Raw genomic sequence first — 87,329 nt, 5'->3', positions numbered from 1 at the left:
CCGCCCCACTTGTGCGCGGAGCCGGCCGCGGCGGCCCAGCCCAGGGCCGCGAGGCCCGCGAGGATCGAACGCCGCGCCATGACTATTCCGGCCGCCAGGCCTCGTAGTCGCCGGTCGCCTTCTGGCGCTCGCCGCCACGGGCGATGGAGCCCTTGGGCCGCCAGGCGTGGACAGTACCGGTCAGGTTGGGGATGTGATCCCGCTCCCAGGCTTGGCGCTTCAGCGGCTCGAGGGTCGGGGGCTCCTCGAAGGTGTGGTGCAGCCAGCCGTGCCAGTCGGGCGAGACCTTGGAGGCCTCGGCATAGCCGTCGAAGATCACCCAGCGGCGCTTGCGGCCGTCATAGGAATCCTTGGTGTCCTTGGCTTCGTAGTACTTGTTGCCGTTCTCGTCCTGGCCGATGAAGACGCCGCGGCGACCCACTGTAAAACGGATGCCGATGGTCGCGCCGTTCCACCAGGTGAAGATATCTTTGAGCACGTTTGGGAGTTCCGGACAGAGCTACGAAGCGGGCGGACTATAGGTCCCGGGCCCTCGGGCGTCCAGCGACCCAAGCGTCGCAATATGTTGGGGATGGTCATGGCCGCGACCACAACATCTGTTGCTCGACAAGGCGGCTCTCCCTAGACTCGCGGCTTGGGAGAACCATGCATGCGTAGCGAGACGGCGAGGATCGAGCGACGGCTTCTGGAGCGCGCCGCGAGCGTCGCCGAGGTGCTGGCGCCCGCCTCCTGGACCGACGCGCGGGTCGAGGCCTGGCTCGACTGGCTGGACGAGACCCCCGACCTTCCCGCCGCCCTCTTCCGCTACGCCGAGGACCTGGTCCAGCGCGGCGACGTCGCCGGCCTGTTCGACTCGGCTCGCTCGCGCGGTGGATTCCGGCGCGACCTGGGCGCGGCCATGCTCTCGGGCCAGATGGCGATCTCCGCGCCCCGGCTCGGCCAGCGCATGCCGCTGGTCCAGGCCGCCGATGGCGAGTTCGCCGGCGCCCTGGTCACTCTGCGGGCCGAGCATCGCGGCCGGGCCATGGCCCGCGCGGCCATACGCGAGCTCACCACCCGGCTGCAGGCGGTCATGGACGCCATCCTGCGCTGCGAGGGCGACGCCGCCGCCTGCGCCGACGTCCGCGCCAACGCCAGCCTGGCCCGCGCCGCCGAGGCCGCCCGCGCGGCCGGCGCCACCGACGCCATGATCCTGGACGCCGTGGCCCTGGCCAGGGCCGGCGAGCACGACTGGTCGGCGCTCGAGCCCGTGTTCAGCGACGTGGACGGCCTGGAGCTGGTCTGCGTGGCGGGTGAGGAACCCGACGCCCGCATCGCCGTCGCCGCCTGGGAGACCGGCGCGGTGGCCGCCGTGTTCTCCGCCGAGGCCGGCCAGGCCGTGGCGCGCAGCTGGGGCGGGGTGCGGGGCGCGCTCAACGTCCTGGCCTTCGGCGCCGGACAGGATTTCGACGCGCCGGCCTTCGACGCCGCCGTGGCGCTGCTGGGCGTGGCCCTGGCCGCGGCGGCCGACGACCGGCCTGCGGCGCTTGGCCTCGCCGGCGTGGCCGACTGGCTGGTGGCCCAGGGCCTCGCTTATGATTCGCCGGCTGGACGCGGCGCGGCTCAGGATCTCTATCGGCGAGCCAGCTCCGCCCTGATCTCCAGTGGCGTGAAGCTGAACGGCGGCCTGGCGGTGTTCGACGATCCGGAGCTGGCCCTGCGGCTTGGCGGGGCCGGCGCCTCGGCCGCGCCCTGGCTCGGGCCGATCACCGTGGCCGAGACCGAAGACGGCGCTATCGCCCGCGTCCTGTCGGAGGCGAGCCTGCAGGGCCTCACCGTCCTGGGCGGTGACATCGCCCAGGCCCGGGCGCATCTGCTGGGCCGCCTGGACCTTTCCGAAGCCCCGGGGGTGAGCCACGCGGCCCTGCGCGCCAAGGGCTTCACCGACCACGAGATCGCCGCGGCCGAGGCCGCCCTGCCCTTCGCCACGCGGCTATCCGACGCTTTCGCCGCCATCGACGCCGGGTTCCTCTGCGACGTGCTGGGCGCCACCGACGCCGACCTGGCGGATCCCTCGTTCGACGTCCTGAAGCTCGCGGGTTTCGCCGACGCCGAGGTGGCCCAGGCCGAAGAGCACGCCCTGGGCTCAGGCGCGCTCGCCGAGGCTGAATTCCTGACCCCCGCCCAGCAGGCGGTGTTCCGCACCGCCGACGACCTGGGCCCACTTCCCTATTTCGCCCTGCTGGCGGCCATCCAGCCGGCCCTCTCGGCCCCCGCCATGCCGGACCTGGAGATGGAGTGGGACACCACCCCCACCGACGCCCGCGCCCTGATGAGCGCCGCGGCCCGCGCCGGCGTGACCGCCATCCGCGTCCGCCGCGCCCCGGCCCCCGCCGATCTGTCGCTGGACCTGCCCCGGGCTTCCGAGCCGCCGCCACGCGCCGCCCGCGACTTTGGTCCCGACGCCCAGGAGCGCCCGGCCCCGGAACGGATCGTCGAGCGCATCGTCGAGCGAGACCGCACCCGCCGCAAACTGCCCGACCGCCGCAAGGGCTATATCCAGAAGGCGGCGGTCGGCGGCCACAAAGTCTATCTGCACACCGGCGAGTATGACGACGGCGAGCTGGGCGAGATCTTCATCGACATGCACAAGGAAGGCGCGGCCTTCCGATCGCTGATGAACAACTTCGCTATCGGCATCTCCATCGGCCTGCAGTACGGCGTGCCGCTGGAGGAGTTCGTCGACGCCTTCGTGTTCACGCGGTTCGAGCCCGCCGGACCAGTCACCGGCAACGACTCAGTGCGCTCGGCGACGTCGATCCTGGACTACATCTTCCGGGAACTGGGCGTGTCCTATCTGGCCCGCGACGACCTCGCCAACGCCGATCCTGGGGAGCTGAACGCCGACGGCCTGGGACGCGGCAAGCTGGACGACGCCGAGGAGCACCTCGGCGAACCCCAACCTGCCAGCCATTTCATCTCCCGCGGCTTCGCCCGCGGCGCGGCGCCCGACAACCTGGTCTTCCTGCCCTCGGCCAAGGAACGCGGCCAGCCGCCGAACGCGCTCGAGGCCGATGTCTGCGCCGCCTGCGGCGACGTGGCCGTGGTGCGCAAGGGCGCCAGCCTGATCTGCGAGACCTGCGGCGTGCGGGCGGACGGTCACGGCGGGGACATGACCGGTTAGAGGGCCGATCAGCCGCGTTCACGATCAATCAGGTCTTAAAGCTTGGCCTGTAGACCTTGGCGGTCATCGGGTCGGAGACCGCCATGAAACCGCCGGTAGTTATGTTGGGCCTGGCCCTTCTCGTGGCGGCCGTTCCCGCGGCCGCTCAGAACAGCGGCCAGATCGCCCAGGCCCAGCGCGGCGCGAGCTGCCCCAAGTGCAACCTGTTCCAGGCCGACTTCACCGGACTGGAGGTCCAGGGCCGCAATTTCGCCGGCGCGCGCCTGCGCCAGTCGGATATGTCGCTGGCGGTCATGAACCGCACCAACTTCACCGGGGCCGACCTGCGCGACGTCGAGGCCTACGGGGCGGTGCTTTCCGGCGGCAATTTCTCCAGCGCCGATCTCACCCACGCCAACTTCGTGGGCGCCTATCTGGTGGGGTCGAATTTCACCGGCGCGAAGCTGGAGGGGACGAATTTTTCCGGCGCCAGCCTGAACGGCGCCAAAGGCTTGTCGCAAGCTCAACTCAATCGAGCGTGCGGCGATCCATCGACCGGCCTGCCGCCGGGCCTGAGGATCCCCGCTTGTTGAGAACGGTTCGCTAAGTTGCTGAGAATTACCGCGAATTAAGTAGCCTCTCGCGACTTGTGCAGGCACATCATCAGGTCATGGATCGTAGTACCCGACCCCTGACGCCCCGGTTCGCCGCCCTGCTGGCCGTGATCGCCGCCACCACCGCCTTCGCGCCCGGCCTGGCCAGCGCGGCCATCGGCGACAAGGACGTGGCCCGGATGGTTTCCTTCGGCGGCGCTTGCAGCCGCTGCGAGCTCTCCGGTCGCAAGCTCAACGGCGCCCAGTTCATGGGCGCGAACTTCTCCGGCTCGGCCCTGGTCGGCTCGGATTTGCGCGACGCGCGGTTCTTCGGTGCCAATTTCGCCGGCGCGGATCTATCGCGCGCCGATCTCTCCGAATCCGAGATGGTGGGCGCCAATTTCGCCTCCGCAGTGCTGGTCGACGCGCGGATGCGCTCGGTGGAGGCCAAGGGCGTCAACTTCGCCTCGGCCAACATGACCCGCGTCGACATGCGGGATTCCGAGGCCGTTGGTTCCAACTTCGCCAAGGCCAACATCTCGTCCGGCCGCTTCCAGGCCGCAGCCCTGAACGGCGTGAACCTGACCCGGGTGGACGCCCGCGGCGCCAGCTTCCGCGACGCGGAGCTGTCCGGCGCGACGATGTCCGGCGGCCGCTTCGACCAGGCCTCGTTCCGCGACGCAGACCTCGACGGGGCCAATCTGATCGGCTCCATCTTCACCGGAGCCGACTTCCGCGACGCCAGCCTGCGCCACGCCCACATCATCGGCGTCGATCTCTCTCGCGCCCAGGGCCTCGACCAGGAACAGATCGACGAAGCCTGCGGCGACGCCTCCACCAAGCTGCCGGCCGGCCTGACCGTGCGCTCGTGCAGCCGCAAGATCCGCTTCGTCGGCGCCCATCACGCACCGGTTCCGGCCGTCAAGGCCATGCCGGCGGTTCCGCCGGCTCCGCCGGCCCCGCCCGCGCCCCGCTATATCGTCGCGAACGACTAGGCGTCTCCGCCCGCGCCGTCAGACCTTGATCGGCGGCGCGAGCCGGACGTGCAGTTCCTTGAGCTGACGCTCCTCGACTTCCGACGGGGCGTTCATCAACAGGTCCTGGCCCTGCTGATTCAGCGGGAAGGCGATGACCTCGCGGATCGCCGTCTGACCGGCCAGCAGCATGACGATCCGGTCGATGCCAGGCGCCAGGCCTCCGTGCGGCGGCGCGCCGTGGCGGAAGGCGTTCAGCATGCCGCCGAACTGCTCCTCGACCACGTTGGAGCCGTAGCCGGCGACCTCGAAGGCCTTCAGCATCAACTCCGGACGGTGGTTCCGGATCGCGCCGGAGCACAGCTCGTAGCCGTTGCAGACGATGTCGTACTGATAGGCCAGGATCGACAGCGGATCCTGGGTCAGCAGGGCCTCCATCTCGCCCTGGGGCATTGAGAACGGGTTGTGCGAGAAGTCGACGCGCTTCTCATCCTCGTTCCACTCGAACATCGGGAAGTCGACGATCCAGACGAACTCGAAGCGATCCTCGTCGATCAGCTTCAGGTCGGTCCCGACCTTGGTCCGCGCATTGCCCGCGAACTTGGCGAAGGTCTTCGGATCGCCGGCCACGAAGAAGGCGGCGTCGCCCGCGCCCAGGCCGAGCTGGCCCATGACCGCGCCCGTGGCGTCCGGGCCGAGGTTCTTGGCGATCGGGCCGCCCCACCCGCCCTGGTCCTCGCTCCAGAAGATATAGCCGAGGCCCGGCTGGCCCTCGCCCTGGGCCCAGCTGTTCATGCGGTCGCAGAAGGCGCGGCTGCCGCCCTTCGGCGCCGGGATGGCCCAGACGGCGTTCTTGGCGTCCTCGAGGATGCGGGCGAACAGGCCGAAGCCGCCGCCGCGGAACCGCTCGGATACGTCCTGCATGATCAGCGGGTTGCGGGTGTCGGGCTTGTCGGTGCCGTACTTCTGCATGCTCTCCCGGTACGGGATGCGCGGGAATGGATAGGGCGTCACCGGCTTGCCGTCGGCGAACTCCTCGAACACGCCGTGCATCACCGGCTCGATGGCCGCGAACACGTCTTCCTGGGTGACGAAGCTCATCTCGACGTCGAGCTGGTAGAATTCCAGGCTGCGGTCGGCGCGCAGGTCCTCATCGCGGAAACAGGGCGCGATCTGGAAATAACGGTCGAAGCCCGAGACCATCAGCAGCTGCTTGAACTGCTGGGGCGCCTGGGGCAGCGCGTAGAACTTGGTCGGATGCAGGCGCGAGGGCACCAGGAAGTCGCGCGCGCCCTCCGGCGACGAGGCCGTCAGGATCGGCGTCTGGTACTCCAGGAAGCCCTGGCCGATCATGCGATTGCGGATCGAGTGGATGACCTTCGAGCGCAGGACGATGTTCTTGTGCAGGGTCTCGCGGCGCAGGTCGAGATAGCGGTGCTTCAGCCGGATCTCTTCGGGATAGTCCGGCTCCCCGAACACCGGCAGCGGCAGCTCGGCGGCTTCCGACAGCACCTCGACGGAGCGCACCCGCACCTCGACCTCGCCGGTGGGCAGGTTGGCGTTGATGGTCTCGGCCGAACGGGCGACGACCTCGCCGTCGATCCGGATCACGCTCTCGGCGCGCAGGCGCTCGATGATGTCGAAGCCGGGGGTCTCCGGGCTCATGACCAGCTGGGTCAGGCCGTAGTGGTCGCGCAGGTCGATGAAGACGAGACCGCCATGGTCGCGCTTACGGTGGATCCAGCCCGAAAGTCGGACGGTCTGACCCGTGTCGGCGGCGCGCAGGGCGCCCGCGGTATGGCTGCGGTAGGCGTGCATTTGGAGTCGCTTGGGCTCTGAAAATCGAGGCGCGGAAGGGCGCATGTAGGCCCCCGAAAGTCAAGGCGAGGCGCGCGTTCCGGCAGCTTGACCATCGCGCGAAGGGCGTGACAAATCGGCGTTTCCCCCGGCGCCTGCCGACTCCAACCGACGAGCCGCCGATGGACCCCGGTCCCGACCACGAGCACCACCACCATCACCATACCGGCCGCCGTTGGCTCGATATCGTCCTGGGCGTTTCGGCGATCGCGATCTCGGTGATCTCCCTGTTCGTCGCCGTCCACCACGGCAAGACCATGGAGCAGATGGTCGAGGCCACGACCTGGCCCTATGCCGATTTCGGTTTCAGCAACGGAGACCTCAGCGGCGGGCGCGACTTGACCCTAGTCCTCGTGAACTCCGGCGTGGGTCCCGCGAAGATCGAGAGCTTCGAGATCCTGTATGAGGGCCGCGCGCTCGCCAATGGCAGGGCCTTGATGAACGCCTGCTGTCAGCGAGACGGCGAGCCGCGCATCAAGTTCTCCACCTCCACGGTCACCGATCGTGTGCTTCCGGCTCGGGAGACGCTCGTCTTCCTGATTGCGAAGCCCGAGGTCCTGTCGGTCGAGCAAATGGCCCGCCTTCGCGCAACCGTGCCAAAGCTGAAGGCCCGCATCTGCTATTGCTCGGTCCTCCACGAGTGCTGGATCCGCGACAGCGACAAGCCACGGCCGGAGGAGACGAAGTCCTGCGCCGCGCCCAAGGTCCCATACGACGACAGGTAGGGCGCGCCCGAAGAGCTATTTCTTCGGATCAACCAGGGCCTGATAGACCAGGGTCCGCGACAGGCCGCCCAGGTCACCCGCGCCGCCATAATGCTGGATCATGCCGACGAAGATCACGTCGTTGGTGGGATCGACCCAGAACCAGGTCCCGGCCGCCCCGCCCCAACTCATGGTCCCCTTGCCTTCCAGGGAGCCGGCCCGTCGCGGATCGTTGACCACCATGACGTCGAGCCCGAAGCCGATCGATTCATTGAAGAACGAGGCGGCCGAGCCGTTGGAGGTCACCAGGGCCGCGGCGGGGATCTGGTTGGTCCCCATCATCTCCACCGAGGCCGGCGACAGGATCCGCGCGCCGTCCAGCTCGCCGCCATTGGCCATCATCTGGGCGAAGCGCGCGTAGTCGGCCGTGGTCCCGACCAGGCCGCCGCCGCCCGACTCCATGAGCGGCGGCTTGGTGAAGTCCTGCACCTGGGGATTGTCGGGACCGACCACGGCCTCGACCACCTGCTTGGTCTTGGGATCCTCCCCATAGACGGCGGCCAGGCGCGCGACCTTGTCGGCCGGCGTCATGAAGGCGGTGTCGGTCATCTTCAGCGGCTTGAAGATGCGGCTCTCCATGAACTGGCCGAGAGTCTGGCCAGACAGCCGCTCGACGATGGCGCCCTGCAGATCGACGGCGACGCTGTAGGACCAGCGCTCTCCGGGCTGGAACAGCAGCGGCAGGCCGGCCACCTTGGTGGTCAGGTCCTTGAGGCCGTTGGAGCCCAGCACCTGCTGTTCCTGGTACATCTTGTCCACCGGGTGGCGGTCCGACAGGCCATAGCCAAAGCCCGCCGTGTGGCTCATCAGCTCGCGCATGGTGGGCGCACGCCGGACCGGCTCCAGGGTCGGCTGACCCTTGCTGTCGAGGCCCTTCCAGACCTTCAGGTCCTTCAACTCGGGCAAGAACTTGGTGACCGGGTCATCCAGCCGCCAGCGGCCCTCCTCGAACAGGATCATCATGGCCACGCCGGTGATCGGCTTGGTCATGGAATAGATGCGGAAAATGGCGTCCTTCCGCATCGGCTGTCCGGTGGCCGTACTCATCTTGCCATAGGTGTTGGTCGCCACGACCTGGCCGTGACGGGCCAGCAGGGTCTGCATCCCCACCACCCGGCCGTCGGCCACGGCCTTGGCCATGGCGTCGTCCAGTTTCTTCAGCCGCTGGGAGTCGAAGCCCACCGATTCGGGACTGGCGGCGGCCGTCAGAGCCGAGGCGCGGGCGTGGGCGCCCGGTGCGGCCGTCAGGCTGAGCGTCACGACCGCGAAAGCAGTCGCAAGCAGATGGACGCCGCGCGTCATGATGTTTTCCCGCCGGTTTTCCTGTTGCGCGGAGCTTAGCCCGCGGGCGGTAAGGCGGACCAGCCTCGAACCTTCGCTTCGACTCGACCTCAGATCGCGAGCGAAGCGCGGATTTTGTTCAAATATAGGTCGAACTAAGGGCAACTGTGTTCAGCATAGTGGAATATTTGCTGGTTGTACGGAAACATTTTCGATCTCATCGGTTGTATGATCAAAGTGAGAACGCGGATATGGCAGATCATACCATAATATTTGTCGATGATGATTTCATATGTAATCTAGACATCTGCGAAATACTCCGCGAAGCGGACTTCAATGTGGTGACGACCTATTGCGCTTCCGCAGCGTTCGAGGCCATCTCCACCGGCGCGCATTTGTCCGGTTTGGTGACGGACATCGACCTTGGGCCCGGGGCCGACGGGTTCGAGGTCGCTCGCCGCGCCCGCGCCGCCTATCCCGACCTGCCGATCATCTACATCTCGGGGACCGCGGCCGCGCGGCATGCCTTCGAGGGGGTCGCCGACTCGACCTTCCTGTCCAAACCCTGCCCACCCCAGCAGATCGTCGCGGCGTTGAATCGCGCGATCCGGCTGGAGGCGGTCTGAGCGCTCCGCCGAGCCGACCTGGTGATCTGGATCTACCGGCCTATTTCGGCTTGAACCGCTTGCTGGTCGGGAAGCCCTTGGGCGCCAGCTTGCCGGCGGCGGCCCGCTTGGCCAGCCAATCGCGCCATTCGCCCCAGACACGGGTGCGGCCGGCGGTGTCGATCCAGGTGGCCCCCTCCTCGGCCTTGAACACGATAGCGTCGCGCAGTCCGCCCTCGCGGTAGGACTGCAGCTTGACGCCCTTGCCGCGCGGCATTTCCGGCAGTTCGGCCATGGGGAAGATCAGGATCTTGCCGTTGTCGCCGATGACCCCCAGATGGTCGCCGGTGGCCGGCAGGGCGAAGGCCGCCCCCTTGGCGCCGGCGTTCAGCACCTGCTTGCCGGCGCGGCGGAAGGAGATCGCCTCCTCCTCGGGCAGGACGAAGCCATAACCCTCCTTCGAGGCGATGACCCGCTTGGTTCCAGGCCGGTGCGGGAAGACGTCAACGATGGCGGTCTTGTCGTCCAGGTCCAGCATCAGCCGCAGCGGCTCGCCGTGGCCGCGTGCCGACGGAAGCTTGTCACAGGGGATGGTGAAGAACCGGCCGTCTGAGGCGAAGATCAGCAGCTTGTCTGTGGTCTCGGCGGGGACCACGAAGCCGTGCTTGTCGCCTTCCTTGTATTTGAGCTCCGACGGGTCCTCGACCTTGCCCTTGGCCGCCCGGATCCAGCCGCGGTCGGAGAGGATCACGGTGATCGGCTCGCGTACGATCATCGCCTCGATGGCGGCGTCGGCGTCGACCGTGGGGGCGTCCTCGAAGATCGAGCGGCGGCGACCCAGTTCGGTGTCGGGACCCAGGACCTTGCGGACGGCCTTCAGGCCGTGGCCGACCAGCTTCCACTGCTGCTTGTCGGAGGCCAGCATGGTCATCAGGCCGTCGCGTTCCTCGGCCAGCTCGGCATGCTCGCGGCGGAGCTCCATCTCCTCCAGCTTGGCCAACTGGCGCAGGCGGGTGTTGAGGATGGCGTCGGCCTGCAGCTCCGAAAGCGCGAAGGCCTCGATCAGCTTGGCCTTGGGATCGTCCTCGTAGCGGACGATGCGGATCACCTCATCCAGGTTGAGGTAGGCGATCAGCAGGCCGTCGAGGATGTGCAGCCGGGCCTCGATCTTGCCCAGCCGGTGCCGGGCGCGGCGCACCAGCACCTCGCGGCGGTGATCCAGGAAGGCCTGCAGGGCCTGGCGCAGGCCCATGACGCCGGGCGATCCGCGGGCGTCCAGCACGTTCATATTGACCGGGAATCGGGTCTCCAGCGCCGAGAGCTTGAACAGGCTCTCCATCAGGACCTCGGGCTCGACATTGCGGCTCTTGGGCTCGAGGACCAGGCGCACGTCCTCGGCGCTCTCGTCGCGCACGTCGCCCAGCAGCGGCGCCCGTTTGTTCTCGATCAGCTCGGCGAGCTGCTCGACCAGGTCGGCCTTCTTCACCTGGTAGGGAATCTCGGTGATGACGATCTGGTAGGTCCCGCGACCGCCGTCCTCCTTTTCCCAGCGCGCCCGCACCCGCACCCCGCCCCGGCCGGTGGCGTAGGTCTCGATCATCGAGGCCTTGGACTCGACGATGACCCCGCCGGTCGGGAAGTCCGGCCCCAGGACGTGTTCGGCCAGTTGCTCGGTGGAGGCCTCGGGATTGTCCAGCAGCAGCAGGCAGGCGTCGATCAGCTCGGCGGCGTTGTGCGGCGGGATCGAGGTGGCCATGCCCACGGCGATGCCGCTGGAGCCGTTGGCCAGCAGATTGGGGAAGCCGGTGGGCAGGACGACGGGCTCTTCGTCCTGGCTGTCATAGGTGGGCTTGAAGTCGACGGCGTCTTCGTCGATGCCGTCCAGCAGCAGCATGGCCGCGGCCGTCAGCTTGGCCTCGGTGTAGCGCATGGCGGCGGGGTTATCGCCGTCGATATTGCCGAAATTGCCCTGGCCGTCGACCAGCGGATAACGCTGGGAAAACTCCTGGGCCATGCGCACCAGGGTGTCGTAGATCGACTGGTCCCCGTGCGGGTGATAGCCGCCCATCACCTCACCGACGACCTTGGCGCACTTGCGGGCCGCGTTCTCGGGATTAAGGCGCATCTCGCGCATGGCGTAGAGCACGCGGCGCTGCACGGGCTTCAGGCCGTCGCGCACATCGGGCAAGGCCCGGTCGGTGATCACAGAGAGGGCGTAGGCGAGATAGCGCCGCGACAGGGCCTCGGTCAGCGGCTCGTCGATGATGCGGGCGCCGTCCCCGTCGCCGGGCGGCTGGGTAAGAACTGTCATGTCGAATCGGACCTAAGGAGTTGTCCCTTTCTAGCCGCCCGCGCGGGCGGCGTCCCCGCGACGGATGGACTCTTCACAGCGATCTCTTCAGTTCCGCCACCCCGAACAGCACCAGGACCGCGCCGGAGATCCGATCGATCCACCGGCGGGCCCTCGGACCAATGGCGTGGCGGCTGAGGCCCATGGCGCCGACCAGGGCGCACCACCACAGCATCGAGCCCGCGAACACGCCGGCCACGGTGAGAACCGCGCCCAGGGCCGAGAACCCGTCCGCCGGCGCGAGCGCCGCGAAGATCGCCGCGAACATGATAATGGTCGGCGGATTGGTCAGGGTCAGCAGCGCCGAGCCCGCGAAGAGCGCCAGCGGCGCGCCGTCGGGCCGCACGGCCGCTTCGGCTTCCGGCTTGCGGCGGAAGGCCTTCAGTCCCAGCCAGATCAGGAACAGGCCCGCAGCCAGGTGCAGCGGCTTCTGATGCGCCAGCATGAAGGCCGAGACCCCCGCCAGGCCGAGCGCCGCGACGCCGGCGAAGATCGCGTCGCCCACGGCGATCCCGGCTCCGGTGGCGAGCCCCTGCCCCCAGCCGCGGGTGAGCGTCCGGCGCATGCAGAGCAGGCTCATGGGGCCGACGGGCGCGGCGACCGCCAGGCCGACGCCGAGGGATTTCAGATAGAGGGGCAGAGCGTCCATGTTCGACTCTTCGAAGGTTGGAAAAGCAAAAGACCCCGCCGACGGGGTCGGCGGGGTCTTTGGTCGCTGATGGCCTTGGCGGTTCGGCTAGGCCGTCATCCGCACGCACAGCTCCGCCCCGCCGCCTTGGCGACGTTGTTGGGAGACCTGATGCTGGTAGGTGCGAACCATGGGCCCAGGATAGCGGCGCTTGGCGCGCCCATCCACCCCCCCGACTAGAGTCTTTGCGCCTCGTTCAACCGGTCCACCAACCACACCCGGGCCGGCGGCAGCGGGCGGTTCAAGGGACCGAACACGAACAGCTCCAGGAAATGGGCGGTCAGGTCGAGGCCGGCGCGGACGTCGCCCTCCGACAAACCGCCCTGGGACGACAGCATGAACGGCGGCAGGGCCAACAGGCGATCCTTGTAGGGCTCGCCCGCCGCGCGGCAGACGGCCCGGCCGGTGCGCGGGCTGACATAGATCAGGTCGTCCACCGCCCCGGTGGACGCGCACTTGGAGAGGTCGAGGCCGAATCCCAGGTCCTGCAGCAGGCCGGCCTCGAAGCGCACGAAGATCGCCGGCCAGATGTCGGGCGCGAGCAGCGACTGGGACAGGGCCTCGAAGGCCAGGAAGGCTCCGGGGTGGGGCTCGCGCTCCGGCAACGCCGCGGCGGCCACGGCGGCGGCGGCCGAGAGTCCGGCCAGCGCCAGGGGATCGTCGAACAGCACCGAAGGCCCCTCGCCCACCGGCTCCAGGGCCGCCGAGCCCAGCTGGTCGGACATCCGCGAGCGGTATTGCAGGATCACCCGCGCCCCGGCCTGCAGAAAGGGCTTCATTCGGCGAGACGCCCCTCCGGCCACGTGGGCGGCGTACTTGCCGTGCCGCGCGGTCAGCAGTTCGACGATGGCCCCCGTCTCGCCATGGGCGCGGGCCGAAAGGACATAGGCGTCGTCTTCGAATTCCATCGCGTCAGGCGTCGAAATCCAGGCCCACATCGCCGTAGAACTCGCGCTTGTCGGCCCAGCGTTCATCGACCTTCACGTGGATGAACAGGTGCACCGGCCGGTCCAAGAGCTCGATCAGCTCCTCGCGGGACTTCTGGCCGATCCATTTCAGGGTCTGGCCGTTCTTGCCCAGGATGATCGGGCGCTGGCTCTCGCGCTCCACATAGATCTGCTGCTCGATGCGCACCGAGCCATCCTTGCGCTCCTCGAAGGCGGTGGTCTCGACGGCCGCCGCATAGGGCAGCTCCTCGTGGACGCGCAGGAACAGCTTCTCGCGGGTGATCTCGGCGGCCAGCAGGCGCGCCGGCAGGTCGGCGGTCTGTTCCTCCGGATAGAGCCAGTGGCCTTCCGGCATCAGCTCGGCCAGCCGGGCCTTGAGGTCGTCGACCCCCTGGCCGTCGGCGGCGGAGATCATGAAGACCTCGGAATAGACGCCGGTGTCGAACAGGCGCTGCGACAGGCCCAGCAAGCGGTCGCGGCGCATGCCGTCGATCTTGTTGAGCGCCAGTATGGCCTTCTTGCCCGCAGCCTTCAGGCCATCGACTATGGACTCGACGTCGATGGCCGAGCGTTTGTCGGCCGACTTGGCGCCCGGCTCGGCGGCGGCCAGCTCGGCCACGGAATCGACCAGATGGACGATGCAGTCGGCCTCCTGGGCCCCGCCCCAGGCCGAGCGGACCATGGCCCGGTCCAGCCGACGGCGCGGCGCGAAGATGCCGGGGGTGTCGACCAGGATGATCTGGGCCTCGCCGGCCATGGCCACGCCGCGCACGGGGAAGCGCGTGGTCTGGACCTTCTGGGTGACGATCGAGACCTTGGCCCCCACCAGGCGGTTGGTCAGGGTCGACTTGCCCGCATTGGGGGCGCCGATGATCGCGGCGAAGCCGGCGCGGGTGGTCATAAGGTGTCTTCTCGTTTCAACAACATGGCCATGGCCGCGGCTTTCTCCGCTTCCTGGCGCGACCGGCCCTCGGCCAGTTCGGGTTCGTGGTCGCCGACGCTCACCGAGACAGTGAAGCAGGGCGCGTGGTCGGGTCCGGTACGGTTTACCACCTTATAGGCCGGAAGCGGCATGCCGCGCGCCTGGGCCCATTCCTGAAGCTGGGTCTTGGGATCCTTGATGCGCGGTTCGTCCAGCCGGCTGAACTCCTCGGCCCAGAACTCCAGGAAGAAGGTCCGCGCCAGGTCCAGCCCGCCTTCCACATAGAGTGCGCCCATCAGGGCCTCGCAGGCGTCGCCGAGGACCGTGTCGTTCTCGCGGGCGCCGATCTTGCTGGCGGAGGGCGCCAGCCGAAGGGCCTCGGCCAGGCCGATCCGCCGGGAGACCCGGGCGCAGGCGTGATAGTTCACCAGCGCGGCCATCAGCCGGCTCATCTCGCCCTCGCGGGCCTCGAGGTCGAGCGCCATCAGCCGCTCGGCGGCCAGCAGGTTCAGCACCCGGTCGCCCAGGAACTCCAGGCGCTCGTAGTGCCGGACCTTGGTCGCCCCGTCGCCCACGCTGGCATGGGTGAGCGCCCGTTCCAGGAGATCGCGATCACGGAAGACGTGGCCGATGCGGCCTTCGAGTTCGGCGACCGCGGCCAATCTTCTATTCACTTTAGGTGGCGTCTATTCACTTGAGGACTTGGAAGAACCGGCTGGGTCGAGCATCCAGGAACCAGGTCCACGGCTTGAAGATCGAGGCTTCCTTGTTCCAGGACAGCATGATGATCTGGGCCTTGCCCACCAGGTTCTCGGCGGGCACGAAGCCCACGCCGATCTCGGACGGCACGCGGCTGTCCAGCGAATTGTCGCGGTTGTCGCCCATGAAGAAGTAGTGGCCTTCCGGCACCACGAAGACGTCGGTCTTGTCGACCTCGCCGTCCGGGCCGAAGTCGTAGGTCACGAATTCCTTGCCGTTCGGGAAGGTCTCCTTGAAACGCTCGACACTGCGGGTGAAGCCGTAGCCCGAGTCGATCATCACCGGAGGCAGGGCCTCGCTCGGCACCGGCTTCTCGTTCAGATAGAGCTTGCCGTCGCGCATCTGGATGCGGTCACCCGGCAGGCCGACCAGGCGCTTGATATAGTCGGTGCGGCCGTCACGCGGCAGCTTGAAGACCACGATGTCGCCCCGCTGCGGCGCGCGTTCCATGATCCGGCCCGTGAAGATCGGCGGGCTGAACGGGATCGAGTGGCGGGAATAGCCATACGAGAACTTCGAGACGATGATGTAGTCGCCTTCCAGCAGGGTCGGCTCCATCGAGGCCGACGGAATGGTGAAGGGCTGGAAGAACAGCACGCGCAGGAACAGCGCGATCAGCAGGGCGTAGGCGACCGTTTTCACGATCTCCACGAACTCGTTCACCGCGCCGGATTTTTCCGGGGCCGCGGCGGTTTGCGCCTGTTCGGTCATCAACAACGTCCTGACAGATGTCCGGGCTTCGGACAGTGAGCCTAGCTAGACGCTGCTTACGCAAGGAGCAAGCCAGAGGCCCGTGAACTCTGTGTCACGAGGCCTCCGCATTTCGACGCAGCCGGCGGTTGCGAAGGCGGCTCCGGCGGAAGTGGTCTGGCCCGACACGCCAAGGCGGACCATTGCGGCCAAGCCGCGATGCCCTATCTAGTCGCCGGATGACTCGTCCCGCCCTGCCCTGGTTGCATGTCCTGCTCGCCCTGGCCGTGGTTGCGGTCTGGGGCACCAATTTCGTGGTCATCCGCATCGGGTTGGACCACCTGCCGCCCCTGACCTTCGCGCTGCTGCGCTTCACCTTCGCCCTGCTGCCGGCAGTGTTCTTCCTGAAGAAGCCCGACGTGCCCTGGCGCAACCTGGCGGCCTACGGGATGCTGATCGGAGCGGGTCAGTTCGGCCTGCTCTACATCGCCATCAACGGCCACATCTCGCCGGGCCTGGCCTCGCTGGTGGTCCAGACCCAGGTGTTCTTCACCATCGGCCTGGCCATGTGGATCGCCAAGGAGCGCATCCGGACCTTCCAGATCGTGGCCCTGGCCCTGGCTGCGATCGGCCTGCTGGTCATCGTCGCCCATACCGACGCCAGCGTGACCCCGCTGGGCCTGGGCCTGGTGCTACTGGCCGCGGCCAGCTGGGCGGGCGGCAACGCCTTCTCAAAGGCCGCAGGCCAGGTGAACATGTTGTCCTACGTGGTCTGGGCCAGCCTGTTCTCCCTGCCGCCCCTGCTGATCCTGGCCCTGGTGTTCGAAGGCCCGGCCGCCATGATCCAGGGTGTCCAGGCGGCCGACGCGGCCACCTGGGGCGCGGTGATCTGGCAATCGGTGGGCAACACCCTGTTCGGCTACGCGGCCTGGGGCTGGCTGCTCTCGCGCCACCCGGCGGCGACCATTACGCCCATGGCCATGCTGGTGCCGGTGTTCGGCATGGGCGCCTCGGCGCTCTGGCTGGGCGAGTCCCTGCCCGACTGGAAGCTGCTGGCCGCGGGCCTGGTGATGAGCGGCCTGGCGCTCAACATCTTCTGGCCGGCCATGGAGCGGCGTCTGGCCCAGGCCTAGCCGCCGCAGGCCGCGGCGCGACCTAGCAGGAATTCTCTCTCCCGCGCGTTGCGGCTGAAACCAGCGGCGCGCTCGAACTGCTCCTTGGCTTCGGCCAGCCGGCCGGCCCGGAACAGGAAGTCCCCCTTGGCCGCCGGCAGGGGCGCATAGTTGCGCAGGGCGGCGGCCTCCGCGATCTCCTCGACGAGGGCCAGGCCGGCCTCCGGCCCGAAGGCCATGCTGTAGGCCACGGCCCGATTGAGATCGACCACCGGCGAGGGCATCACCCCCCTGAGCCTGTCATAGAGCGCCGCCATGCGCTTCCAATCGGTGTCCTCCACCCTACGCGCCCGCGCATGGCAGGCCGCCAGCGCGGCCTGCAGGGCATAGGGCCCATCGCCGCCGCCCAGGGCTTCGGCGCGCTCCAGGGCCGCCAGGCCGCGGCGGATCAGCAGCTGGTCCCAGCGGGCGCGGTTCTGCTCCGTCAGCGGAACCGGCGCGCCGTCCGGCGCCGTGCGGGCGGCCAGGCGCGAGGCCTGGATCTCCATCAAGGCCAGCAGGCCGAAGACCTCGGGCTCATTGGGCGCCAGGCGGACCAGGATGCGGCCCAGCCGCTGGGCCTCGGCGCAGAGCGCCGGACGGATCAGGTCCTCGCCGGCCGTGGCGAAATAGCCCTCGTTGAAGATCAGGAAGATGACCTCCAGCACCGAGGCGAGGCGCGCCTCCCGCGCCTGGGCGCGGGGGATCTCGAAAGCCTCGCCCGATGCGCCGAGCGTCCGCTTGGCTCGGACGATGCGCTGGGCGATGGTCGCCTCGTTGGAGAGGAAGGCGCGGGCGATCTCGTCGGTGGTCAGCCCGCCGATCAGCCGCAGGGTGAGGGCCACCCGCGCCTCCGTGGACAGGACCGGATGGCAGGCGGTGAACATCAGGCTCAGGAGCTCGTCGCCGATGTCGTCGTCCATGGTCGCTTCGATGTCTTCGACGCCGACGGCGCCTTCGTCCTCCAGGTCCCGGCCGATCTCGGCGTGCTTGCGCGCGAGCATCTTGTTGCGGCGGAACCCGTCGATGGCCCGGCGTTTGGCCGCGGCCATCAGCCAGGCGCCGGGATTTTTCGGCACACCGGTCTTCGGCCATTCCGACAGGGCGGTGACCAGGGCGTCCTGGGCCAGCTCCTCGGCCTGGCCCACGTCGCGCACCATCCGGGCCAGGCCCGCGATAAGCCTGGCCCTTTCGATCCGGAAGACCGTCTCAATCGCCTGATGGGTCTCGCTCGCCGCCACGTTTCCAGCTTAGGGAGACGCCAAGCGGCAAGGCAAGTCACGGCCCGCCCGCCTCAGCGTTCGGCCAGCTTCTCGCGGGTCCGATCGTGCAGCTCGGCGACGTCCGGCGTCAGGGCCTCTCCGAAGTCGGCCGCCTCGAACAGCGGGCGAATCTCGATCTCGCTGGGACCCAGCATCGGGTTGGGGCAACGCTTCACCCACTCGACGGCTTCGGCCATGTCCTTGACCTCCCAGATCCAGAAACCGGCGACCAGTTCGCGGGTCTCGGCGAAGGGGCCGTCGATGACGGTGCGGCCCGGGCCATCGAAGGCCACGCGCTTGCCCTTCGTCGAGGGATGCAGGCCGTCGCCGGCCAGCATGACGCCGGCGTTCACAAGCTCTTCGTTGTACTTGCCCATGGCTTCGAGCAGCTCGGTCGAGGGCATGATCCCCGCTTCGCTGTCCTTCGTCGCCTTGACCATAACCATGACACGCATCGTCGTTCTCCTTTGCTCTGTTGAGGCCGCGCAGGCGCCCTTGCCCAAACGACGAGCGAGCGATGACGGGATCGACAGGCCGCCTCGTTTTTTTTCGAGAAAGGCTCCAGGACGGCCTTAGGCCCGCAGACGCAGCCCTTCCAGCAGCGACCTGAGCGCCGTCACATAGGCGCGGGGGTCGCCGCCGTGGGCCCCGGCGACGGCGGCCTCGGTGACCGCGCCCAGCAGCAGGCGGCCCAACGGCTCCACCGGCTGGCGCGCGATGGTCCCCTGGTCCATGGCGACGCCCAGGGCGCGCGGGATCAGGGCGCCGAAATAGCGGCTGTCGATCTCACGCCAGCGCTCCCAGCCCAGGACCTTGGGCCCGTCGCCCAGGATGATGCGGCCGTTGGGGCCTTCGGAGCAGGCCTCGAAATAGGCGGCCGTGCCCAGACCGATGGAGGCCAGCACGTCGCGAGCGTCCCGCGAGGCGGTCATGACGTCGCGCGCCAGGACCTCGGAGGCCTCCTCGAAGACCGCCTCGAACACAGCCTCCTTGGTCGGGAAGTGGTGATAGACCGCCCCCTTGGCGACGCCGGCGGCCGCGGCGATCTGGTCAACCGAGGTCGCTGCGAAACCCTGGGTTCCGAACAGGTCGGTCGCGGCCGCCAATATGGCCCCGCGGGTGGCGGTGCGTCGTTCAGCCTGTTTCGCCATGGCCTCAACCTAGCAGCGGAACCGTGACCCGCCAATTGACATACCGCCGCTCGGTCGGTAAATACCGACTTGTAGTCGGTTTATGTAACTCCTCAGGTACGGACCATGGTCTCACCAGCTCAGATCGAGAAGGCCGCCCGTTTCGCGGCCCTGCACCGTTCGGGGTGTTTCGTCCTTCCGAACGCCTGGGACATCCCCAGCGCCCTGCTCTGCCACGAGGCGGGTTTCCCGGCGGTCGGCACCAGTTCGATGGCCGTCGCCCTGGCCCACGGGGTGCTGGATGGTGAGAAGATCGGCCGCGAGCGCATGCTTGCGGCCGGCGGCGCCATCGCCCGGCGCGTTCCGATCCCGGTCACCGCCGACCTGGAGGCGGGCTACGGCCCCTCCCCTCGCGACGTGGCCGAGACCGTGCGGCTGGCGATCGAGGCCGGCCTGGTCGGCTGCAATCTCGAGGACACCGATCCCCTGACCCGTAGCCTGACCCCGGCGGCGCGCGCCGCCGAGCGGATCGCCGCGGCGGTCCAGGCGGCCAAGGCCGCGGGCCTCCCCAACTTCGTGGTCAACGCCCGCACCGATCCCTACTACCACCGGTCCACGGACCCCGCGGCGGCCTTCGCCGAGGCGGTGATGCGGGGCAATATGTACCTGGCGGCCGGAGCTAAGTGCATCTTCGTGCCGGTGCCCAGCGACCTTGAGACCGCCAAGGCCCTGGTCTCCGCCATCGACGGCCCGGTCAACCTAATGGCCGCGCAGAAGGTCGCCACCGCGCCCTTCCGCGAACTCGCTTCCGCCGGGGTCCGCCGGATCTCCATGGGCGGCAGCCTGATGGCCGCCACCTATGCCCAGGCCGGCGCGGTGCTGGACGAGGTCCGGGCCAGCGGGACCTTCGACTACGCCCTGCGCAGCGGCTCGGCCTTCCGCAATCTGGCGCGCCTGGTCTCCCGTCACCCCGAAGACAGTCACGCCTGAGGAACGCCCCATGCCCAGCCGAGAAACCCTCGACGCCTTCGTGGCCCACGTGATCAGCGGCGATCATGTGGGCGCCATCGAGCGCTACTACACCGACGACGCCTCCATGCAGGAGAACAACGACCTGCCCCGCGTCGGCCGCGAGGTCCTGATGGCGGGCGAGGCCAAGGTGCTGGCCCGGGTCGAGCGGGTGACCACCGAGCTGATGGGTCCGGTCCTGGCGGACGGCGACCAGGTGGCGATCCGCTGGCGCTTCGAGTTCTTCCCCAAGGCGGGCCCCTCGCGCGTCATCGAGGAGGTGGCCTGGCAGACCTGGCGCGGCGAGAAGATCGCCCGCGAAACCTTCTTCTACGACCCCAAACAGATGACCGCCTGAGGTTCCAGGCGTTCCAGCGTGCCCATGCCCTGACCTCGCCCATCCCGGTTTGCCGGGGTGGGCTTTTTTTGGCTAGTCCGGCAGGGCCTCGATGATCACGAAGGCCTGGGCGTAGGGATGCTCGTCGGTCAGCGACAGGTGGATGGCCGCGTGATGGCCCGCTGGCATGATCTCGTTGAGCCGGGCCAGGGCCCCACCGGTGAGCGCCATGGTCGGCTGTCCCGAGCGCAGGTTGACCACCCCCATGTCGCGCCAGAACACGCCGCGCCTCATGCCGGTGCCCAGCGCCTTGGCGCAGGCTTCCTTGGCCGCGAAACGCTTGGCGTAGCTGGCCGCGCGGTCGGGCTTGCGCTCCGATCGGCTGCGCTCGATCTCAGTGAACACGCGATTGGTGAACCGCTCGCCGTGCCGCTCCAGGGTCTTGGCGACCCGGCGGATGTCGGACAGGTCCGAACCCATCCCGATAATCACGCCGCGCGTTCCGCCAAGAGCATTTTCCGCCGAAGCGGCCGCCGGTTGGGCGAAGAGAATGCTCTCATCTTGAAATCCTTTGAGCCAATTCCGAAACGGAATTGGCTCGGGCCTGGTCCATCAGGGCGCGCATCCGCTGGATCGCGGGGAGCAGGCCGACGAAGATCGCCTCGCCGATCAGGAAATGGCCGATATTCAGTTCGGCCAGCTCCGGAATGGCGGCGATCGGCTTGACCGTCTCGTAGTCGATCCCGTGACCGGCGTGGACCTCGAGCCCCAGGCGTCCAGCCTCGGCGGCGGTGTTGCGCAGGTTCGCCAGCAGTCGCTCGGCCTCGCCGGACCGCTCGCGCACGGCGTCGCAATAGGCGCCGGTGTGCAGCTCGACGACCTGGGCGCCGACGCTCTTGGAGGCCTGGGCCTGGACCGGGTCGGCGTCGATGAAGCACGAGACCCGCACCCCGGCCTCGACCAGGCGGCGCACGACCGGGGCGATGTGGTTGTGGCCGCCGGCCACGTCCAGACCGCCCTCGGTGGTCCGCTCCTCGCGGCGCTCGGGCACCAGGCAGGCGGCGTGCGGCAGATGGGCGAGCGCGATCGCCTCCATCTCCGCCGTCACCGCCATCTCGAAGTTCAGCGGCCGGCCGCGCTTGCGGGTGATCACCGCCAGGGCCTCGATATCGGCGTCGGAAATGTGCCGCCGGTCCTCACGCAGGTGGGCGGTGACGCCATCGGCGCCGGCCGCCATGGCCAGCTCGGCCGCCCGCATCGGATCGGGATAACTTCCGCCGCGCGCGTTCCGGATGGTCGCCACGTGGTCGATGTTCACCCCCAGGCGCAGGCGGCTCATGCGCGCAGCCTCTTGCTGCCCGGCTCCTCGGCGGGGAGGGCCGCCAGTTCGGGCGGAAGTTCGCCCGCGGCGTAGGACGGCACGTCGATGGTGGCCAGCGCCACCAGCGGCCAACCCACATCAGCCTTGCCGCCGGATCGATCGACGATACAGGCGCAGCACAGCACCTTGCCGCCGGCGGCCTCGATGGGCTCGACGGCTTCGCGGAACGAACCGCCCGTGGTGATCACGTCCTCGACCACAACGACCTTGGCGCCCGGCGCGATCGTGAAAGCGCGGCGGAGTTTGAACTTGCCGTCCTCGCGCTCGACATAGATCGACGGGACATCGAGCCAGCGGGCGACCTCATATCCCGGGATGATCGCGCCGACCGCGGGCGCCACGATCAGGTCGGGCTTGCCGAACTGGGCGACGATCTTCTCCGCCAGCGCCTTGCACAGCCGCGCGGTGCGCTCGGGGTACTGGAAGACCAAATTCTTCTGCAGGAACATCGGGCTGTGACGCCCCGAGGCCAGGATGAAATGGCCTTCGCGCAGCGCGCCGGCGCCGCGGAATTCTTCGAGGACGTCTTCGGTGTTCATGCGGGGTCTCCTGGCTTGCGGATTACCGAACCCCTGCCAAGCTGTCATCGACCAATTCGCCTGGGGACCGCAGACCGGTGAAACTCTTCCAGACCTATGACTCGCCCTTCCCCACCCGCGTGCGCCTGCTGCTCTACGCCAAGGGCCTAGAGGCCGAGATCATCCAGCCGCCGGGTTTCCACGCCTCGGCGGAGACCAAGGATGAGTATCTGAAGATCAATCCGATCGGCCGCGTGCCGACCCTCGTGCTGGACGACGGCCGCGCCCTGCCCGAGTCCGAGGTGATCTGCGAGTATCTGGAAGACGCCTATCCTGAGCCCTCCCTGCGGCCAGACGACCCTTGGGAGCGGGCGCGGATGCGGCTGCTGTCAAGGATCTGCGACTTCTACGTGGTCATGGCCATGGTCCCGCTGTTCACCCTGGCCGGCCGCTCTCGGCGCCATTGGGAGCCGGAGGTCGTGGAGGCCGCCGCCGGCAAGCTGGCCGAGGCCCTGGCCTATATGGAGGACTTCATCGGCGAAGAGGGCTACGCGGTCGGACGTGCGCTGACCCAGGCCGACGGGGCCATAGCCCCGCAGCTGGTGCTGGCCAGCGAATGGATCCCCGGTCTGTTCGGCACGCCCGATCCGCTGGCGACCCTCCCCAAACTGAGCGCATATTGGCGAGCGATCCAGGCCGACCCCATCGCCGCGCGGGTGATCGCCGAGACCCGGGACGCCATCGCCGAACAGCAAGCCGCGGCCAAGGCGCGGGCGAGCGCCGAGCGCATTGCAACCTGAACGACTCAGCCCGGCCATTCGATGACCGCCGAATGGGCAAGACATTCTCCGCCTGCTGAATGCATCGCCATGGGTGGAGCAATATATGCCCGGGCGAGCCGGTAGATTGACGGCGATCACCTAGATCAGTTGCATGTGAGTCAGGCGGACGGATGCTCCGCTGTCTCTCTCATAAGTATTCAATTTGAACATTCGCTCGGCTTGACCCGCTTCTGCGGGCGCTTCCGTGCGCGAGATCAAGCGACTCATTGCGGCTGTTTCTGAACCGGCCGTCAAAAACTGAGCGCCAGGGAGGAGTCCAGGCCGGGTTCTCGTGGGGATCATAGGGGAAATCGGCAAATGAAAGCGTATCTGGCGGCCGCGAGCCTGCTCGCCCTGGCCACGGCGTCGCCCGCATGGGCGGACGAGAGTAGCGACACGGTCGACGAAGTGATCGTCACCGGCACGCGTTCGACCACGCGCACGGTCACCACCAGCCTTGCGCCCATAGACGTCCTGTCGTCCGAGGTGCTCCAGAAGAGCGGCAAGCAGTCCACGCGGGACCTGATCTCCACCTTGGTGCCCTCGGCCAACACCTCGAACTCGGGGGCCGGGGCCAGCTTCGCCATCAAGACGGTGTCGCTTCGCGGCCTGGCCGGCGACCAGACCCTGGTGCTGGTGAACGGCAAGCGGCGGCACAATACGGCCATCCTGTTCGTCAACGGCACCACCCAGAACGGACAGTCGCCCCCCGATCTCGACCTGATCCCCTCCTCGGCCGTCGAGCGCATCGAGGTGCTGCGCGACGGCGCCTCGGCCCAGTACGGCTCCGACGCCCTGGCCGGGGTGATCAACATCATCCTGAAAGACGACGCCGAGGGCGGCGGTTTCACCGCCCTGGCCGGCATGACCGGCAAGGGCGACGGCGAGACCCTCCAGGGCTCGCTGAACCATGGCTTCTCGTTCGGGGAGACCGGCTATCTGAACCTCACCCTGGACGCACGGACCACCAACTACGCCGACCGCGGCATGTTCTCGCCCTTTACCGGCACGTTCTATTTCCCGGTGAACGGCCAGCCCGATCCGCGCGAAGGGACCCACACCCGCCACACCGCCCACCCGGGCAGCCCGCAGGTGCAGTTCTATTCCCTGGCCTATAACGGCGGCTACGAATTGAGCGACAGCATCAAGCTCTATTCGTTCGGCACCATCGCCAGCCGCCAGACCGCCGCGTGGCTGACCTACCGGCCGCCGAACAGCATCTTGAACAATGTCGCCGTCTATCCCGACGGCTATGTGGTGCGCCTGAAGCTGGACGACCAGGACTGGCAGTTCGCCCTGGGCGCCAAGGGCGACAACCTTTTCTCCTTCGCCTGGGACCTCTCGACCACGCTCAGCAAGAACGAGGTCGGCTATTATGAGAACTCGCTCAACGCCTCGATGGGCCCGGCCAGCCCCAGCTTCTTCTATCTCGGGACGCTGACCTTCGAGGAGTGGACCACCAATTTCGATATCAACCGCGAGTTCGACATCGGGCTGGAGAAGCCGATGTTCCTCGCCATCGGCGCCGAGTACCGCAAGGACGAGTTCACCATCGGGGTGGGCGAGCCGGCCTCGTACATCTCGGGCGGCTATGTCGCCCCGGCCGGCACGCCGCTGGCCGGCCAGCTCACAGCCGGCGGATCGCAGGGGGTGTCAGGCTTCCCGCCCTTCGCCGCGGGGACCTTCGAGCGTGACAACAAGAGCGTCTATATCAATGTCGAACAGGCGCTGAGCGACAACTTCGAGATCTCGCTGGCCGGCCGCTATGAGAGCTATTCCGACTTCGGCGAGACCACGACGGGCAAGATCTCCGCGCGCTGGGAGCCTTTCGAGGGGATCGCCGTCCGCGGCACCGCCTCGACCGGATTCCGGGCTCCGTCGCTGCAGCAGCAGCACTATGGCTCGGCCAGCACGATCAACGTCGCCCTGCCCGGTCAACCGGCCCAGCTCGGCCCGTCGCAGATCCTGCCGTCCGACAATCCGGCGGCCATCGCCCTGGGCGCCAAGCCGCTCGAACCCGAGGAGTCGACCAGCTACTCCCTCGGCTTGGTGATGAACCCGCTGCCGGCGCTGAGTGCGACGCTCGACGTCTACCAGATCGAGATCAAGAACCGGATCATGCAGAGCGAGCAGCTCGGCCCCAACGCCACGGTCAGCGCCGTGCTGGTCAGCCAGGGGCTCAATCCAGGCCAGGCGGCTTTCTACTACGCCAACGCCGCCGATATGACGACCAAGGGCGTCGACTTCGTGGTCGACTACCGCACCGACTTCGGGGACTACGGCGCGATCCGCTGGACCTTCTCGGCCAACTACAACAAGAGCGAGTTCGACCGCATCACCCCGCCGCCGCCGCAACTGGCCGCCGCCGGCCTGGTCCTGGTGGGCCGCTCGCGGATCGGCGACTTCACGGTCGGCACGCCGCGCGACAAGCAGATCCTGTCGGCCGACTACACGCGCGGCCGCTTCAACGCCAATGTCCGCGTCACCCGCTATGGCGAGGTCATCCAGCGGAACTCGGTCAATCCGCGGCAGGACGAGACCATCTCCCCGACCGGCATCGTCGACCTGGACCTCAGCTATGAGGTGACCGACGCCGTGAAGATCTCCTTGGGCGCCAACAACCTGCTCGACACCTATCCGGACGTGGTTCAACCGGCCAATCGGGGCGGGACCAATCCATTCACCTACTTCAACCAGTACTCGCCGTTCGGGATCACCGGCGGCTTCTACTACACCCGGCTCAATTGGAAGTTCTGAGTATGCTCGTGGGGGCAAGCGCTTGAAGGATCCACGGAACGGCGGCGTAGACCGTCGCGGGGTGTTGTCGCTGGGCGGGACGGCGATCGCCGCCACGGCTCTCCCTGGCATGGCGGCCAGGGCCCAGACGGCGGCGGGATCGGTGACCTTGACCGAGGGCACCAATATCGCCGTCGCCGCCTCGCCCGACGGCCGGAGCGTGGCCTTCGACCTATTCGGGGTGATCTGGACGGTTCCGATCGGCAGCGGCGTGGCCACCCGGCTGACGGACGACCTGACCGACGGCGCCCAGCCCAGCTGGTCGCCGGACGGCAGGCGCCTGGTCTTCCAGTCCTATCGCGACGGCAATTTCCATGTCTGGTCGGTGGGCGCCGACGGCACGGGCCTGAAACAGCACACCTCCGGCCCCTTCGATTGCCGCGAGCCGCGGTTCTCCCCGGACGGCAAGCGGGTGGCCTTCTCATCGGACCGCACCGGGGTTTGCGCCATCCACGTCCTGGACCTCGCCACCGGCGAGACGAGGCTCTGGGCCCAGGTGGCGGGCCAGGCCTGCCAGCCTGCCTGGTCGCCGGATGGAGCTCGCATCGCCTTCGCGGTCGACCGGTCCCGGGTGATGACCGCGGACGCCACGGGCGCGACCACCGTGGCCGCGGCGGTGAAGGCCTCCGTCGACCGAATGAGCCCGACCGAACTGCACAGCCCGGGCTTCGCCCCCGATGGGACGATCGTCTACAGTGTCATCGAGGCCGGAACCGCCCAGTTCCGCACGCCGAGCGGGCCCCTGTTCACCGGCGAAGACGTCTTCCCCTTCCGCCCGACCTGGCTGCCCGGCGGCGATCTGGTCTATGCGGCCGACGGCAAGATCCGCCGGCGGGCGGGCGGGACGGCCACCGACATCCCGTTCTCGGTGACGGTCCCCATCGCCAAGCCGAAATACCCCAAGGCCAAGCGCGACTACGACGGCGCGGGCTCGAAGCCCGTTGTGGGGATCGGCTCGCCCGCCCTGTCTCCGGACGGCAAGACGGTGGTGTTCCGGGCTCTGAACGCCCTCTACCTGCTGCCCATCGGCGGCAAGCCCGCGCCCTTGGTAAAAGACGGTTTCTGGGCCTGCGACCCGGCCTGGTCGCCGGATGGGGCGACCCTGGCCTATTCCTCAGACCGCGGGGGCAAGCTGGACATCTGGCTGCGGACCCTGGCCACCGGCGCCGAGCGCCAGCTGACCCGGCACAAGGGCGCGGCCGTGTCGGCCGCCTGGTCGCGGGACGGCAAGTCCATCGCCTTCCTGGACCAGACCGGAGCCCTGCACACCGTGGCGGTGGAAACCGGCGCCATCCGCCGGGTGTTCGACGCCATCTGGGAGCCCGGCAAACCCACCTGGAGCCCGGACGGCAAGACCATCGCCCTGGCGGCCTTCAAACCCTATTCCGCCCGCTTCCGCGAGGGTCTGAGCGAGATCCTGACGGTCGACGTGGCCACCGGGGCGGCCACCTATCAGCCGGTCTTCCCGGACAGGTCGCTGGGCACTCGGGGCGACGACGGCCCGGTCTGGTCGCCGGACGGCAAACGCTTGGCCTTCGTCTTCGCCAGCCGCCTCTGGAGCGTGCCGGTCGACGCCAAGGGCAGGTTCCAGGGCGAGCCCAAGGCGCTGAACAACGAGGTCACCGACGCCCCGACCTGGAGCGGAGATTCCCAAAGCCTGCTCTATCTTTGCAACGGCAAGCTCAGGCTGGTCGCGGCGACCGGTGGGGCGCCCAGGACCGTTCCGCACGGCCTGACCTGGGCGCTGGCCAGGCCGCAGGGCAAGGTCGTGGTCCGCGCCGGCAAGCTCTGGCAGGGGCTGAGCCCCGACCAGCGCCGCGACGTCGACATCGTCATCACGGGAAATCGCATCGCCGACATCGTGCCGGCCGGCCAAGCCACCATGACCGACGCCAAGCTGGTGGAGGGCCCCAGCGTCATCCCCGGCCTGGTGGAGATGCACGCCCACCGCCAGATGCAGGGCTACGGCTATGGCGACCGCGAGGGACGGCTGTGGCTGTCCCTGGGGGTCACCACCGCCCGCTCGCCGGGATCGCCGGCCTATCACATGGTCGAGGATCGCGAGGCCATCGACGCCGGCGCGCGGCTTGGCCCGCGCTACTTCTCCACTGGCGAGGCCATCGACGGCTCGCGGATCTTCTACAACTTCATGCGGCCGGTCACCGAGCCCGGCCAGATGCAACTGGAGTTGGCCCGGGCCAAGGCCCTCTCCTACGACCTGATCAAGGCCTATGTCCGCCTGCCGCTGCAGGCCCAGCGCGACGTCACCGCCTGGGCCCACGCCAACGGCATGCACGTGACCTCACACTACCACTATCCGGCCCTGGCCTTCGGCCTGGACGGGATGGAGCACATGGGCGCCACCAGCCGCTTCGGCTATTCCCGCACCGTCAGCGCGCTGGGCGCCAGCTACCAGGACGTCACCGCCTTGTTCGCCGCCTCCGGGGCCCGGCGCACGCCAACCCTCTTCCAGTCCTCGGTCCTCTATGGAACCGACCGCTCCCTGGTGGACGACCCGCGGGTCAAGGCGCTCTATCCGCCCTGGGAATATGCCCGCCTCACCGAGCGGGCCGCCCAGGCCGCGGCGTCCGACCCCAAGGTGGCGCTCGCCTCGCTCGAGCGGAACGTGGCCCATCTGAAGGCGATACTCGCCGGCGGCGGGCGGGTGGTGACGGGAACCGACTCTCCCATCGATTTCAACGGGATCAGCCTGCACATGAACCTGCGGGCGATGGTGAAATACGGCATGAGCCCCTACGAGGCGCTCACCACCGCCACCCGCTATTCCGGCGAGTATCTGGAACAGCCCCTGGGCGTCATCGCCAAGGGCATGCTGGCCGACCTGGTGGTCACCGACGGCGACCCCCTGGCTCGGATCGAGGACGCCGCGGCCGTCCGCCAGGTGATCAAGAATGGTGAGGTCTACGACATCGCCACGCTCATCGCGCCCTTCGCCAACACGACCCAGGCCGACGCCCGCCCGATCCGCCGCAACGCCGCCAAGCCGGCCTTCTGGTGGCACGAGGCGTCCTATGTCGCCGCCAGCCGCGCGGCCTGCTGCAGCGACCCGGCTTGCCAGCCGGCGCGAGGCTTCTACGCGACGGAGGTCTAGGGAAAGCTCACCACGCCCAGCTCCAGTCCTTGGCGGCGGGCCGGCAGCCGCCGTCCGGCCAACCCTTCCAGGCGCGACCGCGCACGACCTTGCCGGCCTTGGCGCCAGTCGGCTCGCCATCAGCCAGCACCACCGCACCATTGACCACTACGTGGCTGACTCCGGTGGCGAACTGCTTGGGCGCCTCATAGGTCCCGAGATCGCCGACCGTGGCCGGATCGAACACCACCACATCGGCGAAATAGCCGGCCTTCAGCAGGCCGCGATCCTTCAGCCCCAGGTTCCTGGCCGGCAGGGCCGAGAGCCGATGGATCGCGCTCGGCAGGGTCGTGGCCTTCTCCTCGCGCACGTACTTGCCCAGCAGTCGGGCGAAGTTGCCATAGGCGCGCGGGTGGGTGCTGGACTTCATGAACACCCCCTCCGGCGCCTGGGCCGAGGCGTCCGAGCCGAAGCTCATCCATGGCAAGGCCGTCTGGCGCTTCACATTCTCCTCGGACATCAGGAAATAGACCACCTGGACCCGGCTCCCATCCTCGATGACCAGGTCGATGGCGGCGTCTTCCGGCGAGACGCCGCGCGCCTTGGCGACCTCGGCCAGGGTCTTGCCGGTCAAGGCTTTCAGCGCCGGGTTCTTGAATCCGACCAGCAGCGTTCCTTCGGCCCCAGCGTGACGGTAGAGGTTCTCGAAGGCCGGCTTCTCCTGGCGCATTTCGGCCAGGACCTTGGCCCGTGTCGCCGGGTCCTTCATGCGGCCGATCCAGACCTCAACCCCGCCCGCCTGCACCCAGGGCGGCATGGCGGCGTCCAGGCCGGTGGAGCCGGCGGTGTAGGTGTACATGTCGGCGGTGATCCGCTGGCCCTTGGCCCGGGCGGTCTCGATCCGCGCGATGGCGGCCTCGATCTTGGGCCAGTTGGCGCGCCCGGCGGCCTTCAGGTGGTAGATCTCGGCCGGCGCTCCCGACAACCGCGAGATCTCGATCAGCTCGTCGATGGCCTCCAGCAGCCGGTCGGCCTCTGAGCGCATGTGGCTGATATAGATTCCGCCGCAGCGGCCGGCCTCGGCGGCCAGCGCCGTGAGCTCAGGAGTCTCGGCATAGCTAGCCGGCGCATAGATCAGCGACGAGCCGACGCCCAATGCCCCGTCCTCCATGGCCTCGACCACCAGTTTTCGCATGGCCAGGAGCTGTTCCGGCGTCGGATCGACATCGCCCTCGCCCAGCACGTGCTGGCGCGCGGTGGCCGCACCGATGAAGGAGGCGACATTGACCGAAATGCCCCGCCGCTCGAGGAAGCCCAGGTACCCGTCGAGGGTGGTCCATTCGATGGAATACTTGATGTCTCCCATCCGCTGGACCTCCAGCCGCTTCATCTCCGGCGACAGCGGGCCCATGGAGGTCCCCTCGCCCATCACCTCCAGGGTCACGCCCTGCCTCAGGTCCGACAGGCCCCGGCCGTCGGCGATCAGGCTTTCGGTGGCCCAGGAGAGCATGTTGATGAAACCGGGCGAGACCGCCTTGCCGCCCGCATCGATCACGGCCTTGCCGGCGCCGGGCGCGCGGGGGCCCACATAGGCGATGCGGTCGCCCGTGACCGCCACCTCGCCCCGGAACGGCGCGCCGCCCGAGCCGTCATAGATCTCCGCGTCGCGGATCAGCAGGTCATAGGTCGGCTTCGGAGCCGTGGCGCAGGCGGCGAGCAGGACGGCGGTGAGCGAGACGGCGGCGAAGGTTCTCATCGGGCCATCTGAAGCGAGAATCTGCGCCCTGTCAGGCCGTGTCGAAATTTTTTCGAATCCCCCGGGAACCTGCCGCTCAGGTCGCCTGTTAATTATTCGGTTGAACGCGAAAGCCGACAACCACGCCCGATCTGGCATCCAATGAAACGGAAACAGATCGGACAAGAAGCCCGGAGGATTTCCCCGATTCACCTCGGAGCGACCCCCGGGCTTCGCTGTATCTGGGCTCCTCCAAAACTCGCCAGCTCTTGTTCCTTCTCCCCTTGCGGGAGAAGGTGGCCCTGCGGAGCAGGGTCGGATGAGGGGTCGCACCGCCCCCGTCCGCGTGAAGCGCGTCGCCGCCAATCGGTGAGTTCTGAGAAACCCCTCATCCGTCAGGCTTCGCCTGCCACCTTCTCCCGCAAGGGGAGAAGGGCGACACGCCGATTCTCACGGAGAAGGTCTAGCCCTTGGCCCGGTCGACCGTCTCGATGGACGGGTTGGCGCGCAGGGCCGCGGCGATGTGGGTCAGGTGCTTGGCGTCCTTGACCTCGATATCGAAATCCACATCGAAGAAGTCCGCCTGGCGACGGTGCATGCGCAGGTTGACGATATTGCCGCCGGCCTCGCCGATCACCGTGCAGGCCTGGCCCAGCACGCCCGGCGCATTGTGGATGGTGGCGGTCAGGCGCGAGAGGGTGACGGTGTTGCGCTCGGCCTCGGGCGTCCATTGCAGGTCGCGCCAGAGCTCTTCGCGGTCTTCGTATTCGGCCAGGGTCGCGCAGTCGATGGTGTGGATGGTCAGGCCCGTGCCGTCGGGCTCGATGATGCCGACGATGCGGTCGCCGGGCACCGGGGTGCAACAGGCGCCGAAGTGCAGTGACACCCCCGGCGTCAGGCCGCCGCCGCGCACATAGAGCCGCGCGGCCTTGCCGCCCTCGATCCGGCGGGTGGCCACGGCGGCCTCGCGGTCGGAGGCCTTCAGGCCCGGGAAGATCACGTCCAGCAACTGGGTCGGCGAGAGCCGCCCGCGGCCGACGGTCTCGAACAGCTCGTCCTCGCCGGCGATGGCGAAGCGCTCGAGGGCCGGGCGCAGGGAAACGTCCTTGCGCGCCTTGCCGGCCCGCTCGAAGGTCTGGTCGACCGTGGCGCGGCCCAGGCGGGTGAACTCTTCCTTCTCCGTCTGGCGGATATGGCGGCGGATCGCCGAGCGCGCCCGGCCGGTGACGGTCAGCGAACGCCAGTCCGGCGGCACCACGGGTTTGGGGCCCCGCACCACCTCGACCACGTCGCCATTCTGCAGGATGGTCCGCAGGGGCTTCAACTCGCCGTTGATCTTCACCCCGATGCAGGTGTCGCCCACGTCGGTGTGGACGGCATAGGCGAAGTCCAGCGCCATGGCGCCCCGCGGCAGGCTGACCAGCTTGCCCTTGGGCGTGAAGACGAAGGCCTGGTCGAGATACATCTCGAGCTTGGCGTGCTCCACCAGCTCCTCGACGTCGCCGCCATGCTCCAGCACCTGGACCAGGTGGCGCAGGTTGAGCAGCGGATCGCGACCGCCGGCGTCGGCCTGGGCCTCGGCGTCGAAGCCGTAGGACTTGTCCTTGTAGCGCCAGTGCGCCGCCACCCCGTCCTCGGCCACGCGGTCCATGGCCTCGGTGCGGATCTGCATCTCGATGCGCATGCCCTTGGGGCCGACCACCGTGGTGTGCAGCGAGCGGTAGTTGTTGCGCTTGGGGGTGGAGATGAAATCCTTGAACCGCTCCGGCACGCTGGGCCAGGCGCGATGGATGACGCCCAGGGCCGCGTAGCAGTCGCTCTCGCTGTCGACGATCACCCGGAAGGCGTAGATGTCGGAGAGCTGGGAGAAGCCGATCGACTTGCGCTGCAGCTTCCTCCAGATCGAATAGGGGTTCTTCTCGCGGCCGAAAACCCGGGCGGATATTCCCCCGTTCTCCAGCTTGGCGGCGATTTCGCCGGAGACCACGGCGACCGCCCCGCCCTGCTCGACCCGCAGGTTCTCCAGCCGCCGGCCGATGGCGTCGCGGGCCACGGGATTCAGGTGTTCGAAAGCGAGCTCCTCCAGCTCCGAACAGATGCGGTGACAGCCGATGGACCGGGCCAGGGGCGCGTAGATGTCCAGCGTCTCGCGGGCGATGCGCTCACGCTTGGCCGGGCTGGTGATGTAGTGGAGCGTGCGCATGTTGTGCAGGCGATCGGCCAGCTTGACCATCAGGACGCGCACGTCCTTGGAGATGGCCAGGATGAACTTGCGCAGATTCTCGGCCTGCTTGGTGTGCTCGCTGTTGAGTTCCAGCTTGGTGAGCTTGGTGACCCCCTCGACCAGCTCGGTGATCTCGGCCCCGAACAGGGCCTTGATGTCGTCGGGGGTGACCGGGGTGTCCTCGATCACGTCGTGCAGTAGCGCCGTGACGATGGTCGAGGTGTCGAGCCGGTAGTCGGTGAGGATCCCCGCCACCTCGATCGGGTGGGCGAAATAGGGGTCGCCGGAGGCGCGCTTCTGCGAGCCGTGCATGCGCATGGCGTAGACATAGGCGCGGTTGAGGATCGCCTCGTCCGCGGTCGGGTCGTACGAGCGGACCTTCTCGATCAGCTCGTACTGGCGCAGGAGTTTAGGACGCTTGCTGGACGGCGCGTCCCTTTGGTCGGCGGCGGTCGCCGCCTTCAGGGTGAGGGGTTCTGGGCCTTCGAGGCTCAGTACCGCTCCTCCTGACCGCCGTCGCGGTCGCTCTGCAGCGCGCGGACCAGTTCCAGTTCGCTCATCTGCATGTGGGTCGGATCGGCCAGCAGGGCGAGGGTTTCGGCCTCTTCCTCGGCTTCCGAGCGCTCGTCGACCCGTTGCAGGGTCCCGATCAGGTTCTCGCGCAGCTCGTCGGCGTCGACCACGTCGTCGGCGATCTCGCGCAGCGAGACAACCGGGTTCTTGTCGTTGTCGCGGTCGACGAGAAGCTGGGCGCCGGCCGAAATGGCGCGGGCGCGATGGGCCGCCAGCAGCACGAGGCTGAAGCGGTTGGGAACCTTCTCGACGCAATCTTCGACGGTGACGCGGGCCATGGAATCCTCAGAGGAGCGGTAGAACCCCGCAAAATAGAGGTTTCGGCGTCATTGTGCAACGCCGCAAAGGTCGCAACCGTACGACTCACATGCTCTTAGCCCGAGATCGCCATGCCCCTTTTGATCGTCGCGCCTCTGGATGCGTCTCGCCCGGATCTCGCGCGCATCGAGGCGATGCGTCGACGGCACGACCCCCACCATGCCCTGATCGGCGCCCATGTGACCCTGGTCTTCGGCTTCGAGGCGCCCGACGCTGACGTGGCCGCCGCCCATCTCTCGGCCGTCGCCGCGACGCAAGGCGCAATCGCGCTTCGCCTTACGACCTATCTCGCGGTTCGTGACGCCGAGGACCGACGCAGCCACGTTTTCATGGTTCCAGACCATGGCCGGGCGGAGATCGAGGCCCTACACGATTTGCTCTATGCGGGTCCGCTCGTTCAGGGCCTTCGGGCCGACATCCCATTCATTCCCCACGTGACGGTCGCGGCCCGCGACGACCATTCCGCCGCGGTGGCGCTCGCCCGCTCCTTCGGCCAGGTCGGAATCTCGGCGCGGCTATCGGCCTTGGAACTGATCGAATTCGACGGCGAGCGCGTCCGATCGCTTCACCGGGTTGAGCTTCTCGGCTGAACCGGTCTCGCGTCCAGCCCCACCGTGGCGGCGGCGGCCAGCTCCGCCGCCGTCCTGCCCAGCACCGGATGGCGCCACTCCGGAGCGATCTCGGCCAGGGGACCCATGACGAACAGCCGCTCGTGGGCGCGCGGGTGCGGCAGGGTCAGGTCCGGAGAGTCCAAAACCGTCCTGCCATGGGCGATGAGGTCGAGATCGAGCGTCCGCGCGGCGTTCCGCGCACCACGTTCGCGTCCGAACGCCGCCTCGAGGCTGAACAATGTTCGGATTACGTGTTCCGGGGGCTGTCGAGCCTCGACAAGCACGACGCCGTTGCGATACTCCTGACCGGTCGGGTCCGGCCAGGCGGCGGAGCGCCACCAGGACGACCGGGCCACCAGAGGCAATCCCGCCTCTGCGAAACGCGCGAGCGCCGCCTCGAGAAGGGCTTCGGACGACCCAAAGTCGCCGGCGATATTTCCGCCAAGGGCGATGATGACCGCCTCGTCCGCCTTCAAGCCCAACGCCCCATTTCCAGGATTTCCGCAACCATGACGTTCTACCCCACCGACAGGCTCGCGCTCTTCATCGACGGCGCGAACCTGTATTCGGCCGCCAAGGGGCTGGGCTTCGATATCGACTATCGCAAGCTGCTGGAAGAGTTCCGCAAGCGCGGCGTCCTGATCCGCGCCTACTACTATACCGCCCTGGTCGAGGATCAGGAGTACTCGCCGATCCGTCCGCTGGTGGACTGGCTGGACTACAACGGCTTCCGCCTGGTGACCAAGCCGGCGCGGGAATACACCGACGCCCAGGGCCGCAAGCGCTGGCGCGGGGACATGGACGTCGAGATCGCCGTCGACATGCTGGAGATGGCCGGCCACGCCGACCACCTGGTGCTGTTCTCCGGCGACGGCGACTTCCGGGTCCTGGTCGAGGCCGTGCAGCGCAAGGGCGCGCGGGTGACCGTAGTCTCCACGGTCAAGTCGCAGCCGCCGATGGCGTCGGACGATCTGCGACGCCAGGCCGACAGTTTCGTGGACCTGGCCGACCTGGCCGACATCATTGGGCGGCCCTCGCGCCTGCCGCGCTTCATCCAGGAAAGCCGCACCACCCAGGCCGACCGTGACGCGGACGCCGACGTCGACGCCGAAGCCTAGTGTCGGTCGAGCTCTGGGGCGCCGAGCCGCCCCGCGACTGCCCGCTCTGTCCCCGGCTGGTCGCCTATCGCGAGGCCAACCGCGCCCAGAACCCCGACTGGTGGAACGGCCCGGCGCCGTCCTTCGGCGATCCCCAGGCGCGGCTGCTGGTGGCGGGCCTGGCGCCTGGTCGGACGGGGGCCAACCGCACCGGGCGGCCGTTCACCGGCGATGGCGCCGGCTGGATGCTCTACGAGACCCTGATCAAGACGGGCTTTGCGCGCGGCGTCTACAAGGCCGACCCGAATGACGGGCTCGAGCTGGTCGACTGCATGATCACCAACGCCGTGCGCTGCGCCCCGCCGGGCAACAAGCCCGAGACCGGCGAAGAGAACACCTGTCGCCCGTTCCTGACCGCCCGGCTGGAGGCCCTGCCCCGGCTCAAAGTCATAGTCACCCTGGGCGACGTCTCGCGGCGCAACGTGCTGAAGGCGCTGGGGCTCAAGGCCTCGGCGGGCCTGCCGGGCCACGGGACGGAGTTCCAGGCCGGGCCCTATGTGGTGCTCAACAGCTATCACTGCTCGCGGCTCAACACGAACACCGGCCGGCTGACGGCTGAGATGTTCGAGGCGGTGTTCCGCAGGGCTCGGGCGCTGTTGGACAGCTAGGCGGGACGGCTCCAGTAGAAATACCGCCAGGCCGGCTTGAACCCGAACCTGCGATAGAGCGAGCGGGCGGGCGCGTTGCCCTCCTCGACCTGCAGGAACACCCGGTCGATCCCGCGCGCCTGCGCCGCCCCAGCCAAGCCAGCGAGCACCCGGCCGGCCAGGCCCTGGCCGCGCCGGCTGATATCCGTGCGCATGCCGTGGACGCTCGCCCAGCCGTAGCCGAAAGCCGCCACACCCACCCCTACGGTTCGGTCGCCTTCTCGCACCCCGCCATAGACAGCGTCCGGCGAGCGGGTGAGCGCGGCCACGCGATTGGCGCCGTCCGCGGGGTCAAAGCCCTCGCCGGTGAACACCTCCGCCCAGCCGGCGTCTGGAGCGTCGGAGACATTCGCAGGTTCGCCCCGGGCCGCCGCCAACATGGCCACGGCCGAACTGACCTTGACCAGGGTCGGCTGCTCGAAGCCGTAGCCGCGACGGGTCAGCTCGGCGCGCACCGGCTGCAGGCCCGGCAGGTCGGCCAGGCGGAAGGCCGGTTCCAGGCCGTGCTCGGCGAAGGCCGCCTCGATGCGGTCGAGGATTTCGGGTGAAAAGGCCGGGTCGTGGCGCAGGGGGACCGCGCTCTTGGCGCGGCGGATCGTGCCGGGCTCGAGCGCCACCAGCCAGTCGTCGACCTCGGCGACCGCGCGCGGCGCGACGGCGGCCAGGGTCGCGCGTTCGATGGCCTCGACGTCCACTAGCCCTTGTCCCGCATCAGGCGGGCCTTATCGCGTTGCCAGTCGCGCTCGGCGGTGGCCTCGCGCTTGTCATGGGTCTTCTTGCCCTTGGCGAGCGCAATCTCCAGCTTGGCCAGGCCCTTCTCGTTCCAATAGAGCTTGGTCGGAATGAGCGTGCGGCCTTCCCGCTGGACAGCGCCGATCAGCTTGTCGAGCTGCTTCTTATGCAGCAACAGTTTCCGGTGCCGGCGCGGCTCGTGGTTGAAACGGTTGGCCTGGGCGAAGGGCGGGATGTCGGCGTTGATCAGCACGATGTCCTTGCCTTCCACAGAGGCGTAGGACTCCGCGATATTGGCGCGGCCGAGGCGCAGCGACTTCACCTCCGAGCCGGTCAGCATGATGCCCGCCTCGAAAGTCTCCTCCAGGAAATAGTCGTACCGCGCGCGGCGATTCTCGGCGATCAGCTTGCCGGCCATCAGACCACGCCGGCTTCCCGCATGGCGGCCAGCACCTCGGCCTGGGAAGCCTCCGAAGCCGGCGTGATCGGCAGGCGCGCGAAGGCGTCGCACAGGCCCAGATGCGCCAAGGCGAACTTGGTCGGCGCGGGCGAGGCGTCGGAGAACAGCGACTTGTGCAGGCGGAACAGCCGGTCCTGCCAATACAGGGCGGTCTTCCAATCCTCAGCCAGGGCTGCGTTGTAGAAGGTGGCGCAGAGGTCGGGCGCGACGTTGGAGGTCACCGAGATACAGCCGTGGCCGCCATGGGCCATGTAGCCGAGCGCCGTGGGATCGTCGCCCGTGAGCATCACCCAGTCCTCGCCGCACAGCAGGCGCTGCATGGTCGCCCGGGCCATGTCGCCGGTGGCGTCCTTGATCCCCACGATGTTCGGCAGCTTGGCCAGCCGCGCCAGGGTGGTGTCGGCGATATCGACGCTGGTCCGGGCGGGCACGTTGTAGATCAGCACCGGCAGCTGCACCGCCTCGTTGATCGCCGCGTAGTGGGCGTAGAGGCCCTCTTGGCTAGGGCGATTGTAATAGGGCGTCACCACCAGGGCCGCGTCGGCGCCGATGGTCTTGGCGTGACGGACAAGCTCGATGGCCTCGGCCGTGGAGTTGGAGCCCGCCCCGGCGATCACCGGCACGCGACCACCCGCGGCCTTGACGCACAGCTCGACGACGCGACGATGCTCGTCGTGGCTGAGGGTCGCGGTCTCCCCGGTGGTGCCGACGGGCACCAGGCCATGGACGCCGCCGGCGATCTGGCGCTCGACGAGGGCCACGAAGGCCTGCTCGTCCAGGCCGCCGTCGCGGAACGGCGTCACCAGGGCTGGCATGACGCCCTTGAACAATGGATCTGACATGGTCTGCAAAAAGCCGTGAAAGCGAGGCCTGTTAATTGCGGCCTCAAGATTTGGCCGGACAATATGTTGGCCCGCCCCCGCGCCGCAACATATCTATCATGAGACCGGAGTTCGCCGACTTGCACTTCAAGGCCCGCAAAGCGTTCCTGACCGCCACGGCCGCGATCCTCGTCACGAGCGTCGCCCAGGCCCAGCCCGCGTCCACGCGCCAGGCCTATGAGGGACCGCCGCGCCCGATCGAACTGACCCAGCCCCCGCAGATCGCCTATCGCCAACCCTTGTCCGACGCCGATTCCGCGGCCCTGCGCAGCGCGCTGGACGCCGCCAAGCGGGCCGACGTCACCGGCGCCCGCTCGGCCACCGGCATGATCGGCGACCCGATCGCCAAGAAGATCGCCACCTGGGCCCTGGTCGACGCCGCCGCCGAGTCGCTGTCGTTCTTCGAGGTGGACCAGGCCCGCCGCGACCTGGCCGGCTGGCCGCGCGGCCAGCGCCGACTGCAGGCCTCCGAGCGGCTGCTGGAGACTTCCGGCCAGAGCCCGCAGCGAATCGTCGAGTGGTTCGGCGGCGGCGAACCCCAGACCGCCGAGGGCGCCATGGCGCTGGCCGCCGCCTATCAGGCCATCGGCAAGCCCAAGGAGGCCGCCGAACTCATCCGCGGCTTCTGGCGCAACCGGATTTTCGAGGTCGCCCCGCAGAGGGCCATGCTGGCCCGGTTCGGGGCCGTGCTGACGCCCGAGGATCACATCCGCCGCGCCGACGTCGTGCTTTATGGCGCGCAGGGGCCGGCGGCCCGCGAGCTGCTGGCCCTGCTGCCGCCGGACCACCTGGCCCTGGCCCAGGCGCGGATGGCCTATCGCGCCAACGCCGCCAACGCCAACGACCTGGCCGCCACCCTGCCCCCGCAGTTCGCCAACCATCCAGGCCTGGCCTTCGAGCGCGCCGCCTTCTACCGCAAGCGCAATCTCGAGAACCTGGCCCTGGCCCAGGTTCGCTATTTCCCGACCGAGGCGCCGCATGCCGAGATGGCCGACCGGATCTGGGACGAGCGCTATCGCCTGGTGCTGTTCGCCCTGCGCAACGGCGACGCCCAGGGCGCCTACGCCGCGGCGGCCAACAGCGGCCTGACCTCCGGCGGCGACGCGGCTGACGCGGAGTTCTATGCTGGCTGGCTGGCGCTGAACCGACTGCGCAACCCCAAGCAGGCCGATATCCATTTCGCCAATCTGGAGAAGATCGGCTCCTCGCCGATCACCCGGAGCCGGGCGCTCTACTGGCGCGGCCGGGCGGCGGAGGTCGCGGGCGACAAGGCCAAGGCCGAGGGCTTCTATTCGGCCGCGGCGCGGCACAACACCACCTTCTATGGCCTGCTGGCCGGGGAGAAGGTGGACGGCGGACGCCTGACGCTGGGCCAGGACCCGTCGGTCACCCAGGCCGACCGCGCCCGGTTCGAGGGGCGCGATTCGGTGCGCGCGGCGCGCCTGCTCTACGAAATGGGGGACAAGGACCGCTTCCGCGCCTTCGTCCTGGCCCTGGACGACGTCCTTCCGACGGTCGAGGAACAGGCCCTGCTAGTCGACCTGGCCCGCGCCTACGGCGACCAGGACACCTCGATGAAGGTGGTCCGCACCGCCGCCCAGCGCGGCTTCATCCTGCCCGGCCGCGGCTATCCGGTCCGCACCCCGCCCCAGGTGATGGGTGCTCCGGAAGCCGCGCTCACGCTCGGCATCACCCGCCAGGAAAGCGGCTTCGATCCCCTGGTGCGCTCCGGCGTAGGCGCGCGGGGCATGATGCAGCTGATGCCGGCCACCGCGGCGCTCACGGCCCGCAAGGCCGGAATGACCTATTCGCCGGGCATGCTGGATGACCCGGACTACAACATGCAGCTTGGCCAGGCCTATCTGGGCGAGATGATCGGAACCTTTTCCGGCTCCTATCCGATGGCCATCGCCGCCTACAACGCCGGGCCGGGACGTCCCAGCCAATGGACCGCCTTCTGCGGCGACCCGCGCGGCGGTTCGACTGATCCGGTCGACTTCATCGAGTGCATTCCGTTCTCGGAAACGCGCAACTACGTCATGCGGGTGATGGAGGGGATGCAGGTCTATCGGGCCAAGCTGAACGGCGGAAGCGCACCGATCACGCTTTCGAGCGACCTGAGGCGCGGCGCCTATGGGACCTATGCCGGTCCCGCTCAGATGACGGCGACCCGCCTGCCGCTAGGCGGGGCGAACGCGCCGATTCCGAATCCCCAGTAGGGCTAGTCGGCCACCAAGCCGTGCATCAGGCCGTCGAGGGTGACCTCGATGATCTCATCGGTGGAGGCCCAGCCGAAGTTCGGCCGGGTGACCATCAGGGTCACGACCCCATGGCAGGAGGCCCACAGGGCCTGGGCGGCCGAATCCGCCGTGCCGGTGCGCAGGCGGCCCTCGGCGGCGATTTCGCGCACCACGCCGGAGAAGATCTCGTAGCAGCGAGCGCCCGTGTCGGCGGTGCCCTCATGCCAGACGCCCGATATCTGCCGGGCGCTGGAGAACACCAGCTCATAGGCGTTGGGATGCTCGAAACCCCAGCGCATATAGGATTCCAGCATCAGCTTGACCCGCGTTGCGGCGTCCACCGGCTTGGCGGCGATGATGCTGTTGCGTTCCAGCAGCTGGCCGATGGTCCGCTCGCAGATCTCGAGCAGGATGCAGCCCTTGTCCGGGAAGTGCATGTAGAGGGCGGTGGAGGACACCCCCACCTCGTCGGCGATCTTGCGAATCGTGGCGCCTTCATAGCCTTCGGCGACGAAGATGCGCTCCGCGGCCTCCAGAATCTCGGCGCGGCGCAGATGGCCGTCGCCCTTGGGCTTGCGAGCCGAGCGTCTCGTGGTCACTGCCGTGGTCACGGGAATCCTTCCGACGTCTGAACACTCTGCGGACCATAACCTCGTCTTGGCGAGTCCGCCCCCGGAAAGTGAGGCATTTCCGTGACTAAGGCCAGACTGCAGATTCAAGCGCGCTGCAAAGCCGCAGCTTGACGGAACCGCGGCGCCGGGCGCCATCTTTCCTTAGGGATGTCTCACGGATTGGAAGCGACCATGAAACTGCCGGACGACCAACTCCAACGCCTAGCCCTGCATAGCGCTTTCGGCCTTCACCTCATCGCCAAATGGATGGCCGGGCGCACCGATGTCGATCCCGAGATCCGCGATCGCCTCAGCGTCCATATCGCCGCCCTGGAAGGCGTCTTCGCCTTCAATGGCCACGACTGGATCAGGGAAGAGATCGAAAGCACCGAGGCCGCGCTACAAAGCCACTAGTCGCGAGGCTGGACGGCCGGGCGTCCGAACGGCTAGTGCGGGACGATGAGCAACATCGCCCCCGCCGTCGCCGAGGCTCCCGGCGTCATGCGCACCACCGGCTGGAGCGACTATGCCCTGCTGGACAGCGGCGACGGCCGCAAGCTGGAGCGTTACGGGCCGTATTCCGTGGTCCGCCCCGAACCGCAGGCTCTCTGGAGCCCGAAGCTGGCGCCGGAGGTCTGGGCGCGGGCCGACGCGGTGTTCGATCCCAGCGACGAGGAGGACGCCGGACGCTGGCGCTTCCAGGGCAAGCCCAAGGAAAGCTGGCCCATGGCCTGGGGCGAGGCCAGGTTCCAGGCCCGCTTCACCGCCTTCCGCCACCTGGCCTTCTTCCCCGAGCAGGCGGCCAACTGGGCCTGGTTGGACGAGAGGGTCCGCGCCGCAAAAGGCCAGCCCAAGGTGCTGAACCTGTTCGGCTATACGGGCGTGGCCAGCCTGGTCTGCGCCGCCGCCGGCGCGGCCGTCACCCATGTGGACGCCTCGAAGAAGGCCATCGGCTGGGCGCGGGAGAACGCCGCCCTCTCGGGGCTGGAGGACCGGCCGATCCGCTGGATTTGCGAGGACGCCCGCCGCTATGTGCAGCGCGAGGTGCGACGCGGGTCGCGCTATGAGGGGATCATCCTCGATCCGCCGAAATATGGCCGCGGGCCCGACGGCGAGGTATGGAAGCTGTTCGAGAATCTGCCTGAACTTTCGACCCTATGCGGCGAACTTCTTTCGGAAAACGCCTCCTTCCTGCTGCTCAACGCCTATGCCGAACGCATCTCCGGCGCGGCCCTAGCCGGGCTGTTGGCCGACAAGCTCGGCGACCGGGGCGGCAAGATCGAGTGGGGTGAACTCGCCCTGGTCCAGGACGGCGGTGAGCGCCAGGTGGGCATGAGTTTCTACGCCCGGTGGGCGGCGTGACCGGCCGCGCCGTCACCTCCCTGACCAACCCGACGGTCAAGGCCGTCCGCGCCTTGCACCTGCGCAAGGAACGCGATGCGACCGGCCTGTTCGTCGCCGAGGGCCTGAAGATCGTCACCGAGGCGGTGGAGCTGGGCCATGCGCCCCGCATCCTGATGTACGGCCAGGAGGCCCAAGGCCATTCCCTGCTGCGCCAGGCCATAGCCGCGACCCAGGCTGCGCGCGGCGAGGTCATCGAGGTCACCCAGGAGATCCTCGCCAAGGTCTCGCGGCGCGACAATCCCCAGGCGGTGGTGGGAGTCTTCGCCCAGGCCTTCACGGCGCTGGAGGACCTGAAGCCGGACGCGGCGCCCTGCTTCGTCGGCCTGCACCGGGTGCGAGACCCCGGCAATCTGGGGACCATCGTGCGCACCGCCGACGCGGCCGGCTGTGGCGCGGTGATCCTGGTGGGCGAGTGCTGCGACCCGTTCTCGGTGGAGGCCGTGCGCGCCACCATGGGCTCGATCTTCGCCGTGCCGATCGTCAAGGCCGCCGAGGCCGAGTTCGCCGGCTGGCGCGCGGCCTGGCCGGGCTCGGTGGTGGGCACCCTGCTCACCGCCGAGGTCGACCATCGCCAGGCAACCTACGCCAAGCCGGCCCTGGTGCTGATGGGCAACGAGCAGCAGGGCCTGACCCCGGACATGGCGGCTCTGTGCGACGTCAACGTCAAGATTCCCATGCGCGGCCGCGCCGACAGCCTGAACCTGGCGGTGGCCACCGGGATCATGATCTACGCGGCGACGTAGACGGCGGAACCCATATCTTTGGATCGTCATGGCCGGGCGTAAGTCCCGGCCATCCATGATCTCCGAGTCAGCGGATCAGTCTGAGAGCATCGCGCTCATGGGTCCCCGACACGCGCTGCGCGCGGTCGAGGATGACGAGCATGGGAGGGATGGCGACCTAGGTCCCGCGCGGCTTGGCGCGCGCCGTAGGCGCGGCGGTCGCCGGGTCTTCCGGCCAGACGTGCTTGGGATAACGGCCGCGCATGTCGGAGCGGACGTCCTTCCAGGACCCCTTCCAGAAGCCCGGCAGATCCTTGGTCATCTGCACCGGACGATGGCCGGGCGAAAGCAGGGACAGGGTGATCGGGACGCCGCCAACCGTCGGGTGGTCGTTGAGGCCGAACACCTCCTGCACGCGGACATCCACCCGCGGCCCGCCCTCGGCGGCGTAGTCGATGGCGAAACTGTTGCCGGTGGGCGCGGTCCAGCGGGTGGGCGCGGCGGCCTCCAGCCGGCGCTGCTGGTCCCAGGGGATCAGGGCGCGGATCGCGCCGTCCAGGGTATCGGGCTTCAGGGCTGCCAGCGCACGGACCCCGGTCAGCAGGGGCGTCAACCAGTCCTCCAGCCGCCCGACCAGCGCGGCGTCCGCCAGGTCGGGCCAGGCCTCGCCCTCCCGCGACCTCAGGAAGGCCGCGCGCCGGCGCAGGCCGATGGTCGCCTCGCTCCAGGGCAAGGCCGTGAGGCCCTCGGAGCGGACCCGGTCGGCCAGGGCCGCGGCGATCAGGGCCGGATCGGGCCGCTCGTCGATCTCCTCGCGGATCGCCAGCCGACCTAGTCGAACGATCCGCTTGGCGCGCAGACGCCCGCCGCCGCTCTCCTCCAACCGGGTTTCGGTCTCCAGCTGGCCGGCGAAGACCCTCGCCAGGTCGGCCTCGTCCAGCGGCGCGGCCAGCAGGATGCGGTCGCGCCGTTCGCCGCCGCCCAGCTCGGCCACCGCGAGCCATTTCTCACGGGCGAGCGCGTCGCTGGGCTCCACGAAGGCGCCGCGGCCGCTGACCAGCTGGAACTCGCCCGAACCGCCCCGCGCCTTGGCGATCCGCTCCGGATAGGCGAAGGCCAGCAGCAGGCCGTCGTCCAGCGGCGCCTCGCGCCCGGCCCTGCCCGCCAGCCCAGCCCAGCGGTCCGCCAGGGCCCGGGCGTCGCAGGCGCGAGGCGAACGGTCGCGTTCGAACCCTTCCAGCCGATGCCGCAGGTCGGCGTCGCGTCCGCCCAGGCCGCGCTCGGTGACCAGGGCGGCGATCCGCGCGGCGCGCGCGCCCTGCCCGCTGGCCTGGGCCTTGAGCACCATGTGGGCCAGGCGCGGCGCCAGGGGGAACTCGGCAAGCGCCTCGCCGTGGGCGGTCAGCACGCCGTCGTCGGTGAGGGCCTCCAGCCGCCGCAGCAGGCTTCGCGCCTCGGCGAAGGCCGCAGCCGGCGGTGGATCGAGGAAGGCCAGGCTGGCGGCGTCCTTGGCCCCCCAGCGGGCCAGGTCCAGGGCCAGGCCCGAGAGGTCGGCGTCGAGGATCTCCGGGTCGGCATAGGCCGGCAGGGCGCGGGTCTCGGCCTCGTCCCACAGGCGGTAGGCGACGCCGGGTTCGGTGCGTCCGGCCCGGCCCCGGCGCTGGTCGGCGGCGGCGCGACTGACGCGGACGGTCGCCAGGCGCGTCAGGCCGCTGGCCGGATCGAAGCGCGGAACCCGCGCGACGCCCGAATCGATCACCACCCGCACGCCCTGAATGGTCAGGCTGGTCTCGGCGATGGAGGTGGCCAGGACCACCTTGCGGACACCTGCCGGGGCCGGGGCGATGGCCGCGTCCTGCTCGGCGGGATCGAGGGCGCCATAGAGAGGTGCGATCCGCACGTCAGGCCGGCGCACTCGCTCGGCCAGCAGATCGGCAGCGCGGCGGATCTCCCCCTGGCCGGGCAGGAAGACCAGGACGCTGCCGGTCTCCTCGGCCAGGGCCCGCTCCACGGCGCGGACCACGCGGTCCTCGAGGCGCTGGCGCTCGTCACGGCCGAGATACCGGGTGTCCACCGGAAACGCCCGGCCAAGGCTCTCGATCACCGGCGCCTCGTCCAGCAGACGGCCCACGGCCGCGCCGTCCAGCGTGGCCGACATCACCAGGATGCGCAGGTCCTCGCGAAGCAGGCCCTGGGTGTCGCGCGCCAGCGCCAGGCCGAGGTCGGCGTCCAGGCTGCGCTCGTGGAACTCGTCGAAAATCACCGCCCCGACGCCGTCCAGGGTCGGATCGGCGAGGATCATCCGGCTGAACACGCCCTCGGTGACCACCTCGATCCGGGTCCGGGCCGAGACCTTCGACTGCATCCGCACGCGGTAGCCGACCGTATCGCCGACCCGCTCGCCCAGCGTCTGGGCCATGCGCTCGGCGGCGGCGCGGGCGGCCAGCCGGCGTGGCTCCAGCATCACGATCTTGCGGCCGGCCAGCCAGTCGGCGTCCAGCAGCCGCAGGGGAATGACGGTGGTCTTCCCAGCGCCTGGCGGCGCCACCAGCACGGCAGACGTGCGCTCGGAGAGCGCCGTTCGCAGCACGGGCAAAATTTCCTCGACCGGGAGCATGCTGCGGTCTAGCCGGGCCGCGTTCCCGCGCCAAGCGGCCGCTCATTCCCCGGGCGCCGGGTTTGGCGCAATCGCTCCACGTGCGTTGCCGCTTGACCGCACGGCGCCGAAGAGGCCACGTAACGCCAAATCACGACCGCGCGGCGGGGGCCGCCGGAACTCCTGGAGGAAATATGTGGCGAGTTAAATCGCTCGACGCGATTCTTGCGACTGCCGAGAAAAAGTCGCTGCACCGCTCGCTGGGGCCATTCCAGCTCACCATGCTGGGGATCGGCGCCATCATCGGCACCGGGATCTTCGTGCTCACCGCCGAGGCCGCCCAGAAGGCCGGACCCGGGATGATCGCGGCGTTCATCATCGCCGGCTTCGTCTGCGCGGTCGCCGCGCTCTGCTACTCGGAAATGTCGTCCATGGTCCCGGTCTCGGGGTCGGCCTACACCTACAGCTACGCCGTGATGGGCGAGATGATGGCCTGGATGGTCGGCTGGGCGCTGATCCTGGAATACGCGGTGGCCGCCGGCGCGGTCTCCGTGGGCTGGTCCGGCTATGTGGTCGGCCTGGTGGAAAACGCCTTCAGCATCGACATTCCGAACGCCCTGGTCCTGGGTCCGATGGACGGGGGGATCGTCAACCTGCCCGCCGCCCTCATCGCCCTGGTGGTCACCGCCCTGCTGGTGATCGGCACGAAGGAATCGGCGACGGTCAACGCCTTCCTAGTGGCCGTTAAGGTCACGGCGCTGTCGCTCTTCTGCGTCCTGGCCCTGCCTGTCATGAAGATGGAGAATTTCGACCCCTTCGCCCCGCTCGGCATGACCGGGATCTCGGCGGCGGCGGCCTCGATCTTCTTCGCCTATGTGGGCTTCGACGCGGTCTCGACCGCGGCCGAGGAGACGAAGAATCCACAGCGGAACATGCCCATCGGCCTGATCGGCTCGCTCGCCATCTGCACGATCTTCTACATCCTGGTCGCGGCCGGCGTTATCGGCACGGTCGGGGCTCAGCCGGTGATGGACGCCAGCGGCGCGGGCCTGCGTCCCGGCAGTCCGGAACTGACCGCGGCCTGCGCCTCGCTCGCCGAAAGCCATGTGGTCTGCTCCAAGGAGGCCCTGGCCTGGACCCTGCGCTCCATCGGTTGGCCGCAGATCGGCAACCTGCTGGGCCTGGCCGCCGGCCTCGCCCTGCCTTCGGTCATCCTGATGATGATGTTCGGTCAGACCCGGATCTTCTTCGTGATGAGCCGCGACGGCCTGCTCCCGGCCGTGTTCTCGAAGGTGCACCCCACCTTCCACACCCCGTACGTGATCACCATCATCACGGGCGTGTTCGTCTCGGCCTTCGCCGCCTTCTTCCCGGTGGGCGTGCTGGCCGACATTTCCAATTCCGGCACCCTGTTCGCCTTCGCCATGGTGGCGATCGCGGTGATGGTGCTGCGCAAGACCGACCCTGATCGCAAGCGGCCCTTCCGCACGCCTGCGGTGATGGTGGTGGCGCCCCTGGCCGCGGCCGGCTGCGTCTACCTGTTCTTCAGCCTGTCGACCGAGACCAAGCTTATGTTCGTGGGCTGGGCGGTGATCGGACTGGCGGTCTACTTCCTGTACAGCCGCAGCCGCAGCCATGTGGGCCGCGGCGTCGTGGACGTGCCGGAACTGGCGGTCGACGCGCCGCCTGGCCCGGTGCCGCCGATGCCAGGCGCGCCGTCTCCGACGGATCGCCAAGCCTGATACGGAGAGACCCGGGTTCGCCCGGGTCTTTTCATATGGCGGCGAAGGCCCGATGTTAGGGCCATGAGCACCGAACCGCCCATCCGCGCCCTGATCGCACCCGTCACGCCCCTGGCCCAGAACTGCACCATCGTCTGGTGCGCGAAGACGAGGAAGGCCGCGATCATCGATCCCGGCGGCGAGGTTCCCCGCCTGCTCGAGGCCCTGAAGGCGCACGACCTCACCCTCGAGAAGATCTGGATCACCCACGGCCATCTGGACCATGCCGGCGGCACGGCGGCGCTCAAGGAGATCACCGGCTGCCCCATCGAGGGACCGCATCCCGACGACGCCTTCTGGATCGACGATATCGGAACCTCCGGCGCGCGCTGGGGCATGCCGGACGCCAAGACCTTCACGCCGGACCGCTGGCTGGCCGATGGCGACATAGTGACGCTGGGGGAGACCCAGTTCGAGGTCTATCACTGCCCGGGCCACACCCCCGGCCACGTGGTCTTCTTCCACCGCGAGGCGCGTTTCGCCCAGGTGGGTGACGTCCTGTTCCAGGGTTCCATAGGCCGCACCGACTTTCCGCGCGGCAATCACCAGCAGCTCATTGACTCCATCACCGGCCGGCTGTGGCCGCTGGGCGACGATGTCGCCTTCGTGCCGGGCCACGGTCCGATGTCGACCTTCGGCGCCGAACGGCGCACCAATCCCTTCGTCGCCGACGAGGTGCTCGCCGAGGCATGATGCTTTCAAGCGTGAAATCCGGGCGTTACGGGAGGGCGTAAGGATGACGCGAATGGACACCTCGGCAGATCAGCTTCACCAGACCGCGCGCATCCTGATGGTCGATGACGACCCGGGCATCCGTGACGTTGTTTCCGACTTTCTCGGCAAGCACGGCTACGCCGTCGACACCGCGGGCGACGCACGCGAGATGGAACAGGCCCTGGAACGCGGCCCCGTCGACCTCATCGTGCTGGACGTCATGTTGCCCGGAGAGGACGGCCTGGCCATCTGCCGCCGCCTGGCGACGGGCGACGGCCCGCCGATCATCATGCTGTCGGCCATGGGCGGGGACACCGACCGCATCGTCGGCCTCGAACTGGGCGCTGACGACTATCTCTCCAAGCCCTGCAATCCGCGCGAACTGTTGGCCCGAGTGCGGGCGGTGCTGCGCCGCGCCGAGCAACGCGGCCAGTCCACGAGCGCCACCGCCGGCTGCGAGTTCGCCGGCTGGCGCCTCGACCTGATGCGGCGCGAACTTCGCTCGCCCCACGGCGTGGTGGTCAACCTGTCTTCCGGCGAATTCTCGCTACTCCGCACCTTCGTTGAGCGCCCTCAGCGGGTCCTGACCCGGGACCAGCTCCTGGAGTTCGCGCGCGGGCCGGATTCCGAAGCCTTTGACCGAGCCATCGACGTGCAGATCAGCCGCCTGCGGCGCAAGCTGGACGACGGCGGCGGTCAGGACCTGATCCGGACGATCCGCAACGAGGGCTACATGTTCACCGCCAAGGTGAAACGGGGATGAGACTTCCCTGGTCGGGACGGCCGACGGCCTCGCTGTTCGCCCAGCTCCTGGCCCTGATCGGCATCAGCCTGGTGGCCGCCCAGACCATCAGCCTGGTCATGCTGTTCAACCTGCCGCCACCCGCGCCGGACTTCTACCGGGTGAGCGAGATCGTCGCGGCGTTCCGGGGCGCCACGCCAACCTTCACCGAACGGCGCCCGCTGACCGTCAAGTTCGTCGACACCGCGCCCCAGCTGCCGATGGAGGGCCGCATGGCGCCGATCATCCGGCATCAGCTGGCCATGGCCCTCGGCGTCCCGGACGAGCGCGTGGTGGTCGCCTCGACCTCCCGCTTCCCGGTCTCGGACCGCCGGGTGTTCCGCATCGTCCGCGACCGCATGGCGCGTGAGGGCGGCGCCGCGGAACGCGAGGAACACTTCCTGATCGCGCCCTTCGACGTGGGGGTCCGCCAACCGGACGGCAGATGGATGATCGTGCGCCCTGAGCCCGCGATCGGGCTCGATCCCTGGCAGCAGAGGATCATCCTGTGGTTCCTGCTCTCGGGCCTGGCCATGGCGCCCGTGGCCTACGTCTTCGCGCGTCGGCTGTCGGCGCCCATCGGCCTGTTCGCCGACGCCGCCGAGCGGCTGGGGCGCGATCCCCGCGCCGCGCCGCTGTCGCTGAAGGGCCCCGCCGAGGTGGCCATCGCCGCGCGGGCCTTCAACGACATGCAGGAGCGCCTGCGCCGCTATGTGGAGGACCGCACGGCCATGGTCGGCGCCATCGCCCACGACCTGCGCACGCCGCTCACCCGCCTGCGGTTCCGCATCGAGAGCGCGCCGGAGGATAGCCGCGCCAAGATGGCCGCCGACATCGACCAGATGGAGGAGATGATCTCCGCGGCCCTGACCTTCGTGCGCGACGCCACCCGCGCCGGGGAGCGCACGCCCCTGGAGCTCTCCTCCCTGCTGGAGAGCGTCTGCGACGAGATGGCCGAGACCGGCGCCGACACCGAGGTCGAGCGCGGCGAAAAGGTGGTCCTTCACGGCGATCCGGTGGCCCTGCGCCGCATGTTCACCAACCTGCTCGACAATGCCGTGAAATACGGCGGCCGGGCCCGGGCGCGGGTCTTCGTCGACGCCGCCAGCGCCGTGGTCGAGATCGAGGACGACGGCCCCGGCATCCCCAACGAGGATCGCGAACGGGTCTTCGAACCCTTCTACCGCCGCGAACCCTCGCGCAGCCGCCAGACCGGCGGAATAGGGCTGGGCCTGGCTGTCGTGCGCTCCGTGGCCCGTGGTCATGGCGGAGACGTCTCCCTCGTCAACCGCGCAGGCGGCGGACTGACCGCCCGGGTCCAGCTGCCGCTCTAGGCTTTTGTTGCCACACCGACATTGCCGCGTAACGCCGGTTTGCTCTTGAGACGATGAGCCTGCGCAACGGCGCATCTGACGGTTGGCTGCGGTTCAGGTAGAGCAGGCTAAACCATTGGGCGAATTTCGGAGATTCCCGGTCGCATGAGCCCCTCCCCCACCCGTTCGGCCAGGCGCCTGCCTCGCGCCGCCTGGATCGTGCTCGCCGTCGTGGCCCTGTTGGCCGTGGGGCTGGTCGGCTGGCAGATGATGAAACCCAAGGCGCCGAAGGATCCCTACCGGACGGCGGCGGTGGAGACCGGCTCGATCACCAAGTCGGTCTCGGCCTCCGGAACGTTGGAAGCCCTTGTGACGGTGGACGTGGGGTCGCAGATCTCTGGTCAGATCACCCGGGTGATGGTCGACTTCAACGACGAGGTGAAGCGGGGCCAGGTGCTGGCCGTGCTCGATCCCCAGACCTATGAGAGCCGGGTCCAGCAAGGCCAGGCCGACGTGGTGGCCGGCCAGGCCGCCCTGCGCCAGGCCCAGGCGGGCCTGGCCTCGGCCCAGGCCGACTACAATCGCAAGAAGACGCTGGTGAGCCAGGGCATCTACGCCCCCTCGACCCTGGACGTCTCCCAGGCCGCCTTCCGCCAGGCCCAGGCCGGGGTGGACAGCGCCCGCGCCCGCATCGCCCAGAGCCAGGCGGCCCTGCGCAGCCAGCGGGTGGATCTGGGCCGCACCACCATCGTCGCCCCCATCGACGGGGTGATCGTCGACCGCCAGATCGAGCCCGGCCAGACCGTGGCCGCCAGCCTGCAGGCGCCGATCCTGTTCCGCATCGCTCAGGATCTGTCGAAGGTGGAGGTCAAGATCTCCGTCGACGAGGCCGATATCGGCCAGGTGCAGGAGGGCCAGTCGGTGAAGTTCACCGTCGACGCCTTCCCGGACGAGAACTTCACCGGGATCGTCACCCAGGTCCGCAAGCAGCCGGTCACCGAGCAGAACGTAGTGGCCTACATCGTCATGGCCGAGGCCGACAATCCGCGCGGCAACCTGCTGCCCGGCATGACCGCCAACGCCGACATCGTCATCCAGCAGAAGCCCAACGTCACGAAGGTCCCGGTCGCGGCCCTGCGCTGGACTCCGGCCAGCGAGAACGGCCAGACCGTGCGTGCGCCGGGCTTCGGCCCGCCCGGCATGGGCGGCCCCGGCGGCGGGGGCGGCGGCCAGCGCCAGCAAGGCGGCGGCGGACGCCAGGGCGGCGGCATGGGCGGCCAGCGCATCATCGCCCAGCTCGACCTCGACGCCGACCAGCAGAAGAAATGGGACGCCATCCAGGCCGAGCTGCGCGAGAAGTCGGCGGCGGCCTTCGCCGCGGCGGGCGGCGACCGCACCGCCGCCCGCGAGGCCATGCGCAAGAACATGACCGAGGCCTTCGGCAAGTTGGAACCCTCTCTGAAGCCCGGCCAGAAAACCAAGCTCGCGGCCCTGCGCGCCACCCTCGGCCAAGCCCGCGGCGACCGCTCGGGATTCACTGGCGGCGTGGTCTACGTGCTGCGCGACGACAAGCCGGTTCCGATCCCGGTGCGGGCGGGCGCCACCGATGGCTCGTTCACCGAGATCCGCGGCGCGCTCAAGGCCGGCGACCAGGTGATCATCGGCGGCGGACCGAAGGCCAAGATCAAGGCGCCCTCGCCCATGGGCGGCCCGACGGGCGGCGGTGGCGGCGTGCGGGTGCGGATGTGACGCCGTGATCGAGATCTCCGATCTCCGGAAGCTCTATGTGATGGGCGAGGAGGAAGTCGCCGCCCTGGCGGGCGTCACACTCTCCATCGGCCGCGGGGAGAACGTGGCGGTGATTGGGCCTTCGGGCTCGGGCAAGTCGTCGCTGATGAACATCCTGGGCGGCCTCGACCGTCCGTCCTCAGGCGTCTACCGCTTTGAGGGTGAGGAGGTGGGGGCGTTCAGCGACGACGAGTTGGCCGAGTTCCGCCGGCGGCGGATCGGCTTCGTGTTCCAGTCCTTCCAGCTGCTGCCGCGGCTGACCGCCCTACAGAACGTCGAACTGCCGATGATCTATGCGGGCCTGGCCCCGCGCGAGCGCCGAGACCGCGCCGCCGAGATGCTGGAGCGCGTCGGCCTGGGGCCGCGCATGGGCCACAAGCCGACCCAGCTCTCCGGCGGCCAGCAGCAGCGGGTGGCCATCGCCCGCGCCCTGGCCAATTCGCCCGACCTGCTGCTCGCCGACGAGCCCACCGGGGCGCTGGACACCCAGACCGGCCAGGAGGTGCTGGCCCTGTTCAAGCAGCTCAACGGGGAAGGCCTGACCCTGATCCTGGTCACGCACGATCACGACGTGGCGGCCTCCACCGATCGCCGCATCTCCTTCCGCGACGGTCTGGTGGTCTCAGACGAGCGAGGGGCCTGACCATGCGCTCCATCGAGCTTCTACGCTTCGCCACGGGCGCCATCATCGCCCACCCCATGCGCTCGGCCCTGACCTCGCTGGGCGTGGTGATCGGGGTGGCGGCGGTGGTGATGATGACCTCCATCGGCCTGGGCGCGCAGCAGAGGGTGACCTCGACCATCGCCGGGCTCGGCTCCAATCTGATCATCGTCTCGCCCGGCGCCTCCCGAGGCGGCGCCGGGGGCGGCGGAGGCGGCTTCGTGATGGGCGCCGCGGGTTCGGGCCAGTCCCTGAAGGACGCCGACGCCGAAGCCATCGCCAAGCAGGTCGAGAACGTCGCCGCCGTCGCCCCGGTGGTGCGCGGCCAGGCCCAGCTCACCGCCGACGGCGCCAATTGGAACAGCCGCATCGAGGGCGTAACCCCGGACTACCTGGTCGCCCGCGACCTCTCCATCGCCTCGGGCCGCATGTTCGACGAGCGCGAAGCGCGCCAGGGCCGCAAGGTGGTGGTGATCGGTCAGACCGTGGCGCGCGAGCTGTGGGGCGATCTCGACCCGGTCGGCCGCCGGGTGCGGGTGCGCAGCGTTCCCTTCGAGGTGATCGGGGTGCTGGAGTCCAAGGGCCAGTCCAGCTTCGGCCAGGACCAGGACGACGTCCTGCTGGGCCCGCTGGAGGCGGTGCGCTCTCGCATCGTCGGCCGCCGCGCCCGCGGCGACACCGTCCAGACCATCTATGTGAAGGCCGTCGACGCCGACAGCCTGGACCGGGTGCAGGAAGACGTCGTCAACCTGCTGCGCGAGCAGCATCGCATCCGCGCCGGCGACGATGATGATTTCCAGACTCAGAACATGGCCTCGATCCTCCAGGCGTCCCAGGCGGCCGTCGCCACCTTCACCATCCTGCTGGCCGCGGTGGCCGCGGTGTCGCTGGTGGTGGGTGGGGTCGGCATCATGAACATCATGTTGGTGGCCGTCACCGAGCGCACCCGGGAGATCGGCCTGCGCATGGCGGTGGGGGCGAAACGCTCGCAGGTTCTGATTCAATTCGCCCTCGAGGCGATCACGCTTTCGTTGGCTGGCGGCCTGATCGGCCTGCTGATCGGCGTGCTTGGGGCCATCGCCGTCGCCAAGCTGGGCTCCTGGCCGGTGGCGATTCCACCGTGGGCAGGCCCTATCGCGCTAGGGTTTTCCAGCCTCGTGGGCCTGGTGTTCGGAGCCTATCCATCCTGGCGCGCGGCGCGTCTCGACCCCATCGAGGCGCTACGGCGCGAATAGGTCGCAGGCGCCGATCGCACTTTCCTCGCAACCTCAGCCGCATCTGGCGAGTTTGCTTGACCGTAACGGAAGTCGCGGCGTCGCCGCATCCCCCAACGGTCGACGCATTAGAGGAGTCGCTCATGGACCTTGATCCGAACGCCAAGCCGAAATCCCGCCGAGGGTTCGCCGCCATGAATCCCGAACGCCGACGCGAGATCGCCCGCAAGGGCGGCGCCAGCGTCCCGGGTGAGAAACGAAGTTTCGCCAAGGACCGCGACCTCGCGGCTTCGGCGGGTCGCAAGGGCGGGGAATCGTCCCGTGGGGGCGGTCGCACCCGCGGAGAACGCCTGGAGAGCTAGGCTCTCAGTAGGACCACCGCGAAGCTCGGAGCGGGGCTTTCCCAGCGCCGCTCCAGCTTCCACCCCGCCTGTTCCGCCAGCTTCGCGAAGCCGTCCACGGTGAACTTGTAGGAGTTCTCCGTATGGATCGTCTCTCCGGTCTTGAAGCGGAACGTGGCCCCCGCCGCGCGGACGCTCTGGTCGCTCCGGCTCACCAGATGCATCTCCATCCGGCTTTCCTCCGCGTTCCACACCGCGCGGTGTTCGAAGGCCGAGAGATCGAAATCCCCTTCAAGCTCCCGATTGATCCGCGCCAGCAGGTTCAGGTTGAAGGCGGCCGTGACGCCCTGGGCGTCGTCATAGGCCGCCACCAGGGTCTCGGCGTCCTTGACCAGGTCGATCCCCACCAGGAAGCCGGCGCCCTCGCCCAGCAGATGTTTGGCGGCGCTCAGGAATACGACCACCTCCTGGGGCCGGAAGTTGCCGATGGTCGAACCCGGGAAGAAGCCGACCCGCGGTCGCTCGCCCACCTCGCCCGGCAGGTCCAGCGCGGTGGTGAAGTCGTCCACCAGGGGCGCGACCTCCAGGCCCGGATAGTCCCGACCGATGGCTTCAGCGGCGGCGTCCAGGGCCGAGCGGCTGATGTCGATGGGGACATAGACTCCGGTCCGCGGCGCCGCGTCGAGCAGGATGCGGGTCTTGGTGCTGGCGCCGCTGCCGAACTCCACCAGGGCCGCGCCGGCCGGAATGTGGGCGGCCATGGCCGGGGCCGTCTCGCGTAGCAGGGCGACCTCGGTGCGGGTCGGATAGTATTCCGGCAAGTCGGTGATCGCCTCGAACAGGGCCGAGCCCTCGGCGTCGTAGAAGTACTTTGCGGGCAACTCCTTACGACCCTGGGACAGACCGCGGCGCACGTCGGCGGCGAAGGCGCTGCCGTCGTCCTCGACCCGGACCACGGCGTCCCACGCCAGGCGCAGGCCTGAGAACATCCAGCGCTGCTGGGGCTGGAAGAAGTTGCGATAGCTGGCCCGGGTGTGGCCCTGCGGGGTCACGCAGCAACCGCCGCGCAGCACCATCTGGCCGATCATGAACTTGCCGTTGTATTCGCCCACCGCCCCATCGGCCGGATGGAACCCGGGATAGGGGCCATAGGCGCTCCGGGTCCATTCCCAGGTGTCGCCGAACATCTGGCGCAGGCCCGACACTCCGGCGGGCGTCGCGGCGGGGCCAAACTGGCCGCTGCCCAGGAAGTTGCCCCGCGCCGGCAGGTCGCGGGCGGCATGCTCCCACTCCGCCTCGGTGGGTAGGCGCGCCCCGGCCCAGGTGGCGTAGGCGTCGGCCTCGTAGAAGCTGATGTGGGTCACCGGGGCGTGCGGGGCGATGGCGCGCAGACCTTGCAGGGTCATGGCCCGCCAACCGGACGGCGCCTCCTGCCAATAGAGCGGCGCATTCCAGCCTTCGGCCTGCACCGTTGCCCAGCCTTCCGAGAGCCAGAGTTCGGGGCGCGCATAGCCACCGTCGGCCATGAAGGCCAGCCACTCGCTGTTGGTCACCAGCCGGTCGGCCAGGCGATAGGGCTGGAGATAGACCTTGTGGCGCGGCCCCTCGTTGTCGAAAGCGAAGTTCGCGCCCGAATGGCCAATCTCCACCAGCCCGCCGGCGAAGTCCACGGGCCGCGCGGGACCGGGATCGGCGCCCACCGGCAGGGCCGGCGCCGGGGCGTAGGCCGGTTTCAGCGGCGACTGGGAGAACAGGTGCAGGATGTCCATCAGGATCAGCTCCTGATGCTGTTCCTCATGGGCCAGGCCCAGGTCCAACAGGTCGGCGACACCGTAGGCGTCCTGGCGCAGCAGCCGGGCCATGCCGTCGTCCACATGGGCGCGATAGGCCTTGACCTCGTCCAGCGACGGGCGCGTCAGCAGTCCCCGCTGCGGCCGCGGCTGGCGGGGGCCGAGAGCCTCGTAATACGAATTGAACAGGTAGGCGAAACTGGGGTTGAACGGCCGATAGTCGGCCAGCCGTGGGATCAGCAGGAAGGTCTCGAAGAACCAGGTCGTGTGGGCCAGGTGCCACTTGGTCGGGCTGGCGTCGGGCATCGACTGGGCGAGTTGGTCTTCGGCCGACAGATGCGCGGTCATGGCCAGGCTGGCCTCGCGCACGCGCCGGTAGCGCGCGGCGGCCTCCGCCTGGGCGGCCCGGTGCAGGGCGGGTGCGGCGGCGGTCTCGTCGGATGGCGCCATGGGACTGCTCCTGTCACCGCGTTGAAGGGATGGCTTCGGCGGACCGGGTCCCCAAACGCCGCCACCCCCGGGGCGTTCCGGTAACGTGGGTACTCGCCGGCCATCCGCAAGGCGGAACACATGGAGTCCGAACGCGTTCACCTGCCACGAGAGGTCGGCCCCTGGCCGCGCTCGATGGCTCGGGGCGTGTCGAGGACATCATGAGCGGAGAGAGCGACTGGCGTAATGACGTCGTCGGCATGATTCCGGCGCTGCGAGCGTTCGCCTGGTCACTGAGCCACAACGGCTCCGACGCCGACGATCTGGTCCAGGACACCCTGATCAAGGCCTGGACCAACCGCGAAAAGTTCGAGCCCGGCACCAACCTACGGGCCTGGCTATTCACGATCCTCCGCAACACCTACTACACCCAGGTGATCCGTCGCCGCCGCGAGGTGCGCGACGAGACCGGAGAATATGCCGGCGCCTTGCGCAGCCCGCCGACCCAGGACTGGAGCGTGGCCATGCACGCCCTGCAGGACGCCCTGGCCCAGCTGCCCCCCGAACATCGCGAGGCCCTGGTGCTGGTGGGCGCCGCGGGCCTCTCCTATGAGGAGGCCGCCGAGATCTGCGGCTGCGCGCTCGGCACCATCAAGAGCCGGGTCAATCGCGCCCGCGCCCGGCTTCTCAAGATCATGGACGCCGAGGACGCCACCGACGTCATGGCCCTGGAACATACGGCCAGCGCCAACCGCGCCTAGCCGGGGCGCTTCCGGCCGCTAGTATGCCGCCGACTCGCAGCCCCCGACCGGATATTCCATGCGCCGAACCTGCCTCTCCGCCGTCCTCGCCCTCCTGATCGCCGGTCCCGCCCTCGCCGCCCCCAAGGACGACGTGACGAGGATCGTGGGCAGCGCGGCCTTCAAGGCGGCGGCGGCGACCCTGGACGCCGAGCATGACCGCACGGTCGGCGACATCGTCACCCTGACCGAGATCCCCGCCCCGCCGTTCAAGGAGGCCGAGCGGGCCCAGGCCTATCGCGCCATGTTCGAAGCCCATGGCCTGAAGGACGTGGAGATCGACCCCGAGGGCAATGTCATGGGCCTGCGCAAGGGGACCAAGTCCGGGCCGGTGGTGGTGGTCTCCGCCCACCTGGACACCGTCTTCCCGGAAGGCACGAACGTGAAGGTCCGCCGCGAGGGAACCAAGCTCTACGCCCCGGGGGTCGCCGACGATTCCCGCAGTCTGGCCGTGCTGCTGGCCTGGATCCGGGCCCTGGACGCCGCCAAGATCAAGACCCGCAGCGACATCCTGTTCGTCGGCACGGTGGGCGAGGAAGGCGCGGGCGACCTGCGCGGGGTCCGCTATTTCTTCGGCCAGGGGAAGTACAAGGACAGGACCAAGGCCTTCTTCTCGGTCGACGGCATCGACCCCGCCCACATCACGCGCGTCGGCGTCGGCTCGAAGCGCTACCGGGTGACCTTCAAAGGTCCGGGCGGGCACAGCTACGGCGCCTTCGGGATCGTCAATCCGATGGCGGCCATGGGCAAGGCGATCGCCGACCTCTACGCGATCCAGCCGCCCGTCGAGCCGAAGGTGACCTATTCGGCCTCAGTCATCGGCGGCGGAACCTCGGTCAACGCCATCCCCGACAAGGTGTTCACGGAGTTCGACATGCGCTCGGCCGACGCCGCCGAGCTCGCCAAGCTGGAGGCCCAGTTCAAGACGGTGATCGAGAACGCGGTCACCGCGGAGAACGCGGCCCGCTCCACCCGCGTCGGCGCGGTCAGCGCCGAGCTGACCCCGATCGGCGACCGGCCTGCCGGCAATACGCCCCAGGACGCCGCCATCGTGGCCAACACGATCGCCGCCATAACCGCCCTCGGCTACATCCCGAGCTTCGAGGCCTCGTCCACCGACGCCAACGCACCAATGGCCAAGGGCGTCCCGGCCATCACTATCGGCTCGGGCGGAACCGGCGGTCGCGCCCACTCCACCGACGAATGGATCGATGTGGAGAAGGGCCCCAGCGTGCGCGGCATGACCGTCGGCCTGGCCGCGGTCCTGGCGACGGCGGGCGTCGACTAACGCCTAGGGTCAGTTTGAACTCCTCCTCTCCCCCCGAAAGACGGGTGGAGAGGAGCGAGTGTGCCGGCGGTCCCCAACGCCCTCAGTTCTCCGGATAGATCACCGGCAGCACCAGGGCCGAGGGGTGGGCGGCGTCGTGATAGACGCTGTTGAGGGCCACCCGGGGCTTCAGCTTCCGGCCGCCAGCCGCTTCGCCGGTGTTGGGGTTCACCTCGAAGCGCGGACTGTTCGACGAGGTGATGTGCAGGGCGATGCGATGGCCCTTCTCGAAGGTGATCGCCGTGCCCCACAGGTCGATGACCAACTCTTCCGGAGCGTTGGGCGTCATCGGCTTGACGTCGTCGGCCATGCGGCCGTTGCGGAACCGTGCGCGGACCGGGGCGTCCAGCACGATGGCCTCGTAGCCGTCAGGATAGACGTCGACCAGCTTGGCCATGAAGTCGGTGTCGGGGCCGTCGGTGGCGGCGTTGAGCTCGACCTTCACGGGGCCGGCGATCACCACGTCCTTGTCCAACGCCGGGGTCTGGAAGCGCAGATAGTCCTGCCGCGTCGGGATCGCCCGCTGGTCCATTGGGCCCCGGTCGAAGGTCAGGTTCGCGCCGCCCACGGTCTCCACGGGCTTGGCGGGATCGAAGCGGTAGGTGGTCTTCGAGTCCTCCGCCGTTGGCGGCGCGGTGCTTAGGCCCTTGTCGGGCGTGAGGAAGTAGCGGACCTCGCGGTGGGCCGGCGGCCAGTTGGCCGAAGTCATGATCCGGCTCTTGGGCGAAGAGGCGCCCTTCCGCGCCGAAGCCATCATGAAATAGCTGACCGGCGGCTCGTCCATGATGCCGTTCGGGGCGCCCTTCAGCCAGTGGTCGAACCAACGGATCTCCTGGTCGCCGGCGGCCTTGAGCGCCTGCTCGTAGCCCGGATAGGCCAGGTCGCCCGAAAGTTCCCCGTGGCCGAAGGGGCCCATCAGCACCTTCTGATTGCCGCGCGCGCCCTTTGCGCCGTGGTTCTGCAGCCAGGCGAAGTTGCCCGTCGCCCCTTCTTGGAAGATGTCGTACCAGCCGCCGACATTGTAGATCGGGATGCGGATGTACTTGCGGTTGGCGCTCATCGATCCGTGGTTCCAGAACACGTCGTCACCGATCCGGGCGCGGCTCGCCTCGATGACCTTGTCGTCGACGCCCTGCTCCTTCAGCCAGCCGCTGGTGTCCTTCTCCTTCGGGACCCCGCCCGGCGCGCGGTACTCGCCGAGGTCGCTCGGAGCGACCACGACGTAGGCGGCCTTCAGGGCCGGGTGGGCCGCCATGGCGGCGGCGTTCCCCGTGATGCCCAGGGCCGAGCCGCCGGTGATCCCGACCTTACCGTTGCTCCAGGGCCGACCCGCGATCCAGTCGAGGGTGTCGTAGCCGTCCTCGATGTCGTTCTCGAACGCCAGGTAGGCGCCCTCCGAGCGTCCCTTGCCGCGTGCGTCCTGGACCACGAACACATAGCCGGCGTCGGTGTAGCGCTTGGCCTGGGCGGCCAGGCGCCCGGGCGCTTCCGGTTTGTCCGCCGGGCCGTCCTTCAGATAGGGCGTGCGTGAGACGATCACCGGCCAGGGGCCCTTCCCCGCCGGCTTGAACACATTGGCCGCCAGCTTGACGCCGTCGCGCATGGCGGCGAACTCCTCCACCCCACCCGGAACCACCGAGGGGCCGGACTGGGCGTATGCCGGACCAACCGCGAGCGCGAAGGCGAGCGCCGAGGCGGCGGCGAAGGACTTGAACATCGATGTTTCCCCGGGGCGGCTGTTGGTCGCCGCCTGAAATGGCCTTGGCTTCGAAATGGGCGGCGCGAAGCCGCGCCCGCATCTAACCACAAGCACGCGACAGAAAAGAACCCCGCCGGCCGGGGCCGACGGGGCAAAGTGTTCCGGGGAGGAAGGTCGGCGTCTAGGCGGCCAGGCGCTGCGAGCGGCGCAGGCCCATGAACTGCAGTTCGGCGAAGGCGGCGACCGCCAAGGCCTGGCCGACCACGAAGGCGTAGCCGAGGGGCGTCGGTTGCGCCCAACCGAGCGCCAGCAGCATCAGGCTCTCGATCGCCCAGATGGCGTTGCCGACGATCACCAGCCAGACCACCGCGCCGGGCAGGCTGGCGCGCACGCCCAGGAAGCCGACGAAGGCCGCGTAGGCGATCAGGAAGTATCCGGCCGGCTCGGTCAGGGCGGCCTGCAGGCCGGTGAGGCTCTCGAGGGTCGCTCCGCCGAAAGCGAGCAGGACGCCCGTGGCGCCGCTGGCGAACGCGTCGGCGGCGAAGGCGCGGCGAAGGAACTGGGACGAGGCGATCATGGGTGGCTCCCTTGGCTTGGCCCAGGGTCGTCCCAGGCGTGAGCCGAAAATGCCGATCCCCCCGCCCAGGGTCGATTACGCCTCAGGTAATGGGCGCCATGTCGTCGGCCATCCGGCGGCCGGCGGCGTGGAAGCCGCGGGCCGACCATGCTAAATTCGGCCCGTTCCAAAACGAGGGAGGCACGCATGTCCTTGCGTATCAGCGATCTCGCCCCGGACTTCCAAGCCGACACCACCGAAGGCCGGATCAGCTTCCACGACTGGCTCGGAGACTCCTGGTGCATCCTGTTCTCGCACCCGAAGGACTTCACGCCGGTCTGCACGACCGAACTTGGCTATCTGGCCAAGCTCAAGCCGGAATTCGACAAACGAAACTGCAAGGTTATCGGCCTGTCGGTCGATCCCGTCAGCGACCACGAACGCTGGCTCGGCGATATCGCCGAAGCCACCGGCTACAGCGTCAACTATCCGATCATCGGCGACAGTGATCTCGCCGTGGCCAAGCTCTACGACATGTTGCCGGCCGACGCCGGAGCCACCGCCCAGGGTCGGACGGCGGCCAACAATCAGACCGTGCGTTGCGTCTACATCATCGGCCCCGACAAGCTGATCAAGGCGATGCTGGTCTATCCGATGAGTTCAGGCCGCAACTTCGACGAGGTGCTCCGGCTGCTGGATTCCTGCCAGCTCACCGCCCGGCACAAGGTCGCCACCCCCGCCAACTGGAAGCGCGGCGAGGACGTGATCATCGTGCCGTCGGTCAGCGACGATGAGGCGCGCGAGCGCTTCCCCGGCGGCTGGACGGCGGTGAAGCCCTATATCCGCGTCGTTCCGCAGCCCGGCGCTTGACGCACGCCCACGACCGGACGCACCGTTCCGGGATCTCGGGAGGTGCGCCATGGTCTTCGAGACGATCCAGGTCGGTGGCTGCCGGTCCTATCTGATCGGCTGCGCCGACACCTGCGCCGCGGTCCTGATCGATCCTGAGATCAGCCAGATCGATCGCTATCGCGGCCTCGCCGCGCGCGACGGCCTAGTGATCCACTATGTCGTCGACACCCATACCCACGCCGATCACTTCTCGGGCGCGCGGGAGATCGCCGGGGCGCTCGGGGCCAAGGTCGTCATGAATCGCGACAGCCCCGCGCCCTATGTCGACATGCGGCTGGACGACGGCGACATGCTGCTGATCGGGCATATGCGCCTCCAGGCCATGCACACCCCCGGTCACACGGCCGACTCCATGACCCTGCTGGCGGAGGACCGCATCTTCACCGGCGACACCCTACTGATCGGCGGGACCGGGCGCACCGACCTGCCGACCGGCGACCCGGAAGCGCTCTACGACAGCCTGTTCAACAAGATCCTGAAACTGGATCCGGCGCTCGGCGTCTATCCGGCCCACGAGTACAAGGGGCGCGAGAGCACGACGATCGGTCGGGAGATCGTCGACAATCCACGCCTGCAGAAGCGTGATCGCACCGAGTTCGTCGCGATGATGCGCGAACTGAACCTCTCGGCCCCCACCCACCTCACCGAGGCCCTGCGGGTGAACATGAGCGGCAAGAAGTCGGTGGCCCAACTCCTGGCCGAGGCCTCCTCAGCAGTGCCCTTCGTCGGCCTGGGCGAGCTGTCGCAGCGTCTTGAACGGCGCGAGAATGACCTGATCGTGCTGGACGTGCGCGAGCGGGACGCCTTCGAGGTAGGCCACATACCCGGCGCGCGCTGGCTGCCGAGAGGTCAACTGGAGCTACGGGTCAACGAGACCTTCCCCGACCCGACGGTGCGCATCCTGACCTATTGCGAGTTCGGCAAGATCTCCACCCTGGCGGCGGCGACGCTGCAGTCGCTCGGCTTCACCCGCGCCGTGGCCCTGGACGGCGGCATGACGGCCTGGCGAGAGGGCGGCTATCCGGTCGAAACCTAGCCCCGATGGGGCTGGCGGCCTGATCCGCGAGCAACTGGATTATCGGGGTTGAAGGTTCACCAAAGTCGCTTCCTTGCGAACGCATGGCCTGACCCAGATTTGAGATAACGTTCGAAGGCTTCGGCTTTTGGGCGATCGCTAAACGCGACATAGGTCGCTATTCGCCATGGCGCGAACTTCGAGGTGTGCTTCGACTTGCCGGCGTTGTGTTCGCGAAGCCGTTGGCGCAGGTCGTTTGTGACGCCGACGTAGCGCTCACCCGCGTAATCGATACTTTCGAGCAGGTAGACGTAGTGCAGGTGACGCCCTCCTTCGCTGAAGCTTCGAAGGGCATCCTGCTTCGCATTGGCTGCAGATCCAATCCTGCGAAGCGCATAGCGCGAAGCAGGATGGCGGTGACGCAGGGATTCGAACCCTGGATACGCTTTCACGTATGACGATTTAGCAAACCGTTGCCTTCAGCCACTCGGCCACGTCACCATTTGATTTGGCTCGGGTTTTCTCCCGACCCGGCGGCGGAGCGGCGGCCGGCTGGATCGTCCCGCCCGCATGTCCCTCCGAAGGGACGGTTCTAATAGCCGAAGCTTTCCAGACGGGCAACGCGGGGATGGGAAAATGCTCGCCAAGCGTGGCATTGCGCCGACTCCCGTGCGAGGCGACAATCTCGTGTGACGCGTGCATCCGCCACCGCCAGCGAGACGCCCTCGGGCGAGGCCTTGAGCGACAGACTGAACGCGCGCCTGGACGAGCTGGCCGCGGCGGGGCGCTCGGCGCTGAAGATCGACGCCTCCATCGAGGACATTGCGCGTCTGTTCGTGGAACTGGGCGAGGACGCGATCCTGATGGACTGCGACCTCAAGCGCGACGTGGCCTGGTACCGCGACTGTGAGCTACGCGCCTCCGCGGTCCCGGGCGTTCGGGTGGTGGCGGACGACGGCCGGGAACCCAGTCGCTTCGAGATCTGAACCCCTCCGGACACGAAAACGCCGCCGGTCGTCGACCGGCGGCGCGTCCGTAAGACAGTGAACTGGATCTAGGCGAAGGCCAGGGTCTGACGACGACGCTGGTTGCGCACCGCGCCGCCCACGGCGCCGAAGCCGATGATCATCATCGCCCAGGTGGCCGGTTCCGGCACGGCCGAGATGTCGTAGCGGACCTGACCGAACGAGAAGTCGGCGGTCGAGGAGACCACCGCCTTGTCGAACTTGCCCGAAGCGGCCATCAGGCGAGCGCCGGCGCTGCCGTTGGCCACGCGGTTGACGGTGCCCTGCAGCACGCCGCCCAGATAGTAGTCGATCTGGAAGTTATGCGCCGCGAACGGGTTGGGCTCGGCTTCGAAGCCGAACACCGACAGGACCTTGTCCGACTGGAAGGTGATGGTGGTCAGACCGCCGGTGTAGACGATCTTCGGATTGGCGCCTTCGGTGTCCGGGGGCGAACCCCAGGTCGCCCAGCTGCCGCTGACGCTGCGGACCTGGCCGGCGTCGAAGGTCAGGCTGACGAGGCCGTCGGTCAGGCCCGAGATGGGCGTGAAGTCGGAGCCAGTGATGGCGAGCAGCGTCGTGCCGGACGTGTAGGCCAGATCCGGCGTGGTGATTTGAGTCACCGCAGCAGAGGCCGGTTGGGCGGCGAGGATGACCAGGCCGGCGGTAAGCAAAGCGAACTGTTTCATTGCGGGACTCCCTTGTTCTTTGACGATCGGCCTCCGCAATTGAGGCGCCACCCCGCCGCATTTCCGCCGCTTTCCCACCCGCGACGCGGGTCGCTTCACACGCTATGGGCGTGAAAAGATTGAGAAATTGCAGATAATTCGTTTACCGAACCTTGTTATGCTCAGCCCATGTCACGGTTGCCGGTCACCTATGAGCCGCAGACAAAGCCTCCCAATCCGGGGCTGACGCCGACGCGCCTGTTCCTGGCGCTGCTGTTCGCGGCGTCCTTCGCTCTGCTGGGTTGGATCCTGACGGCCGGTTGAGAGAACGCGCAGCGTTAACCGCTCGCTGAGGCGTGGCGTGGCAAGCTAGAGCCTGATCCCGCCGCTTCCGCTGGTACTCCATGTCCTCCGTCGTCAAACTCGAACGCGCGCCCGTCCCGGAAGAGCCCGTGGACGATACGATCAGCCCGGCCGACGACATGTGGGGTGAGCGCCGCGGTCCGCTGCGGCCCGAACGCCTGTCGCCCACGCGCACCCGCCTCTCGGGCCGGATGTTGACCCGGTTCTTCCAGGCCGGCGACGGCCTGGCGCTGATCGGCGCGGCCCTGGTCGCCCAGTCGCTGTCGGGCGCCTCGGGCGTCTCCGTGCTCCACAGCGCCGCGGGCCTGGCCGTCTTCATCAGCCTGCAGCTGTTCGACACCTACCGCCTGGGCCGGGCTGAAGACCTGGCCCTGCACCTGATGCGGGTCACGGTGGCCGTCGCTGTTGGGGCGGCCGCCTGCTTCGCCATCGCCGCCCCGTTCACGGCCCTGCCGGCCCTGGCCGAGACGCTTGGTCTGTGGGCGCCGTTGGGAGTCCTGGCCATGGCGCTGGCCCACGCCATCTGGTGGCTGAACGTGCGCCGCTGGCGGGCCAACGGCCGGCTGACCCCCAATATCGTCATCGTCGGCGCCACCGGCGCGGCCGAGCGCCTGATCGGCGCCGTGCTGAAGAACCGTGAAGCCAACGTGTTGGGCATCTTCGACGACCGCGCCGCGCGCGCGCCCAAGCGGGTGCGCGACGTGCCGGTGCTGGGCGACACCCAGGCCCTGCTGGACCACCGGATCATGCCCTATGTGGATCGCATCGTGGTCACGGTGCCGTCGGGCGCTCGCGACCGGGTCCGGGCCCTGCTGGCCCGCCTGGAAGTCCTGCCGAATGAAATCACCCTGCTGCTCGACCGTGACGGCGCGGCCGACGAGGCCGTCGCCATCGGCCGCATCGCCGACCTGCCCCTGACCCGGATCTCCGGCGCCCAGATGGATCACGGCAAGGCGCTCGCCAAGCGGGTGCAGGACCTGATCATCGGAACCACCGCCCTGCTCCTCTTCGGGCCGCTGATGCTGTTCGTGGCCGCCGCCGTGCGCATGGACAGCCCGGGCCCGGCCCTGTTCCGCCAGCGCCGCCATGGCTTCAACAACGAAGAGATCGTGGTCTGGAAGTTCCGCTCCATGCGGGTCGAGGCCGCCGACGCCAAGGCCGCGCGCCAGATCAGCGCCGACGACGAGCGGGTCACCCGGGTGGGCCGCTTCATCCGCAAGACCAGCCTCGACGAGCTGCCGCAGATCTTCAACGTGCTGATGGGTGAGATGTCCCTGGTCGGTCCCCGGCCCCACGCCATCGGCATGAAGACCGGCGACGTGGAAAGCCACCGTCTGGTCGCCGAGTACGCCCACCGCCACCGCATGAAGCCCGGCATGACCGGCTGGGCGGCCATCCACGGCTCGCGCGGCGCCGTCGACACCCCCGACCTGGTCAAGCAGCGGGTGTCTCTGGACGTGGAATATATCGAGCGCCAGTCCTTCTGGCTCGACCTCTACATCATGCTGATGACCGTGCCCTGCCTGCTGGGCGACTCCGAAACCGTTCGGTAGCGGGAGGCCAGGGCGATGTTCTGGCGCGGAGTGCTCGGCTACCTGCCGGTCAATATCGTCCAGGGGCTGGTGGGCCTGCTCACCATCGTCCTGTTCACCCGTGTCCTGACGCCGGGCCAGTTCGGCGACTATGCGCTCGGCCTCTCGGTCATGACGCTCGCCCACACCGCGATCTTCACCTGGAACGAGGCCGCGGTCGGCCGGTTCTGGGCCGGCGAGTCTCTCCGCAACGGCGGCGCGGACCACGCCGCCACCGTCCATCGCGCCTGGCTGGGGTTGCTGGCCGTCATTCCGGTGGCGGTGCTGGCCGCCGCGCTCTGGCCGATGAGTCCGTCCCTCAAGCTCGCGGTGATTGCGGGGCTCGTCTCGCTGGTCCCACGCACCTTCGCCAAACTCGGCCAGGAACGCCGCCGGGCGGCCGGCGAGGTCGGCGGCTCGGCCAGCCTCGAACTGATCCAGACCCTCGGCGGCTTCGGCTTCGGCGCGGCGCTCGCCTATGCCGGGTTCGGCGGCGCGGCCCCCCTGATGGGCTTCGGCCTCGCCTCGCTCGTCGCGGTCGCCGTCTGCGCGCGGCCCGAACTGGCCAAGGCCAAGGGCGGACGCTACGAGCCCGCCCGGCTGCGCGAGCATGCGGCCTACGGGGTTCCCCTGGCGGCGTCCCTGATCCTGACCGTGGTGCTGTCGACCACCGACCGCTTCCTGCTCGCGGCCTTCCTGGATAACGCCGCCGTGGCGGTCTACCACGCGGGCTACAGCCTCTCGAACCGCACGCTGGACGTCGCGTTCATCTGGCTTGGCGCGGCCGGCGCGCCGGCCATGGTCATGGCCCTGGAACGCGGCGGACGCGAGGCGCTGGCGAGCGCCGCCCGCGAGCAGTTCTCGGTGATGCTGCTGCTCACCCTGCCGGCCGCCGTCGGGCTGGCCCTGGTGGCGCGCCCCCTGGCCGAACTGATGATCGGCCCAACCATGGCGGCGGGCGCGGCCCAGGTGACGCCGCTGATCGCGCTGGGCGGCCTGCTGGCGGGCCTCAACACCTACTATTTCTCGGAGGCCTTCGTGCTCGGGCGGCGCAGCGGCCTGGCCCTGTGGGCGATGGCGGTTCCGGCGGTGGCCAATCTCGGCCTCAACCTGGCGCTCATCCCCCGGTTCGGGATCGAGGGCGCGCTGTGGTCCACCGTGATCAGCTACGCCCTTGGCGTGGCCGTCGCCATCGTGATGGCCCGCAAGGTCATGCCCCTGCCCGTCCCCTGGCGCGTCCTGGGCGAGGCCCTCGGCGCCGCAGCCGTCATGGCCCTGGTCGTGAGCCGCATCCCGGACCTCGGCGGCTTGCCCGAGCTGGCGCTGAAGGCCGCGACTGGCGGCGCCACCTATGGCGCGATCGTCTTCGCCCTCGACGCGGGCCGGCTGCGCAGCCGCGCCCTGGCGATCCTTCAGGCGCGACGGGCCGGAAGCGCGGCATGACCACCCGGGACGAACCCCTGCGCGACAACGCCGCCTGGGCCGCAGGCGTGGCTGAGCTGTCGATCCTGATCCCGTTCAAGGGTGACGACCCGACGCCGTTGCTGGCGGCGCTCGGCCGTGAGGCCTGCGATGTCGAGCTGGTGGTTCTGGACGACGGCACCGGCGACGAGACCCTGGCGGCGCGGGTCGCCGAGGCGGTCGCGGCCCTGCCCTTCCCCGCCCGCTTCGTGCGGCTGGCGCGCAATGTCGGCCGCGCCAAGGGCCGAAACCGTCTGGTCGCCCATGCTCGCGCCGGTCACTTCTTGTTCCTGGACAGCGACATGCTGCCCGACGGCCGGCATTTCCTGCGCGATTGGCTGGACGTGGTCGCCCGCCAGAACCCGCCGGTGGCGTTCGGCGGCTTCTCCATGCACCAGACCCCGCTCACGCCTGCCCACGCGTTGCACCGGGCCATGGCTTCGCATTCCGACTGCCTCACCGCCGACTGCCGGGCGCGCAATCCCGCCAAGCACGTCTTCACCTCCAACCTGCTGGTTCGCCGCGACGTCTTCGAGAGCGAGGCCTTCGACGAAGGTTTCGCCGGCTGGGGCTGGGAGGATGTGGAATGGGGCATGCGGGTGGCCCGCCGCTGGCCGATCCTGCACGTGGACAACACCGCCACCCACCTCGGGCTCGACACCGCCTCCACCATGGCCGCCAAGTACGAGCAGTCGGCGGCCAACTTCGCCCGCGTGATCGCCGCCCATCCGGCCGTGGTCGCCACCTATCCCAGCTACAGGGTGGCCAAGGTCCTGAAATATGCGCCCCTGCGCGGCCTGTGGCGCCCGGCGCTCAAGCTCTATGCCTTGCTCGAAGGCGCGCCGATCAAGACCCGAGCCTTCGCCATGCGGCTCTATCGGGCGGCGCTCTACGTGGAAGCGGTTTAGGGCAGGAGCGCCTTCAGGAAGGCCGGGCGCTCGACGGTGCCCCGGTTGAAGAACAGGCCGGCCACATTCCCGCCCGCCCCGTTGATCGCGTCGCGCAGCTGGGCCGGGGCGCGCACGTCCGCCTCATCGGCGGCCACCACCAGCACCGTCTGGTCCATGAACGGCGCGACGGTCAGCACCGCTTGAGAGCGCTCGGGCGACGGGGCGTCGACGATGATCACGTCGGCGAACTTGCGCAGGGCGTTCCAGTAATCGCCCGTGGGCAGGACGTGGACCGTCTGGCCGCCCTTGAGCGCATCGCGGCGGAACCGGGTGACCCAGAACCGCGCCGCGCCCACCCGGTGGGCGACCAGGTAGCGGGCGTTGGGCCAGGGCTGGCCGTCGGCTTGCCGCAGGGGCGGCTGGACGGTGAAGAATATCGATCCGTCGGGCGTGGCCGCGGCGGGCTCGCCCATCTTGCCGTAGCGCTCCGCGCCCTGGACCAGGGCCGCATGCTGCGGTGAAGCCAGGAGGTCGAGATCCACCAGCCAGACCGAGCGCCCCGCCCGCTTGGCGGCGTGCAGGGCCAGCTCCCGAGCGACGGTAGAGGCGCCCTCGCCGCGCCGCGCCGCGGTGATCTGGATCACCCGCGCACGGCCGGCCGCCGGTGCGCCAAGCGACGCCCAGAGTTCAGCCATCTCGGCGCTTAGGTCCAACATCTCTCGAATCGCCGCACGCGCAGTTTGCCGAAGCTAACCCAAACTCAGGCCGAACATACCACGGGCTCTACCGGGCCTTGAGCGGAGCGGCGGCCAGGACCGGCAGATCCAGGGTTCGCGAGGCCGACTGGGCGGTCGGCAGGCCTGGGCGCGTGAACATCCGCAGCAGGCCGGCGCTCAGCGCCGTGAAGCCCGCGAACAGGAACGCTAGGATCACCGCGGGCTTGCGCAGGCTCTTGCCCTTGGTCGGCGGGGTGGCGCGGGCGACGATGCGGATGTTGTCGTTGGTCCGCGAGGCGATCTCCTGGGCCGCGCGGCTCTGCTCTTCCTTGACCGAGAAGTCGCGGACATTGGCCTGCAGCACATCGCGGTCCAGGCTGAGCTCCTGGAACTTGGGCTCCAGCTCGGCGAACTTCAGCCGCCGCTGGGTGACCTGCTCGATCTGCGAGATCAGCTCGACCTGGGACTGGCGCAGGGCGTTGACCTCGGCCGTGAGCTGGATCTTCTCGGTCTGCACCGTCTGATAGACCGGATTGACCCCGAAGCGGCGCGCGCCCTCGGCCAGGGTGCGACCGGCGGTGATGCCGGCCTCCAGCTGGGCGATCTGGGCGTCCAGCTCCTGCACCGGCCGGGCGTCGGCGCGATAGCGCGACAGCAGGTCCTCGCGCTGGATCTTCAAGGCCACCAGCTTCTCGCCCGGCGCGCTGGAGACGTCGCGATAGAGCCCGACCTCCGGGGCGATCTGGCCGAACTGGCTCGACAGGGTCGCCAGCCGGCCGATGCGGTCCTGCAGCTGGGCGTCGGTCTGGTACTTCTGCTGCTCGATCTGGGCCTGGAGCTGGGACAGGGAGGCCTTCTCGGCCACGAAGTCGCCGATCCGGTTGTTGTTGAGGAAGTCCTCATAGGCCATGTCGGCCTGGGCCAGCCGGGTCTCGAAATTGCGGCGCTGCTGCTCCAGGGCCGGCGAGTTGGGATCGCTCAGCACCGCGCGGCGGTAGATCAGGTATTCCTCGAGCAGGGTGTTGAGGATCAGGGCGGCGGCCTCCGGGTCCTCATGGGTGAAGCTCACCCGGATGATCGGGGTCTGGGGCGCGGTCTCGATCTTCAGGCTGGATTCGATGCTGCGCACCGCCGAGCTCATGATCTTGCGCTTTTCCTCGGGGCCCGCGGCGGCGTACTTGGCCGCCAGCTTGGGATAGGTGCGCGACAGGCCCAGCTTCTCAACAACCCGCAGCTTCAGCTGGCTGGCGCCGAGGATGGCGGTTTCTGACTGGATCACCTGGTCGGAATCGAGCACCGCACCGCGACCGGCGTCACCCGCCCGGGGCTCGTAGACATATTCCTGTCCGAGGCGGACCAGGACGCTGGATTGGGCTGGATAGGTGGTCTTCAGGGTGAGCGCGGCTCCAACCCCCACGATGAAGATGATCAGGAAGATCGCCGCCATCAGGTAGCGCTCGCGCCACAACAGGGTCGCGAAGTCCGACACGGCATAGCGCGGCCGCGCGGCCCAGTCGCCCCGCGGCGGCACGTCATGCGTCCTAGCTGTCCATGCGCCCGGCGCGGCCATAGAATCCTGTTCCCACCAACTGTTGTGGACCCTGGCGGCGCGCGATTAACACTCCGTTACCCATTCTCCTTAACCTTTAGGCCATGCGCTCCAGAACGCCCCTCATGCTCGTCCTGATCGCCGCCTCCAGCCTCGCGCTCGGCGGCTGCGGCGTGCCGCGCATACCCAGGATGGACCTGCTCGGACGGACCGACGAACCCGCGCCGTCGCGCGGCCAGGCCTTTAGCGACATCCCCTACGCCAACTGGAGCGACTACGAGCCGGATTACCGTTTCTATCCGGGCGACGAGATCGAGGTCTCCCTCCCCTCCGCGCCGGAATTGAACAAGACGGTGACGGTGCAGCCGGACGGGCGGATCGCCCTGCCCCTGATCTCGACGGTGATGGCGGCGGACCGCACGATTCCCGAACTGCAGGCCACGCTCGCCGAGGCCTATTCACGCCAATTGCTGCGCCCCGAGGTCGATGTGGTGGCCAAGGCCGCGCCGCTGAAGGTGTTCGTGGGCGGCGAGGTCGGCACGCCCGGAATGTTCGACCTGACCGGCGATTCCGACGCCCTGCGCGCGGTGATCCAGGCCGGCGACTTCAAGACCAGCGCCGACCGCAGCCGGGTGATCATCATCCGTCGCGGGCCGGACGGCCGGGCCATGATGCGGCGGGCGAATCTGTATCGGGGCCTGAAGAGCGGCGACTCGGACGTGGTGCCCCTGCGCCGGTTCGACATCGTCTATGTGCCGCGCAGCGGAGTGGCCGAGGCCTCGCTGTTCATCCAGCAGTATTTCCGGGACCTGTCGCCGGTGCAGTTCGGCTTCAACTACGCCCTGGGCGATCGGGTCATCAACTGATGCGCGGCGCCGGCGGAGCGATCCGCCGGCCCGAAACTCGGTTCGCGCGGACGGCGATCAGCCGTGGGCCAGCCACTCGCGCGCCTGGCGCTGGGCCTCGGCGACCTCGTCGGAGGCCATCTCCTGGCTCAGTTCCTTGCGGTAGACCTTGGCTTCGATCGAGCCGCGCATGGCCGCCAGGTTGAACAGCATGTGGGCCGACACGTAGTCCAGCGGCGCGCCGCCTTGGCCGGTCGAATAGAGCAGCCCCATCTTGAACAGTTCGTCGCCCGAGGCGTCCGCGCTCGGCAACGGCAGGCCTTCGGTGCTTTCCACGCTCGCAAGCATGAGTTCGTTTCCCTCTCCCCGACCGGCGCGGATCCATTCTGGAACCCCATCCGATCATCCTGAGAGATAGGAAAGTCGATGCGCGCTAAACATAGGGTTAATTACAGCGACTGCGAGATTCTGCCGCAGTCATTTGTACTATTCGCTGCTTTTACTGGTGGGAAAGTTTCGTATCCGGAACCTTAAGTCGACTAGCCGACTGGCGTCCGTCCAGTCGCGGACTATTCCAGCGACTTGCCCATCCGCACCAGGGGGACGGCCACGCCGTCGACCGGCGCCGAGGCGGTGCGCTCGATCTGCGCGAAACCGCAGGCCTTGTAGAGCGGCTCCCCCGCCAGGGTGGCCATGAGCTCGGCCCGGCCATAGCCCTCGGCCAGGGCGGCGGCCTCGCAAAGGCGCAGGATCATCCGCCCCACTCCGCGCCGGGCGAAGGCGGGATGGGTGTACATGGCCCGCACCCGGGCGGCGTCGCGGGCGGGATCCAGCAAGGCCGCGTCGCGCAACGCCACGCTGTGGTCGCCGCCATAGAGGGTGGCGCGGCGGCTCCAGCCGCCGCAGCCGGCCAAAACGCCGTCCTCCTCGACGAGAAAATAGGTGCGGTCGGCCACCAGCTGGGTGTCCAGGCCCATGACCGCCCGGCTGGCGACGATCTCGGCGGGACTGAGGAAGCTCCGCTGGAGGTCATCGATCGCCAGCGCCATCAGGGCGCGCAGGGCCGGCAGATCCGCTTCGGTGGCCAGCCGGCTGGTCAGCATGGCTAGCGCGCCCGCTGTCCGAACAGCACCTTGCGCGCCTCCTCCGCCTCCTTGGTCGGGGCGCCCAGGTTGCGGCTGGTGATGGCCTTGCCGGCCTCGGCGCTGCGCTGCACGGCCTCACGCGCGGCGATGCGGTCGTACCAGGCCTTCACGTTCGGGAACTGATCCAGGACGATGCCCTGCATCTTCCAGGGCGCGACCCAGGGAAAGGCGGCCATGTCGGCGATGGAATAGTCGCCAGCCAAGAAGTCTCGGCCTTCCAGGCGTTTGTTCAGCACGCCGTAGAGCCGCTCGGTCTCATTGGTGTAGCGGATCGCGCCATAGGCCACTTGCCGCTGGTCGGAGATCATTGAGGGCGCGTAGCCGCGGAAATGGTGGGTCTGGCCAGCCATCGGCCCGAGGCCCGCCATCTGCCACATGAGCCATTCCTCGACCTCGACGCGGTTGCGCTCGTCGCGGCCGTAGAACTTGCCGGTCTTGCGGCCGAGATACTGCAGGATCGCGCCCGACTCGAAGACCGAGATCGGCTCGCCGTCCGGTCCCTCGGGATCGACGATGGCCGGCATGCGATTGTTGGGGCTGATGGCCAGGAAGTCGGGCTTGAACTGCGCGCCCGCGCCGATGTTGATCGGGATGAGTTTGTACGGAAGCCCCATTTCCTCGAGGGCGATGGTGATCTTGTAGCCGTTGGGCGTCGGCCAGAAATAGACGTCGATCGGCTCAGCCATGTGTTCTCTCCCGGATGCGGCCACGGGTTCATACATGGCGGGTGCGCCGCCAAGCGCAACCGTCAAGCTGACAGTTCCGTTCAGGTCGAGTTCAGGCGCGACCACTCAGGGTTAGCGCCTGGGACACCAAACCTTCCGATAGGAGGTCATCGCCATGAAGCGCCTTATTCTCAGCCTAGCGGTCGCCGCCGCCGTCGCCGGCCCCATCGCGGCCAGCGCCACCTCCGCCTATGCCGATGACCGCGGCCGGCGCGATCACCGCGAGGACCGCTGGGACCGCCGTGAGGACCGTTGGGACAATCGTCATGATGGCGGTCGCTGGGACCGCCGCGAGGATCGCTGGGATCGCCGCGAGGACCGTTGGGACCGTCAAGACAACCATCGGCACTGGGATCGCGGTCGCCACAATGGCTACTACTACAACAACCGCTGGTACTACGGCCCGCCGCCCCAGGCCTATTACGGCAACCCCTATTATCGCCCTGGCTACGCCGCCTGGCGCCGAGGGTCGCACCTGCCGCCGTACTACCGGACCTACGTCGTGCACGACTATCACCGCTACCACCTGCGCCAGCCGCCGCGCGGCTATGCCTGGTACCGGGTCGGCGACGACTACCTGCTGGCCGCCCTGGCCAGCGGCGTGATCTTCGACATCATCGCCAACAACTGAGCCGAATATCCGGAACCGATCCAGGTCCCGCCCCGGAGTTCCGCTCCGGGGCGCCTTTGTCGCCGCGGGCGCCGTGGGGTCAGGCTTTCGGCCGCCCGCCAAAACGCTATCCTGTCGCCAGACAAGGCGGGAGGAACGCCATGGACCTGATCAGCAACACCTATGTGGAAGGGCGAATCGGCCCCGCCTACCCGGTCGCCTATCCGCCCCTCGCCGGCGTGGATCTGGCCGAGGCCCGAAGCTTCACCAGCGGCCAGCCCTTCGACGCCTATGCGCGCCTGCGCCGCGACGCGCCGGTGATGTGGCATCCCGAACCGAGGGGCGGCCCGGGCTTCTGGGCGGTGACCCGCCACGCCGACGTGATGACCGTGGATGCGGACGCGGTGACCTTCTCGTCGCAGCGCGGCGGCATCCTGATGGGCTACGGCGAGCCGGAAGGCCGCCACGGCCAGCTCCACCGCGCCAGCCTCGACGCCATGATCAACCTGGATGGCCCGCCGCACATGGCCCTGCGCCGCGAGCACATGCCGTACTTCACGCCGTCCTATCTGCGCGGACTGACAGACAGGGTGTCGGCCGAAGTGACCCGGCTGCTGGACGACATGGCGAAGAAGGGCCGCTGCGACCTGGTGTCGAACTTCTCGGCCCACCTGCCGCTCTACACGCTGTGCGAAATCCTGGGCGTGCCCGAGGCCGACCGGCCGAAGTTCCTCGGCTGGATGCATTTCCTGGAACTGGCCCAGAACATCGCCGGCGAGCAGTCCGACGAAGCGACCTTCGACATGGCCAACCTGCCGCCGGAGGTCCAGGCCTTCATCGACGCCTTCAACGCCAATGTCTCGGAGATGTTCGAATACGGCCGGGTCATGCTGCACAAGCGCCGCCTCGACCCGCAGCCCGACCTGATGTCCGCCATAGCCCGCGCCCAGGTGGACGGGGAACTGCTCTCCGACGAGTTCCTGGACGGCTCCTGGCTGCTGATCGTGTTCGCGGGCAACGACACCACCCGCAACACGCTCTCCGGCGCCATGAAGCTGCTGACGGAGTTCCCGGACCAGAAGGCCCGGCTGATCGCCGAGCCGTCGCTGCTGCCAAACGCGGCCAATGAGTTCATCCGCATGGTGAGCCCGGTGATCTATATGCGCCGGACCGCCACCCGCGACGTCGAGCTGGGCGGCCAGATGATCGGCGAGGGCGAGAAGGTCATCATGTACTACGGCGCGGCCAATCGCGACGAGGCCGTGTTCGCCGACCCCGATCGCCTCGACGTCGGACGCGCCAACGCCGACAAGCACATCGCCTTCGGTTACGGGCCCCATGTCTGCATCGGCAAGCGGGTGGCGCAGATCCAGCTCGAGGAGGCTTACCGCCAGATCCTGGCCCGCTTCCCGGACATCGCCTGGACCGGTGAGATCGACATCGCCCCCAACAACTTCGTCCACGCCGTGCGTCAGCTCGGCGTGGAATTCACGCCGGAGAGCTAGATCCCGAGCTTCGCCTTCAGGAGCTGATTGACCGTTCCCGGATTGGCCTTGCCGCCCGTGGCCTTCATGACCTGGCCGACGAACCAGCCGATGGCCTGGGGCTTTTCCTTCACGGAGGCGGCCTGGCCCGGATTGGCGGCGATCAGGTCCTCGATGATCTTTTCCAGCGCCCCGGTGTCGGAGACCTGCTGCAGGCCCTGCTTCTCGACGATCTCGCGCGGGCGGCCCTCGCCGGCCCACATCCGTTCGAAGACATCCTTGGCGATCTTGGAGGAGATGACGCCCTCCTCGATCAGGGCCACCAGCTCGGCGATGACGTCGGGCTTCAGCGGGCTGTCGCCGATCTCCAGGTTGGCGGCGGCCAGCCGCGCGGCCAGTTCGTTGGTCACCCAGTTGGCGGTCAGCTTGGCGTCGCGGCCCTTGGCGGCCTCCTCGAAGAAGTCCGACCGGGCCTGTTCGATGATCAGCACCCCGGCGTCATAGGCCGACAGGCCGTACTGCGACTGCAGGCGCGCCTTCTTGGCGTCCGGCAACTCCGGCAGGCTATCCTCGATCCGCTTCACCCAGGCCGGATCGAGGTCCAGGGGCAGCAGATCCGGATCGGGGAAGTAGCGATAGTCGTGCGCTTCTTCCTTCGACCGCATCGAGCGGGTCTCCAGCTTGTTCGGGTCGAACAGCCGGGTCTCCTGCTCGATCTTGCCGCCATCCTCCAGGATCTCGATCTGGCGGCGCGCCTCGTATTCGATGGCCTGCTGGATGTAGCGGTAGGAATTGACGTTCTTGATCTCGCACCGGGTGCCCAGGTGGCTGAAGCTGCCGGTCTCGCGGAACTTCTCGTAGTCGCCGGGGCGGCAAACCGAGACGTTCACGTCGGCGCGCAGGTTGCCCTTCTCCATGTCGCCGTCGCAGGTGCCCAGATAGACCAGGATGGTGCGGACCTTCTTCACATAGGCCGCGGCCTCGGCCGACGTGCGCATGTCGGGCATCGACACGATCTCCATCAGCGCCGTGCCGGCCCGGTTCAGGTCCAGATAGCTGGCGTTGGGGTCCTGGTCGTGCAGCATCTTGCCGGCGTCCTGCTCCAGGTGCAGGCGCTCGATCCGGACATTGAAGGTTGAACCGTCGTCATGTTCGACGATGACCACGCCCTCGCCGACGATCGGATGCTTGTACTGGCTGATCTGATAGCCCTGCGGCAGGTCCGGGTAGAAATAGTTCTTCCGGTCGAAGTGGCTCTTCAGATTGATCTGGGCCTTGAGCCCAAGCCCGGTCTTCACCGCCTGCTCGACGCAGTGGCGGTTGATGACCGGCAGCATGCCGGGCATGGCGGCGTCCACCAGGCTGACCTGCTGGTTGGCTCCCACGCCGAAGCCCACGGCCGCGCCGGAGAACAGCTTGGCGTTCGAGGCCACCTGGGCGTGGATCTCCAGGCCCAGAACCATTTCCCACGGGCCGGTGCGGCCCTCGATCAACTTAGAGATCTCAGTCATGGGGTTCTACTAGCGCCGGTCGCGGGCGAGCGGAAGCCGGCTGTGCGATATCCCTTGCGCGCGGACGGAAACGGAGGCGAAATCCGCGCTCAAGACCATTCGGGGATTAGGAAACCACCCATGAACAAGATGCTCGCCGCAGGCCTCGCCGGCCTATCCATGTCGTTCGGCGCGCTCGCCGCCGCGCCTGTCCTGGCCCAGGACGCCGCCGCCGCGCCGGCCACGGCGCCCGCCCCCGCCTCCGTGGACGCGACCCCGGTCATGCAGCTCGTCGACAACCCGACGACCAAGGCCGTGGTCGACAAGCACATCCCGCAGCTAGCCAGCCATCCGGCCTACGACCAGTTCAAGGAAATGACCTTGAAGCAGCTCCAGCCGCTGTCCCAGGGCGCGATCACCGACGAGATGCTGGTCGCCCTGCAGGCCGATCTCGACAAGGTCAAATAGGCCGAACCGCCGTCGCGAGACGAGAGACCCCCGCCTCACCGGCGGGGGTTTTTTGTCGCCATTTCCCGGACCACGAAACGGCAACCTTGACCGGGGCCGCGGCGTTTAGTGGGCAAGGCCGGTCCCGACGCAACGGACGCCGGGGCGTCCGCGCCTCGCAAGTAGAAGGCAGGTCCCATGCGACAGGCCAGCGGCGTTCCGACAACCCTATTCTTCCTCGCCTCCGCCCTGGGGGCGGGAGCGGCCTACCTGGCCTATGCCGCCGCCGGCCTGACGGCCGCCATCTGGGTCGAAGGCCTCTTCCTGACCAGCGCCGTACTGTTGGGGACCGCGACAAAGGTCGCCAGCCAGTGGGAGCGGGCGGTGGTCCTGCGCCTGGGACGTTTCCAGGCCCTCAGGGGACCAGGCCTGTTCTTCATCATCCCCATCGTCGACGCCATCGCCTACTGGATCGACATCCGGGTGATCACTTCGTCGTTCAAGGCCGAGAAGACCCTCACCAAGGACACCGTTCCGGTCGATGTGGACGCCGTCCTGTTCTGGAAGGTGGTTGATCCGCAAAAGGCTGCGCTGGACGTCGAGGACTACGGCAACGCCATCGCATGGGCTTCGCAGACCGCCCTGCGCGACGTCATCGGCAAGACCATGCTGGCCGACATGCTGGAGGGTCGCGAAAAGATCAGCCGGGAACTGGGGCGGATCATCGACGAACGCAGCCAGCCATGGGGGGTCAACGTCATCTCCGTCGAACTGAAGGATGTCCTCATCCCGGCCTCCCTGGAGGACGCCATGTCCATGCAGGCCCAGGCCGAGCGGGAGCGCCAAGCACGGATCATCCTGGGCGACTCGGAACGCCAAGTGGCCGAGAAATTCAAGGAGGCGGCCAGCACCTATGCCGACGATCCCACGGCCTTCCACCTGCGGGCCATGAACATGCTCTACGAAGGTCTCAAGCAGAACTCGACCATTGTCGTCGTGCCCTCGACGGCGGTGGAGACCATGAATTTGGGCGGCCTGGCGGGAACCACCGCGCTCGCGCTCCAGCTCGCCAAGGCCCGCGCGCCCAAGCCCGCCGTCGTGCGGCCAGCCGCCTGACCTGCCGCCACGAAAGGAGCAAGCCATGAACGTATTCATCCTGTTCGCGGGCAGCGGCCCGCTGGTGATCCTCACCTCGCACGCCTCGATCGAGGACCCCGACCTGCTTGAGAAGCTCGCAGCCAAGGGGGTCGACAAGTTTCTCGCCTACAGCGTCCCGCTAGGCCTGGCCAAGGCGCGCTATGGCATGCATTTCGACATCGTCGCGCGCGGCCTGTCGGAGACCGACGACCTGCGAGTGCTGGATTTCGACGGCGCCCGGGCCTTCCGCCTGTTCAGCTTCAAGGAAATGACCGGACCGTTCGTCTACGAGGCCGCGACGCCGCCGCGCGTCGGGTCGCTAGCGGCCGCCTAGGGCGTCCCCCTCCTCCTACGCCTACCACCACCGCGTCGGCTTGGCGCGGAAGTCGGCGGCCTTCTCGATGGCGCCGCCCAGGGAGAACAGGGTGCCCTCGTCCAGCGCCTTGCCGATCAGCTGCAGGCCAAGCGGCAGGCCCTTGGCGTCAACGCCCGCGGGAATGCTCATGCCGGGAAGCCCCGCCAGGTTCACCGTCACCGTGAATATGTCGTTCAGATACATGGCCACCGGATCGTCGGCGTTCTCGCCGAGCCCGAAGGCGGCCGACGGGGCGGTGGGCGTCAGCAGGGCGTCGACCTTCTGGAAGGCCTGGTCGAAGTCGTCGGCGATGCGGCGACGGACCTTGAGCGCCTTCAGGTAATAGGCGTCGTAATAGCCGGCCGAGAGCACATAGGTGCCGATCAGGATGCGGCGCTTCACCTCGGCCCCGAAGCCCGCGGCGCGGGTCTTCTCATAGGTCTCGGTGAGGTTGGCGCCGTCCTCCCGCAGCCCGAACCGCATGCCGTCATAGCGGGCCAGGTTCGAGGAGGCCTCGGCCGGCGCCACGATATAGTAGGCCGGCAGGGCGTACTTCGTGTGCGGCAGGGACACCTCGACGATCTCGCAGCCGGCCTCCTTCAGCCAGGCGATCCCCTGCTCCCACAGCTTCTCGATCTCGGCCGGCATGCCGTCGACCCGGTACTCCTTAGGAATGCCGATCCGCAGGCCCTTCACCGACTTGCCGACGAAGCTCGCGAAGTCCGGGACCTCGACGTCCAGGCTGGTGGAGTCCTTCACGTCGTGGCCCGACATGGACTTCAGCAGGATCGCCGCGTCCTCGACGGTCTTGGCGATCGGCCCGGCCTGGTCCAGGGACGAGGCGAAAGCCACCACGCCCCAGCGCGAGCAGCGGCCATAGGTCGGCTTGATGCCCACCGTGCCGGTGAATGAGGCCGGCTGGCGGATCGAGCCGCCGGTGTCGGTGGCCGTCGCGCCCAGGCAGAGCTCGGCCGCCACCGCCGCGGCCGACCCGCCCGACGAGCCGCCGGGCGTCAGCTTGGCGTTGCCGCCTTCCGCGCGCCAAGGATTGACCACCGGACCGAAGGCCGAGGTCTCGTTGGACGAGCCCATGGCGAACTCGTCCAGGTTCAGCTTGCCCAGCATCACCGCCCCGTCACGCCAGAGGTTGGCGGTGACGGTGGACTCATAGGTCGGGACGAAATTGCCAAGGATGTTCGACCCAGCGGTCGAGCGGACCCCTTCGGTGCAGAACAGGTCCTTGATCCCGAGCGGCGCGCCCTCCAGCACCCCGGCCTGGCCCTTGGCACGGCGGACGTCGGAGGCCTTGGCCATCTCGATGGCCTTCTCGGGGGTCTCGAGGATGAAGGCATTGAGCGGACGGGCGGCTTCCACCGCGGCCACGTGGGCGGCGGTGAGTTCCTCCGACGAGAACGACTTGTCGGCGAGGCCGGTCAGCGCGGCCTTCAAGGTGAGCGAGGTGAGCGAGGACATCTATTCCACCACCTTCGGCACGACGAAGAAGCCGTCGATGGTCTTGGGGGCGTTGGACAGCACCTTGGAGACGTCGCCGCCCTCGGTGACCACATCCTCGCGCATCGGCGCGGGCATGTGGACGGCCGAGGTCATCGGCTCGACGCCGTCGGTGTCGACCTCGGCGAGCTGCTCGATCCAGGTCATGATGCCGGTCAGCTCCTTGGCCAGAGCCTCCAGCTTTTCCTCGGGCTCGGCGATCCGCGCGAGCCTCGCGACCTTACGGACGGTCGCGGCGTCGATGGCCATGGGGCCCTCCTCAATCTCAGAGGCCTGCCCTAGCCGTGCGCGCCCGCCTTTGACAAGTGATCCCTCGCCTCAAGCCGCGGCGAGGCGGCCTTCCAGCTCGTCCAGGCTGGCCACGAACCACACGTGGCGGCCGCGGTTGGACTCGTAGACGAAGTCACGTAGCGGGCCGCTATGGGCCAGGCGGCGGGCGATATCGCCGACCACGGCCAGCCCGATCCCATAGTTGACGAACTTCTGGATCGCATCGCCGGCGATGCGGGTGGAGAGCACGAAGAAGTCCTCGCCCAGCCGTTCGACGGGGATCGCCGCCCAGGCGGCGCCGGCCCCCAGCACGTCGCCGATCAGGTCGACCGCGTCGCGGTCATCGCGCACGGGCGAGCCGTCGGTCCCGAAGACCAGCACGCGCGCGCCGGCCATCTCTCGTACGACGCCGCTCACGATGCGCCTCGCAGGAAGTCGCGGATGGCCTCGGCCTGGCCCGGCAGGAAGTGATGGCCATCCGGCAGGTAGCGAACCTCGGCCCGCGGCGCGTGCGTCGTCAACCGCCGCCGCGTACTCTCGGAGTCCAGCAGGACGTCCTTGCCGCCGACGATCGCCAGGACCGGCATGGTCAAGCGGGCCAGGGCGGCGTCGCTGAAGATCGGGATCTTGAGCTGACGCGGGCGCGTGCTGGTCCCGATCAGGGTGATGAAGGCCGCGAAGTCGCGCGCCGCCGGCGGGAGTTCGCCGAACGATGGACCGAACACCATCTCACGCAGCTTCTTGTGGCCCCACTTGCCGAGGAACAGCAGGGGCAGCGCTTTCAACAGCAGGTTCTTCTGCCCGCCCACCCCCGCCGGACACAGCAAGACCAGCTTCTCCACCCGCTCGGAGCGCCGCGTCGCATAGTCGAGGGCCAACCAGCCGCCGAGCGAAACGCCGACAATCGCGGCGCGCTCCACGTTCAAGGTCGCGAGCACCTCGTCCAGCCAAAGGACATAGGCGTCGGAGCCCAGCGCCGGGCGTTCCGGCGCGCTGAAGCCGGCGTCGCCGAGCACGTCGACCGCATAGACCCGGAAGTGCTTGGACCAGATCAGGCTGTCGAACATCCAGGTCGCGGCGTTGGCCTGGGCGCCGTGGAAGGCCAGTAGCGGCGGCGCGTCTCGAGGCCCGCAGGCCACAACGAAGGTCTCGCCCCGGGCGGTGGGGATCCGCAGCTCATCTTTCGGGACCGGCCAGGCGTCCAGCATGGCGCGATAGGCCGCCTCCACGTCGCGCTGGGCGGCGTCGGACTTGTAGATCGCGTTCACCGGTAGGCCTCGCCCCAGATGCCGATCAGCTTCAGCAGGTCGCGGGTGACATCGAGCCCGCCCACCACGATGAACTTCATGCGCTGGCGGTCGCGGTCGTACAGGGTCTCCGCCCGCATGAGCGGTTCGCCGCCGCCGCGGGTGTTCATCGTCCCCATCAGGGCGTTGGTCATCCGCATGGCCGCGTCCATGTCGACGCCGTCCATCTCCACGATGCTGGAGACCTCCACGTGGCGCGCCGCCGCGCTGGGAGCGGGCTGGCCGGTGAAGGCGTCCAGGTCGCCGCGGGTGATCCGGTACTGCTTGCCGATACGCACGGCGCTAAGCCGCCCCTCGCGGATGTAGCCACGGACGGTGCGCGCGTGCAGGCCCAGCCGTTCGGCGACCTGTTCGACGGAATAGAGTTCCTGCGACACGGCGTGAGTCCTCAAGAGAGTTACACAAACTTCCCTATCATACCTTATTTGTCGGTCAATATATACGTTTTCGTCGCTTCGCGAGAACCCTGCCTCCCGCTATGGAAGCCCATGGCTGTCGTCGACCTCACAGAACTCCCCGCCCTCCTCCCGCGCTACGGCGCGCTGGTTGGCCTCGACCTCGGCGAGAAGACCATCGGCGTGGCGGTCTCCGACCCGACCCGCACGGTGGCCAGCCCGCTGACCCTGATCCGCAAGACCAAGTTCACCGACGACGCCAAGGCCCTGTTCAAGGTCATGGACGGCCGCGAGGTCGCCGCGATCGTCATCGGCCTGCCGGTCAACATGGATGGGACCGAGGGCGTTCGCTGCCAGTCCAACCGCGCCTTCGCCCGCAACCTGCTGCGGCTGCGGCCGGAGCTCGTCATCGCCTTCTGGGACGAGCGGATGTCGACCATGGCCGTCAACCGGTTCCTGATCGACGAGGCCGACATCAACCGCGCCCGCCGCGCCGAGGTGGTCGACAAGATGGCGGCGGGCTGGATCCTGCAGGGCGCGCTGGAGCGCCTGATGAACATCAAACCCTAGAGACGAAGGCGCCGTGGAACGTAGCCGGCAGGGCCACGTCCGCGCGCCAGGTGCAGATCGGCCCCGCGGCCACCCGCCGGGCGTCGAACACGTGCAGCTCGGTGGCCTTGGCGGCGAAGTTGAGGCTGGTCCCCACCAGCCAGCCGTCGAACTCCGCAGATCCGCCGGGTCTGGGCACGAGGATCATCTCCTCGGCGATCTGGCCGCGGCCAAAGTCGTAGGTCTCGTTGCGGTCGCGTCGCCAGTCGCGGACGGTGAGCCCCTGGGCGAGCGGATGGGTGCTGGGCGTTCCGCCGGCATAGACGCTGAAGGCGCGGGGGCGGCCGGCGAAGCGCGGATCGGCGCGCGGGAACTCGGCGAGCAGGCCGGTGCGCTCCAGCCGGGCGCGGCCGTCGGGCGACAGGGTGATCAGGGCTAGGTCGACCCCGACATCGATGCGCGCGGCGTCGCCCTTCAGGATCGCCTCAGCTCCGCGGATCGCGAAGTCGGGCGTCGGCGAGGCGCAAATGTCCAGGGAAATGGTCCCGTCGGCGGTCTCCCAGGCGTCGCCCATGTGGAAGAAGGACAGCGCCTCCAACTCATAGATCCGCCGCTTCGACAGGTCGGCCTTGTCCAGCACCAGGATCTGGGTCCCGCGCTCAGGACGCCAGGCAAAGCCGGCGGCGAGCGGGGCGACCATCTTCTCGTGCACCCAGGGCTGCAGGACCAGCACCAGATGCCGCTCGGTGGCGGTGAAGTCGTGCACATAGCTCGCCCGCGGCAGGTCGATAGGCGTGGCCGCCTCCAGGGCGCCGTCGGCCGCCAGCCGCCAGACGATGGCCTTGGCGCGGAAGACGCCGAGGTTCCAGACCCGGCCGTCCGGCTCGACCCGCGGGTGGGCCAGGAAGGGCATGCCTTTCAGATCGGGGCGCAGGGTGTGGAAGCCCCGGCTGGCCAGGGTGTCCGGGTCCATGGCCATGGGCGAACCCGACTCCCACAGGGCCCATAGCTGCCCGCCCGCGGCCATGACCGAGGTGTTGGCGGCGTTGACGTCGTCGGGGCCGCTCACACTGGCGGCGGCGCCTGCAGGCGTACCGAATCCGGGCTGGATCATGGCCCCGGCCGCGGTCTCGATGCGCCGCTTGGGGGTGTCGGCGAAACGCGCGGCGAGGCTCGCCTTGCCGTCGGCGATCTGGAAGCGGCGGATCAGGCCGTCGCCGTCGAACCAGTGGGTCGCCGAGCCGCCGGGCCGGCGGAACTTGGCCGGTCCGTTGCGGTAGAGCACGCCCGAGAGGCCGGCCGGCGCGCGGCCGTGAACCAGGCGCAGGGCCTGCGGGGCGATGTCGGCCTCCACATCGGCCACGCCCAGGGTCCAGTCGCCGGAATTGGCGGCGGCGGCCAGGACAACCTCGGGGGTGAAGGCGAGCGCGCCGAAGCCGGCGGCGGCGGTCAGGAAGGAACGGCGATGCATGGCGGGTCTCCTGGGGCGCTTGAGTTCAGTCGATGGCGATGGTGTGGACAGCGGACTCGGCCCCGACCGCGAAGGCCGCTTCCGACCACTTGGCCGGCCCCATCATCCCCGTGGCGTTATTGGAGAAGGCGAAGGGCTCGGTGGGCATGCCGAAGGGGTTGGTCCCCATCTTCCCGTCGCCGTCCAGGTCGTGGAACGCCTTGACGCCATAGCGGCCGGGAACCAGGCCCCTGATCTCGGCCTGGACACGCGCTTCGGTAGCCGCAACCACCGTCACCCGCACCGGCTTGCCGCCCGACCCGTCGAAGGCGGCCTCGCTGTCGTAGACCGCGACCATGATCGCGCCTTTCGGCGCCTTGATCCCTTCGAAGGCGAGCGTCAGCGCGACCGGCGCGGTCTGAGCGGCGGCCGGATAGGGCTTGTAACAGGCGATCGCCGCGGCGGCGAAGGCGGTCAGGGTGAGTTGGGCAGGCGTCATGTCGGGCTTCCTCGAAATGCGATGCCCCCGACCTAGGCGGCCCCCCGCGAGCCTGCATCCTGTGTTGCGCCAGGCGCCGCGCGGGCTTCGCGGACGGACGGGCACGCCATTGGCGCTTCGCGAACCGCCGAGCTTTCGGATGACGCCTTGGCTTGCCCGGGAAAGCCGCCTAAGACGCGGCTTTAATGAGCGCCGCCCAAACTGGTCTGAACGAGGTCCTTGGTCGGACCTTCCCCTTCCCGAAACGGCATTTTCTGTCCGTGGTGGATCTGAACCCCGTGGAAGTCGCGGGGCTGCTGGATCTCGCCGACAGTTTCGTGACCCTGAACCGCCAGACCTCGAAGAAGCTCGACCTGCTGAAAGGTCGGACTCTGATGAACCTGTTCTTCGAGAACTCGACCCGGACCCAGAGCTCCTTCGAGCTGGCGGGCAAGCGGCTGGGCGCCGACGTGGTCAATATGAGCCCGCGCTCGTCCTCGATCTCCAAGGGCGAGACCCTGATCGACACCGCCGTCACCTTGAACGCCATGCAGCCCGACCTGCTGGTGGTCCGCCACGCCTCGTCCGGGGCCGCTTCGCTGCTCTCGCAGAAGGTCACCTGTTCAGTGATCAACGCCGGCGACGGCCAGCACGAGCACCCGACCCAAGCCCTGCTGGACGCGCTCTCCATGCGCCGCGCCTTCGGGCGCATCGCCGGCCTGCGGGTCGCCATCTGCGGCGACGTCCTGCACAGCCGCGTCGCCCGTTCCAATGTCGGCCTGCTGCAGATGATGGGCGCCGAAGTGCGTCTGGTGGGGCCCCCGACCCTGATGCCGGCCCAGGCCGACCGTTGGGGCGTCGCCGTTCACCACGACATGCGCACCGGCATCGCCGACTGCGACGTGGTCATGATGTTGCGCCTGCAGCTCGAGCGCATGGACGGTGTGCTGGCGCCGTCCCAACGCGAGTATTTCCGCTTCTACGGCCTGGACCGCGAGAAGCTGGCCTATGCCTCGCCCGGCGCGCGGGTCATGCATCCCGGGCCGATGAACCGCGGCGTCGAGATCGACTCCGACGTGGCCGACGACCTGGCCGTCTCGCTGATCCAGGACCAGGTTGAGATGGGCGTGGCCGCGCGCATGGCTGTCCTCGCCTCCTTGGCCGCGCGGCTGGACAACGACTGATGAGCCAGATCGCCTCCGTCTGCGTCTTCTGTGGGTCGAGCCCCGGCGGCGACCCGGCCTATCGCGTCGCCGCCGAGGCCCTGGGCCGCGCGATCGCCAATCGCGGCCACCGGCTGATTTATGGGGGCGCCAAGGTGGGTCTGATGGGCGCGCTGGCCGACGCGGCCCTGGACGCCGGCGGCGAGGTGGTGGGCGTCCTGCCCGCGGCCCTGGCCGACAAGGAGATCGCCCACAACGGCCTGTCGCGGCTGGAGATCGTCGCCTCCATGCACGAGCGCAAGGCGCGGATGGCCGAGCTGGCCGACGGTTTCATCGCCCTGCCCGGCGGAGTCGGCACGCTGGAAGAGATTTTCGAGATCTGGACCTGGGGCCAGCTCGGCTTCCACGCCAAGCCGGCGGGCTTCCTCAACGCGCTGGGCTACTTCAACGCCCTGCGCAACTTCGTCGACCACGCCGTGGGCGAGGCGTTCCTGCAGGCGCCGCATCGCGACATGATCATCTTCCGCGAGGACGCCGGCCAGATGCTGGACGCGCTCGACGCCTACGTCCCGCCGGTGGTCGAGAAATGGATCGGACGACCGGAACTATGACCCAACGCCCGACCGCCTTCGTCAACGCCCGCCTG

At 68.6% G+C, this 87,329-nt stretch carries 87 protein-coding genes and 1 tRNA gene (1 of these 88 cut by a window edge); 45 read left to right on the top strand and 43 right to left on the bottom strand.

Annotation, left to right across the window (positions count from 1 at the left end; all coding sequences use genetic code 11):
- Nucleotides 1-82: 82 nt before the first annotated feature.
- Entirely contained in the window at nt 83-478 is a 396-nt protein-coding gene (locus tag V6M51_RS00920) for an NADH:ubiquinone oxidoreductase subunit NDUFA12 (RefSeq protein ID WP_305674480.1), read from the bottom strand.
- A gap of 171 nt (nt 479-649) precedes the next feature.
- Between V6M51_RS00920 and V6M51_RS00915 the strand changes: the two genes are divergently transcribed.
- From V6M51_RS00915 to V6M51_RS00905, 3 genes are all read left to right on the top strand, one after another.
- Nucleotides 650-3,163: a TSCPD domain-containing protein gene (locus tag V6M51_RS00915; protein ID WP_332763819.1), complete on the top strand. Its 2,514-nt coding sequence runs from the start codon at nt 650-652 to the stop codon at nt 3,161-3,163.
- A gap of 83 nt (nt 3,164-3,246) precedes the next feature.
- The gene (locus V6M51_RS00910) at nt 3,247-3,735 is read left to right on the top strand and encodes a pentapeptide repeat-containing protein (RefSeq protein ID WP_332763818.1); all 489 of its coding nucleotides are present in this window, start codon (nt 3,247-3,249) and stop codon (nt 3,733-3,735) included.
- A gap of 77 nt (nt 3,736-3,812) precedes the next feature.
- On the top strand, nt 3,813-4,730 hold the full coding sequence (locus V6M51_RS00905) for a pentapeptide repeat-containing protein (RefSeq protein ID WP_332763817.1): 918 nt from the start codon (nt 3,813-3,815) through the stop codon (nt 4,728-4,730).
- Nucleotides 4,731-4,748: 18 nt separating this feature from the next.
- Here the strand turns inward: V6M51_RS00905 and aspS are convergent, their stop codons facing one another.
- Nucleotides 4,749-6,527 (bottom strand): aspartate--tRNA ligase, encoded by a 1,779-nt coding sequence (gene aspS / locus V6M51_RS00900; RefSeq protein ID WP_332763816.1) that lies wholly within the window; start codon nt 6,525-6,527, stop codon nt 4,749-4,751.
- Nucleotides 6,528-6,688: 161 nt separating this feature from the next.
- Here aspS and V6M51_RS00895 point away from each other — a divergent pair, with 161 nt between their 5' ends.
- A complete protein-coding gene (locus V6M51_RS00895) occupies nt 6,689-7,291 on the top strand; it encodes a hypothetical protein (RefSeq protein ID WP_332763814.1) in 603 nt (200 codons plus the stop codon).
- A gap of 15 nt (nt 7,292-7,306) precedes the next feature.
- Here the strand turns inward: V6M51_RS00895 and V6M51_RS00890 are convergent, their stop codons facing one another.
- Nucleotides 7,307-8,632, bottom strand: a complete 1,326-nt coding sequence (locus V6M51_RS00890; protein ID WP_332763812.1) for a serine hydrolase domain-containing protein — start codon at nt 8,630-8,632, stop codon at nt 7,307-7,309.
- A gap of 230 nt (nt 8,633-8,862) precedes the next feature.
- On the opposite strand from V6M51_RS00890, the gene V6M51_RS00885 reads away from it, so the two are divergent.
- The gene (locus tag V6M51_RS00885) at nt 8,863-9,237 is read left to right on the top strand and encodes a response regulator (protein ID WP_332763810.1); all 375 of its coding nucleotides are present in this window, start codon (nt 8,863-8,865) and stop codon (nt 9,235-9,237) included.
- 40 nt (nt 9,238-9,277) lie between these two features.
- On the opposite strand, the gene parC is transcribed toward V6M51_RS00885, so the two are convergent.
- From parC to lepB, 6 genes are all read right to left on the bottom strand, one after another.
- Nucleotides 9,278-11,527: a DNA topoisomerase IV subunit A gene (gene parC, locus V6M51_RS00880; RefSeq protein WP_332763808.1), complete on the bottom strand. Its 2,250-nt coding sequence runs from the start codon at nt 11,525-11,527 to the stop codon at nt 9,278-9,280.
- Between the two features lie 73 nt (nt 11,528-11,600).
- Entirely contained in the window at nt 11,601-12,215 is a 615-nt protein-coding gene (locus tag V6M51_RS00875) for a LysE family translocator (RefSeq protein ID WP_332763806.1), read from the bottom strand.
- A gap of 215 nt (nt 12,216-12,430) precedes the next feature.
- Nucleotides 12,431-13,162, bottom strand: coding sequence for a DNA repair protein RecO (gene recO / locus V6M51_RS00870; protein ID WP_332763804.1), 732 nt, complete (start codon nt 13,160-13,162; stop codon nt 12,431-12,433).
- A gap of 4 nt (nt 13,163-13,166) precedes the next feature.
- Complete coding sequence (gene era, locus V6M51_RS00865; protein WP_332763802.1) at nt 13,167-14,102, bottom strand: GTPase Era; 936 nt, start codon at nt 14,100-14,102, stop codon at nt 13,167-13,169.
- Nucleotides 14,099-14,797 (bottom strand): ribonuclease III, encoded by a 699-nt coding sequence (gene rnc, locus V6M51_RS00860; protein WP_332763800.1) that lies wholly within the window; start codon nt 14,795-14,797, stop codon nt 14,099-14,101. The genes era and rnc overlap by 4 nt, the downstream gene beginning before the upstream one ends.
- A 16-nt stretch (nt 14,798-14,813) precedes the next feature.
- Nucleotides 14,814-15,593: a signal peptidase I gene (gene lepB / locus V6M51_RS00855; RefSeq protein WP_332763798.1), complete on the bottom strand. Its 780-nt coding sequence runs from the start codon at nt 15,591-15,593 to the stop codon at nt 14,814-14,816.
- Nucleotides 15,594-15,811: 218 nt separating this feature from the next.
- Here lepB and V6M51_RS00850 point away from each other — a divergent pair, with 218 nt between their 5' ends.
- Nucleotides 15,812-16,705, top strand: coding sequence for an EamA family transporter (locus tag V6M51_RS00850; protein ID WP_332763797.1), 894 nt, complete (start codon nt 15,812-15,814; stop codon nt 16,703-16,705).
- On the opposite strand, the gene V6M51_RS00845 is transcribed toward V6M51_RS00850, so the two are convergent.
- From V6M51_RS00845 to V6M51_RS00835, 3 genes are all read right to left on the bottom strand, one after another.
- The gene (locus V6M51_RS00845; protein WP_332763795.1) at nt 16,702-17,964 is read right to left on the bottom strand and encodes an RNA polymerase sigma factor; all 1,263 of its coding nucleotides are present in this window, start codon (nt 17,962-17,964) and stop codon (nt 16,702-16,704) included. The two genes, V6M51_RS00850 and V6M51_RS00845, sit on opposite strands and share 4 nt — an antisense overlap.
- Nucleotides 17,965-18,017: 53 nt before the next feature.
- A complete protein-coding gene (locus V6M51_RS00840) occupies nt 18,018-18,440 on the bottom strand; it encodes a YciI family protein (protein ID WP_332763793.1) in 423 nt (140 codons plus the stop codon).
- Between the two features lie 117 nt (nt 18,441-18,557).
- Nucleotides 18,558-19,136: a TetR/AcrR family transcriptional regulator gene (locus V6M51_RS00835; RefSeq protein WP_332763791.1), complete on the bottom strand. Its 579-nt coding sequence runs from the start codon at nt 19,134-19,136 to the stop codon at nt 18,558-18,560.
- A gap of 105 nt (nt 19,137-19,241) precedes the next feature.
- Here V6M51_RS00835 and V6M51_RS00830 point away from each other — a divergent pair, with 105 nt between their 5' ends.
- Both V6M51_RS00830 and V6M51_RS00825 read left to right on the top strand, forming a co-directional pair.
- A complete protein-coding gene (locus V6M51_RS00830) occupies nt 19,242-20,105 on the top strand; it encodes an isocitrate lyase/PEP mutase family protein (RefSeq protein WP_332763790.1) in 864 nt (287 codons plus the stop codon).
- Between the two features lie 10 nt (nt 20,106-20,115).
- Entirely contained in the window at nt 20,116-20,481 is a 366-nt protein-coding gene (locus V6M51_RS00825) for a nuclear transport factor 2 family protein (protein ID WP_332763789.1), read from the top strand.
- A gap of 72 nt (nt 20,482-20,553) precedes the next feature.
- Here V6M51_RS00825 and acpS read toward each other — a convergent pair whose 3' ends face one another.
- From acpS to pyrE, 3 genes are all read right to left on the bottom strand, one after another.
- A complete protein-coding gene (gene acpS / locus V6M51_RS00820) occupies nt 20,554-20,952 on the bottom strand; it encodes a holo-ACP synthase (protein ID WP_332763788.1) in 399 nt (132 codons plus the stop codon).
- A gap of 64 nt (nt 20,953-21,016) precedes the next feature.
- Nucleotides 21,017-21,799, bottom strand: a complete 783-nt coding sequence (locus tag V6M51_RS00815; protein ID WP_332763786.1) for a pyridoxine 5'-phosphate synthase — start codon at nt 21,797-21,799, stop codon at nt 21,017-21,019.
- Nucleotides 21,796-22,380 carry an orotate phosphoribosyltransferase gene (pyrE, locus tag V6M51_RS00810; protein WP_332763785.1) on the bottom strand — a complete coding sequence of 195 codons (585 nt, stop codon included), beginning with the start codon at nt 22,378-22,380 and terminating at the stop codon, nt 21,796-21,798. Before pyrE ends, V6M51_RS00815 begins: the two co-directional genes overlap by 4 nt.
- Before the next feature lie 77 nt (nt 22,381-22,457).
- On the opposite strand from pyrE, the gene V6M51_RS00805 reads away from it, so the two are divergent.
- The 3 genes from V6M51_RS00805 to V6M51_RS00795 all read left to right on the top strand — a co-directional run bounded on the left by V6M51_RS00805 (nt 22,458) and on the right by V6M51_RS00795 (nt 29,088).
- Nucleotides 22,458-23,159: a glutathione S-transferase family protein gene (locus V6M51_RS00805; RefSeq protein WP_332763784.1), complete on the top strand. Its 702-nt coding sequence runs from the start codon at nt 22,458-22,460 to the stop codon at nt 23,157-23,159.
- Between the two features lie 339 nt (nt 23,160-23,498).
- On the top strand, nt 23,499-25,937 hold the full coding sequence (locus V6M51_RS00800) for a TonB-dependent receptor plug domain-containing protein (protein ID WP_332763782.1): 2,439 nt from the start codon (nt 23,499-23,501) through the stop codon (nt 25,935-25,937).
- Between the two features lie 22 nt (nt 25,938-25,959).
- Nucleotides 25,960-29,088, top strand: coding sequence for an amidohydrolase family protein (locus V6M51_RS00795; RefSeq protein ID WP_332763780.1), 3,129 nt, complete (start codon nt 25,960-25,962; stop codon nt 29,086-29,088).
- A gap of 7 nt (nt 29,089-29,095) precedes the next feature.
- Here the strand turns inward: V6M51_RS00795 and V6M51_RS00790 are convergent, their stop codons facing one another.
- From V6M51_RS00790 to rpoZ, 3 genes are all read right to left on the bottom strand, one after another.
- Nucleotides 29,096-30,823, bottom strand: coding sequence for an N-acyl-D-amino-acid deacylase family protein (locus tag V6M51_RS00790; protein WP_332763778.1), 1,728 nt, complete (start codon nt 30,821-30,823; stop codon nt 29,096-29,098).
- Between the two features lie 442 nt (nt 30,824-31,265).
- The gene (locus V6M51_RS00785) at nt 31,266-33,491 is read right to left on the bottom strand and encodes a RelA/SpoT family protein (RefSeq protein ID WP_332763828.1); all 2,226 of its coding nucleotides are present in this window, start codon (nt 33,489-33,491) and stop codon (nt 31,266-31,268) included.
- Nucleotides 33,492-33,517: 26 nt separating this feature from the next.
- The gene (rpoZ, locus tag V6M51_RS00780; protein ID WP_254836994.1) at nt 33,518-33,877 is read right to left on the bottom strand and encodes a DNA-directed RNA polymerase subunit omega; all 360 of its coding nucleotides are present in this window, start codon (nt 33,875-33,877) and stop codon (nt 33,518-33,520) included.
- 111 nt (nt 33,878-33,988) lie between these two features.
- On the opposite strand from rpoZ, the gene V6M51_RS00775 reads away from it, so the two are divergent.
- A complete protein-coding gene (locus tag V6M51_RS00775) occupies nt 33,989-34,507 on the top strand; it encodes a 2'-5' RNA ligase family protein (RefSeq protein WP_332763775.1) in 519 nt (172 codons plus the stop codon).
- On the opposite strand, the gene folK is transcribed toward V6M51_RS00775, so the two are convergent.
- Nucleotides 34,483-35,010 carry a 2-amino-4-hydroxy-6-hydroxymethyldihydropteridine diphosphokinase gene (folK, locus tag V6M51_RS00770; protein WP_332763774.1) on the bottom strand — a complete coding sequence of 176 codons (528 nt, stop codon included), beginning with the start codon at nt 35,008-35,010 and terminating at the stop codon, nt 34,483-34,485. The two genes, V6M51_RS00775 and folK, sit on opposite strands and share 25 nt — an antisense overlap.
- A 27-nt stretch (nt 35,011-35,037) precedes the next feature.
- Here folK and V6M51_RS00765 point away from each other — a divergent pair, with 27 nt between their 5' ends.
- Both V6M51_RS00765 and V6M51_RS00760 read left to right on the top strand, forming a co-directional pair.
- The gene (locus V6M51_RS00765) at nt 35,038-35,646 is read left to right on the top strand and encodes a LabA-like NYN domain-containing protein (protein WP_332763771.1); all 609 of its coding nucleotides are present in this window, start codon (nt 35,038-35,040) and stop codon (nt 35,644-35,646) included.
- Nucleotides 35,646-36,293, top strand: a complete 648-nt coding sequence (locus tag V6M51_RS00760) for a uracil-DNA glycosylase (protein ID WP_332763770.1) — start codon at nt 35,646-35,648, stop codon at nt 36,291-36,293. Before V6M51_RS00765 ends, V6M51_RS00760 begins: the two co-directional genes overlap by 1 nt.
- Here V6M51_RS00760 and V6M51_RS00755 read toward each other — a convergent pair.
- Genes V6M51_RS00755 through dapA form a run of 3 tightly spaced genes read right to left on the bottom strand, consistent with a single transcriptional unit; the run spans nt 36,290 to nt 38,366 of the window.
- A complete protein-coding gene (locus V6M51_RS00755) occupies nt 36,290-37,027 on the bottom strand; it encodes a GNAT family N-acetyltransferase (RefSeq protein WP_332763769.1) in 738 nt (245 codons plus the stop codon). The two genes, V6M51_RS00760 and V6M51_RS00755, sit on opposite strands and share 4 nt — an antisense overlap.
- Nucleotides 37,027-37,482, bottom strand: a complete 456-nt coding sequence (gene smpB, locus V6M51_RS00750) for an SsrA-binding protein SmpB (RefSeq protein ID WP_254836985.1) — start codon at nt 37,480-37,482, stop codon at nt 37,027-37,029. Before smpB ends, V6M51_RS00755 begins: the two co-directional genes overlap by 1 nt.
- Complete coding sequence (gene dapA, locus V6M51_RS00745) at nt 37,482-38,366, bottom strand: 4-hydroxy-tetrahydrodipicolinate synthase (RefSeq protein WP_332763768.1); 885 nt, start codon at nt 38,364-38,366, stop codon at nt 37,482-37,484. The genes smpB and dapA overlap by 1 nt, the downstream gene beginning before the upstream one ends.
- 98 nt (nt 38,367-38,464) lie before the next feature.
- Here dapA and V6M51_RS00740 point away from each other — a divergent pair, with 98 nt between their 5' ends.
- Complete coding sequence (locus tag V6M51_RS00740; protein WP_332763767.1) at nt 38,465-40,624, top strand: lytic transglycosylase domain-containing protein; 2,160 nt, start codon at nt 38,465-38,467, stop codon at nt 40,622-40,624.
- A 2-nt stretch (nt 40,625-40,626) separates the two neighbouring features.
- On the opposite strand, the gene V6M51_RS00735 is transcribed toward V6M51_RS00740, so the two are convergent.
- Nucleotides 40,627-41,256 (bottom strand): TetR/AcrR family transcriptional regulator, encoded by a 630-nt coding sequence (locus tag V6M51_RS00735; protein ID WP_332763765.1) that lies wholly within the window; start codon nt 41,254-41,256, stop codon nt 40,627-40,629.
- Between the two features lie 192 nt (nt 41,257-41,448).
- Between V6M51_RS00735 and V6M51_RS00730 the strand changes: the two genes are divergently transcribed.
- The 3 genes from V6M51_RS00730 to V6M51_RS00720 are packed head-to-tail and all read left to right on the top strand — an operon-like array spanning nt 41,449 to nt 43,403.
- Nucleotides 41,449-41,670, top strand: a complete 222-nt coding sequence (locus V6M51_RS00730) for a hypothetical protein (RefSeq protein ID WP_332763764.1) — start codon at nt 41,449-41,451, stop codon at nt 41,668-41,670.
- A 54-nt stretch (nt 41,671-41,724) separates the two neighbouring features.
- Nucleotides 41,725-42,618 (top strand): class I SAM-dependent methyltransferase, encoded by an 894-nt coding sequence (locus tag V6M51_RS00725; protein ID WP_332763826.1) that lies wholly within the window; start codon nt 41,725-41,727, stop codon nt 42,616-42,618.
- Entirely contained in the window at nt 42,615-43,403 is a 789-nt protein-coding gene (locus V6M51_RS00720) for a TrmH family RNA methyltransferase (protein ID WP_332763762.1), read from the top strand. The genes V6M51_RS00725 and V6M51_RS00720 overlap by 4 nt, the downstream gene beginning before the upstream one ends.
- A gap of 157 nt (nt 43,404-43,560) precedes the next feature.
- Here V6M51_RS00720 and hrpB read toward each other — a convergent pair whose 3' ends face one another.
- Nucleotides 43,561-45,999 (bottom strand): ATP-dependent helicase HrpB, encoded by a 2,439-nt coding sequence (gene hrpB, locus V6M51_RS00715; RefSeq protein WP_332763760.1) that lies wholly within the window; start codon nt 45,997-45,999, stop codon nt 43,561-43,563.
- A gap of 173 nt (nt 46,000-46,172) precedes the next feature.
- On the opposite strand from hrpB, the gene V6M51_RS00710 reads away from it, so the two are divergent.
- From V6M51_RS00710 to V6M51_RS00675, 8 genes are all read left to right on the top strand, one after another.
- The gene (locus tag V6M51_RS00710; RefSeq protein WP_332763758.1) at nt 46,173-47,720 is read left to right on the top strand and encodes an amino acid permease; all 1,548 of its coding nucleotides are present in this window, start codon (nt 46,173-46,175) and stop codon (nt 47,718-47,720) included.
- Nucleotides 47,721-47,783: 63 nt separating this feature from the next.
- Complete coding sequence (locus V6M51_RS00705) at nt 47,784-48,452, top strand: MBL fold metallo-hydrolase (RefSeq protein WP_332763757.1); 669 nt, start codon at nt 47,784-47,786, stop codon at nt 48,450-48,452.
- Between the two features lie 52 nt (nt 48,453-48,504).
- Nucleotides 48,505-49,236: a response regulator gene (locus V6M51_RS00700; RefSeq protein WP_332763756.1), complete on the top strand. Its 732-nt coding sequence runs from the start codon at nt 48,505-48,507 to the stop codon at nt 49,234-49,236.
- Entirely contained in the window at nt 49,233-50,588 is a 1,356-nt protein-coding gene (locus tag V6M51_RS00695) for a sensor histidine kinase (RefSeq protein ID WP_332763754.1), read from the top strand. Before V6M51_RS00700 ends, V6M51_RS00695 begins: the two co-directional genes overlap by 4 nt.
- Before the next feature lie 144 nt (nt 50,589-50,732).
- Complete coding sequence (locus V6M51_RS00690; RefSeq protein ID WP_332763752.1) at nt 50,733-52,316, top strand: efflux RND transporter periplasmic adaptor subunit; 1,584 nt, start codon at nt 50,733-50,735, stop codon at nt 52,314-52,316.
- Between the two features lie 4 nt (nt 52,317-52,320).
- Nucleotides 52,321-52,998, top strand: a complete 678-nt coding sequence (locus V6M51_RS00685; RefSeq protein WP_332763750.1) for an ABC transporter ATP-binding protein — start codon at nt 52,321-52,323, stop codon at nt 52,996-52,998.
- A 2-nt stretch (nt 52,999-53,000) separates the two neighbouring features.
- A complete protein-coding gene (locus V6M51_RS00680; RefSeq protein WP_332763749.1) occupies nt 53,001-54,251 on the top strand; it encodes an ABC transporter permease in 1,251 nt (416 codons plus the stop codon).
- A gap of 122 nt (nt 54,252-54,373) precedes the next feature.
- A complete protein-coding gene (locus tag V6M51_RS00675; protein WP_056734746.1) occupies nt 54,374-54,592 on the top strand; it encodes a general stress protein in 219 nt (72 codons plus the stop codon).
- On the opposite strand, the gene egtB is transcribed toward V6M51_RS00675, so the two are convergent.
- Nucleotides 54,589-56,811, bottom strand: a complete 2,223-nt coding sequence (gene egtB, locus V6M51_RS00670) for an ergothioneine biosynthesis protein EgtB (RefSeq protein WP_332763744.1) — start codon at nt 56,809-56,811, stop codon at nt 54,589-54,591. The two genes, V6M51_RS00675 and egtB, sit on opposite strands and share 4 nt — an antisense overlap.
- A gap of 200 nt (nt 56,812-57,011) precedes the next feature.
- On the opposite strand from egtB, the gene V6M51_RS00665 reads away from it, so the two are divergent.
- Nucleotides 57,012-57,551 (top strand): sigma-70 family RNA polymerase sigma factor, encoded by a 540-nt coding sequence (locus V6M51_RS00665; RefSeq protein ID WP_332763742.1) that lies wholly within the window; start codon nt 57,012-57,014, stop codon nt 57,549-57,551.
- 58 nt (nt 57,552-57,609) lie between these two features.
- On the top strand, nt 57,610-58,878 hold the full coding sequence (locus tag V6M51_RS00660) for a M20/M25/M40 family metallo-hydrolase (RefSeq protein ID WP_332763740.1): 1,269 nt from the start codon (nt 57,610-57,612) through the stop codon (nt 58,876-58,878).
- 82 nt (nt 58,879-58,960) lie between these two features.
- Here the strand turns inward: V6M51_RS00660 and V6M51_RS00655 are convergent, their stop codons facing one another.
- Together V6M51_RS00655 and V6M51_RS00650 are read right to left on the bottom strand one after the other, a co-directional pair.
- Nucleotides 58,961-60,634 carry a CocE/NonD family hydrolase gene (locus tag V6M51_RS00655; protein WP_332763738.1) on the bottom strand — a complete coding sequence of 558 codons (1,674 nt, stop codon included), beginning with the start codon at nt 60,632-60,634 and terminating at the stop codon, nt 58,961-58,963.
- A gap of 163 nt (nt 60,635-60,797) precedes the next feature.
- A complete protein-coding gene (locus V6M51_RS00650) occupies nt 60,798-61,193 on the bottom strand; it encodes a hypothetical protein (protein ID WP_332763736.1) in 396 nt (131 codons plus the stop codon).
- A gap of 186 nt (nt 61,194-61,379) precedes the next feature.
- On the opposite strand from V6M51_RS00650, the gene V6M51_RS00645 reads away from it, so the two are divergent.
- Both V6M51_RS00645 and V6M51_RS00640 read left to right on the top strand, forming a co-directional pair.
- Entirely contained in the window at nt 61,380-62,042 is a 663-nt protein-coding gene (locus V6M51_RS00645; RefSeq protein WP_332763734.1) for a peroxiredoxin, read from the top strand.
- A 49-nt stretch (nt 62,043-62,091) separates the two neighbouring features.
- Complete coding sequence (locus V6M51_RS00640; protein ID WP_332763732.1) at nt 62,092-63,120, top strand: MBL fold metallo-hydrolase; 1,029 nt, start codon at nt 62,092-62,094, stop codon at nt 63,118-63,120.
- 56 nt (nt 63,121-63,176) lie between these two features.
- Here the strand turns inward: V6M51_RS00640 and V6M51_RS00635 are convergent, their stop codons facing one another.
- Both V6M51_RS00635 and V6M51_RS00630 read right to left on the bottom strand, forming a co-directional pair.
- Entirely contained in the window at nt 63,177-63,551 is a 375-nt protein-coding gene (locus tag V6M51_RS00635; RefSeq protein WP_332763730.1) for a GIY-YIG nuclease family protein, read from the bottom strand.
- A tRNA-Ser gene (locus tag V6M51_RS00630) sits at nt 63,511-63,600 on the bottom strand. Before V6M51_RS00630 ends, V6M51_RS00635 begins: the two co-directional genes overlap by 41 nt.
- A 188-nt stretch (nt 63,601-63,788) precedes the next feature.
- Between V6M51_RS00630 and V6M51_RS00625 the strand changes: the two genes are divergently transcribed.
- Entirely contained in the window at nt 63,789-64,085 is a 297-nt protein-coding gene (locus tag V6M51_RS00625) for a hypothetical protein (protein WP_332763728.1), read from the top strand.
- A 68-nt stretch (nt 64,086-64,153) separates the two neighbouring features.
- Here the strand turns inward: V6M51_RS00625 and V6M51_RS00620 are convergent, their stop codons facing one another.
- Nucleotides 64,154-64,792 (bottom strand): PEPxxWA-CTERM sorting domain-containing protein, encoded by a 639-nt coding sequence (locus tag V6M51_RS00620; RefSeq protein ID WP_332763727.1) that lies wholly within the window; start codon nt 64,790-64,792, stop codon nt 64,154-64,156.
- Between the two features lie 168 nt (nt 64,793-64,960).
- Here V6M51_RS00620 and V6M51_RS00615 point away from each other — a divergent pair, with 168 nt between their 5' ends.
- The 4 genes from V6M51_RS00615 to hfsG all read left to right on the top strand — a co-directional run bounded on the left by V6M51_RS00615 (nt 64,961) and on the right by hfsG (nt 69,074).
- Nucleotides 64,961-65,095 (top strand): hypothetical protein, encoded by a 135-nt coding sequence (locus V6M51_RS00615; RefSeq protein WP_332763725.1) that lies wholly within the window; start codon nt 64,961-64,963, stop codon nt 65,093-65,095.
- Between the two features lie 128 nt (nt 65,096-65,223).
- Nucleotides 65,224-66,687 carry an exopolysaccharide biosynthesis polyprenyl glycosylphosphotransferase gene (locus tag V6M51_RS00610; protein ID WP_332763724.1) on the top strand — a complete coding sequence of 488 codons (1,464 nt, stop codon included), beginning with the start codon at nt 65,224-65,226 and terminating at the stop codon, nt 66,685-66,687.
- A gap of 15 nt (nt 66,688-66,702) precedes the next feature.
- Nucleotides 66,703-68,148 (top strand): oligosaccharide flippase family protein, encoded by a 1,446-nt coding sequence (locus V6M51_RS00605; protein WP_332763723.1) that lies wholly within the window; start codon nt 66,703-66,705, stop codon nt 68,146-68,148.
- The gene (hfsG, locus tag V6M51_RS00600) at nt 68,145-69,074 is read left to right on the top strand and encodes a polysaccharide biosynthesis protein HfsG (RefSeq protein WP_332763722.1); all 930 of its coding nucleotides are present in this window, start codon (nt 68,145-68,147) and stop codon (nt 69,072-69,074) included. Before V6M51_RS00605 ends, hfsG begins: the two co-directional genes overlap by 4 nt.
- Here the strand turns inward: hfsG and V6M51_RS00595 are convergent.
- Complete coding sequence (locus V6M51_RS00595) at nt 69,071-69,772, bottom strand: sugar kinase (protein WP_332763720.1); 702 nt, start codon at nt 69,770-69,772, stop codon at nt 69,071-69,073. The two genes, hfsG and V6M51_RS00595, sit on opposite strands and share 4 nt — an antisense overlap.
- A gap of 67 nt (nt 69,773-69,839) precedes the next feature.
- The gene (locus V6M51_RS00590) at nt 69,840-71,303 is read right to left on the bottom strand and encodes a GumC family protein (RefSeq protein WP_332763718.1); all 1,464 of its coding nucleotides are present in this window, start codon (nt 71,301-71,303) and stop codon (nt 69,840-69,842) included.
- Nucleotides 71,304-71,425: 122 nt separating this feature from the next.
- Here V6M51_RS00590 and V6M51_RS00585 point away from each other — a divergent pair, with 122 nt between their 5' ends.
- Nucleotides 71,426-72,187, top strand: coding sequence for a polysaccharide biosynthesis/export family protein (locus V6M51_RS00585; RefSeq protein ID WP_442957829.1), 762 nt, complete (start codon nt 71,426-71,428; stop codon nt 72,185-72,187).
- Nucleotides 72,188-72,244: 57 nt separating this feature from the next.
- Here the strand turns inward: V6M51_RS00585 and V6M51_RS00580 are convergent, their stop codons facing one another.
- The 3 genes from V6M51_RS00580 to V6M51_RS00570 all read right to left on the bottom strand — a co-directional run bounded on the left by V6M51_RS00580 (nt 72,245) and on the right by V6M51_RS00570 (nt 73,997).
- The gene (locus V6M51_RS00580) at nt 72,245-72,514 is read right to left on the bottom strand and encodes a sel1 repeat family protein (RefSeq protein ID WP_332763715.1); all 270 of its coding nucleotides are present in this window, start codon (nt 72,512-72,514) and stop codon (nt 72,245-72,247) included.
- A gap of 221 nt (nt 72,515-72,735) precedes the next feature.
- Nucleotides 72,736-73,269 carry a GNAT family N-acetyltransferase gene (locus V6M51_RS00575; RefSeq protein ID WP_332763713.1) on the bottom strand — a complete coding sequence of 178 codons (534 nt, stop codon included), beginning with the start codon at nt 73,267-73,269 and terminating at the stop codon, nt 72,736-72,738.
- A 2-nt stretch (nt 73,270-73,271) separates the two neighbouring features.
- On the bottom strand, nt 73,272-73,997 hold the full coding sequence (locus V6M51_RS00570) for a glutathione S-transferase N-terminal domain-containing protein (protein WP_332763711.1): 726 nt from the start codon (nt 73,995-73,997) through the stop codon (nt 73,272-73,274).
- A gap of 154 nt (nt 73,998-74,151) precedes the next feature.
- On the opposite strand from V6M51_RS00570, the gene V6M51_RS00565 reads away from it, so the two are divergent.
- Nucleotides 74,152-74,667 (top strand): RcnB family protein, encoded by a 516-nt coding sequence (locus tag V6M51_RS00565; RefSeq protein WP_332763710.1) that lies wholly within the window; start codon nt 74,152-74,154, stop codon nt 74,665-74,667.
- Nucleotides 74,668-74,807: 140 nt separating this feature from the next.
- A complete protein-coding gene (locus tag V6M51_RS00560) occupies nt 74,808-76,151 on the top strand; it encodes a cytochrome P450 (RefSeq protein ID WP_332763708.1) in 1,344 nt (447 codons plus the stop codon).
- Here the strand turns inward: V6M51_RS00560 and gatB are convergent.
- Nucleotides 76,148-77,641, bottom strand: coding sequence for an Asp-tRNA(Asn)/Glu-tRNA(Gln) amidotransferase subunit GatB (gatB, locus tag V6M51_RS00555; protein WP_332763706.1), 1,494 nt, complete (start codon nt 77,639-77,641; stop codon nt 76,148-76,150). The genes V6M51_RS00560 and gatB overlap by 4 nt on opposite strands.
- A 120-nt stretch (nt 77,642-77,761) precedes the next feature.
- On the opposite strand from gatB, the gene V6M51_RS00550 reads away from it, so the two are divergent.
- The 3 genes from V6M51_RS00550 (at nt 77,762) to V6M51_RS00540 (ending at nt 79,538) form a co-directional block, all read left to right on the top strand.
- Nucleotides 77,762-78,088: a hypothetical protein gene (locus V6M51_RS00550; RefSeq protein WP_332763705.1), complete on the top strand. Its 327-nt coding sequence runs from the start codon at nt 77,762-77,764 to the stop codon at nt 78,086-78,088.
- A gap of 177 nt (nt 78,089-78,265) precedes the next feature.
- Complete coding sequence (locus tag V6M51_RS00545) at nt 78,266-79,183, top strand: slipin family protein (protein ID WP_332763703.1); 918 nt, start codon at nt 78,266-78,268, stop codon at nt 79,181-79,183.
- 25 nt (nt 79,184-79,208) lie between these two features.
- Nucleotides 79,209-79,538, top strand: a complete 330-nt coding sequence (locus V6M51_RS00540; RefSeq protein WP_332763701.1) for a hypothetical protein — start codon at nt 79,209-79,211, stop codon at nt 79,536-79,538.
- A gap of 21 nt (nt 79,539-79,559) precedes the next feature.
- Here the strand turns inward: V6M51_RS00540 and gatA are convergent, their stop codons facing one another.
- The 5 genes from gatA to V6M51_RS00515 form a co-directional block, all read right to left on the bottom strand.
- Entirely contained in the window at nt 79,560-81,032 is a 1,473-nt protein-coding gene (gene gatA, locus V6M51_RS00535) for an Asp-tRNA(Asn)/Glu-tRNA(Gln) amidotransferase subunit GatA (RefSeq protein WP_332763699.1), read from the bottom strand.
- Nucleotides 81,033-81,320 carry an Asp-tRNA(Asn)/Glu-tRNA(Gln) amidotransferase subunit GatC gene (gene gatC / locus V6M51_RS00530; protein ID WP_254836943.1) on the bottom strand — a complete coding sequence of 96 codons (288 nt, stop codon included), beginning with the start codon at nt 81,318-81,320 and terminating at the stop codon, nt 81,033-81,035. It abuts the gene before it with no gap.
- A 69-nt stretch (nt 81,321-81,389) separates the two neighbouring features.
- On the bottom strand, nt 81,390-81,758 hold the full coding sequence (locus tag V6M51_RS00525; protein ID WP_332763697.1) for a DUF4180 domain-containing protein: 369 nt from the start codon (nt 81,756-81,758) through the stop codon (nt 81,390-81,392).
- Nucleotides 81,755-82,609, bottom strand: coding sequence for an alpha/beta fold hydrolase (locus tag V6M51_RS00520; RefSeq protein ID WP_332763696.1), 855 nt, complete (start codon nt 82,607-82,609; stop codon nt 81,755-81,757). The genes V6M51_RS00525 and V6M51_RS00520 overlap by 4 nt, the downstream gene beginning before the upstream one ends.
- Nucleotides 82,606-83,025 carry a helix-turn-helix domain-containing protein gene (locus tag V6M51_RS00515; protein ID WP_332763695.1) on the bottom strand — a complete coding sequence of 140 codons (420 nt, stop codon included), beginning with the start codon at nt 83,023-83,025 and terminating at the stop codon, nt 82,606-82,608. The genes V6M51_RS00520 and V6M51_RS00515 overlap by 4 nt, the downstream gene beginning before the upstream one ends.
- A gap of 111 nt (nt 83,026-83,136) precedes the next feature.
- Here V6M51_RS00515 and ruvX point away from each other — a divergent pair, with 111 nt between their 5' ends.
- A complete protein-coding gene (gene ruvX / locus V6M51_RS00510) occupies nt 83,137-83,613 on the top strand; it encodes a Holliday junction resolvase RuvX (protein WP_332763693.1) in 477 nt (158 codons plus the stop codon).
- Here the strand turns inward: ruvX and V6M51_RS00505 are convergent.
- A complete protein-coding gene (locus V6M51_RS00505; protein ID WP_332763692.1) occupies nt 83,603-85,063 on the bottom strand; it encodes a carotenoid oxygenase family protein in 1,461 nt (486 codons plus the stop codon). The genes ruvX and V6M51_RS00505 overlap by 11 nt on opposite strands.
- 25 nt (nt 85,064-85,088) lie before the next feature.
- Entirely contained in the window at nt 85,089-85,541 is a 453-nt protein-coding gene (locus V6M51_RS00500; RefSeq protein WP_332763690.1) for a DUF2141 domain-containing protein, read from the bottom strand.
- Between the two features lie 185 nt (nt 85,542-85,726).
- Between V6M51_RS00500 and V6M51_RS00495 the strand changes: the two genes are divergently transcribed.
- The 3 genes in view from V6M51_RS00495 to pyrC are tightly spaced (each overlapping or abutting the next) and all read left to right on the top strand, a layout consistent with a single transcriptional unit that may run on beyond the window.
- Nucleotides 85,727-86,704, top strand: coding sequence for an aspartate carbamoyltransferase catalytic subunit (locus V6M51_RS00495; RefSeq protein WP_332763689.1), 978 nt, complete (start codon nt 85,727-85,729; stop codon nt 86,702-86,704).
- Complete coding sequence (locus tag V6M51_RS00490; RefSeq protein ID WP_332763688.1) at nt 86,704-87,294, top strand: TIGR00730 family Rossman fold protein; 591 nt, start codon at nt 86,704-86,706, stop codon at nt 87,292-87,294. Before V6M51_RS00495 ends, V6M51_RS00490 begins: the two co-directional genes overlap by 1 nt.
- Nucleotides 87,291-87,329, top strand: the beginning of a protein-coding gene (gene pyrC / locus V6M51_RS00485; protein ID WP_332763686.1) for a dihydroorotase. Its footprint extends 1,272 nt past the window's final position; only the first 39 of its 1,311 coding nucleotides appear in the window; the start codon lies at nt 87,291-87,293; the stop codon falls past the right edge of the window. The genes V6M51_RS00490 and pyrC overlap by 4 nt, the downstream gene beginning before the upstream one ends.

The organism is Phenylobacterium sp. (assembly GCF_036677185.1).
Taxonomy (GTDB): Bacteria; Pseudomonadota; Alphaproteobacteria; order Caulobacterales; family Caulobacteraceae; genus Phenylobacterium.
Note: the sequence above shows the minus strand (reverse complement) of the source record. Positions and strands in the feature narration are given on the sequence as shown.

Coding starts and splice junctions, on each gene's coding strand:
- V6M51_RS00545 (WP_332763703.1), top strand. CDS start 78,266: ATGCGACAGGCCAGCGGCGTTCCGACAACCCTATTCTTCCTCGCCTCC.
- hrpB (WP_332763760.1), bottom strand. CDS start 45,999: ATGCTCCCGGTCGAGGAAATTTTGCCCGTGCTGCGAACGGCGCTCTCC.
- V6M51_RS00605 (WP_332763723.1), top strand. CDS start 66,703: ATGTTCTGGCGCGGAGTGCTCGGCTACCTGCCGGTCAATATCGTCCAG.
- V6M51_RS00495 (WP_332763689.1), top strand. CDS start 85,727: ATGAGCGCCGCCCAAACTGGTCTGAACGAGGTCCTTGGTCGGACCTTC.
- V6M51_RS00640 (WP_332763732.1), top strand. CDS start 62,092: ATGGTCTTCGAGACGATCCAGGTCGGTGGCTGCCGGTCCTATCTGATC.
- V6M51_RS00575 (WP_332763713.1), bottom strand. CDS start 73,269: ATGCTGACCAGCCGGCTGGCCACCGAAGCGGATCTGCCGGCCCTGCGC.
- V6M51_RS00680 (WP_332763749.1), top strand. CDS start 53,001: ATGCGCTCCATCGAGCTTCTACGCTTCGCCACGGGCGCCATCATCGCC.
- ruvX (WP_332763693.1), top strand. CDS start 83,137: ATGGCTGTCGTCGACCTCACAGAACTCCCCGCCCTCCTCCCGCGCTAC.
- V6M51_RS00800 (WP_332763782.1), top strand. CDS start 23,499: ATGAAAGCGTATCTGGCGGCCGCGAGCCTGCTCGCCCTGGCCACGGCG.
- V6M51_RS00915 (WP_332763819.1), top strand. CDS start 650: ATGCGTAGCGAGACGGCGAGGATCGAGCGACGGCTTCTGGAGCGCGCC.
- V6M51_RS00675 (WP_056734746.1), top strand. CDS start 54,374: ATGGACCTTGATCCGAACGCCAAGCCGAAATCCCGCCGAGGGTTCGCC.
- V6M51_RS00550 (WP_332763705.1), top strand. CDS start 77,762: ATGAACAAGATGCTCGCCGCAGGCCTCGCCGGCCTATCCATGTCGTTC.
- V6M51_RS00655 (WP_332763738.1), bottom strand. CDS start 60,634: ATGTTCAAGTCCTTCGCCGCCGCCTCGGCGCTCGCCTTCGCGCTCGCG.
- parC (WP_332763808.1), bottom strand. CDS start 11,527: ATGACAGTTCTTACCCAGCCGCCCGGCGACGGGGACGGCGCCCGCATC.
- V6M51_RS00830 (WP_332763790.1), top strand. CDS start 19,242: ATGGTCTCACCAGCTCAGATCGAGAAGGCCGCCCGTTTCGCGGCCCTG.
- V6M51_RS00620 (WP_332763727.1), bottom strand. CDS start 64,792: ATGAAACAGTTCGCTTTGCTTACCGCCGGCCTGGTCATCCTCGCCGCC.
- V6M51_RS00895 (WP_332763814.1), top strand. CDS start 6,689: ATGGACCCCGGTCCCGACCACGAGCACCACCACCATCACCATACCGGC.
- V6M51_RS00690 (WP_332763752.1), top strand. CDS start 50,733: ATGAGCCCCTCCCCCACCCGTTCGGCCAGGCGCCTGCCTCGCGCCGCC.
- V6M51_RS00500 (WP_332763690.1), bottom strand. CDS start 85,541: ATGACGCCTGCCCAACTCACCCTGACCGCCTTCGCCGCCGCGGCGATC.
- recO (WP_332763804.1), bottom strand. CDS start 13,162: ATGGAATTCGAAGACGACGCCTATGTCCTTTCGGCCCGCGCCCATGGC.
- V6M51_RS00585 (WP_442957829.1), top strand. CDS start 71,426: ATGCGCTCCAGAACGCCCCTCATGCTCGTCCTGATCGCCGCCTCCAGC.
- V6M51_RS00540 (WP_332763701.1), top strand. CDS start 79,209: ATGAACGTATTCATCCTGTTCGCGGGCAGCGGCCCGCTGGTGATCCTC.
- V6M51_RS00740 (WP_332763767.1), top strand. CDS start 38,465: ATGAGACCGGAGTTCGCCGACTTGCACTTCAAGGCCCGCAAAGCGTTC.
- hfsG (WP_332763722.1), top strand. CDS start 68,145: ATGACCACCCGGGACGAACCCCTGCGCGACAACGCCGCCTGGGCCGCA.
- V6M51_RS00890 (WP_332763812.1), bottom strand. CDS start 8,632: ATGACGCGCGGCGTCCATCTGCTTGCGACTGCTTTCGCGGTCGTGACG.
- V6M51_RS00505 (WP_332763692.1), bottom strand. CDS start 85,063: ATGCATCGCCGTTCCTTCCTGACCGCCGCCGCCGGCTTCGGCGCGCTC.
- V6M51_RS00835 (WP_332763791.1), bottom strand. CDS start 19,136: ATGGCGAAACAGGCTGAACGACGCACCGCCACCCGCGGGGCCATATTG.
- V6M51_RS00775 (WP_332763775.1), top strand. CDS start 33,989: ATGCCCCTTTTGATCGTCGCGCCTCTGGATGCGTCTCGCCCGGATCTC.
- V6M51_RS00650 (WP_332763736.1), bottom strand. CDS start 61,193: ATGATCGCCTCGTCCCAGTTCCTTCGCCGCGCCTTCGCCGCCGACGCG.
- V6M51_RS00910 (WP_332763818.1), top strand. CDS start 3,247: ATGAAACCGCCGGTAGTTATGTTGGGCCTGGCCCTTCTCGTGGCGGCC.
- V6M51_RS00875 (WP_332763806.1), bottom strand. CDS start 12,215: ATGGACGCTCTGCCCCTCTATCTGAAATCCCTCGGCGTCGGCCTGGCG.
- V6M51_RS00645 (WP_332763734.1), top strand. CDS start 61,380: ATGTCCTTGCGTATCAGCGATCTCGCCCCGGACTTCCAAGCCGACACC.
- V6M51_RS00885 (WP_332763810.1), top strand. CDS start 8,863: ATGGCAGATCATACCATAATATTTGTCGATGATGATTTCATATGTAAT.
- V6M51_RS00665 (WP_332763742.1), top strand. CDS start 57,012: ATGAGCGGAGAGAGCGACTGGCGTAATGACGTCGTCGGCATGATTCCG.
- aspS (WP_332763816.1), bottom strand. CDS start 6,527: ATGCACGCCTACCGCAGCCATACCGCGGGCGCCCTGCGCGCCGCCGAC.
- V6M51_RS00580 (WP_332763715.1), bottom strand. CDS start 72,514: ATGCTTGCGAGCGTGGAAAGCACCGAAGGCCTGCCGTTGCCGAGCGCG.
- V6M51_RS00815 (WP_332763786.1), bottom strand. CDS start 21,799: ATGAGCCGCCTGCGCCTGGGGGTGAACATCGACCACGTGGCGACCATC.
- V6M51_RS00595 (WP_332763720.1), bottom strand. CDS start 69,772: ATGTTGGACCTAAGCGCCGAGATGGCTGAACTCTGGGCGTCGCTTGGC.
- V6M51_RS00850 (WP_332763797.1), top strand. CDS start 15,812: ATGACTCGTCCCGCCCTGCCCTGGTTGCATGTCCTGCTCGCCCTGGCC.
- smpB (WP_254836985.1), bottom strand. CDS start 37,482: ATGGCCGGCAAGCTGATCGCCGAGAATCGCCGCGCGCGGTACGACTAT.
- V6M51_RS00705 (WP_332763757.1), top strand. CDS start 47,784: ATGAGCACCGAACCGCCCATCCGCGCCCTGATCGCACCCGTCACGCCC.
- V6M51_RS00700 (WP_332763756.1), top strand. CDS start 48,505: ATGGACACCTCGGCAGATCAGCTTCACCAGACCGCGCGCATCCTGATG.
- V6M51_RS00660 (WP_332763740.1), top strand. CDS start 57,610: ATGCGCCGAACCTGCCTCTCCGCCGTCCTCGCCCTCCTGATCGCCGGT.
- V6M51_RS00560 (WP_332763708.1), top strand. CDS start 74,808: ATGGACCTGATCAGCAACACCTATGTGGAAGGGCGAATCGGCCCCGCC.
- gatA (WP_332763699.1), bottom strand. CDS start 81,032: ATGTCCTCGCTCACCTCGCTCACCTTGAAGGCCGCGCTGACCGGCCTC.
- era (WP_332763802.1), bottom strand. CDS start 14,102: ATGACCACCCGCGCCGGCTTCGCCGCGATCATCGGCGCCCCCAATGCG.
- gatB (WP_332763706.1), bottom strand. CDS start 77,641: ATGACTGAGATCTCTAAGTTGATCGAGGGCCGCACCGGCCCGTGGGAA.
- V6M51_RS00490 (WP_332763688.1), top strand. CDS start 86,704: ATGAGCCAGATCGCCTCCGTCTGCGTCTTCTGTGGGTCGAGCCCCGGC.
- lepB (WP_332763798.1), bottom strand. CDS start 15,593: ATGACCGAACAGGCGCAAACCGCCGCGGCCCCGGAAAAATCCGGCGCG.
- V6M51_RS00825 (WP_332763789.1), top strand. CDS start 20,116: ATGCCCAGCCGAGAAACCCTCGACGCCTTCGTGGCCCACGTGATCAGC.
- pyrE (WP_332763785.1), bottom strand. CDS start 22,380: ATGAACACCGAAGACGTCCTCGAAGAATTCCGCGGCGCCGGCGCGCTG.
- V6M51_RS00570 (WP_332763711.1), bottom strand. CDS start 73,997: ATGGCTGAGCCGATCGACGTCTATTTCTGGCCGACGCCCAACGGCTAC.
- V6M51_RS00765 (WP_332763771.1), top strand. CDS start 35,038: ATGACGTTCTACCCCACCGACAGGCTCGCGCTCTTCATCGACGGCGCG.
- V6M51_RS00790 (WP_332763778.1), bottom strand. CDS start 30,823: ATGAGAACCTTCGCCGCCGTCTCGCTCACCGCCGTCCTGCTCGCCGCC.
- V6M51_RS00615 (WP_332763725.1), top strand. CDS start 64,961: ATGTCACGGTTGCCGGTCACCTATGAGCCGCAGACAAAGCCTCCCAAT.
- V6M51_RS00695 (WP_332763754.1), top strand. CDS start 49,233: ATGAGACTTCCCTGGTCGGGACGGCCGACGGCCTCGCTGTTCGCCCAG.
- V6M51_RS00730 (WP_332763764.1), top strand. CDS start 41,449: ATGAAACTGCCGGACGACCAACTCCAACGCCTAGCCCTGCATAGCGCT.
- V6M51_RS00840 (WP_332763793.1), bottom strand. CDS start 18,440: ATGCGTGTCATGGTTATGGTCAAGGCGACGAAGGACAGCGAAGCGGGG.
- gatC (WP_254836943.1), bottom strand. CDS start 81,320: ATGGCCATCGACGCCGCGACCGTCCGTAAGGTCGCGAGGCTCGCGCGG.
- dapA (WP_332763768.1), bottom strand. CDS start 38,366: ATGTCAGATCCATTGTTCAAGGGCGTCATGCCAGCCCTGGTGACGCCG.
- V6M51_RS00565 (WP_332763710.1), top strand. CDS start 74,152: ATGAAGCGCCTTATTCTCAGCCTAGCGGTCGCCGCCGCCGTCGCCGGC.
- rpoZ (WP_254836994.1), bottom strand. CDS start 33,877: ATGGCCCGCGTCACCGTCGAAGATTGCGTCGAGAAGGTTCCCAACCGC.
- V6M51_RS00710 (WP_332763758.1), top strand. CDS start 46,173: ATGTGGCGAGTTAAATCGCTCGACGCGATTCTTGCGACTGCCGAGAAA.
- V6M51_RS00905 (WP_332763817.1), top strand. CDS start 3,813: ATGGATCGTAGTACCCGACCCCTGACGCCCCGGTTCGCCGCCCTGCTG.
- egtB (WP_332763744.1), bottom strand. CDS start 56,811: ATGGCGCCATCCGACGAGACCGCCGCCGCACCCGCCCTGCACCGGGCC.